The sequence below is a fragment of the Sphingomonas glacialis genome, assembly GCF_014653575.1.
Classification (GTDB): Bacteria; Pseudomonadota; Alphaproteobacteria; order Sphingomonadales; family Sphingomonadaceae; genus Sphingomonas; species Sphingomonas glacialis.
In genome coordinates, this window is the sequence record NZ_BNAQ01000002.1 from 1 (window position 1) to 115,343 (window position 115,343).

Annotated in this window: 105 protein-coding genes and 3 tRNA genes (1 of these 108 running past the window's edge); 43 read left to right on the plus strand and 65 right to left on the minus strand. The window is 66.4% G+C overall.

Translation table 11 applies throughout. The features are described 5' to 3' along the window. Window positions 1-58 precede the first annotated feature (58 nt). Window positions 59-463 (plus strand): hypothetical protein, encoded by a 405-nt coding sequence (locus IE187_RS06665; protein ID WP_229839277.1) that lies wholly within the window; start codon window positions 59-61, stop codon window positions 461-463. A 164-nt stretch (window positions 464-627) separates the two neighbouring features. On the opposite strand, the gene IE187_RS06670 is transcribed toward IE187_RS06665, so the two are convergent. The 6 genes from IE187_RS06670 to IE187_RS06695 form a co-directional block, all read right to left on the minus strand. Beyond that, entirely contained in the window at window positions 628-2,622 is a 1,995-nt protein-coding gene (locus tag IE187_RS06670; protein WP_229839278.1) for an ATP-binding protein, read from the minus strand. 51 nt (window positions 2,623-2,673) lie between these two features. Further along, on the minus strand, window positions 2,674-6,171 hold the full coding sequence (locus tag IE187_RS06675) for a class I SAM-dependent DNA methyltransferase (protein WP_189675610.1): 3,498 nt from the start codon (window positions 6,169-6,171) through the stop codon (window positions 2,674-2,676). Window positions 6,172-6,228: 57 nt separating this feature from the next. Next, on the minus strand, window positions 6,229-7,350 hold the full coding sequence (locus IE187_RS06680; protein ID WP_189675611.1) for a Fic family protein: 1,122 nt from the start codon (window positions 7,348-7,350) through the stop codon (window positions 6,229-6,231). A 269-nt stretch (window positions 7,351-7,619) separates the two neighbouring features. Then, window positions 7,620-7,704: transfer RNA gene (locus IE187_RS06685), tRNA-Leu, on the minus strand. 60 nt (window positions 7,705-7,764) lie between these two features. Continuing rightward, on the minus strand, window positions 7,765-9,051 hold the full coding sequence (locus IE187_RS06690; protein WP_189675612.1) for a site-specific integrase: 1,287 nt from the start codon (window positions 9,049-9,051) through the stop codon (window positions 7,765-7,767). 53 nt (window positions 9,052-9,104) lie between these two features. Further along, window positions 9,105-9,314, minus strand: coding sequence for a hypothetical protein (locus tag IE187_RS06695; RefSeq protein WP_189675613.1), 210 nt, complete (start codon window positions 9,312-9,314; stop codon window positions 9,105-9,107). Window positions 9,315-9,389: 75 nt separating this feature from the next. Here IE187_RS06695 and IE187_RS06700 point away from each other — a divergent pair, with 75 nt between their 5' ends. Then, a complete protein-coding gene (locus IE187_RS06700) occupies window positions 9,390-9,992 on the plus strand; it encodes a DUF4337 family protein (RefSeq protein ID WP_189675614.1) in 603 nt (200 codons plus the stop codon). On the opposite strand, the gene IE187_RS06705 is transcribed toward IE187_RS06700, so the two are convergent. Then, window positions 9,985-10,170 (minus strand): hypothetical protein, encoded by a 186-nt coding sequence (locus tag IE187_RS06705; protein WP_189675615.1) that lies wholly within the window; start codon window positions 10,168-10,170, stop codon window positions 9,985-9,987. The two genes, IE187_RS06700 and IE187_RS06705, sit on opposite strands and share 8 nt — an antisense overlap. A gap of 21 nt (window positions 10,171-10,191) precedes the next feature. Here IE187_RS06705 and cobO point away from each other — a divergent pair, with 21 nt between their 5' ends. Beyond that, complete coding sequence (cobO, locus tag IE187_RS06710; protein ID WP_189675616.1) at window positions 10,192-10,800, plus strand: cob(I)yrinic acid a,c-diamide adenosyltransferase; 609 nt, start codon at window positions 10,192-10,194, stop codon at window positions 10,798-10,800. 123 nt (window positions 10,801-10,923) lie between these two features. Here cobO and IE187_RS06715 read toward each other — a convergent pair whose 3' ends face one another. Then, window positions 10,924-11,775, minus strand: coding sequence for an ABC transporter substrate-binding protein (locus IE187_RS06715; RefSeq protein ID WP_189675617.1), 852 nt, complete (start codon window positions 11,773-11,775; stop codon window positions 10,924-10,926). A gap of 99 nt (window positions 11,776-11,874) precedes the next feature. On the opposite strand from IE187_RS06715, the gene IE187_RS06720 reads away from it, so the two are divergent. Further along, entirely contained in the window at window positions 11,875-12,882 is a 1,008-nt protein-coding gene (locus tag IE187_RS06720) for a FecCD family ABC transporter permease (protein ID WP_189675618.1), read from the plus strand. Then, window positions 12,876-13,670 carry an ABC transporter ATP-binding protein gene (locus IE187_RS06725; RefSeq protein ID WP_189675619.1) on the plus strand — a complete coding sequence of 265 codons (795 nt, stop codon included), beginning with the start codon at window positions 12,876-12,878 and terminating at the stop codon, window positions 13,668-13,670. The genes IE187_RS06720 and IE187_RS06725 overlap by 7 nt, the downstream gene beginning before the upstream one ends. A 102-nt stretch (window positions 13,671-13,772) precedes the next feature. Here the strand turns inward: IE187_RS06725 and IE187_RS06730 are convergent, their stop codons facing one another. Then, a complete protein-coding gene (locus IE187_RS06730) occupies window positions 13,773-14,783 on the minus strand; it encodes a fumarylacetoacetate hydrolase family protein (protein ID WP_189675620.1) in 1,011 nt (336 codons plus the stop codon). A 161-nt stretch (window positions 14,784-14,944) separates the two neighbouring features. Between IE187_RS06730 and IE187_RS06735 the strand changes: the two genes are divergently transcribed. Then, entirely contained in the window at window positions 14,945-16,102 is a 1,158-nt protein-coding gene (locus IE187_RS06735; RefSeq protein ID WP_189675621.1) for an acyl-CoA dehydrogenase family protein, read from the plus strand. 12 nt (window positions 16,103-16,114) lie between these two features. On the opposite strand, the gene IE187_RS06740 is transcribed toward IE187_RS06735, so the two are convergent. The 4 genes from IE187_RS06740 to ubiA form a co-directional block, all read right to left on the minus strand. After that, window positions 16,115-16,558 carry a c-type cytochrome gene (locus IE187_RS06740; protein ID WP_189675622.1) on the minus strand — a complete coding sequence of 148 codons (444 nt, stop codon included), beginning with the start codon at window positions 16,556-16,558 and terminating at the stop codon, window positions 16,115-16,117. Then, a complete protein-coding gene (locus tag IE187_RS06745; RefSeq protein ID WP_189675623.1) occupies window positions 16,555-17,334 on the minus strand; it encodes a 3'(2'),5'-bisphosphate nucleotidase CysQ in 780 nt (259 codons plus the stop codon). Before IE187_RS06745 ends, IE187_RS06740 begins: the two co-directional genes overlap by 4 nt. Further along, the gene (locus IE187_RS06750) at window positions 17,327-18,685 is read right to left on the minus strand and encodes a TldD/PmbA family protein (protein ID WP_189675624.1); all 1,359 of its coding nucleotides are present in this window, start codon (window positions 18,683-18,685) and stop codon (window positions 17,327-17,329) included. Before IE187_RS06750 ends, IE187_RS06745 begins: the two co-directional genes overlap by 8 nt. A 191-nt stretch (window positions 18,686-18,876) precedes the next feature. Further along, window positions 18,877-19,809 carry a 4-hydroxybenzoate octaprenyltransferase gene (gene ubiA, locus IE187_RS06755; RefSeq protein WP_189675625.1) on the minus strand — a complete coding sequence of 311 codons (933 nt, stop codon included), beginning with the start codon at window positions 19,807-19,809 and terminating at the stop codon, window positions 18,877-18,879. A 153-nt stretch (window positions 19,810-19,962) separates the two neighbouring features. Between ubiA and IE187_RS06760 the strand changes: the two genes are divergently transcribed. The 4 genes from IE187_RS06760 (at window position 19,963) to IE187_RS06775 (ending at window position 23,777) form a co-directional block, all read left to right on the plus strand. Further along, window positions 19,963-20,118 carry a hypothetical protein gene (locus IE187_RS06760; RefSeq protein WP_165954434.1) on the plus strand — a complete coding sequence of 52 codons (156 nt, stop codon included), beginning with the start codon at window positions 19,963-19,965 and terminating at the stop codon, window positions 20,116-20,118. A 187-nt stretch (window positions 20,119-20,305) separates the two neighbouring features. Beyond that, window positions 20,306-21,415, plus strand: a complete 1,110-nt coding sequence (locus IE187_RS06765) for a helix-turn-helix transcriptional regulator (protein ID WP_229839279.1) — start codon at window positions 20,306-20,308, stop codon at window positions 21,413-21,415. A 197-nt stretch (window positions 21,416-21,612) separates the two neighbouring features. Continuing rightward, a complete protein-coding gene (locus IE187_RS06770) occupies window positions 21,613-22,353 on the plus strand; it encodes a 16S rRNA (uracil(1498)-N(3))-methyltransferase (protein ID WP_189675627.1) in 741 nt (246 codons plus the stop codon). Window positions 22,354-22,403: 50 nt separating this feature from the next. Next, a complete protein-coding gene (locus tag IE187_RS06775; RefSeq protein ID WP_189675628.1) occupies window positions 22,404-23,777 on the plus strand; it encodes a glutamate--cysteine ligase in 1,374 nt (457 codons plus the stop codon). A 46-nt stretch (window positions 23,778-23,823) separates the two neighbouring features. On the opposite strand, the gene IE187_RS06780 is transcribed toward IE187_RS06775, so the two are convergent. The 12 genes from IE187_RS06780 to rutB form a co-directional block, all read right to left on the minus strand. Then, entirely contained in the window at window positions 23,824-25,128 is a 1,305-nt protein-coding gene (locus IE187_RS06780; protein ID WP_189675629.1) for a methyltransferase family protein, read from the minus strand. A 73-nt stretch (window positions 25,129-25,201) separates the two neighbouring features. After that, on the minus strand, window positions 25,202-26,080 hold the full coding sequence (gene mmsB, locus IE187_RS06785; protein ID WP_189675630.1) for a 3-hydroxyisobutyrate dehydrogenase: 879 nt from the start codon (window positions 26,078-26,080) through the stop codon (window positions 25,202-25,204). A 134-nt stretch (window positions 26,081-26,214) separates the two neighbouring features. After that, a complete protein-coding gene (locus tag IE187_RS06790; RefSeq protein WP_189675631.1) occupies window positions 26,215-26,991 on the minus strand; it encodes an enoyl-CoA hydratase in 777 nt (258 codons plus the stop codon). A 102-nt stretch (window positions 26,992-27,093) separates the two neighbouring features. Further along, window positions 27,094-28,134 (minus strand): enoyl-CoA hydratase/isomerase family protein, encoded by a 1,041-nt coding sequence (locus tag IE187_RS06795; protein WP_189675632.1) that lies wholly within the window; start codon window positions 28,132-28,134, stop codon window positions 27,094-27,096. Next, complete coding sequence (locus IE187_RS06800) at window positions 28,131-29,276, minus strand: acyl-CoA dehydrogenase family protein (protein ID WP_133186921.1); 1,146 nt, start codon at window positions 29,274-29,276, stop codon at window positions 28,131-28,133. The genes IE187_RS06795 and IE187_RS06800 overlap by 4 nt, the downstream gene beginning before the upstream one ends. Next, window positions 29,273-30,442 carry a polysaccharide deacetylase family protein gene (locus tag IE187_RS06805; protein ID WP_189675633.1) on the minus strand — a complete coding sequence of 390 codons (1,170 nt, stop codon included), beginning with the start codon at window positions 30,440-30,442 and terminating at the stop codon, window positions 29,273-29,275. Before IE187_RS06805 ends, IE187_RS06800 begins: the two co-directional genes overlap by 4 nt. Further along, the gene (locus IE187_RS06810; protein ID WP_229839280.1) at window positions 30,439-30,819 is read right to left on the minus strand and encodes a RidA family protein; all 381 of its coding nucleotides are present in this window, start codon (window positions 30,817-30,819) and stop codon (window positions 30,439-30,441) included. Before IE187_RS06810 ends, IE187_RS06805 begins: the two co-directional genes overlap by 4 nt. A gap of 4 nt (window positions 30,820-30,823) precedes the next feature. Beyond that, on the minus strand, window positions 30,824-32,323 hold the full coding sequence (locus tag IE187_RS06815; protein WP_189675635.1) for a CoA-acylating methylmalonate-semialdehyde dehydrogenase: 1,500 nt from the start codon (window positions 32,321-32,323) through the stop codon (window positions 30,824-30,826). A 123-nt stretch (window positions 32,324-32,446) separates the two neighbouring features. Beyond that, window positions 32,447-33,517, minus strand: a complete 1,071-nt coding sequence (rutA, locus tag IE187_RS06820) for a pyrimidine utilization protein A (protein ID WP_189675636.1) — start codon at window positions 33,515-33,517, stop codon at window positions 32,447-32,449. Between the two features lie 5 nt (window positions 33,518-33,522). Then, a complete protein-coding gene (gene rutD, locus IE187_RS06825; protein WP_189675637.1) occupies window positions 33,523-34,323 on the minus strand; it encodes a pyrimidine utilization protein D in 801 nt (266 codons plus the stop codon). Next, on the minus strand, window positions 34,316-34,699 hold the full coding sequence (rutC, locus tag IE187_RS06830; RefSeq protein ID WP_189675638.1) for a pyrimidine utilization protein C: 384 nt from the start codon (window positions 34,697-34,699) through the stop codon (window positions 34,316-34,318). The genes rutD and rutC overlap by 8 nt, the downstream gene beginning before the upstream one ends. Window positions 34,700-34,701: 2 nt before the next feature. Then, complete coding sequence (rutB, locus tag IE187_RS06835) at window positions 34,702-35,433, minus strand: pyrimidine utilization protein B (protein ID WP_189675639.1); 732 nt, start codon at window positions 35,431-35,433, stop codon at window positions 34,702-34,704. 132 nt (window positions 35,434-35,565) lie between these two features. Here rutB and IE187_RS06840 point away from each other — a divergent pair. The 5 genes from IE187_RS06840 to mtnA all read left to right on the plus strand — a co-directional run bounded on the left by IE187_RS06840 (window position 35,566) and on the right by mtnA (window position 38,608). After that, window positions 35,566-35,639 (plus strand) — tRNA-Gly (locus tag IE187_RS06840). 11 nt (window positions 35,640-35,650) lie between these two features. Next, window positions 35,651-36,265 carry a methylthioribulose 1-phosphate dehydratase gene (locus IE187_RS06845; protein ID WP_189675640.1) on the plus strand — a complete coding sequence of 205 codons (615 nt, stop codon included), beginning with the start codon at window positions 35,651-35,653 and terminating at the stop codon, window positions 36,263-36,265. After that, window positions 36,262-36,804, plus strand: a complete 543-nt coding sequence (locus IE187_RS06850) for a 1,2-dihydroxy-3-keto-5-methylthiopentene dioxygenase (RefSeq protein WP_189675641.1) — start codon at window positions 36,262-36,264, stop codon at window positions 36,802-36,804. The genes IE187_RS06845 and IE187_RS06850 overlap by 4 nt, the downstream gene beginning before the upstream one ends. Then, a complete protein-coding gene (gene mtnC, locus IE187_RS06855; protein WP_189675642.1) occupies window positions 36,801-37,478 on the plus strand; it encodes an acireductone synthase in 678 nt (225 codons plus the stop codon). Before IE187_RS06850 ends, mtnC begins: the two co-directional genes overlap by 4 nt. 98 nt (window positions 37,479-37,576) lie before the next feature. Further along, window positions 37,577-38,608 (plus strand): S-methyl-5-thioribose-1-phosphate isomerase, encoded by a 1,032-nt coding sequence (gene mtnA / locus IE187_RS06860; RefSeq protein WP_189675643.1) that lies wholly within the window; start codon window positions 37,577-37,579, stop codon window positions 38,606-38,608. 157 nt (window positions 38,609-38,765) lie between these two features. Here mtnA and IE187_RS06865 read toward each other — a convergent pair whose 3' ends face one another. The 3 genes from IE187_RS06865 to IE187_RS06875 all read right to left on the minus strand — a co-directional run bounded on the left by IE187_RS06865 (window position 38,766) and on the right by IE187_RS06875 (window position 40,676). Next, window positions 38,766-39,908: an aminotransferase gene (locus tag IE187_RS06865; protein ID WP_189675644.1), complete on the minus strand. Its 1,143-nt coding sequence runs from the start codon at window positions 39,906-39,908 to the stop codon at window positions 38,766-38,768. A 171-nt stretch (window positions 39,909-40,079) separates the two neighbouring features. Beyond that, window positions 40,080-40,496, minus strand: a complete 417-nt coding sequence (locus tag IE187_RS06870; protein ID WP_189675645.1) for a hypothetical protein — start codon at window positions 40,494-40,496, stop codon at window positions 40,080-40,082. 93 nt (window positions 40,497-40,589) lie between these two features. Continuing rightward, a tRNA-Tyr gene (locus tag IE187_RS06875) sits at window positions 40,590-40,676 on the minus strand. A gap of 230 nt (window positions 40,677-40,906) precedes the next feature. On the opposite strand from IE187_RS06875, the gene rlmB reads away from it, so the two are divergent. Continuing rightward, window positions 40,907-41,653: a 23S rRNA (guanosine(2251)-2'-O)-methyltransferase RlmB gene (rlmB, locus tag IE187_RS06880; protein ID WP_133186895.1), complete on the plus strand. Its 747-nt coding sequence runs from the start codon at window positions 40,907-40,909 to the stop codon at window positions 41,651-41,653. A 115-nt stretch (window positions 41,654-41,768) separates the two neighbouring features. Here rlmB and IE187_RS06885 read toward each other — a convergent pair whose 3' ends face one another. Next, the gene (locus IE187_RS06885; protein WP_189675646.1) at window positions 41,769-42,086 is read right to left on the minus strand and encodes a 2Fe-2S iron-sulfur cluster-binding protein; all 318 of its coding nucleotides are present in this window, start codon (window positions 42,084-42,086) and stop codon (window positions 41,769-41,771) included. A 72-nt stretch (window positions 42,087-42,158) separates the two neighbouring features. Between IE187_RS06885 and IE187_RS06890 the strand changes: the two genes are divergently transcribed. From IE187_RS06890 to IE187_RS06900, 3 genes are read left to right on the plus strand one after another with little or no spacing between them, the layout of a single operon-like run. Next, window positions 42,159-42,782 carry a DNA-3-methyladenine glycosylase family protein gene (locus IE187_RS06890; protein WP_189675647.1) on the plus strand — a complete coding sequence of 208 codons (624 nt, stop codon included), beginning with the start codon at window positions 42,159-42,161 and terminating at the stop codon, window positions 42,780-42,782. Further along, entirely contained in the window at window positions 42,782-43,126 is a 345-nt protein-coding gene (locus IE187_RS06895; protein WP_133186889.1) for a hypothetical protein, read from the plus strand. The genes IE187_RS06890 and IE187_RS06895 overlap by 1 nt, the downstream gene beginning before the upstream one ends. Next, the gene (locus tag IE187_RS06900; protein ID WP_189675648.1) at window positions 43,123-43,992 is read left to right on the plus strand and encodes an S-methyl-5'-thioadenosine phosphorylase; all 870 of its coding nucleotides are present in this window, start codon (window positions 43,123-43,125) and stop codon (window positions 43,990-43,992) included. The genes IE187_RS06895 and IE187_RS06900 overlap by 4 nt, the downstream gene beginning before the upstream one ends. Before the next feature lie 142 nt (window positions 43,993-44,134). On the opposite strand, the gene IE187_RS06905 is transcribed toward IE187_RS06900, so the two are convergent. From IE187_RS06905 to IE187_RS06925, 5 genes are all read right to left on the minus strand, one after another. Next, on the minus strand, window positions 44,135-44,953 hold the full coding sequence (locus IE187_RS06905; RefSeq protein WP_189675649.1) for an HpcH/HpaI aldolase/citrate lyase family protein: 819 nt from the start codon (window positions 44,951-44,953) through the stop codon (window positions 44,135-44,137). Next, entirely contained in the window at window positions 44,950-46,446 is a 1,497-nt protein-coding gene (locus IE187_RS06910) for an efflux transporter outer membrane subunit (RefSeq protein WP_189675650.1), read from the minus strand. The genes IE187_RS06905 and IE187_RS06910 overlap by 4 nt, the downstream gene beginning before the upstream one ends. Next, the gene (locus IE187_RS06915; RefSeq protein ID WP_189675651.1) at window positions 46,443-49,631 is read right to left on the minus strand and encodes an efflux RND transporter permease subunit; all 3,189 of its coding nucleotides are present in this window, start codon (window positions 49,629-49,631) and stop codon (window positions 46,443-46,445) included. Before IE187_RS06915 ends, IE187_RS06910 begins: the two co-directional genes overlap by 4 nt. Before the next feature lie 6 nt (window positions 49,632-49,637). Beyond that, window positions 49,638-50,840: an efflux RND transporter periplasmic adaptor subunit gene (locus IE187_RS06920; RefSeq protein ID WP_133186881.1), complete on the minus strand. Its 1,203-nt coding sequence runs from the start codon at window positions 50,838-50,840 to the stop codon at window positions 49,638-49,640. Between the two features lie 205 nt (window positions 50,841-51,045). Then, the gene (locus tag IE187_RS06925; protein ID WP_229839281.1) at window positions 51,046-52,314 is read right to left on the minus strand and encodes a metal-dependent hydrolase family protein; all 1,269 of its coding nucleotides are present in this window, start codon (window positions 52,312-52,314) and stop codon (window positions 51,046-51,048) included. Window positions 52,315-52,369: 55 nt separating this feature from the next. Between IE187_RS06925 and IE187_RS06930 the strand changes: the two genes are divergently transcribed. Then, a complete protein-coding gene (locus IE187_RS06930; RefSeq protein WP_229839282.1) occupies window positions 52,370-54,577 on the plus strand; it encodes a penicillin acylase family protein in 2,208 nt (735 codons plus the stop codon). 4 nt (window positions 54,578-54,581) lie between these two features. Here IE187_RS06930 and IE187_RS06935 read toward each other — a convergent pair whose 3' ends face one another. From IE187_RS06935 to IE187_RS06970, 8 genes are all read right to left on the minus strand, one after another. Continuing rightward, window positions 54,582-56,867: a TonB-dependent receptor gene (locus IE187_RS06935; protein ID WP_308435270.1), complete on the minus strand. Its 2,286-nt coding sequence runs from the start codon at window positions 56,865-56,867 to the stop codon at window positions 54,582-54,584. 73 nt (window positions 56,868-56,940) lie between these two features. Further along, window positions 56,941-57,894 carry a FecR family protein gene (locus IE187_RS06940; RefSeq protein WP_189675653.1) on the minus strand — a complete coding sequence of 318 codons (954 nt, stop codon included), beginning with the start codon at window positions 57,892-57,894 and terminating at the stop codon, window positions 56,941-56,943. Further along, window positions 57,884-58,444 carry an RNA polymerase sigma factor gene (locus tag IE187_RS06945; protein WP_229839283.1) on the minus strand — a complete coding sequence of 187 codons (561 nt, stop codon included), beginning with the start codon at window positions 58,442-58,444 and terminating at the stop codon, window positions 57,884-57,886. The genes IE187_RS06940 and IE187_RS06945 overlap by 11 nt, the downstream gene beginning before the upstream one ends. Before the next feature lie 94 nt (window positions 58,445-58,538). Next, window positions 58,539-59,411 carry a glycosyltransferase family 2 protein gene (locus IE187_RS06950; protein WP_229839284.1) on the minus strand — a complete coding sequence of 291 codons (873 nt, stop codon included), beginning with the start codon at window positions 59,409-59,411 and terminating at the stop codon, window positions 58,539-58,541. Between the two features lie 272 nt (window positions 59,412-59,683). Continuing rightward, the gene (locus tag IE187_RS06955) at window positions 59,684-61,150 is read right to left on the minus strand and encodes an ArnT family glycosyltransferase (RefSeq protein ID WP_189675654.1); all 1,467 of its coding nucleotides are present in this window, start codon (window positions 61,148-61,150) and stop codon (window positions 59,684-59,686) included. Continuing rightward, on the minus strand, window positions 61,147-62,436 hold the full coding sequence (locus tag IE187_RS06960) for an N-succinylarginine dihydrolase (protein ID WP_189675655.1): 1,290 nt from the start codon (window positions 62,434-62,436) through the stop codon (window positions 61,147-61,149). Before IE187_RS06960 ends, IE187_RS06955 begins: the two co-directional genes overlap by 4 nt. 27 nt (window positions 62,437-62,463) lie before the next feature. Next, entirely contained in the window at window positions 62,464-64,821 is a 2,358-nt protein-coding gene (locus IE187_RS06965; protein ID WP_189675656.1) for a thiamine pyrophosphate-binding protein, read from the minus strand. A 52-nt stretch (window positions 64,822-64,873) separates the two neighbouring features. Continuing rightward, window positions 64,874-65,776: a LysR family transcriptional regulator gene (locus tag IE187_RS06970; protein ID WP_133186865.1), complete on the minus strand. Its 903-nt coding sequence runs from the start codon at window positions 65,774-65,776 to the stop codon at window positions 64,874-64,876. Window positions 65,777-66,026: 250 nt separating this feature from the next. Here IE187_RS06970 and IE187_RS06975 point away from each other — a divergent pair, with 250 nt between their 5' ends. Next, window positions 66,027-67,328 (plus strand): spinster family MFS transporter, encoded by a 1,302-nt coding sequence (locus IE187_RS06975; RefSeq protein WP_189675657.1) that lies wholly within the window; start codon window positions 66,027-66,029, stop codon window positions 67,326-67,328. 139 nt (window positions 67,329-67,467) lie between these two features. On the opposite strand, the gene IE187_RS06980 is transcribed toward IE187_RS06975, so the two are convergent. Continuing rightward, the gene (locus IE187_RS06980; RefSeq protein ID WP_189675658.1) at window positions 67,468-70,005 is read right to left on the minus strand and encodes a TonB-dependent receptor; all 2,538 of its coding nucleotides are present in this window, start codon (window positions 70,003-70,005) and stop codon (window positions 67,468-67,470) included. Between the two features lie 132 nt (window positions 70,006-70,137). Next, window positions 70,138-72,222 (minus strand): tetratricopeptide repeat-containing sulfotransferase family protein, encoded by a 2,085-nt coding sequence (locus tag IE187_RS06985; RefSeq protein ID WP_229839285.1) that lies wholly within the window; start codon window positions 72,220-72,222, stop codon window positions 70,138-70,140. 489 nt (window positions 72,223-72,711) lie between these two features. Between IE187_RS06985 and IE187_RS06990 the strand changes: the two genes are divergently transcribed. The 5 genes from IE187_RS06990 (at window position 72,712) to IE187_RS07010 (ending at window position 77,981) form a co-directional block, all read left to right on the plus strand. After that, the gene (locus IE187_RS06990) at window positions 72,712-74,466 is read left to right on the plus strand and encodes an ATP-binding protein (protein WP_189675659.1); all 1,755 of its coding nucleotides are present in this window, start codon (window positions 72,712-72,714) and stop codon (window positions 74,464-74,466) included. Next, a complete protein-coding gene (locus IE187_RS06995; RefSeq protein ID WP_189675660.1) occupies window positions 74,445-75,056 on the plus strand; it encodes a response regulator transcription factor in 612 nt (203 codons plus the stop codon). The genes IE187_RS06990 and IE187_RS06995 overlap by 22 nt, the downstream gene beginning before the upstream one ends. Before the next feature lie 23 nt (window positions 75,057-75,079). Continuing rightward, window positions 75,080-75,268, plus strand: coding sequence for a hypothetical protein (locus IE187_RS07000; protein ID WP_189675661.1), 189 nt, complete (start codon window positions 75,080-75,082; stop codon window positions 75,266-75,268). Between the two features lie 143 nt (window positions 75,269-75,411). After that, the gene (locus tag IE187_RS07005) at window positions 75,412-77,484 is read left to right on the plus strand and encodes a catalase (RefSeq protein ID WP_189675662.1); all 2,073 of its coding nucleotides are present in this window, start codon (window positions 75,412-75,414) and stop codon (window positions 77,482-77,484) included. A gap of 35 nt (window positions 77,485-77,519) precedes the next feature. Beyond that, complete coding sequence (locus IE187_RS07010; RefSeq protein ID WP_189675663.1) at window positions 77,520-77,981, plus strand: hypothetical protein; 462 nt, start codon at window positions 77,520-77,522, stop codon at window positions 77,979-77,981. Between the two features lie 148 nt (window positions 77,982-78,129). Here IE187_RS07010 and IE187_RS07015 read toward each other — a convergent pair whose 3' ends face one another. Continuing rightward, window positions 78,130-80,238: an AsmA family protein gene (locus IE187_RS07015; RefSeq protein ID WP_189675664.1), complete on the minus strand. Its 2,109-nt coding sequence runs from the start codon at window positions 80,236-80,238 to the stop codon at window positions 78,130-78,132. Window positions 80,239-80,399: 161 nt separating this feature from the next. Between IE187_RS07015 and IE187_RS07020 the strand changes: the two genes are divergently transcribed. The 10 genes from IE187_RS07020 (at window position 80,400) to IE187_RS07065 (ending at window position 90,480) form a co-directional block, all read left to right on the plus strand. Then, the gene (locus IE187_RS07020; protein ID WP_010187745.1) at window positions 80,400-80,600 is read left to right on the plus strand and encodes a hypothetical protein; all 201 of its coding nucleotides are present in this window, start codon (window positions 80,400-80,402) and stop codon (window positions 80,598-80,600) included. Window positions 80,601-80,657: 57 nt separating this feature from the next. Next, window positions 80,658-81,638, plus strand: a complete 981-nt coding sequence (locus IE187_RS07025) for an aldo/keto reductase (protein WP_189675665.1) — start codon at window positions 80,658-80,660, stop codon at window positions 81,636-81,638. A gap of 185 nt (window positions 81,639-81,823) precedes the next feature. Beyond that, window positions 81,824-82,945: an 8-amino-7-oxononanoate synthase gene (locus IE187_RS07030; RefSeq protein ID WP_189675666.1), complete on the plus strand. Its 1,122-nt coding sequence runs from the start codon at window positions 81,824-81,826 to the stop codon at window positions 82,943-82,945. Beyond that, window positions 82,942-83,568, plus strand: a complete 627-nt coding sequence (gene bioD, locus IE187_RS07035) for a dethiobiotin synthase (RefSeq protein ID WP_189675667.1) — start codon at window positions 82,942-82,944, stop codon at window positions 83,566-83,568. Before IE187_RS07030 ends, bioD begins: the two co-directional genes overlap by 4 nt. Further along, a complete protein-coding gene (locus IE187_RS07040; RefSeq protein ID WP_189675668.1) occupies window positions 83,565-84,812 on the plus strand; it encodes an adenosylmethionine--8-amino-7-oxononanoate transaminase in 1,248 nt (415 codons plus the stop codon). The genes bioD and IE187_RS07040 overlap by 4 nt, the downstream gene beginning before the upstream one ends. A gap of 74 nt (window positions 84,813-84,886) precedes the next feature. After that, window positions 84,887-87,019, plus strand: a complete 2,133-nt coding sequence (locus tag IE187_RS07045) for a TonB-dependent siderophore receptor (protein ID WP_189675669.1) — start codon at window positions 84,887-84,889, stop codon at window positions 87,017-87,019. Between the two features lie 18 nt (window positions 87,020-87,037). Then, a complete protein-coding gene (locus IE187_RS07050; protein ID WP_229839286.1) occupies window positions 87,038-87,340 on the plus strand; it encodes a hypothetical protein in 303 nt (100 codons plus the stop codon). Next, a complete protein-coding gene (locus IE187_RS07055; RefSeq protein ID WP_189675671.1) occupies window positions 87,337-88,878 on the plus strand; it encodes a PepSY-associated TM helix domain-containing protein in 1,542 nt (513 codons plus the stop codon). Before IE187_RS07050 ends, IE187_RS07055 begins: the two co-directional genes overlap by 4 nt. Further along, window positions 88,875-89,162, plus strand: a complete 288-nt coding sequence (locus tag IE187_RS07060; protein WP_189675672.1) for a DUF3325 domain-containing protein — start codon at window positions 88,875-88,877, stop codon at window positions 89,160-89,162. Before IE187_RS07055 ends, IE187_RS07060 begins: the two co-directional genes overlap by 4 nt. Before the next feature lie 73 nt (window positions 89,163-89,235). Beyond that, window positions 89,236-90,480 carry an NAD(P)/FAD-dependent oxidoreductase gene (locus IE187_RS07065; protein ID WP_189675673.1) on the plus strand — a complete coding sequence of 415 codons (1,245 nt, stop codon included), beginning with the start codon at window positions 89,236-89,238 and terminating at the stop codon, window positions 90,478-90,480. A 4-nt stretch (window positions 90,481-90,484) separates the two neighbouring features. Here IE187_RS07065 and IE187_RS07070 read toward each other — a convergent pair whose 3' ends face one another. The 17 genes from IE187_RS07070 to IE187_RS07150 all read right to left on the minus strand — a co-directional run bounded on the left by IE187_RS07070 (window position 90,485) and on the right by IE187_RS07150 (window position 103,531). Next, the gene (locus IE187_RS07070) at window positions 90,485-91,189 is read right to left on the minus strand and encodes a haloacid dehalogenase type II (protein WP_189675674.1); all 705 of its coding nucleotides are present in this window, start codon (window positions 91,187-91,189) and stop codon (window positions 90,485-90,487) included. Beyond that, the gene (gene hisC / locus IE187_RS07075) at window positions 91,186-92,280 is read right to left on the minus strand and encodes a histidinol-phosphate transaminase (protein WP_189675675.1); all 1,095 of its coding nucleotides are present in this window, start codon (window positions 92,278-92,280) and stop codon (window positions 91,186-91,188) included. The genes IE187_RS07070 and hisC overlap by 4 nt, the downstream gene beginning before the upstream one ends. Before the next feature lie 71 nt (window positions 92,281-92,351). After that, window positions 92,352-94,067: a DEAD/DEAH box helicase gene (locus IE187_RS07080; protein ID WP_189675676.1), complete on the minus strand. Its 1,716-nt coding sequence runs from the start codon at window positions 94,065-94,067 to the stop codon at window positions 92,352-92,354. Window positions 94,068-94,157: 90 nt separating this feature from the next. Then, a complete protein-coding gene (locus IE187_RS07085; protein ID WP_229839287.1) occupies window positions 94,158-94,394 on the minus strand; it encodes a hypothetical protein in 237 nt (78 codons plus the stop codon). An 11-nt stretch (window positions 94,395-94,405) separates the two neighbouring features. Then, on the minus strand, window positions 94,406-94,822 hold the full coding sequence (locus IE187_RS07090) for a type II toxin-antitoxin system HicB family antitoxin (protein WP_189675678.1): 417 nt from the start codon (window positions 94,820-94,822) through the stop codon (window positions 94,406-94,408). 9 nt (window positions 94,823-94,831) lie between these two features. Continuing rightward, complete coding sequence (locus IE187_RS07095; RefSeq protein ID WP_189675679.1) at window positions 94,832-95,011, minus strand: type II toxin-antitoxin system HicA family toxin; 180 nt, start codon at window positions 95,009-95,011, stop codon at window positions 94,832-94,834. 48 nt (window positions 95,012-95,059) lie between these two features. Next, window positions 95,060-96,241 (minus strand): BaiN/RdsA family NAD(P)/FAD-dependent oxidoreductase, encoded by a 1,182-nt coding sequence (locus IE187_RS07100; RefSeq protein ID WP_189675680.1) that lies wholly within the window; start codon window positions 96,239-96,241, stop codon window positions 95,060-95,062. Window positions 96,242-96,285: 44 nt separating this feature from the next. After that, a complete protein-coding gene (locus tag IE187_RS07105; RefSeq protein ID WP_189675681.1) occupies window positions 96,286-96,639 on the minus strand; it encodes a HesB/IscA family protein in 354 nt (117 codons plus the stop codon). 126 nt (window positions 96,640-96,765) lie between these two features. Beyond that, on the minus strand, window positions 96,766-97,227 hold the full coding sequence (locus IE187_RS07110) for an SUF system Fe-S cluster assembly protein (RefSeq protein WP_133186815.1): 462 nt from the start codon (window positions 97,225-97,227) through the stop codon (window positions 96,766-96,768). Then, the gene (locus tag IE187_RS07115; RefSeq protein WP_189675682.1) at window positions 97,224-98,438 is read right to left on the minus strand and encodes an aminotransferase class V-fold PLP-dependent enzyme; all 1,215 of its coding nucleotides are present in this window, start codon (window positions 98,436-98,438) and stop codon (window positions 97,224-97,226) included. The genes IE187_RS07110 and IE187_RS07115 overlap by 4 nt, the downstream gene beginning before the upstream one ends. A gap of 37 nt (window positions 98,439-98,475) precedes the next feature. Then, complete coding sequence (locus IE187_RS07120; RefSeq protein WP_189675683.1) at window positions 98,476-99,225, minus strand: SufD family Fe-S cluster assembly protein; 750 nt, start codon at window positions 99,223-99,225, stop codon at window positions 98,476-98,478. Continuing rightward, window positions 99,222-99,524 carry a hypothetical protein gene (locus tag IE187_RS07125; RefSeq protein ID WP_189675684.1) on the minus strand — a complete coding sequence of 101 codons (303 nt, stop codon included), beginning with the start codon at window positions 99,522-99,524 and terminating at the stop codon, window positions 99,222-99,224. The genes IE187_RS07120 and IE187_RS07125 overlap by 4 nt, the downstream gene beginning before the upstream one ends. Window positions 99,525-99,592: 68 nt before the next feature. Further along, the gene (sufC, locus tag IE187_RS07130) at window positions 99,593-100,336 is read right to left on the minus strand and encodes a Fe-S cluster assembly ATPase SufC (RefSeq protein ID WP_189675685.1); all 744 of its coding nucleotides are present in this window, start codon (window positions 100,334-100,336) and stop codon (window positions 99,593-99,595) included. Next, window positions 100,336-100,635 (minus strand): hypothetical protein, encoded by a 300-nt coding sequence (locus tag IE187_RS07135; protein WP_189675686.1) that lies wholly within the window; start codon window positions 100,633-100,635, stop codon window positions 100,336-100,338. Before IE187_RS07135 ends, sufC begins: the two co-directional genes overlap by 1 nt. Next, window positions 100,632-102,116 carry a Fe-S cluster assembly protein SufB gene (gene sufB / locus IE187_RS07140; protein WP_189675687.1) on the minus strand — a complete coding sequence of 495 codons (1,485 nt, stop codon included), beginning with the start codon at window positions 102,114-102,116 and terminating at the stop codon, window positions 100,632-100,634. Before sufB ends, IE187_RS07135 begins: the two co-directional genes overlap by 4 nt. 38 nt (window positions 102,117-102,154) lie before the next feature. Then, window positions 102,155-102,568 (minus strand): SUF system Fe-S cluster assembly regulator, encoded by a 414-nt coding sequence (locus IE187_RS07145; protein ID WP_189675688.1) that lies wholly within the window; start codon window positions 102,566-102,568, stop codon window positions 102,155-102,157. A gap of 93 nt (window positions 102,569-102,661) precedes the next feature. Then, window positions 102,662-103,531, minus strand: coding sequence for a helix-turn-helix domain-containing protein (locus tag IE187_RS07150; protein ID WP_189675689.1), 870 nt, complete (start codon window positions 103,529-103,531; stop codon window positions 102,662-102,664). Window positions 103,532-103,791: 260 nt separating this feature from the next. Here IE187_RS07150 and IE187_RS07155 point away from each other — a divergent pair, with 260 nt between their 5' ends. From IE187_RS07155 to IE187_RS07165, 3 genes are all read left to right on the plus strand, one after another. Then, entirely contained in the window at window positions 103,792-104,838 is a 1,047-nt protein-coding gene (locus IE187_RS07155) for a quinone-dependent dihydroorotate dehydrogenase (RefSeq protein WP_189675690.1), read from the plus strand. Between the two features lie 98 nt (window positions 104,839-104,936). Further along, window positions 104,937-106,697 carry a gamma-glutamyltransferase gene (ggt, locus tag IE187_RS07160; protein WP_189675691.1) on the plus strand — a complete coding sequence of 587 codons (1,761 nt, stop codon included), beginning with the start codon at window positions 104,937-104,939 and terminating at the stop codon, window positions 106,695-106,697. Window positions 106,698-106,754: 57 nt separating this feature from the next. Continuing rightward, window positions 106,755-108,539 (plus strand): AMP-dependent synthetase/ligase, encoded by a 1,785-nt coding sequence (locus tag IE187_RS07165; RefSeq protein ID WP_189676213.1) that lies wholly within the window; start codon window positions 106,755-106,757, stop codon window positions 108,537-108,539. Here IE187_RS07165 and IE187_RS07170 read toward each other — a convergent pair. Continuing rightward, window positions 108,527-108,952: a M67 family metallopeptidase gene (locus IE187_RS07170; protein ID WP_189675692.1), complete on the minus strand. Its 426-nt coding sequence runs from the start codon at window positions 108,950-108,952 to the stop codon at window positions 108,527-108,529. The genes IE187_RS07165 and IE187_RS07170 overlap by 13 nt on opposite strands. Window positions 108,953-108,968: 16 nt before the next feature. On the opposite strand from IE187_RS07170, the gene IE187_RS07175 reads away from it, so the two are divergent. From IE187_RS07175 to mtgA, 4 genes are read left to right on the plus strand one after another with little or no spacing between them, the layout of a single operon-like run. Continuing rightward, a complete protein-coding gene (locus IE187_RS07175) occupies window positions 108,969-109,919 on the plus strand; it encodes an RluA family pseudouridine synthase (RefSeq protein ID WP_189675693.1) in 951 nt (316 codons plus the stop codon). A gap of 57 nt (window positions 109,920-109,976) precedes the next feature. Next, complete coding sequence (rpoH, locus tag IE187_RS07180) at window positions 109,977-110,882, plus strand: RNA polymerase sigma factor RpoH (RefSeq protein ID WP_010186101.1); 906 nt, start codon at window positions 109,977-109,979, stop codon at window positions 110,880-110,882. 4 nt (window positions 110,883-110,886) lie between these two features. Further along, complete coding sequence (locus IE187_RS07185; protein ID WP_189675694.1) at window positions 110,887-112,239, plus strand: flavin monoamine oxidase family protein; 1,353 nt, start codon at window positions 110,887-110,889, stop codon at window positions 112,237-112,239. A gap of 23 nt (window positions 112,240-112,262) precedes the next feature. Continuing rightward, window positions 112,263-113,006 (plus strand): monofunctional biosynthetic peptidoglycan transglycosylase, encoded by a 744-nt coding sequence (mtgA, locus tag IE187_RS07190; RefSeq protein WP_229839288.1) that lies wholly within the window; start codon window positions 112,263-112,265, stop codon window positions 113,004-113,006. A gap of 183 nt (window positions 113,007-113,189) precedes the next feature. Here the strand turns inward: mtgA and IE187_RS07195 are convergent, their stop codons facing one another. Beyond that, window positions 113,190-113,327, minus strand: coding sequence for a hypothetical protein (locus IE187_RS07195; protein ID WP_165954432.1), 138 nt, complete (start codon window positions 113,325-113,327; stop codon window positions 113,190-113,192). A gap of 103 nt (window positions 113,328-113,430) precedes the next feature. Further along, on the minus strand, window positions 113,431-115,343 hold the 3' portion of the coding sequence (gene secA / locus IE187_RS07200; RefSeq protein ID WP_189675695.1) for a preprotein translocase subunit SecA. 823 nt of this gene lie beyond the right edge of the window; the window shows 1,913 of its 2,736 coding nt (coding positions 824-2,736); the start codon falls outside the window, past its right edge; its stop codon occupies window positions 113,431-113,433.

Genomic DNA, 115,343 nt, shown 5'->3' on the forward strand with positions numbered 1-115,343 from the left:
CTCGCAGCGGCATGAAACCGGCGGACGCCCCACTTAGCAATCGCGTCGAGCTGTTCAAATGAACCGAGCCACCTCTGAAATGCCTCCGGCGCTTGTCGAAATCGAGAAGTTGCGTGACGTGCCCTATTCGGAAATCAAGGCGCTCCGGGCCTATCATGACGGCCACTCGCCATTTGAAACGAAGCACGGTGTGAAGGGCGCGGAGTTCGAGAACGTCCTGGTCGTCGTCGGGCGCGGGTGGAATCGCTATAATTTTGGCGAGATGCTTGAGCTGGCTGGCGCGGCCGCGATCCCCGCAGCGAAACAGGATGCCTTCGAGCGAAACCGCAACCTGTTCTACGTCGTATGTTCGCGTCCCAAGAAGCGGCTTGCGGTGCTATTTACCCAGACATTATCGCCAGCCGCCCTCGACACACTCAAACATTGGTTCGGTGCGGATAAGATCGAGCCGCTCACATTCTGATTTCTATAAGGCCGATGGGCTGAGATCATCCGATCATCAAGCATGGCTATGAACCTGAATGAACGGAAACCGCTCTAGGAAGCCGTTCAACGCCGGAAACTGTCAAGCGAGCTCGTGCAGCCGGGAACGCGTAATAGAGCGCGGTACGGCTTGCCCGCAGGCGATCAATCTGGACTAAAGTAACTCTTGCCTGAAATCCCGGCACGATCAAAAAATGCCTGATTACGCGCCCGCGCGTCGCCCAAAAGCGCATCCCATCCAATCAACTCTATCGAACCGCGGAATCCGCTCTGTGGCTGGTAGAGGCGGCCCCTGCCATCTGCCGTGTGCTGCCAAGAATATGTCCACTCGTCGAGTTTGCCGACAATATCTGCAACAATGAAACAATGGAAAACCGTGCGATCATCGAGTTTGATAGGTCGTCCTTTTACGTCACTCAACCCTCCGCCCTGCAACTTGCGGACATAGCGTTCGACTTGTGATTGCGGGTTTTCGTTGTCAGCGTAGTTGGTCCGACCGGGTCTTTTGAACTCAACCAAAAGGACTTTCGACGGCTCCTCGGTTTGCCGTAAACCGTGGACATAATCGAAAATCAGCACGTCGGGCCGCTCGTCGCTTTCGATAGCCTGCGACAACGTAGAAAACTCGACGTCCGAGCTGAAATACTGCGCGAAGGTAAGCCGTTCGTCGATGATCCAGAGATCGTGAGACGATGCCGATTCAACCTTTTTGGAGCCATCCTCAATCGTGTTCACGCGCAGCGGACAAATGAACGAATGGAGGATGTCTTCACGCTGATACGAGCTGTCCCGCGTATCGTCCCGGACTTTTTCCAAGAGTATCTCGATGAAATCGAGAACAACTTTCCGGCGCACGATATACTCTGCGAGACTGCGCTGTTCGGCGTCTTCGATCGCCTTGCCGGCGTCCGTTATGGCGGCGGCGAACGTGGCGGCATCCGCCTCGCCGCCCCTCAATCGGCTGAGAACAGACTTGATTTTTTCGGCCTGCCGCTGATCTCGCCGAAACCGCTCGCGGGCAAGATGCCCATAGATGGCGTCCTCCTTCAGTTCGCCGGACGGGATCTTGGCCTGAAGCTCCTCGGTATCGCCGAAGGCAACCGACGGATAGCTCTCGGTGATCTGTTCGATCTTCTCGCGCTGCTCGCCGCCGAGCTTTTCAAGGGGCGCTTTCAGAAACTCCTCGATGTGCGTGGTGCAAACGTCATTGATGATGCGGTCCAAGACGACATCTTCAAACATGAACGCCGTCCGCTCTTGGTTCACATTCTTGTCCAGGTATTCGCCGGTCAAAATCGCATGAAACACTCGGTCGCCGTCATCGCCAAAATATTTCAAGCCGAGCTTGCCGTCGATGCTTTGCGATTGGACTGTGCGGTCATGGGCAATAAAGTGGACGAAATGATGCCCTTTGAGGTCGGCGCTGGCCACCTTGTCGCATTCCATCAACGTCAGGAGCAACAGGCCATAATCATCGGTTTTTAGCCGAATATCCGCAACTTTGCGATGAACAATATTGTCGATCTCGGCTGGATAGTGACGGGTCTCGTCACCCACATAAACCGAAATTTGGGGGCATCTTTTGCCGATGAATGTGGGCAGAAAATGCGAAGTCAGATGCTGAAAAACGAAGCTGTCGCGGCCCGGAAAATTCGACAGATAGCCATTATCCCGCAACCCATCGAAGCGAACGAAGAATGACGGGCTATCGGTAGATCCGACCGGTTCGACTTTCTCGTTCTGAATCTGATTATCTTGCTTCAGCACGAAATCGAATGAGCGGCGCTCCATCCCGCTCTTGGCTTTGAACGTGCTGACCACGCTGATTTTCTGAAAGCAATCCAGCCATAGAAGCCGACCGACGCCCTTTCCCCCAATCGAAATTTTGTTGTCTGTGTCGGTTTCGGTGAAGGCATCCCAATTCTTCTCATCCAGGCCAAGGCCATTGTCTTCCACCGTCGCCCACACCTGATCCTTGTTGCGATTGGTGTTCACGGTGACGTGGATTTTCCCATCATGGCCGACGGTCTCCGGGAACCGGTTCTGCACGGAATGGATGGCGTTGCTGATAGCCTCAAAGAGCGGCTGCATTGCCGCAGTCACGTTCTTCGGCTTTGGCAGCCGGTCGATGCGCTTCACAATGTTGGGCCTGAGCGACGTCATGTGCGGACTTTCTCTCGCATTCTGATTTTATACCGCAAAGCGCCCGTCAGCCAGCTTCCGCGCCTGACCAATTGCCGCCAGGGCATCGAGAACCGGTGCCACCCCCTTCGCATTGGTGCCTTTAATGGCGCGGGCGATTTGGCTGGGATGCTGGGGTGTCTGCGATGCGGCGAGAATTGCGGCGACCGTGCTGACTTGCTCGGCGAGCGTTTTTGGCCAGGGAATGACGGTTGCGGGCGCGGCGGCCGGAGCGTCGCCAAGGTCGAGCGTTGCGTTGACCTGCGGGGCAGTCGCTCCTGGCGCCTGGAATTCTGGACGAAGCCAGCGGATCAGGCCCTTGGCCTCTTCAGCGGCGCGGGCCTGGTTGAGCGCGACTAGGCGGGAGAGTATGTCTTCGTCGCTAAGGTCGGCGGGCCAGCCATAGGCTTCGGCGACGGCGCTATCGATGGCATCATGATGCTGGCGAATGAGCGTAACCAGCCCACGATCATGAATGTCGCGTTCCTTGTCGTTCAGCGGGCGACCCGCCTTAAGCGCCTCCAATACATTGTAGAGGCCGGTCAGGGTGAGGTCGGCGTGATCGGCTAGGACTCTCTTGCGCAGCGCATCGAGCGATTCGGCCTCGTCGCGGACGCGAGCTTTGAACGGTTCGGGCACGTCTGCTGGGAAAGGGAATGGATCGAAACAGGTCGTGTTGTTGTAAACCGGATCGTTTCCTACGCCCTGCCTGCCGCCCGTGGCATCAGCCCATGCCACATGAACTCGGCTTGTGAGAATGCCCAAGATGTAAGCGTCGTCAGAGGCCACGACGCGAATTTTCTGGTCCGGTAAAATGCTCTCAGGCAGGAAGGTAAACCAACGATGCTTCGACGTTTCGGTCGTAGCAACATAACGCCCAAGTGCGCTTAAGGCCGCTCGCATTTCCGGTCGAGGCTTGGCAAAACGCCACCATTCCTTCGCATACTGCTGCGAGTCAGCGGTATCGCCGGATCGCGCGGCACGAGACTCTTTGAGCCGATTCCAAACAAACTGAAACAGTACTGGTGACGCGGCTTTGGCTTGCGCCTCGTCGGAGACGTTATAATCGATTATTAGTCCGGCAGGCTTGTTATCAGTCAGCTCGTTCCCAACGAGATACTCGCGCACAACCTTAGCCACCTCCTGTCGGGCAAGGCCAAGCTGGTTCAAATCGTCTTCGGTCAGCCGGAAGCCAAGACCGGATGGGATCACACCCATGAATGACATATTCGAATTCGATTTGAGCGGCGTGGCACTCGCAACATCAGCTCCGAGTTTCAAGTTTGCATGTACGGTGCCAATTGCCTCCGTCAAATCTACTTTGGCCAATCCGTCGGCACCGCGCACTTCGGATGTGACTACTGCCAATCGGCCTTGCGACTTGGTTCTAGCCGCGACAGTGATCGCCATTCTAACCTGCGCATCAGTCTCCTCATCTCGCCACGGATGATCAGGGATCGCGTAAACAAGACTAATTGGCTTTTTAGCACCCAGCCACTTCACAATTACGGTCCTGTTTGTAATCTGCTTGATGCTGTTTGTGCTGATGAGACCGAACGATCGAGATATGCCAGCGCTAGTGAGTTCGGCGGCGCGCTCCCACCAATACATCACAATATCGACACTCTTGGGGACCTTGGGCCAAGCCGCTCGAACGGCTTGGCAATATAGGTCACCTAGACGCTTACGCATCCTTTTGTTGCCTATGAATGGCGGGTTTCCGACGATGAAATCGGCCTTGGGCCACTTGGCGGCTCGCGGTCTGATGTATCGATAAACTTCCACTCTCGCCGACTCATCGGGCACTTTCTTACCCGTCACCGAATGGACCTTCATCGTTTCGCCATCCCACCGGGTGAGCGGCTTTCCCTGCTCGTCACGTTCCAGCACTTTCGAATCATAGTCGATCAGCGCATCGCGATTTTCGATGGTTTTCACATCGCGCAGCACCGGTTCGGGCGGCACCTTGCCCTCACCGTTCACCCGAAAATGCCATTGTAGATAGCCGATCCATAGCACGAGCTGAGCAATCGCCGCGGCGCGTGGATTGATCTCGATCCCCAGGAAATTCTCGGGCGTGATGGTGTGGCCGCTCAGTTCCGCTACCGACTGTTTTTCGCCCTCAGGTTCGAGTTCGGCGAGCCGCCCAATCACTTCGCCTTCCAGCTCCTTCATCCGCGCGAGCGCGACATAGAGGAAATTGCCGGTGCCGCAGGCGGGATCGAGCACCCTGGTCTGCGCAAGCTGGGCATGGAATTTCTCGATCACGCCGTGCGCTTCGTCCGCCTTGCCCGCCTCGATCAACTGGCCGGCGGCGGCCTGCACCCCGGCCCAATCGGCACGCAGCGGCTCCATGATCGTCGGCATCACCAACCGCTCGACATAGGCGCGCGGCGTGTAATGCGCGCCGAGCTTGGCGCGCTCCTTGCCGTCCAGCGCGCGCTCCAGCAGCGTGCCGAAGATCGCGGGTTCAACATGGTTCCACTTGTGCTTCGACGCCTCGATCAACAGGCCGATCTCGTCGGCGTTCAGCGCAATCGCGGTGGTATCCTTGAACAGGTAGCCGTTGAAGCGCAGCACCGTCTCGCCCGCTTCGCCCAGCACCCCGGCCAGGCCGCCTTTATCCATCGCCTGCCACAGCGACGACAAATTGGGCGCGAAATTCTCCGGGCGTTTCTGCATCCGGGTCAGGAAATCAGTGAAGCTGCCTTCGGGGATGAGCCGGACGTCCTCCGCAAACATCGTGAACAGGCAGCGCATCAGGAAATCAGCGACGCGGGTCGGGTTCTGTTCGCGCGTTTCGAGGCGCTTGGACAGTTCCGCCAGATGCCCGGCAATCTCGCGGGTGACGCGCGCCGCTTCCTTTGATGGGTCAAGACTGAGCGGGTCGGTCCAGATCGACGCTAGCCGGGCACGGACATCCTCGTCCTGCAAATCGTCCAGCGCGATGCGGAAGCGCGCAGCATCGGGGAATTGCGTGTATTGTTTCCCCGTCCCGCTGAAATCTGCGTAGACATCGACGCAGTGACCGACATCGGTGACGAGCAGGAAAGGCGGCCAGCCGTGATCGATGGGCAATGCCTTGGCATAGCGCTCAGCTTGACCTCGCGCTTCGACCATCGCCTTTGACCAGGTCGGCGTGCCGCGTCTGGCCGTGCCGCGCTTGAAGCGGACGGCGGCGGTCTGGCCGAAAATGTCGAGATCGGCCTCTCCCTGTTCGGCAGCCTTGCGGTCAGCATCGCTGCCTTGCTTGGCTTCAAGGACGAAGCAATGCCGCTTGTAGGCGTCGATCCGACCAAAGCTTTCGGTGCCATCGGCCTCCTTCTGGAAGACGCGGCGCTCGAACACATAGTCATTGTGGGTGTCATCAGTGCGGCTGCCCTTCGGCGGATCGACACCGATCAGGCCGCAAAGGCCGTTGACGAAACTTTGCGTATTCGCGAGCTCGGAGCCGCCGGTCAGCGCCCACTCGGAAATGAAGGATTGGATATGATCGTTATCTGACACGGGGCATATCTAGCCGTCGAACGACATTACTCGCAATCGACAAACAGGGTGTTCGTTTCACTTGGAATCAACACCCTCGGCAACAGAAAGACGATAACGCGCATAACGCCGCTCGCCGGAGCGGATCACCGCCCCTTTCTCGACAAGATCGGCCAAGTCGCGCGTCGTAGTGGCAAGGCTAGCATCGGTTATCGTCCGATAATTTTCGGCGCTCAAACCGCCCGCAAAACCATCCGGTCCTTCGCGGAACATGCGGAGCAAGGCTTTTTCCTGCCGTTCGTTGATCTCGCCGCGCAAGCGATCGAGCAGGCGCGTTTTGTCGACCAGGAAGCGGATGCGAGTAATCGTTCGTGCCTGCGCCTCAATGACAATATCGGCAAACCACGTCAGCCAAGCATCGATGTCGTTGCTCTGGCTGCCAAGCTGGAGCGCGGCGTAATATGCTTTGCGGTGGCGATGGATAGTTTCCGCGAGTGCCGTCAACGTCGGGGCAGCGAGATTTTGGGCTAATGCCTTTTCAGCAATCGCCCGCCCTATCCGACCATTGCCGTCTTCAAAGGGATGGATGCTCTCGAACCACAGGTGCGAGATTGCGGCACGGGTGATGGCAGGAAGTGGGTTTGGTGACGACGGCACGCTGTCGTTGAACCACGCAATGAACCGAGCCATTTCCATCGGGACGGTATCAGACGGAGGCGCCTCGAAATGCACACGCGGCGCGTGAAGCGCGCCTGAGACAATCTGCATAGCGTCTTCATGAGTCCGGTAACGCCCCACATCGGCGATGTCGCGGCGACCGTTCATCAGCATCGCATGCCAGGCGAACAGAGTTCCGTCATCAAGCGGCGCGGCATGGTTGCGATAAACATCGGCCATAAGTTCGGCGGCCCCGGCCTCCGCCGCGCTTGCGCGGCGCTGGTCGGCGGCAAAGCCCAGATGCCGCGCGAGCGACGACTGGACGCTGGCGCGGTCGAGGATCTCGCCTTCAATGGCAGAACTATCGACAACCTCCTGCGAGATGAGCTCGATGGTCAGGCCATCGCGCTCATCGGAGGCGAGGTGGTGTAGCGCGCCAATGACGACACCGGAGCCTTTCAGGAATTGCTCTTCGGACGCGCGGATGCGATCCGCATCGAAGCGGAATTCAGGCCAGTCGGGAAGCTGCCAATTCCAGCGCATGATCGATAGGACGCCCTTCTATCGATCATGATATAGGCTAATTATGATTGATAAAGCGATAGCCAATCACTCAGGTGACCCGGATTGACGCTTCGCGACGTCGATTTGTGGCGATGGCTGCATCCCGGATGGTCTGCCAAGTGCCAGCATGACAACATCCTTCGGTTGTCATTTCGCGCAGCGGAACGCGGGCCGTCCAGCCCAAAGCGCTCCGCTGATGCAGGTTCCTGCCCACGTGCGGTGGGCTTTGCGGAACCTGCAAAATTGGATGGTGCGGGCGGTGGGAATCGAACCCACACTCCTCTCGGAACTGGATTTTGAATCCAGCGCGTCTACCAGTTCCACCACGCCCGCGACGCAGTTGCCTATAGCGCAGCCAAGTTTTGGCGCAACGCCAAAGGCGAGCACCGCGCGTCACGTCGCGGGTTTCGTGACCTTTCTGCGAGCGGCGATCGGTTTCGGCTTGGCTTTGCGAACATTGACCGCCGACGCGTCGATGTTGTTTTTCAGATGTCGTCCGTAAAATTTCTCGATCATCTCGACGCTTGTGCGGCAGTTTTTGGCGACCTGGTAAATGTCTGCGCCTTCGAGCAAGCGCAGGCAGATATAAGTGTGCCGGAGGCTGTAGCAGGTCCGGATATGGTCATCGCGATCGAATTTCAGATTGAGCTCCTCGAGCACGGTGTTCATCAGCTCGCGCGGCGTCTTCCCAAATATGACATCGGTCGGCTTTAGCTGCTTGCGCTTTCGGACCCGCTCGAACGGCAGGATCGCCCCCGGCATCGACTTGCAGAATCCAACCCCGCGCTTGCCGCGTACCTCAATTTCCAGGATGCGCTCGCCGGTCGATTCATCCTGCACGATTTTGACGTCGCGCATCTGAAGACGAGCAGACTCGTCGGGTCGTAACCCGGTATTGCCCATAAAGAGCACATAATCGTGGAAGGTTTCGCAGACCTCGCGCCAGCGCTCCTTCGGTGGGTTCTTCGCCCGCTCGCGCGTCGCCTCATAGAGTATTTTGTATTCCTCCGGCGAGAACCACGCGCGGTGTTCGACCTTGCCCGACGTCTTGTAGGGTGCCGACATGTCGGGAAGCGCGTCGATCCAGCCCTTGCGATTGGCTGTCTTCAGCACTTGGCGCAGCGTTACCACCTCGCCGTGCAACGTCGCACGGGCGGGCTTCTTCGGCTTGCCAGTTTTGGGGTCGAGCCGCGACGTCTGCCGATGAACACGATATTCCTGAACCGTGCCCGCGTTGATGTCGCCAAGAGCAAACTTGCCGAAGAACGGCAGGAGGTGAACGCGGACGTGATCCGACTTCTGTTTCACATATTCGGCATTGCGCTCACCAAGCGTGATGACCTCGAATTCGCTAGTGAACGCATTGGCGGCATCGCCGAAGGTAGGACCAGTGGGCGTTCGCCGACGCCGACCATCGGTCGACGCGCCGGGACCCGCGACGAGGAGCTGGACAGGGTTGTCCAGCAAAGGAGCGCCACCGCGTCGGCGTTGGCGATCCTCGACGCACCGCTCCATGTACCAGTCGCGGGCGAAGTCCTTGGCGGCCGCAAGATTGACCTCTTTGGTTGTCTGTCTATGATTCAGACTGCCAAGGTAAGTCGAGCATTGCCAGTAGCGGCTGTTCTCACGTCGATAGACGTGAAGCGCTCCATCCATCAAAACATGGGTCTCAACCGGCATATCAAAGAACCCAAACTGTGTAAGACATGTGTAAGGGTTTTTGGGCTGATCGCCTAACGATAAATTGTTGATTTTCCGATGTTTTTTGGACGGTTTGTTAGGCTAAACGCCATTTTGAGTCCCGCGCGTCTACCAATTTCACCACGCCCGCTTGGCCGATCGAGGCGGTGCACCCGCACCCGTTCGGCGAAGCGCAGGCCTATAAGCGACGTGTTCGGCGATTTCCAGCGCGATTGTTGCAGAATGTCGGCGCGCTCGATCATGACAGCGAATTCACGCGGGTCGCGCGGCGCATTGCTCGTAGAAGGCACGGCTTCGCTCTCACCCGGAACCGTCTCATGGTCGAAGCTGTCGACGCAAAAGAACTGATCGACGACGCCATCGAGCGCGCCGAGGCCGAACGCGACGCGGGCGAGCGGGTCGAGCGCGCCGCAGAACGCACCTTCCGCGACCACGTGTCGCTGATGGTCGGCGGGTTTGCGGTCAGCTTGGCGGTGATCCACATGGCGGCGGCGGGCAGCGCGCGCGAAAGCCTGTTGAAGGGCATCGAGGCGTCGGACACCTTCGCCTATATGCAAGCCAAAATCGTGCGCGAGACGGTGCTCAAGACCGCCGCGCACGGCGGCGGTGGCGCTCCCGCCGATCGGCGCGACTGGGCCGCCGAGGCCGCTCGCCTTCGGGCGCCCGACGCAGCGGGCCACGGCATCGGCCAACTCCAGGCCAAGGGCGATGCCTTGCGCGCGGAAGGCGCGCATGCCGCGCGCGCCGGCGAAGGCTATGAACTCGGCGAGACCGCACTCCAGCTCGCGATCGTCCTGCTGTCGATCGCGCTGATCGCGCGCTCGCGCCCGATCGTGTTCGGGGCGGCCTGCCTCGCGGCGATCGGCGTGGCGACGGCGATCGCGACAGCGTTCGGCGTCACCTTGCCGTGGGTCACCTAGCCGCCCGGATGAAATCCGCGTCACGAAGCGCCCGGAAGGCTTTGGCGGCGGCGGCGAGGAGAATGTCGTGATCAACAATTGCGGCGATGACGACGACGATCGCGGCAGCTGGTGAACGCAACGGCGCGCACGCTTTGGCTTTGGCGTCGCGCGCCGCGATGCGGTACCCGATCCGCATCTCATCCCCCGGAGCACCCTGATGGCCGAACGGACCGACGCAGAGCACAATGCCAAGATGGCGCGCATCAAGGTCGCGCGCGACAAGCTCGTCGAAAGCAAGACGCAGGAAAAGGGCCTGCTGATCGTCCACACCGGCAACGGCAAGGGCAAGACCTCGGCGGCGCTCGGCATGGTGGTCCGCGCGATCGGCCACGGGATGAAGGTCGGCGTCATCCAGTTCGTCAAGGGCGCGTGGGAGACGGGCGAGAAATCGGTGTTCGACCGCTTCCCCGACCTGATCGAGTTCAAGCCGATGGGCGAAGGCTTCACCTGGGACACGCAGGACCGCGCGCGCGACATCGCGGTCGCGCGCGAAGGCTGGGACGAGGTCAAGCGGATGATCGCCGACCCGTCCTATGCGATGGTGGTGGCGGACGAGCTCAACATCATCCTGCGCTACGACTATCTCCCGGTCGAGGAAGTGCTCGAAGTGCTCGCGGCGAAGCCCGCCGACACGCACGTCGTCGTCACCGGCCGCAACGCGCCCCAAGCGCTGATCGACATGGCCGATCTCGTCACCGAGATGACGCTGGTGAAGCACCCCTTCCGCGAGCAGGGCGTGAAGGCGCAAAAGGGAATCGAGTTCTAGGAGCTCCCCCCACGTCACCCCGGCCCTGTGCCGGGGCCCACCGTGCCGCGATAGCTGCGGGAACAGGCTTGGCCTCCCGGTGAACCCCGGGACTAACCCGGGGTGACAAGGCGCGGCGCAGCGTCAGCGCCGCCGCGCCGCTGCCCGGTCCACCGCCCGCACCTGCGCGGCAAGCGACGCGACCGCATCGGCAAACGCCGGGCTGCCGCACACGGTTTGCGCCTGCTCGATATACAGATGCCGTGCCGCCGGCACCGCGGTATCGAGCAAGGGATGATGCAACGCCGCCGTCCCGCGATCGGCAACCGCGCGCGTGCCCGTCTCGAGGATCAGGAAATCGGGCCGCGCGAGCGCCATCTCCTCGAGCGACAGCTGCGACAGCGCCGGCCGCCCGAGCCGCCTCGCCAGATTGACCAGCCCGACACGGCGGAACATCTCGTCGACGAGCGTCCCCGTCCCCGTGAGATACCCCTGCCGCTGATAATAAGCGGCGACGCGCCGCCGCCCCGGCGGCGGCCCGACCGCCGCGAGCGCGCGCCGCATCCGCGCGATCATCCGCGTGCCGCGCTCGGGATGGCCGACCGCCGCCGCAAGCGTGGTGATCGACGCCTCGATCGCCGCCACCCCCTCGCCGCGCGGCAGCTCGAGCAGCGTCAGCCCCTGCGCCTTGAGCGGCGCGAGCACCGCGCGCGTCTGGAACGGCGCACCGATCACCAGATCGGGCCGCAGCGCCATCACTTCCTCCGCGCTGCGATGCGTGAACGGCAGGTCGCGCGCTTGCCGGGCGATTGCCGAAAGCTCGGGATCGCGCGCCCATTCGGTCAGCGCGACGATCTGGCCCCGATCCGCCAACCCGACGAGCAATTGGTCGGCGCACAGATTGAGCGAGACGATCCGCCGTGGCACCGGTGCGGGACGCGCCGCGCCCAGCAGCACGAAGCTCGTCAGCGCCAGCACGATCCGAGAGCTCCGCACGTTCGATTTCCTTCGCTTTCGCTCGCCGCCCGGCTACGGCTGGGACGAGGCGCCCCGACCATGCGCGACGGGCCCGACCGATCCTGAGCGAGGTCTGCCGTGCCGAACCTTCTGCCCGCGCGCAATGCCGTGTGGCTTCTCCCGCTGCTGCTGGCGCTCGCGATCGTCGCGGGGATCGCCTCGCTGCTCGTCGGGCCGGCGCAGCTGTCGCTCGCCGCGCTGTGGGCCGCGCTGACCGGCCACGGCGATCCGATCGTCCGCGCGATCCTGTTCCAGCTCCGCTTGCCTCGCGCCTTGCTCGGGCTGCTGGTCGGCGCGATGCTCGGCATGGGGGGCGCGTCGATGCAGGGCTATCTGCGCAATCCGCTCGCCGATCCGGGGGTGCTCGGCGTGTCGGGTGTCGCGGCACTCGGCGCGGTGATCGCGATCTACTGGCAATTGGCGACCGCGCATCCGTTCGTGCTGCCGCTGCTCGCGATCACCGGCGCCTTGCTGTCGCTGCTCCCACTGATGTGGCTGTCGCGGCGCGGCGAAAGCACGCTGAGCCTGATCCTCGCAGGTGTCGCGGTCGCGACCGTGTCGGACGCGGGGATCAACCTCGCGCTCAACCTCGCGCCCAATCCGTTCGCGGCGATGGAGATCACCACCTGGCTGCTCGGCAGTCTCGAGGATCGCAGCTTCGGCGATGTCTGGATCGCGCTGCCGTGCGTCGTGATCGGCATGACGCTGCTCTTATGGGACGGGCGCGCGCTCGACGCGCTGTCGCTCGGCGAGGATGCGGCGCGCACGCTCGGCGTCGATCTCGCGCGTGTCCGGCTGCGGCTGATGCTCGGCATCGCGATCGGGATCGGCGGCGTCGTGGCGATCGCCGGGAGCATCGGCTTCGTCGGGCTGATCGTCCCGCACCTCGTCCGCCCGCGTACCGATCGCAGCCCGTCGGCGATCCTCATCCCCTCGGCGCTCGCCGGCGCGGCGCTGCTGACGCTCGCCGATCTCGGCACGCGACTCGTTCCGACGTCGGCGCCGCTCAAGCTCGGCGTGCTGACCGCGTTCCTCGGCGTGCCGGTGTTTCTCCATTATCTGCTGCGGGAGCGCCGCTTGTGGTGACGATCGCGACCCAGGCGCTGTCGGTCGAGCTCGGCGGACGCCGCGTACTCGACGCGGTCGACGTAACGCTCGAGCACGGCGCGCTGATCGGCGTGATCGGCCCCAACGGCGCGGGCAAATCGACGCTGGCGCGCGCGCTGCTCGGGCTGCTGCCGCCCGCGGCGGGGCGCGTGACGATCGACGGCACCGACGTAGCGACGCTCGGCAGCGCCGAGATCGCGCGCCACATCGCCTATCTGCCGCAAGCCTATGCGCTGCACTGGCCGCTCAGCGTGGCACGGCTCGTCGGGCTCGGGCGGTTGCCGCATCTCGGGCCCTTCTCGCGAATTAGTGCGCTCGATCAGGCCGCGATCGACGCCGCTTTGCGCGATACCGGCACCGCGCATCTCGCCGACCGCACCGCGACCGATCTGTCGGGCGGCGAGCGCGCGCGCGTCATGCTCGCGCGCGCACTTGCGACGGGCGCGCCGGCGCTGATCGCCGACGAGCCGCTCACCGCGCTCGATCCGGGACATCAGCTCGACGTGATGGCGCTGCTCCGCGCTCAGGCCCGCGGTGGCGCGCTGATCGTCGTGGTGCTGCACGATCTGTCGATCGCGGCGCGTTTCTGCGATCGCTTGCTGCTGCTGGACCGTGGGCGGCTCGTCGCCGACGGAACGCCCGATGCCGTGCTGACCGACGCAGCGCTCGCGAGCGTCTACGGCATTACGGCATGGCGGGGGACGACCGGGGAGCAACCGCTGCTGCTCCCGTATGAGCGGATCGAAACGCCGACCCGCGCGCACTGATCTCGCGCAGCCTTTGCCAGGACGCCGCCCCTGCCCGTTCGGGCTGAGCCCGTCGAAGCCCCCCTCGCCGACGCGCACGGAGGGGGGCAGACACCTTGCGCTTTACGCTGCGCCGCCGACCGTCTGCTCGATCACCCCGAAGATCGGATGATGCTTGTCGTCCTCGGCCCAGATCCGCACCGTGTCGCCGGCCTTGAGGAACCCCGTGCTCGGCGCGCCGCCAACGATCGTCTCGACCGTGCGCAGCTCGGCCAGGCACGCATAGCCGACGCCGCCCGCGCTGATCGCCTTGCCCGGCCCGCCATCGGCGTCGCGGTTCGACACGGTGCCCGACCCGACGATCGTCCCCGCCCCCAGAGCGCGCGTCTTGGCGGCGTGGGCGATCAGCGTGCCGAAATCGAAGGTCATGTCCGCCCCCGCCGCGACGCGCCCGAACGGCGCGCCATTGAGATCGACCATCAGCGTGCGGTGGAGCTTGCCCTCCTGCCACCAGTCGCCGAGCGAATCGGGCGTGACGAACACCGGCGAGAAGGCGCTCGCCGGCTTCGACTGGAAGAACCCGAAACCCTTGGCGAGCTCGCCCGGAATGAGGTTGCGCAAAGAGACGTCGTTGGTCAGTCCTACCAGCCGCACTGCCTCCAGCGCCTCTTCGCGGCTCGCGCCCTGCGCGACGTCGCCGGTGACGACGACGACTTCGCCCTCGAAGTCGCAGCCCCAGCTTTCGTCGGCGAGCGGGATCGCGTCGCGCGGCCCGAGGAACCCGTCCGACCCGCCCTGGTACATCAGCGGATCGTGCCAGAAGGTCTCGGGCATCTCGGCACCACGCGCCTGCCGCACCAGCGCGACGTGGTTCACATAGGCCGAGCCATCGGCCCATTGATACGCGCGCGGCAACGGCGCCGCCGCCTTGTGTTCGTGGAAGCGCTGCATCGGGATCGTCTCATGCTCGAGGTCGATCGCGAGGTTCTGCAGATCGGGCAGCACGCGGTCCCAATCGTCGAGCGCCGCCTGCAGCGTCGGCGCGATGTGGCCGGCATCGGCGTACCAGGCGAGATCGTTCGATACGACGACGAGCTTGCCGTCACGCCCGGATTTGAGGCTGGCCAGTTTCACATGCGCTCTCCTACAATTTCGCCGACCATAGCCCCCTTCGTCATTCCCGCGAAAGCGGGAATCCCGCTTTCGTGCGGATGACGCCAGGGATTGACGCTCGCGTAAAGACACCGCACACCGTCAAAAAACGCGTTGCAACGTGAAACCTAGGAGAGTCCGAAATGTCCTCGCTCGACACCGTCGCCGGCCGCTTTGCCTATACCGAGGATCATGAGGCGTTCCGCCAGACCGTCCGCCAATTCCTCCAGAAGGAAGGTGTGCCGCACGTCACGCAGTGGGAGGAGGACCGCCTCGTCCCCAAGGATTTCTGGCGCAAGGCGGGCGAGATCGGCATGCTCTGCCCGACCGCGCCCGAGGCGTATGGCGGGCTCGGGCTCGATTTCGGCTACAATGCGATCGTCGACGAGGAGATGGCGTATAACGGCGTCCCCGCGGGCTTTTCGCTCCAGTCGGACATCGTCGCTGGCTATATCGAGAACTATGGCTCCGAAGAGCAGAAGGCGCAGTGGCTCCCCAAGATGGTGTCGGGCGACGTGATCACCGCGATCGCGATGACCGAGCCGGGTACCGGGTCCGATCTTCAGGCGATCCGCACGACAGCGAAGAAGGACGGCAACCACTACGTCATCAACGGCTCGAAGACCTACATCACCAACGGCCAGAACACCGATTTGACGCTCGTCGTCGCCAAGACCGATCCCGACGCCAAGCCCGCCTGGAAGGGCATGTCGATCATCCTCGTCGAAAGTGACCGGGCAGGCTTCAGCAAGGGCCGCAAGCTCGACAAGATCGGGCAGGAAGCCGCCGACACCTCGGAGCTGTTCTTCGAAGACGTCCGCGTGCCGATGACAAATTGCCTCGGCGAAGAGGGCAAGGGCTTCATCTATCTGATGAGCCAGCTGCCGCAGGAACGCTTGTCGATCGCGGTGTCGGTGCAGGCATCGGCGCAAAAGGCGTTCGACGAGACGGTCGAATTCACCAAGACGCGCAAAGCCTTTGCCGGCATGGTGTTCGATTTCCAGAACACGCGCTTCGTGCTCGCCGATCTCAAGGCCAAGCTACAGGTCGGCTGGGCGCATCTCGACTGGGCGATCGCGCGGCATTTGAAGGGCGAGCTCACCAACGAGGAAGGCGCCGCGGCCAAGCTGTGGCACACCGACCTGCAATGGGAAGTGATGGACGCCTGCCTCCAGCTCCACGGCGGCGCGGGCTATATGAACGAATATCCGATCGCGCGCGCGTGGCGCGCGGCGCGCGTCACGCGGATCTTCGGCGGCACCAACGAGATCATGAAGGAGCTGATCGGGCGCTCGCTGTAACGGGCGCCACCATCAGTGCTGCGTCTGCAGATAGGCGATCACGTCGGCGCGATCGAGCGGATCGGCCAGCCCGGCAAACCCCATCGCGGTGCCGGGCACCAGCCGCTTGGGGTTGGTGAGCCAGGCATCCATCCGCTCGGGCGTCCAGCGCCCGCCGAACGCTTGCAGCGCGCCGGTATAGGGAAAGCGCGGCCGGCGGTTGGCGACTTCGGCGCCCATCACCCCGAACAGGTTCGGCCCGCTCCGGTCGGCGGCGTCGCGGCCGATCGAATGGCACGCACTGCACTGCCCGAACACCGTCTCGCCCGCCGACGCGCTCGCGACGCGCAACAGCGCCGCGGGCGAAGGTGAAGGCCCGGCGGAGCGACGGCGCGCTTCCTTGTCGTCGCCCGACGAACAGGCGGTCAGCACGAGCGCGACGGCACCTACCAACAGCGCCGGGCCAAACCGCCTCACGCCGACAACCTCCGCGCGCGATCGCGCAACCGCGTGACCGCGGCGGCGTGGATGCCGGGGGTCGTCGCAAGCACGCCGAACGCCTGCGCACTCGGCGTGTTGAAGACGAGCGGCGCGCCGAACGCGTCGGTTACGCTGGCGCCCGCTTCGGCGGCGATCAGTGCCGCCGCCGCGATGTCCCATTCATAGCCCCAGCGCAGGGTGGCCACGAGATCGGCCTCGTCCGCCGCGACCATCGCGATCCGCAAGGCGATCGAATTGGGCTTGGCGACCACGACCAGATCGCTGTCCACCTTGGGCAAACCGTCGGTCGGGACGCGCGACCCGATGAACTCGCGCCGGTCACCAACGCGGATCGGCGCCCCATTGCGTGTCGCTCCCTGGCCCAAGGCCGCGCGGAAAATATCGCCGCGCGCGGGCGCATCGAGCACGCCGATTGTCACGCGGCCCTGCTCGACCAAGGCAACCGACACCGCCCAGCCATCGCGCCCGCGGATATAGTCGCGCGTGCCGTCGATCGGATCGACCACCCACACCCGCCCGCAGGCCAGCCGGTCGGCATTGTCGGCGGTCTCCTCGGACAGCCATCCCGCATCGGGCAACAGCGCCGAGAGCCGCGCATGGAGCAGCGTGTTGACGTCGAGATCGACCTGGCTGACCGGATCGTTGGGCGCCTTTTCCCAGCGATGGAAATCGGTCCGCCAATGCCGCAGCGCGAGCGCGCCCGCCTCGGCCGCGACCGCCGCCACCGCATCGGCGAGTTTTGCGTCAGCCACTCGCCACCGTCATCCCATCGATCCGGATCGTCGGGACGTTGATCCCGTAGCGGAATTCGAGGTCGTTTGCTGGCGTCAGCTCGCGGAACATGTCCTTCAAATTGCCCGCGATCGTGAATTCCGCGACCGGCCCGGTGACGACGCCATTCTCGATCCGGAAACCCGCCGCACCGCGGCTATAGTCGCCCGTCACGCCGTTGACGCCCATCCCGATCAGCTCGGTGACGAGCACGCCGCTCACGATATCCTCGATCAGCGTCTCAGGCGGAAGGTCGCCCGCCGCCATATGGAGATTGCTCGTCGACACGCCCGGCGCCCCGCCGACACCGCGCGCGGCGTGCCCCGTCGGCTCGAGCCCCAATTGCCGCGCCGATGCGCTGTCGAGCAGCCAATTCTCGAGCATCCCCGCCTCGATGATCGCCATCGGCGACACCGGCAGCCCCTCGCCATCGAACGGCCGCGAGCGCAGCCCGTGCGGCAGATGCGGATCGTCGAGCACGGTGACGCCGCTCGAAAACACTTGCGTGCCGAGCGCATCGAGCAGGAAGCTCGTCTTGCGCGTGATCGCCTGGCCCGCAATCGCGCCGATCAGATGCCCGAGCAAGCTCGACCCGACGCGCGGATCGAACACCACGCTCATCGGACCGCTCGCGAGCCGCCCGGGATTGACGCGCGCGACCGCACGGTTGCCCGCGCGCGTGCCGATCTCGGTCGGGTCCTCGAGCGCGCGGCGGTGGCGCTTCGAGCTATAGGCGTAATCGCGCACCATCGCGCCGCCCTCGCCGGCGAGCACGCTCGCCGACAGCCCATAGCCGGTCGTGGCATAGGCCGCGGCGAAACCGTGGCTGGTGGCAAGCGCCCAGATCGAGCGCGCCGCGCTCGCCGATCCGCCTTCGCTGTTGGTGACGCCGGGGACCGCACGCGCGGCATCCTCCGCCGCTTGGGCCGCATCGCGCAACGCGGTCGGCGAGGCTTCCTCGCCGCCGTGCGCGAGATCGTCGAGATCGAGCAGCGGCGGCGCTCCGTGCATCAGCCGGTCGGCGGGGGCGAGCCCGGCCCAGGCGTCCTCGGGCGCCTCGCGCGCCATCGCCACCGCGCGCTCGACCAGCGCGGCGAGCGCATCGACCGACAGGTCCGAGGTCGAGACGCTCGCCGAGCGCTTGCCGACGAACACGCGCAGGCCGAGCTCGGCGCTTTCCGATCGCCCGACATCCTCGAGCGCACCAAGCCGGACGGCCACATCGAGCGAGGTATCGGCGGCATAGACCGCATCGGCCGCGTCGGCGCCCGCTGCCTTGGCACGAGTGACGATATCGGCGGCGCGATCGCGGGCTTGGTCTGGGGTCAGCATAGCTGCGGACTTAGGTGCGGGCGGCCACGCGTGCAACCTTCGCTGCTCCCCTCCCCTTCAGGGGAGGGGCTGGGGGTGGGGCAGCGCCGGAGCGGGCTCGATGCCCGCTCCGGCGCTTCGGACCGGGCGAAGCCTCCGCGGCACGACCCCACCCCCGTCATCCCCGCGAAAGCGAGGGTGACTGACGTAGGTCAATACGGCCACGGCGTCCCGACGACGACGCACGCCAGAAACACCAGCAGCCCGGCAAACCGGTTCGAGCGAAACCGCCGCAACGCCCCCGCGCCATCGTCGGGCGCCAGCGTCGCCACCTGCCACACGAAATGCCCCGCCACCGGCAGCAACGCGACGAGCGCCAGCGCATCGGGCCGCAACACCCAGATCGCCGCCGCCCACAGCACCAGCGCCGCCGCATAGAACAGCCCGACGCCCAGCCGCACCCGCCGCCCCATCCGCAGCGCCGACGATCGCACGCCGATCAGCGCATCGTCCTCACGGTCCTGCAGCGCATAGATCGTGTCATAGCCGACCACCCAGCAGATCGACCCGGCATAGAGCAGCAGCCCCGGCGCGCTCAGTGCGCCCGTGACCTCGCTCCACCCCACCAGCGCCGCCCACGAAAAGACCAGCCCGAGCCAGATCTGCGGCCACCAGGTGATCCGCTTCATGAAGGGATAGGCGGCGACGGGCGCAAGGCTCGCCACCGCAACCACCGCTGCAGAGAGGCTGAGCTGCAGCAAGACGACCAGCCCGATCAAGCTGAGCAGCACCAGCCACACCCACGCCGCCTTGAGCGACACCGCCCCGCTCGCCAGCGGACGGCTGCGCGTGCGCGCGACTTGCCGGTCGAGATCGCGGTCGACGATATCGTTGAACACGCACCCCGCCCCGCGCATCGCGATGCTGCCGAGCAACAGCCAGAGGATCAGTTCCCAGCGCGTCACCGCGCCGCCTGCGAGCGCCACACCCCACGCCCCCGGCCAGAACAACAGCCACCACCCGATCGGCCGGTCGAACCGCGCGAGCAGCGCGAACGGCCGCGCGGCGGCAGGGAGCAGCCCGACGAGGCCGCGATGCTCGGTATCGGGGGTGAGGTCGGCGGGGAGGCGATCAGCGGAGGTCATGGCACCCGCTCATACGCGCGCGGAAAGATTGCGGAAACGCTGTTGTGCGAAGGCTCGGTCCGCATACCGCGAGGGACAGCCGCCTCGACTTCGCCATGGTCGGCCGCGATACTGCGCCATCCCACTCCCGGACCGGACAAACAGGCGGACAGCATGGTACATCTCTCCGTCGCGATCGGACGGTTCTTCGAAGCCTTGCTCTGGGCACTCGCGCGCGGCATCGGCGTGATGGCCGGCTGGGCGATCCTGGCGGCGCTGACGCTCGGCGTGGTGGCGCTCGGCGTGCGCGCGGTGTGGCGTCGGCGGTAATCTCGGGCGAGACGTACTGGCCGCATGGGGCGTTTAGGCGACAAACAGCTTTTGCGCACACCCATTTAGAATGCGAACCTTCTAGGCTGCAAATTGAGGCTGATCTGCCTAAGATTGCTGGGATAAGGGGATAGGGTACCAGACAGCGGCTGTTGGTATTGCCTCTTAAAACGCTACGTTGGCCGGCATGAGGATAGATGCGATAGACGACAGCACGCGGGCAGCGATCCTGCGCCTGACAATGGCCGAGAGGGAATGCCTAAAACGCTGTCTGAACCATCAGACGGCGAAGCAAATGGCGATCGATCTTGGTATCTCTCCTCACGCTGTGGAGAAGCGGTTGAAGATGGCCCGCGCCAAGCTCGGCCTGTCCTCGTCGCTCGAAGCTGCGAAGCTCGTAGCGTCATTAGAGCAGTACGGTCGGCTGGGACCCGACTCGTCGGAGCTTCCGCCGGGGGATGTCGGGCCAGATGAAGGCGGCTCCGATGCCACCCCAGGAAACGCGACAGCGTGGATGCGGCGGCACCTCACATATGTCGTCTCGGGAGCAGTTCTCATGAGCTTTTTCGCAGCAGCAGCAGCCTTAATGTTTTGGGCGCAGTCGTCCGGTGCCATTGCTGGGCAGGCAGGCCCGTCAACTGGAGTTCCGATAGCAGCGCGCGCAGAACCCAATTCGGTGCAGGCTGCCGACACCGAGGCTGCTTTGAGGCGCCTGGTCGCGGGGCTGGCGAGCGGCGCTCCCGACTATGAAAAGCTCTCACCGCACTTCGCCGAGGTCGTCCGTGGCGATCTGCCCATGACCCATCCGATGTTCAAATCGCTCGGTGCGCTGAAGTCGGTAACGTTTCGCGAGCGTGGCCCGCAGGGCGACGACGCTTACGATCTGGTGTTCGCAAACGGCGCAGTGCTCATGTCGGCGGCGCTCGACGCCGACGGCAGGATGGTCGGGGGCCTTCTCCAACCGATTGGCAAAGGCCCCGCCAACACGGTGCAGAATCCTGGTACCGAGGCCGCGGTCCGGCGCCTCGTCGCCGGTCTGGCGAGAGGCGCCCCCGACTATGACAAGCTCGCTCCCCGGTTCGCCGACCTCGTACGCGGGGATCTCCCCATGACGCATCCCATGTTCAAATCGCTCGGCGCGCTGAAGTCGGTGACGTTTCGCGAGCGGGGCCCGCGGGGCGACGACGCCTACGATCTGGTATTCGCCAACGGTGCGGTGTTGATGTCGGCGGCACTCGACGCCGACGGCAGGATGACCGGGGGCATTCTTAGACCCGCGAGACCGCCCGAGCGGTAACGGTGGAGCGAGGTTTGCTGTTCTACCTTCAGCAGCCCTGCTCTCTTAGATCTTCAAGCCTGCGCGACTGCATTGCCGCAAAAACGGAATCGATCGCTGATGTAGACACCCGTCTTCGGGTCAATCGAGCCAAGCGCCACCCCACGCGCCCGGCAATCCCTCTAGCAAACCACCCCCCGACCCCCTACCACGCCGCCATGCCCGCTACCCCCGCCTGGCCCCCGCAATCGACCCCGCGCCTGTTCGTCGAGACCCCGCTGGGCGTAGGCCCGCTGCGCATCGACGGGCCGCAGGCGCATTATCTCGGCGCCGTGATGCGGATGAAGCCCGGCGATCCGGTCAAGCTGTTCGACGGCCATTCGGGCGAATGGCTCGGCGTCGCGGCGAGCGTCGCCAAGCGCGAGCTGATGCTCGACGTCACCGCGCAGCTCCGCGAGCCCGAGAGCGTGCCCGATTTGTGGCTCTGCGCGGCGCTGATCAAGAAAGGCCGGATCGACTGGGTCGCCGAGAAGGCGTGCGAGCTCGGCGTCGCGCGGCTCATCCCCGTGCTGACGCGGCGCACCGTGGTCGACCGTCTGAACGGCGAGCGCTTGCGTGCGCACATGATCGAGGCGGCCGAGCAATGCGGGCGCACCGCGGTGCCAGAGCTCGCCGAGCCGGTGAAGCTCACCGCCTTGCTGCGCGATTGGCCGCAGGGCCGCGCGCTGTTCTTCGCCGACGAGACCGGCGGCGCGCCTGCGCTCGAGGCGATGCGCGGCGCACCCGCCTCGGCCGCGATCCTGATCGGACCCGAGGGCGGCTTCGACGAGGACGAGCGCGCGGCGATCCGCGCGGTGCCGGGCGCGGTTGCGATCGGGCTCGGTCCGCGGATCCTGCGCGCCGACACCGCTGCGGCGGCGGCGGTCGCGATCTGGATGGCATCCCGAGGGGATTGGTAGTCATTCGAAACCTGCTGGCGGGCGGGCCATCGCAGCGCTAAGGCGCGAGCATGACAACGCGCCCAGACACCATCAAACGCTCGCCCTTGATCGAATCGCGCGACCAGCTCGTCGCTAGCTTCGCGCGCGGCGAAAAGCCCGCCGACCGTTGGCGCATCGGCACCGAGCATGAGAAGTTCGTCTATGCCGACAGCGACCATCACGCGCCGAGCTACACCGAACAGGGCGGCATCCGCGACCTGCTGAAGGCGCTCGAAGAATTCGGCTGGGCGCCGGTCACCGAAGGCGGCAACGTCATCGCGATGACGGGCAGCGACGGCTCGATCAGCCTCGAACCCGCCGGCCAGTTCGAGCTGTCGGGCGCGCCGCTCGAAAACCTCCACCAGACCTGCGCCGAAACGGGGCGGCATCTCGAACAGGTCAAGGCGATCGGCGAGAAGTTCGGGATCGGCTTCCTCGGCCTGGGCATGTGGCCCGACAAGACGCGCGCCGAGCTGCCGATCATGCCCAAGGGGCGCTATGCGATCATGCTGCGCCACATGCCGCGCGTCGGCTCGATGGGGCTCGACATGATGCTGCGCACCTGCACGATCCAGGTGAACCTCGATTACGCGTCCGAAGCCGATATGGTGCAGAAGCTCCGCGTCGGCCTCGCGCTCCAGCCGCTCGCGACGGCGCTCTTCGCCAACTCGCCCTTCACCGAGGGCAAGCCCAACGGCATGCTGTCGTATCGCAGCCACATCTGGTCGGACACCGATCCGGCGCGCACCGGCATGCTGCCGTTCGTGTTCGAGGACGGCTTCGGCTATGATCGCTACACCGACTATGCGCTCGATGTGCCGATGTACTTCGTCTACCGCGACGGGAAATATATCGACGCCGCGGGCCTGTCGTTCCGCGACTTCCTGAAGGGCGAGCTGTCGGTGCTCCCGGGCGAAAAGCCGACCCTCGACGACTGGACCGACCATCTCTCGACCGCCTTCCCCGAGGTGCGGCTCAAGACCTTCCTCGAGATGCGCGGCGCCGATGGCGGGCCGTGGAACAAGATCTGCGCGCTGCCGGCGCTGTGGGTCGGGCTGCTCTACGATCAGGGTGCGCTCGATGCGGCGTGGGATCTGGTCAAGGACTGGACGATCGACGAGCGCCAGGCGCTGCGCGATGCGGTACCCAAGATGGGGCTCGATGCGCCGGTGGCTGGCGGGCGCACGCTGCGCGACATTGCGGGCCAGGTCGTCGACATTTCGAGCGCGGGCCTGAGCGCGCGCGCGCGGCTCGACGCGGGCGGCAGCAACGAGACGGGCTTCCTCGATCCGCTGCGCGAGATCGTCCGCAGCGGCAAGGTGCCGGCGCAGGTGCTGCTCGACAAATATCACGGCGTCTGGGGCGGCGACATCTCGAAGGTCTACGACGAGCTGCGGTTCTGATCTTGCGTCGCCCCGGCGGAGGCCGGGGCCGCCGCCGGGGCGACGACTATTTGCGACCCGTCACCCAGCCAAAAAACCGCGGCACCGCGCCATTGCGTGCCATCCATTGCGTGTAGACCTGGTAATCCGGGTCCATCCCGAGATGCCGCTCCTCGGTCCTGGCGCGCCAGTAATACACCCCGCTTACCACCCCCATCAGGATCGTCGCCCGCGCCGCGTCGACGAACGACCCCGTCGTCAGGACCGGGATCGTCGAGATCCACCAGAACAAATTCTTCGACAGATAGGCCGGATGCCGCGAGAAGGCATACGGCCCGTGCGTCAGGATCCCGCGATTGGTAAGGTTCGAGAAGCGGAAGCCGAACGCCACCGTCGCCCAGGCATAGATCGCGGTGAGGCCGATCAGCACCACGCCAATCGGAATGAGGATCGCGGGATGCCCGGCGAACCAGGTCGACCAGCCGTCGGCGCCATAGGTGCCGGGATGATAATCGAGCGGCCCGTTATCGGCCATCAACGTGAACGGCGGATAGCAAATCAGCGCCGCCATCCATGCCGCGGCGAACGGGTTGGCGCTGCGGATATGCGAATCGAGCGGGCGGAACGTCAGGATATAGCCCGCCGTCGCGAACGCACAGTCGATCACGAACATGAAGCCGATCAGCCAATTGGCGAGCGCGACCGGATTATGCAGCACCTCCGAGACATTGCCGCGGATGAAGCCGGCAAAGCCGGGCGGCACCACCGCGAGCATGAAGGCGAGGAAGAACGCCTTCACGCCCCAGCTGCGCAGATGGTTGTAGATCGCCTCGCGGTCGATCGGCTCGTCTAGGCCCATCAGCCATGCGCCGAGCGCCCAGCAACCGTCCTTGGGCTGTTCGAGCCGACGATCGAGCCATGGGATGTAGACGATCGAACCGAGAAACACCACCGGCGCGGCGATGCCGAAGCACTGCATCGCAAACGGAAAGCCGCCCCATTGGTAGCTCCAATAGAAACGCCCGGTGCCATAGATCAGCGCAATTCCGGCCCAAGTCAGCCACAGCCCGGCAAGCTTGGTCAGCGACAGGTCCAGCGTCTCGCGCCACGGCTTCGGCGCGGACCAGTCGATCCCGGTCGAAGCGCGGCGATGCACCTTGTCGACCAGCACCGCCCATACCACCATCGGCAGCGCGCACGCCGCAATATTGACGAGCGCAGCATAGGGGCCGTCCATCCCGACAGTGCGCGCGACCGCCACCCAGGCGAACAGCCCGACCAGCCCGGCGAGCCCGCAGCCGGTGCTCACCGCCGAGGCCGGTCGCGGATCGGCGGCGCGCGCAGCGCGCGCGAGGGCGGTGTCGTGGAACATCACCGCCTTGGGTAACAGCCAAGGGTTAGAAGCGGGTTAAGGATCATCGCGCGTCCGCCCCGCTCCCATTCGGTCAGCCGCGCAACATACGGATGATCGCGGAAAAATCGAGCCCACCCTGCCCGTCGTCGGCGAAGCGCTGGTAGAGTTCGGCCGCCTTCGCACCCATCGGTGTGTCCGCGCCGGTATCGCCTGCCGCGGCAGCGGCGAGTTTCAGGTCCTTGAGCATCAGCGCGGTCGCGAAGCCGCCCTGATAGTCATGGTCGGCGGGCGTATCGGGGCCGACGCCGGGGACCGGGCAATAGCTCGTCATCGACCAGCTCTGCCCCGAGGCGACGCTCGAAATGTCGTAGAAGGTCTGCGGGTCGAGCCCGAGCTTCTCGGCGAGCAGGAACGCCTCGCACGTCGCCACCATGGTCGCGCCGAGCAGCATGTTGTTGGCGATCTTGGCGGCCTGGCCGGTGCCGTTGGCGCCGGCGTGGATGACGGCCTTGCCCATCGCTGCAAGGATCGGCTGCGCGCGTGCGAAAGCTTCCGCACTGCCGCCGACCATGAAGGTCAGCGTACCGCCATTGGCCGCGCCGATCCCGCCCGAGACGGGGGCGTCGACGGCGGTGAGGCCCTTGGCCTGCGCTGCCTCGGCGACGCGCTTGGCGGTGGCGACGTCGATCGTCGAGCAGTCGATCAGCAGCGTGGGCGGGGCGACGTTGGCGGCGAAGAGCTCGGCATAGACGGCTTCGACATGCGTGCCGGCGGGCAGCATCGTGACGATCGCCTCGGCGCCGTCGGCCGCCTCTGCGGCGGAAGCGACGGGCAGGCAGCCAGCGGCCTTGGCGCGGTCGAGTGCCTCTGCCGACAGGTCGAAGGCGCGGACGTCGTGGCCGGCCTTGGCGAGGTTCGCGGCCATCCCGCCGCCCATGTTGCCGAGGCCGATGAAAGCGATGCGTGTCATTTTTCTCTCCTGCTTCTTCTTACTCCCCTCCCGCCTGCGGGAGGGGTTGGGGGAGGGCAGTGCCGCCGCGAGGCGCTGGGTTTGTGGCACGCCCCTCCCCTAGCCCCTCCCGCAAGCGGGAGGGGGATTTTGGGTCACTTCCCCGTCCAGGTCCCCGCGCGCTTCTCGACGAACGCGCTCATTCCCTCGCTCTGGTCCTCGGTCGCGAACAGCGCGTGAAACAAGCGCCGCTCGAACTGCACGCCCATCGCGAGGCTCGTTTCGAACGCTGCATTGACCATCTCCTTGTTCGCCAGCACGGCGAGCGGCGCCATCCCGGCGATCGTCGTCGCGGTCTTGACCGCTTCCTCGACCAGCTCGGCGGCGGGCACGACGCGCGAGACGAGCCCGGCGCGCTCGGCTTCGGCAGCGTCCATCATCCGGCCGGTGAGGCACATCTCCATCGCCTTGGCCTTGCCGACCGCGCGCGTGAGGCGCTGCGAACCGCCCATGCCGGGCGAGACCGCAAGCTTGATCTCGGGCTGGCCGAACTTGGCCGAGTCGGCGGCGAGGATGAAGTCGCACATCATCGCCAGCTCGCACCCGCCGCCGAGCGCATAGCCCGATACCGCCGCGATGACGGGCTTGCGCGTCTTGGTGAAACGATCCCAGCCGGCGAAGAAATCATGCGCGTACATGTCGGCGAAGCCTTGCGCCTGCATCTCCTTGATGTCGGCACCCGCAGCGAACGCCTTCTCGCTGCCGGTGATGACGGCGCAGCCCTGCCCCGGATCGGCATCGAACGCCGCCATCGCAGCGAGCAGATCGGCGAGGATCTGGCTGTTGAGCGCATTGAGCGCCTGCGGGCGGTTGAGCGTCACGAGCGTCACGCGCCCGCGCTGTTCGACGAGGAGGGTTTCGTAGGTCGGCATTGCTCTCTCCAAATCCGTCACCCCAGCGAACGCTGGGGTCTTTGTGAGTGGGGCGTTCCGCGCGCCGCGGGGAGATCCCAGCTTTCGCTGGGATGACGCGGATCAGCCGGGCGACCATTCCTCGGCCGCGGGCAGCGGCGCGAAGATCTGGTCGAGCACGTGCGGGCTCACGCCCTCGGGCGTCGCCGGGTCCCAGCGCGGGGCATTATCCTTGTCGACGATCACCGCGCGGACGCCTTCGAGGAAGTCATGCCGCTGCACAACATGCGCGCCGACGGCATATTCCTGGCGCATCTCGTCTTCGAAGGTCGACATCGTCGCGCCTTCGTGGAGCAAACGGAGCGACACCTTCATCGTCTGCGGCGACTTGGTTTTCAGCGTGGCGAGCTGCTTGAGCGCCCACTCACCGCCATCCGCCTCGAGCGCCGCGTAGATGTCCTCGAGCACGTCCGAAGCGAACAGCCGGTCGATGTCGGCACGGTGCGCGAGGATCCGCGCTTCGGGTTGCGTCGACCCCAGGTCCGCAAGCGTTGTCGCCAGCGTCGCAGGGTCAGCCGCGATCCGCGCCTTGACGTCTTCGAGTACTGCACTCGGCAAATAGTGCGTGGCAAGGCCCAGCGCGAGGCACTCCGCACCGTCGAGCCGGCGCCCGGTCAGCGCGAGAAACTGGCCGATCCGCCCCGGCAGCCGCGACAGAAACCAGCCGCCGCCGACATCGGGGAACAGGCCGATCCCGGTCTCGGGCATGGCGAACTTGGTGTTCTCGGTCGCAACGCGGTGGTCGCATGGGCAAGCGAGCCCGACGCCGCCGCCCATCGTGATGCCGTCCATGAAGGCGACGGTCGGCTTGGCATAGGTGAACAGGCGGTGGTTGAGGCGGTATTCGGTGTGGAAGAAGCGCCGCGCCTCCGTGCCGTCGCCCGCGCCGCTCTCGGCAAGCATGCGGATGTCACCGCCCGCGCAGAAACCGCGGCCCTCGGCGTGGTCGAGGAGGACGACCTCAACTGCGGGGTCGGTGCGCCAAGCGTCGAGCGCTTCGAGCATGGCTTCGCACATCGGCGTGGTCAGCGCGTTGAGCGCCTTGGGCCGATTGAGGCGGATGCGGGCAACCCGCCCGTCGACGGAGGTGAGGACGTCGCTCATTGCCGCGTCAATTCGCGACCGACGATCATCCGCATCACCTGGTTGGTGCCCTCGAGGATCGAATGGACGCGCAAGTCGCGCCAGAAGCGTTCGATCGGATAGTCCATCAGATAGCCGTACCCGCCGTGCAGCTGCAGCGCGCGGTCGGCGACGGCCGACCCGGTGTCGGTCGCGAGCCGCTTGGCCATCGCGGCGAACTTGGTCTTGTCGGGCGCGTTCGCGGTCACCTTCGCTGCCGCCATGTAGAGCAACGCGCGTGCCGCCTCCAAGTCGGTCGCCATGTCGGCGAGCATGAACTGCGTGTTCTGGAAATCGGCGATCGCGGTGCCGAACTGCTTGCGGTCGCGCGTATAGGCGATCGCCTCGTCGAGGCAGCGCTGCGCGCCCCCGAGCGAGCAAGCGCCGATATTGAGCCGGCCGCCGTCGAGACCCATCATCGCGATGCGGAAGCCCTCGCCCTCGCCTCCGACGAGGTTCTCGGCAGGAACACGCACGCCGTCGAAGGTCACTTGCCGCGTCGGCTGCGAGTGCCAGCCGAGCTTGCGCTCGTTCGCGCCGAAGCTGACGCCGGGCATGTCCTTCTCGATCACCAGGCACGAAATGCCCTTGGGCCCTTCGACGCCGGTGCGCACCATCGTGACATAGACTTCATTCTCGCCCGCGCCCGAGATGAACTGCTTGCTGCCAGTGACGATGTAATCGTCGCCGTCACGGACCGCCTTGGTCTTCAATGCCGCCGCGTCCGATCCCGAGCCGGGTTCGGTCAGGCAATAGCTGGCGATCCGGTCCATCGTGACGAGCGAAGGCAGATATTTGTCCTTCACGCCTTGCGATCCGAACCGGTCGATCATCCACGCCGCCATGTTGTGGATGCTGATGAACGCCGAGGTCGAGGGACAGCCATAGGCCATCGCCTCCATGATCAGCGCCGCCTCGAGCCGGCCGAGGTTGATCCCGCCCGATTCCTCGGAGACGTAGATCGCGGCAAACCCGAGTTCGGCCGCCGCCTTGATCGTCTCGCGCGGGAAGATGTGCTTCTCGTCCCATTCCGCCGCGTGCGGGGTGATCCGGTCGGCGGTGAACTTGCGCGCGAGATCCTGAATCTCGCGCTGGTCGTCCGTGAGGTCGAATTGGTCGGTCATACAGCGATCCCTAAGCGCGAGGTGCGCGGCGTTACAAAGGCAGTCGACGCGCAGACGCGCCGCCACGGGTGGAGTTGCACCGGACACCGCCGGTGCGAGGACGTTCGCGCCGCAGCGGTGCGTGCCAGCGGCGCGCGGTGCAGGACGCGCTCGGCGAACAGCCGGTTGGCGAGCGGCAGGTCGTTGCGCTCGTAATAGAGCTTCCCGCCGACACCCTTCCGCCAGGCCAGCGCCTCGGGCAAGGTGCCGTTCGCGCTGACGAAGTCGCTGGTGTCGTGATAGACCGGATCGGCAAAGGCGGCGTCGGCGGTGACGATCGCCCAGCCATCCTTGCGCAGCGCCGCGACGAGATCGGGCAGATAGCGCGCGGCGACATCGGTCTCGTGCAGCAGCAACACCTGCGGTGGCGCCCGCCCGATCGTGCGGCGCATCAGCGCGTCGGAGAAATCGGCGGATTGCACCATCGTCTCGACATAGAGGTCGCGTAGCGCGGCCTCGTCGATGCCGAGCCCGGCCCGTTTGGCGGCGATCGTCTGGCCTTCGATATTCCAGTCGGAGCCGTCGACCGAAACCCAGGCGATCTGCAGCCCGCGCGCGATGAGGCCATCGACCACCGCGCGACGCTTCGCCATGTCGCGGCCGCCCTGATTGAGCCCGGGAAAGCGGAACCACGGGCGATAGCCGGGTCGGCCCCTGAGCCAGTGCTCGGCACGGTCGATATCGCCGAGAAACGCCGCGGCCGGCATCGACGCGAGATCGCGGTGCGAGAAACTGTGATCGCCGACGACGTGCCCCGCCGCGACATAGGAGGCGAGCCGCGCATCGGCGCGGTTCACCGGCCCGATCCGCCCCGGGTTGGCGAAGAACGCCGCCTGCGCGACACCGGCCGCGCGCAACCCCGCGATCAGCAGCGTCGCGCGCTGCTCGGGCGTGTAGAACGCGCCGGGGCCACGCGGCACATCGTCGAAGGTCAGCGCGATGCGCTTGCCCTCGGCGCGCCAGCCACGCGAGCGCTCGAGGTTGATCGCGGTCGGCACCGCGATCACCACGATCGCACCGACGAGCAAGCCGATCCGCACGCGATACAGCCGCGCGTCAAGCGTCGCCGTCGCGCCGCGCCGCCGCTTGCGGGTCAGCCGCCAGAGGAGCCCGCCGCGTCGCTTCATGCACACAGCACTTCGGCTTCGATTTCGACGCGCCATTCGGGGCGGATGAAACCCGATACGATCAGCGTCGTCGTCGCCGGTCGCGCCGTGCCGAACCAACGGCCGTGCACCGCCGCGACTGCGGGGAAATCGGCGCGATCGGTCAGATAGAGGCAGGTGCGCACGGTATCGGCAATATCGCCGTCGAGATCAGCAATCGCCTTGGCGACGATCGCGCAGCACCGTTCCATCTGCGCCGCCGCGTCGCCCGGCGTGGTCGATCCGTCGGGCTCGATCGGCGCGGTGCCGGCGACCATGATCTGGCCGCCGGTCCGCACCGCGCGCGAAAATCCGAGGATCGGCTCGAGCGGCGAACCGCTGCTGACGCGGCGCTTCACCGGCTTACCCCATGGTCGGGATGACGAAGGCATTGGCGCCGTCGCCGACTCCGCCATCGGGCCAGCGCTGCGTTACGGTCTTGACCTTTGTCCAGAACTTTACGCCTTCCATGCCGTGCTGGTTGGTGTCACCGAACGCCGACCGCTTCCAACCGCCGAAGGTGTGATAGGCGACCGGCACCGGGATCGGCACGTTGATGCCGACCATGCCCACGTTCACACGTGCGGCGAACTCGCGCGCGGCGTGGCCGTTGCGCGTGAAGATCGCGACGCCGTTGCCGTATTGATGCTCGCTCGGCAGGCGCAAAGCGTGCTCGAAATCGTCGGCGCGGACGATCTGCAACACGGGTCCGAAAATCTCTTCCTTGTACGCCGACATCTCGGGCGTGACGTGGTCGAACAGCGACGGCCCGATGAAGAAGCCTTTCTCATGCCCCTGCAGCTCGAAGCCGCGGCCGTCGACCACCAGTTCGGCGCCTTCGTCGACGCCGGTCTGGATCCACTGCTCGATCCGGCTGCGATGCGCGGCGTTGACCACCGGGCCGTAATGCGCGTCATTGTCGGTCGAGACGCCAACGCGGAGAGCCGCGATCGCCGGGATCAGTTTCTCGCGCAAAGCGACCGCGGTCTTCTCGCCGACCGGCACCACCACCGGCAGCGCCATGCAGCGCTCGCCCGCGCTGCCGAATGCCGCGCCCGACAGATCGGCGACGACCTGGTCGAGATCGGCATCGGGCATCACGATGCCGTGGTTCTTGGCGCCGCCCATCGCCTGGACACGCTTGCCCGCCGCGACGCCGCGCTTGTAGACGTAATGCGCGATGTCGGACGAACCGACGAAGCTGACCGCGCTGATCGCGGGATGATCGAGGATCGCGTCGACCATTTCCTTGTCGCCGTGGACGACCTGGAGGATCCCCTCGGGCAGCCCCGCCTCGGCGAACAGTTCGGCAAGCCGGACTGGCACCGACGGATCGCGCTCGCTGGGCTTGAGCAGGAAGGCGTTGCCCGTCGCGATCGCGACGCCCGACATCCACAGCGGGATCATCGCCGGGAAGTTGAACGGCGTGATGCCCGCGCCGATGCCGAGCGGCTGGCGCATCGAATAGACGTCGATGCCGGGGCCCGCGCCCTGGGTGTATTCGCCCTTCAACACGTGCGGGATGCCGCAGCAGAATTCGATCACCTCGAGCCCGCGCTGGATGTCGCCCTTCGAATCGGCGATCACCTTGCCATGCTCGGACGAGAGCAGATGCGCGAGCTCGTCCATGTGCGCTTCGACCAGCGCCTTGAAGTTGAACATCACGCGCGCGCGACGCTGCGGGTTGGTCGCCGCCCAGCCCGGCTGCGCCTTCAGCGCGGCGGCGACCGCGGCGTCGAGCGTCGCCTGCGTGCCGAGGTTGACGCTCGCCTGGACGAGGCCGGTGTTGGGATCGAACACGTCGCCGGTCCGAGTCGCTCCGCCGCCCGAAAGGCCGACGATGTGATGGTCGATGATCCGCATGGCATACTCTCCGTTTTGCGATGCTCTTTCGACCAATTTTTGCGCCGCGCCAACCCCATCTAGTTTCCGATGTAACGGTTTGGCGTCGGATACGATCGCGTCATCCCGGCGTGACGGTCGCGGTTAGGCTCCCACCCCCGCCCGGCACTTCATCAGCGGCTGGATCCGCGTACCGAACGCCTCGACGCCCTCGACGAAATCGTCGAAGGTCAGCAACACCCCGCCGGTGTTGGGGACTTCGGCCATCTCGTCGAGCATCCGCGCGACGCTCTCAAACGAGCCGACCAGCGTCCCCATGTTGATATTGACCGCCCCCTCGGGTGCGGCGAGCTGGCGGACGTTGGTGTCCTTATTGTGCGTGTCTTTCGCGCCTTGGTCGGCGAGCCAGGCGATCGCGTCGAGATCGACCCCGGCATTGTACGATTGCCATTTCGCCATCGCCTCCTCGTCGGTCTCGGCGGCGATGATCATGATGAGGACGAAGATCGAAACGTCGCGCCCGGTCTTCTGCGTGGCGGCGACGAGGCGGCTGTTGGTCGAGGCGAACGCGGTCGGCGTGTTGACGCCCTTGCCGAGGCAGAAGGCATAGTCCGCCCATTTCGCCGAGAATGCGAGCCCCTCGTCGGACGAGCCCGCGCAGATGATCTTCATATCGCCGTCTGGCTTGGGCCGGACGCGGCAGTCCTCCATCTGATAGTAATCGCCCTTGAAGTCGCTGACGCCCTCGGCCCACAATTCGCGCAGTATATGGGCATATTCGTCGAGCATCTTGTAGCGGTTGCGGAAATGCGCGTCGCCTGGCCACATCCCCATCTGCGTATATTCGGGCGGCTGCCAGCCGGTGATGAGGTTGAGCCCGAAGCGCCCGTGGCTGATCGAGTCGATCGTGTTGCACATCCGCGCGGCAAACGCCGGCGGGATGACGAGCGTCGGGCAAGTCGCGAAGATCTTGATCTTCTCCGTCACCGCGGCGAGGCCCGCCATCAGCGTGAAGCTCTCGAGGCCGTATTCCCAGAACTCGGTCTTGCCGCCGAAGCCGCGCAGCTTGATCATCGACAGCAGGAAATCGAGTCCGTGCTTCTCGGCGCTTTGCGCGATCGTCTTGTTGAGATCGAACGACGGCATGTACTGCGGCGCATTCTCCGAAATCAGCCAGCCATTGTTGTTGATGGGGACGAAGACGCCGACCTGCATGCGCGTTATCCTTGCACGGTTTCGCCCGCCAGCCAGGCAAGCACGAAGCTGTTGAACGCATCCGGATCGACCACATTGACCGCGTGGCCGCCATGCTCGGCGCGGCAGAAGCCGGCGATCGGCAGGCCGTTGGCAAGCGCGACCCCGGCGTTGGACGGGACGAGCATGTCGTCATCCGACACCACGACGAGCACCGGGCGATGAATGTCTCGCAGGCGTTCCGAAACGTCGAACGCGGCGAGCGCGGCGATCCGTTTTTCCATAGTCGCTGCACCCGGGAAATGCGCGAGCTGCTCGGGCAACTCCGCCTCGAGCAGCGCATCGTTCGCCGAGATCCAGTTGGGCGGATACAGGAACAGCGGTTGCGCGCGCAGATACGCCTCGGGCCCGCTCCCGCGCAGCAACGCCAGCCTTACAGCGAAGCACCGGAGGAAATGCGGATCGGGCGACGCCCAGCCGTTGACCACGACGAGCTTGTCGACCCGGTCGGGCGCCATCAGCGCCAGCGCCAACGCCGCGACACCGCCTGCGGCATGCCCGACGATCGTCGCGCGCGGAATCGCGAGCGCGTCGAGCAGCGCGAGCATGTCGGCGGCGAGATCGTCGACGGTGACGGCATCGGGCAGCGCGCGGTCGCTGCGACCCGTCCCACGATGATCGTAGGCGATCACGCGATAGCGCTCGGACAGCGCCGCGATGTTGGGCGCCCAATAGTGCGCCGACCCGCCAAGCCCCGAGGACAGCATTAGCGGAGGCGCGTCCTCGCGCCCATGAATCTCGTAATAGAGCCCCGCCGCCTCAGCCAAGATGCGCGACCGATGCGATTTCGACCAGGCACTCGGGCTTCACCAGTTCGGCCTGGATGCAATAACGCGCGGGCTTCGCACCCGGGAAATACGCGGCATAGACCGCGTTGAACGCGGCATAGTCGGCGAGGCTCTTGAGGAAGATATGGTTCATCGCCACGTCCTCGAGCGTCGCACCCGCCGCTTCGAGCGTCGTCCGGATCGTGTCGAGGATGTGGCGCGTCTGGCCGGCGGCATCGCCGACATGCAGCACCGCCCCGCCCTCGCCGAGCGCGAGCATGCCCGAGACGTAGATCGTGTTGCCCGCCTTCGCCGCGGCCGAATAGGGCGCGATCGGGGTCGGGAATTGCGGGGGATTGATCGCTTCGAAAGGCATGGTCACTCCTTGGGGGACTGGCCGAAGCTGCCGCAGAAATCCGCGGTCGTGCTGACCCAGCCGAAAAACTTCTCGATATTGTACACGCTTGCCGCCTGCATCGCCGGAGGCCCGAGATGATGCGTCGCATCCTCGAGCATCACCCCGAAATATTCGAGATGAAAGCCGTCGCGCAGCGTGCTTTCGACGCAGACGTTGGTGGCGATCCCGACGAAGACGATGTTGCGGATGCCGCGGGCGCGCAGGACGCTGTCGAGCTGCGAGTTGAAGAACGCCGAATAGCGCGTCTTGTGGAGCGAAATGTCGCCCGGCTGCGGTTTCAGCGCATCGACCAGCGCGTAATCCCACCCGCCGCGCGCGAGCAGTTGCCCCGCGAGCTCGGGCCGCTTGCGCATTGTCTTCAATGCATTCGACTTGTGGAAATTGGGCGATTGCGGGCCGCCTGCCTCGACATAGGCGGGATCCCAGCCATTCTGCAGGTAGATCACCTGCACGCCCGCCGCGCGCGCGGTATCGAGCACGGTGGCGATCTTGCCGATCGTCCCCGCCGCACCGGCAATGTCGAACCCGGCGAGATCGACATAACCGCCTTCGCTCGCATAGGCGTTCTGCATGTCGATCACGACGACCGCGGTCTGTTCGGGCGCGAGCCGCAACGCCTCGGGCCGCGCCGGGAGCGTGACCGCCGTGTCGCCGTCGCCGCCGGGGCAGGTTACGGTCTGATCGTCGGGCACGCGGCACTCCTTGCGGGGAAGCGCCCGATCCTGTCGCGTTGCACGCACAAGTACAAGACCCGCATCTTGCGCCGCGCGCAGCACCGCGCTAACCGATGCCCATCGCCGCACATGCGTGCGCTGAGCCGGCGAGCGGGTATAGTACAATGGTAGTACAGCAGCCTTCCAAGCTGAATACACGGGTTCGATTCCCGTTACCCGCTCCAGCCGCTTCGCGATGACCAGCACCAGCTTCGAACACGCGCGCGACGCGATCGTCGCGGTCGGCCGTTGGCTCGACGCCAAGGGCTGGGCGCCCGCGACCTCGGGCAATTATTCGGCGCGGCTCGACGATGGCAGCTTTGCGGTCACGGTGTCGGGTCGGCACAAGGGGCGGCTCACCCGCGACGACGTGATGCGCGTCGATGCCGGCGGCGCGTCGCTCGACGGCAAGACACCTTCGGCCGAGACTGCGCTCCACCTCGCGCTCTATCGCGCCTTTCCCGCTGTCGGCGCGGTGCTCCACAGCCATTCGCCGAGCGCGGTCGGCTTCAGTCGGGCGGTGGCGGGCGACGGCTATCGGTTGGCAGGGCACGAGATGCTCAAGGCGCTCCCTGGCGTCGCGACACACGACACCGCGGTCACACTGCCGATCGTCGAGAACAGCCAGGACATGGCGATCGTCGAAGCTGCCATCGCCCCGCGCCTGTTGGAAAGCACCGCGATTCCCGCCTATCTCATTCGCAGCCATGGTCTTTATGGCTGGGGCAGCGATATGGCCGAGGCGGAGCGGGTGATCGAAGCGATCGAATGGATGATCGCCGCCGAACGCGCCGAAAGGAGCTTTCGATGAGTCGCTTGCAGGTCTTTGCCGACGCAGACGCCACGACGCCGCTGCTCGATACGCGAGACGGCACCGCGATCGCCGCGGCGCTCGGCGCGGTCGGCGTGCAGTTCGAGCGCTGGCCGCTCAAGCCGCTCGATGCCGACAGCGACATCCTCGCGGTCTATGCCGACGAGGTGGCGCGGCTGACCGCGCAGGGCGGCTATCGCGCGATCGACGTCGCGCGGATTGCGCCCGACCATCCCGAGCGCGCCGCCCTGCGCGGCAAATTCCTGTCGGAACATACGCATGGCGAGGACGAGGTGCGCTTCTTCGTCGAGGGCGAAGGGCTGTTCACGCTCCACCACGAGACCCGCGTCTTCACCATGCTGTGCAGCGCGGGCGATTTGATCTCGGTGCCGGCGGGCATGCGCCACTGGTTCGACATGGGCGCCTCGCCGCGCTTCACCGCGATCCGGCTGTTCGTAAACCCCGACGGCTGGATCGCGCAATTTACCGGCAGCGACATTGCCGAACGCTTCGCCCGGCTCGAACCGGCTTCAGCGTGAAGGCGATCCTGACCGATATCGAGGGCACGACGTCGAGCATCGCGTTCGTTGCCGAAGTGCTGTTCCCCTATGCCCGCGGGCGTCTGGCCGACTATGTCGCGGCGCACCCGACGGAGACCGCGCCGATCCTCGCCGAGGTTGCGGCGAGCGAGCCGGGTGACCCGGTGGCGACGCTCACGCGCTGGATCGACGAGGATCGCAAGGCAACGCCGCTCAAGACGCTGCAGGGGATGATCTGGGCCGACGGTTATGCCGCGGGCGCGTTCACGGGGCATGTCTATGCTGATGCGGTGGCGGGGTTGCGGCGCTGGCATGCGGCGGGGGTGAAGCTCTACGTCTTCTCGTCGGGCTCGGTCGCGGCACAGACATTGCTGTTCGGGCATAGCGATGCGGGCGACCTGACGCCGCTTTTCTCGGGCTATTTCGATACGACGACGGGACCGAAGCGCGAGGCGGCGTCTTATGCGACGATCGCGGCTGCAATCGGCGTCGAGGCAAGCGCCGTGCTGTTCCTGTCGGACACCCCCGAGGAGGTCGCCGCGGCGCGTGCGGCGGGGATGGACGCGCTGCTGATCGATCGCGCGGGCGGCGGCGGCGGGGATATTGCGAGCTTCGACGAGGTGAGCGCAGTGCGCTCCCCACTCCCTTCCCCGGCGAAGGCCGGGGCCCAGTAGCGGACGGCTGAACAGCGGGCGCGGCGCTTCGCTCGCAAAACCTTCGCTCCTGGGCCCCGGCCTTCGCCGGGGAAGGGCAACACTATTAGGAACGCGCGATGAAACTCGACGGCACGCATCAACGCTCGATCACGCGCACCGCCGATGGCGCGGGCGCGCGCATCCTCGACCAGCGTGAGCTTCCCTGGGTGGTCAAGTGGGTCGAACTACGCAGCGTGCACGACGCCGAGGTCGCGATCCGTGAGATGTGGACGCGCGGCGCTCCGCTGATCGGCGCGACCGCCGCGTACGGCCTCGCGATGGCGCTGGCCGAGGATGGATCGGACGCCGCATTGGATGCCGCTTACACGCTGTTGCTCGAATCACGCCCGACCGCGGTCAATCTCAAATGGGCGCTGGACCAGATCGCCGCCGCAGTCCGCCCCCTCCCCACCGTCGACCGCGCCGCCGCCGCCTTCGCGCGCGCCGATGCGATCTGCGACGAGGACGTCGCGCTCAACCAGGCGATCGGCGCGCATGGCCTCGCGCTGTTCCGCACCCTCCACGCGAAGCATCCCGATCGCCCGCTCAACATCCTGACGCATTGCAACGCCGGCTGGCTGGCGACGGTCGATTACGGCACCGCGACCGCGCCGATCTATCTCGCGCACGACGCCGGTATCCCGGTTCACGTCTGGGTCGACGAGACGCGCCCGCGCAACCAGGGCGCTTTGCTCACCGCGTTCGAACTGGCGGGGCACGGCGTGCCGCACACCGTGATCGCCGACAATGCGGGCGGGCATTTGATGATGACGGGGCAAGTCGACGCGGTGATCGTCGGCACCGACCGCGTCACCGCCAATGGCGACGTGTGCAACAAGATCGGCACCTATCTGAAAGCGCTTGCCGCCAAGGACAACGGCGTGCCGTTCTACGTCGCTTTGCCCTACACCACCTTCGACGCCAGCACTGCGACCGGCGCCGACGTGCCGATCGAGGAGCGTTCGGGCGAGGAAGTGACCCATGTAGCAGGCGAAGGCGGTCGCATCCGCGTCACAGCGTCGAACGCGGCGAACCCGGCATTCGACGTCACGCCGGCGCGGCTGGTGACGGGGTATTTGACCGAACGGGGCGTGGTGGCGTCGGTCTGACAAGATGACGCGGATAGACCGCCGGGTCGCGCCCCCCCGTCCCCGTTCGTGCTGAGCTTGTCGAAGCACAGGTCTGGCTTGTCACTGTGGAACGCAAGAAGAGCCCTTCGACAAGCTCAGGGCGAACGGGCAGCGGGGGACCCTAAACCATCGCCCGCTACGGCCGCGTCGCCATCCGTTCCAGCGCCGCGTCGAGCGTCGCGTCCTGCTTGGCGAAGCACAACCGCACCACGCTCGTAACCGCATCCTGCGCATAGAACGCCGAGACCGGAATCGTCGCGACACCGGCTTCGTCGAGCAGCCACTGCGCGAAGGCGACGTCGTCCATCGCGATCCCGGATGCTGCGAGATCGATATTGAGGAAGTAGGTCGCCGCACTCGGCAGCACGGTGTAACCGAGCCCGCGCAACCCCGCCGCCAGCCGATCGCGCGAGCGCTGATACCCCGCGCGCATCGTGTCGAAAGAGGCCACATCCTTGCCCAGCCCATAGGCCGCTGCCGCCTGCAAATTAGGCGGCGTCGTGAAGGTCAGGAACTGGTGCGCCTTGGCGAGCACCGACGAGATCGCGGGCGTGGCGCACATCCAGCCGACCTTCCACCCCGTCAACGAGAAGATCTTGCCCGCCGAGCCGATCTTCACGGTGCGCTCCCGCATCCCCGGCAGCGCCATCAGCGATTGGTGCCGCGCGCCGTCGAACACGACGTGCTCCCACACCTCGTCGCAAATCGCGATCGCGTCGTGGCTCGTGCAGAAATCGGCAATCAGCGCGAGTTCGTCGGTGCCGATCATCGTGCCGGTCGGGTTGAGCGGCGAATTGAGGATGACCAGCCGCGTCCGCTCGCTCGCCACAGCCGCGAGCGCTTGGGCGGTGACGCGCCATTCGGGCGGTTCGAGCCGCACGAGCCGTGCGACGCCCCCTGCCCGCTGTACGAGCGGCAGATAGGCGTCGTAGAGCGGCTGGAACATCACCACTTCATCGCCTGGCGTGACCAGCGCGAAGATTGCCGCAGCGAGCGCCTCGGTCGCACCCGAGGTTACGATCACCTCGCGCGCATCGAGGTCGAGCCCCTGATGGACGCGGTAATGCGCGGCGACCGCCTCTCGCAATGCCGGCATCCCCGCCATCGGCGGATATTGATTCGAATCCTCGAGCAGCGCGCGCGCCGCCTCGGCGAGCACATCCTCTGGCCCGCGACCGTCGGGAAAGCCCTGGCCGAGGTTGATTGCGCCGCTCGCCCGCGCGCGTGCCGACATCGTTTCGAAGATCGTTGTGCCAAGCCCGGCAAATAGCGGATTCATCGCGAGAGACGCCCAAGACAAGGGAGGACAGGTCGCGCGGGAGATGGACCGCAAGTCCGGCAGCCGCAAGCGCTATACGCGGCGCGGGCCTCAACCGACGCCCGACCGGCGATCGCCGCCGACGCGCGCCGATCCGAAGGGCTCGACGCGCCGCCACGCTTGGCATAGCTTTCAGCCGGAGAGTGAAAAATGACAGAAAAAAGCGTTTGGATGGTCGATCAACTGGCCGCCGCAAAAGTCGTCCGCGAACTCGATCTCGGCATCACCGCAGAACAAACCGAACGGCTCGCAGCGCTTCTGGCCGAGCATCGCGTCGACACGCTCGATCTGGGCGTCACGCGCATCCAGTCGGTGATCTCGCAGGCGGTGCGCGACGTTCTGCTCCGCAACCAGCACCGCGACGCCGCTTGGTCCGACGGATGCAGATCGGCGGAATCGGCGATTTTCGCCGCGACATTTTCGGTCGTGAACGAAATGCGCCCGCGGCAGAATCGAACGACGGGGCAGGTTCTGCGGTCGTTGGTCCGGCAGGCTCGGTCCCCGGCTGCCGCCGAACCGCTGCTCCAGCGCATCGATGCGTCGGCGCACGGAGCCCCTACGCAGTCCGCCTAGCGCGCCGCTCGGCCTGGCGGGACGTCGCTTGCGATGTTCCATGGTGCCGGACGGATCCGGGAGAACACATGGTGGACAGGGTAGGGTTCGAACCTACGTAGGAGAAACTCCGGCAGATTTACAGTCTGCTGCCTTTAACCACTCGGCCACCTGTCCCCAGGTGCTCGCCCTTGCGGGCGGTCGCTCCGAAAAGCGAGGCGTGCCAATGCCGACCGCATCGGCGCGTGTCAACGGCTATAGCGACGCTTTCGCCATCAAAAACGCGCAAGGCTTGCACGCGCGGCGTCCGGCGCATACCCGTGGCGCCACAATCTGCTTGGTCGATCGAAGGTTTTCGCAATGGTTCGTTTCCCCCTCTCCGCTCGCAGCTTCGGCGGGATCGCCTGATGGCCGGCCGTCGCGGACATCGCCCGTCGCAAGCCCCTGCCGGGCGCCCACGCTTCTGGGGGCGCCACGCCGTCACCGCCGCACTCGAAAATCCCGAGCGCGTCGTGCGCAAGATCTGGGCGACGCGTGAAGCGATCGCCAATATCGATTTCGATCCGGCGATCCCGATCGTCTATGCCCAGGTGACCGATCTCGCGCGGCTCGTACCGGGCGACGCGCCGCACCAGGGGCTGGTGATCGAGGTCGATCCGCTCGAGGATATGTGGCTCGCCGATCTGCTCGAGCAAGGCGAAGGCGATCAGCGTCCATTGCTGATCCTCGACGGCGTGACCGATCCGCACAATGTCGGCGCGATCCTGCGCTCGGCGGCGGCGTTCGACGCGCTCGGTATCGTCACGCCCGATCGCAACGCCCCGCCCGAATCGGGCACGATCGCCCGCTCGGCCTCGGGCGCGCTCGAAGTGGTGCCGTGGGTGCGTGTCACCAACTTGGCGCGCGCGCTTGAGGAGATTGCCGCGGCAGGCTTCTGGCGAATCGGGCTGACGGGCGATTCGAACCAGACGCTCGCCACGGCGATGGGGACGCAGCGCGTCGCGCTCGTGCTCGGTGCCGAGGGCGAAGGCATGCGCCAGAACACCGCAGCGCATTGCGACGAGCTCGCCAAGCTGCCGATCTCGGACAAGATCGAGAGCCTCAACGTGTCGAACGCGGCGGCGATCGCGCTGTACGCGGTGGCGACGCGTTAAGCGGGAACGACGATCTTTACCGTCACCCTCGCGAAAGCGAGGGTCCCGGTTCTTCTTCGACCTGCGGGGCTAGGCAGCGGGATCCCCGCTTTCGCGGGGATGACGGGGAGAGTGTTTAGTCTTCCGCCGCGATCGTGACCTTCAGCCCATCGAGCGCATCGGTCATCGGCAGCTGGCACGACAAACGCGAAGTCGCGGTGCGATCGGCCGACGAATCGAGCAGGTCGTTCTCGTCTTCGCTCATCTTCGGGAGTTTGTCCGCAAAGTCCGGGTCGACATGGACATGGCACGTCGCGCACGAGCAGCAGCCGCCGCACAGCGCCAGGATCTCGTCGATCCCGGCGTCGCGGATCACTTCCATCACCGACAGGCCTGCCTCGCCCTCGATTTCGCGCTCTTCACCCTCACGAGTCACAACGATAAGCTTGGGCATTGACGGTCCTTTGCGATAGCGAATTCTCCACCGCCATGCCGCCAGACGCGGCGCCGATCAAGGGATCACCGCATGGGCCTGAGCGCCGACCAGCTGAAGACCGCCCTCGACGAACTCGCGACGCGCGAACCCGCCATCGCGGCGGCGCTCGCGCGCGTCGGCTATCCCGAACCGCGCATTTCGCCACGCGGCTATGCCACGCTGCTGCGCACGATCATCGGCCAGCAAGTCAGCACCAAGGCGGCGGAGTCGGTGTGGCGCAAGCTCGAGACGATCATCGGCGACCTCGACGATCCCGCCAACGTCACCAGCGCGAGCGACGAGCAATTGCGCGAGGCCGGCCTGTCGCGCCAGAAAGCGGGCTATGCGCGCAGCCTGGCGGCGCTGGTCGCAAGCGGCGAACTCGATCTGGCGAACTTGCCCGCCGACGATGAGGAAGCGATCGCCAAGCTCGTCGCGGTCAAAGGCATCGGTCGCTGGTCGGCGGAGATCTATCTCCTGTTCGCCGAGGGGCGGCTCGACATCTGGCCCGCGGGCGACCTCGCGATTCAAATCGAAGTCGGCCGGATCCTCGGCCATGAGGCGCGCCCGAGCGAGAAACTGGTGCGCGAGCTGGCCGAAGCGTGGCGGCCGCATCGCGGCGCTGCAGCCGTTTTCGCCTGGTATCACTATCAAAGCGACATGAAGGTAATCTGATGGCCAAAGCCGACCGCCTCGCCCGGCTCGATGACCGCCGCATCGAGAGCGAAACCGAATATCATGCGCTGCTCCGCGGCGCCTTGGAGCGGACGGCCGCGGGGCAGATCCGGCTGTTCGGGCACACCAAGGACAAGGCGCAGATCGCCAAGGCAGCGCCCGTCGTCGCCGAGCTGACCGAACTCGGCGAGACGATCGACGCTTTGCGCGATCAATTGTCGATCGAGCCGTTCGCGCTCCACGCGCGCTTCCTTGCCTCGCGCGGCGCGGTCAGCGCACATGCCGTCGGCGAGGCGAAGCAAGCGCAGGCCTGGCTCGATCAGTGGACGGAGACTCCCGCATGAGCGGCAAATGGAAATTGGGCATCATCGGCGGATCGGGCCTCTACGCGATCGATGCGCTGGAGCACCCCGAATGGCGCCGCGTCGACACGCCGTGGGGCGCGCCGTCTGACGAATTGCTGTTCGGGTCGATCGGCGATGTGGACCTCGTCTTCCTGCCGCGCCACGGCCGCGGGCACCGGATCAGCCCGTCCGAGCTCAACTTCCGCGCCAATATCGACGCGCTGAAGCGCAGCGGCTGCACTGATCTGGTGGCAATCTCGTCGATCGGGTCGATGCGCGAGGAATTGCCGCCGGGGCATTTCGCCATCGTCGACCAGTTCATCGACCGGACGGTCGCGCGCGCCTCGAGCTTCTTCGGCACCGGCATGGTCGCGCACGTCTCGATGGCCGAGCCGGTCTGCCCGCGCCTCTCGGCCTTCGCGGCCGAGGCGGTTCATGCCGCTGGCGGGAGCGTCGCAAAGGGCGCGACCTACCTCGCGATGGAGGGCCCGCAATTCTCGAGCCGCGCCGAGAGTTTGATGTACCGCCAATGGGGCGCCGACGTGATCGGCATGACCGCGATGCCCGAAGCCAAGCTCGCGCGTGAGGCCGAGCTGCCCTACGCGCTGATCGGGATGGTGACCGATTACGATTGCTGGCGCGAGGAAGCCGCGTTCGTCGAGGTGCACGAAGTGATCAAGCAAATGGGCGCGAACGGCGTTATCGCGCGGCGCGCGGTCGAGACATTGGTCGCGGCGCTGCCCGCCGAGCGGACGCCCTCGCCGCTCGACACGGTGCTCGATTATGCGCTGATCACCGCGCCCGAGGCCCGCGATCCGGCGATGCTGGCGAAGCTCGATGCGGTGGCTGGGCGGGTGCTGGGTTAGCGCCGCAAGGTCAACCACACCACCCGTCACCCCGGGCTTGTCCCGTGGTCCACCGTGATACGCGCAGTTCGCCTGCCGCCTGTGCGGCACGGTGGGCCCCGGGACGAGCCCGGGGTGACGTGGAGGGCAGGCGAACGCCCTGCTACACCAAAGCGGCGACTCGCTCCGCCTCTTCAAGATGCAGCCGTTCGACCATCTCGCCCGCCACGCGGATCGCGCCCTTGTCGGCATTCTCGGGCAGCGCGAACGCGGCGATCACCGCTTGCGCCCACGCCATGCGATCGGCCGACGGCGCAAAGGCGCGGTTGGCGGGCGCGATCTGCGCGGGGTGGATGAGCGTCTTGCCGTCGAAGCCGAACGCCGCCCCCTGCGCGCATTCCGCCGCCAGTTCGGGAGTGTCGGCGAGGACGTTCGACACCCCGTCGAGCGCGATGAGGCCATGCGCCCGCGCCGCGGTGACGATCGCGGTCAAATGCGGCAGCAGCGGCAGGCGGTCGGCCCCCGGCGTGCAGCGCATGTCCTTGGCGAGGTCATTCGTCCCCGCGACCAGACACGCGAGCCCCGGCGCGGCCGCAATCAGCGGCAACGCGAGCATCGCCGCGCACGTCTCGATCATCGCCCAAAGCGGCACTGCGCCAAGCTGCGCGCGCGCGAGCGCCAGATCGCCCGGCGTCGAGACCTTGGGCAGCAACACCGCATCGAAGCCAGCGTCGGCGGCGGCAGCCAGATCGGCCTCGCCCCATGCGGTATCGAGCCCGTTGACACGCAGCACCAGCAAGCGCGTGCCAAACCCGCCCTCCGCTGCTGCCACGATCGCCTGCGCGCGCGCCGCGGCCTTCTGCTCGGGTGCGACGGCGTCCTCGAGGTCGAGGATCACCGCGTCGCAGTCGAGCCCGCGCGCCTTGGCAATCGCACGCGCATTCGACGCGGGCATGAACAAGGCGCTGCGGATGCGCCTCACGGGGTCGGCGTCACGGGCTCGCGCCGCGCCGGCACAGGCGCGTCTTCCCAGCCGCCGCCGAGCGCCTTGAACAGGCTGATCTGTGCGTCGGACACCGCCGCATCGGACTGCGCGAGCGCCGCGCGGGCACTCGCCCGGTCGCGCTCGGCCTCGATCAGCAGCAGGAAGCTGTCGGCCCCGTAATCGAAGCGCAATTGCGAGAGCTTGGCCGCAGCGCTGCTCGACGCCTCGGCGCGGCGCAACGCGGCGTTGCGATCGAGCGCGCCCGCATAACGCGCGAGCGCCTGCTCGACTTCCTGCAACGCCGTCAGCACGCGGCCGTCGAAGGTCGCAAGGCTCGCATCAGCACCCGCGCGCGCCTGACGGATCCGCGCGCGCGCAACGGTCTGGTTGGGGAAGCTCCACGAGATGAGCGGGCCGGCCGAATAGGTCACCGCGCTGCCCTTGAACAACTGGCTGCCGCGCTGGGAATTGAGGCCGATCGATCCGAGCAACTGGATCTTGGGATAGAGATCGGCGACCGCGATACCGATCCGCGCGGTATCGGCGGCGAGCGTCCGCTCGGCCGCGCGGACATCGGGGCGGCGCGAAATGAGCGCGGCGCCATCGCCGACGGGCAGCACCGACGCGATCCGCGGCGGCACCTTGCACGCGTCAGCCGCGGCATCGACCTGTTCAGGGGCTAAGCCGGTCAGCACAGCGAGCGCATAGAGCGACGCACGCCGCTCGGCCTCGAAACCCGGGATCGTCGCCTGGGTCTGCGCAAGCAGCACGTCGGCGCGATCGACGTCGCGCCGCGTACCCCGCCCTGCGTCGAACAGCGTATTGGTCAGTGCAAAGGTCCGCTGCTGCAATTGGACCGTGTCGAGCGCGACCGAACGCTGCGCGGCATTGCTGCAGGCCGTCGCATAGGCCCGCGCGGTTTCCGCCGCGACCGAGACGCGCGCGGCATCGAGCTGCGCCTGCGCCGCCTGGACATCGCCACGTGCGGCTTCGATCGCGCGCGTGATCCCGCCGAACAGATCGACCTCGTACGACGCATCGAAGCCGAGCTTGAAACTGTTGTATCGGAAGGTCTGCTGCGTCGCCGCGCCGGCGGTGCCGCCCGTGGTGCCACCCGTCCCCAGCGCGCCCGCGCCGACACTGGCGAGGTTGGCCTGCCCTCGCGTATATTGCGCGCTCGGGCTGGTCGTCGGCAGCCGCGCTCCGCGTTGCTCGTCGAGCACGGCGCGGGCACGCTCGAGATTGCCCGCAGCGATGCGCACATCGGTATTGTGCGCCAGCGCATCGGTCACGAGCCGGTCGACGACCGGGTCGTTATACAGCCGCCACCAATGATCGGGCAGCGGGGTCGGCGTGATCGCCGCAGTCTTGCCGGCTTCGGCAAAGCTGCCGCCAGTCGCCGCGACGGGCATCGTCGGCTTGGTGTAATTGGGTCCAACGACGCACGCCGACAAAGCGAGCGCGGGAAGGACGGCTACGATACGCTTCATGCCGGCGTCTCCTCGGGCGCGGGGAGGTGCTTTGGCGGCTTGGCCTTACGGCGCGGCATCTTGGACGACACCCAATCGCCGAAGGTCCGGCTGATGACATAGAAGCTCGGCGTGAACAGCAGGCCGAAGGTCGTCACGCCGATCATCCCGAAGAACACCGCGACGCCGAGCGCGCGGCGCATCTCGGCGCCCGGCCCGGTCCCGATCACCAGCGGCAGCACGCCGAGGATGAACGCGATCGAGGTAATCACGATCGGGCGCAGACGCTGCTCGGCGGCGTGGATCGCAGCCTCGTGCATCTCCATCCCGGCATCCTCGTTCTGCCGGGCGAACTCGACGATCAGAATCGCGTTCTTGGCAGCAAGGCCGATCAGCACGACGAGGCCGATCTGCGTGAGGATGTTGTTGTCCCCACCGAACAGGTTCACCCCGACGATCGCAGCGAGCAGGCACATCGGCACGATCAGGATGACCGCGAGCGGCAGCACCAGGCTTTCGTAATTCGCCGCGAGCAGCAGGAACACGAACAGCACGGCGAGCCCGAACACGAGCGTCGCGGTGTTGCCCGCTTGCTGCTGCTGGAAGGCGAGCTCGGTCCATTCGAACGCCATGCCCTTGGGCAAGGTCTCGCTCGCCAGCTTGGCCATCGTCTGGAGCGACTGGCCCGACGAATAGCCGATCGCGGTATCGCCCTGCAGCTCGGCCGACGGATAGAGGTTGTAGCGCACGACGCGATACGGCCCGCTGTCGTTCTTGAGCGTCATCACCGAATCGAGCGGCACCATGTTGCCCGCCGCCGAACGCGTCTTGAGATGCCCGACGTCGGACGTCTGGTCGCGATACGGCGCATCGGCCTGCGCCGTCACGCGGTAGGTCCGCCCGAGATAGTTGAAGTCGTTGACATACGTCCCGCCGAGATAGGTGCCGAGCGTCGAGAAGACGTTCGCCACCGGCACGCCGAGCTGTTCGGCGCGTTCGCGGTCGATATCCGCCGACAAGCGCGGGGTGCGCGTGTTGAAGGTGGTGAAGGTGCTGACCAGGCCTGGCGTCTGGTTGGCCTTCATCATCATCGCGAAGGCCGCGCCTTCGAGCGCCTTGTAGCCAAGGTTCGATCGATCCTCGATCAGCATCTTGAACCCGCCGCCGGTGCCGATCCCGCGGACGGGTGGCGGCGGCACGATCAGCAGATTGCCGCCGTGGATCGCCCCCAGCGCACCGCGCATCTGGTTGGCGATCTCGTCGGCGGTCTTGCGATCGCCGAACGGCTTGAGCGTGATGAACATCGCGCCCGCGTTCGGTGCGGTCGAGAAGGTCGCGCCGTCGAGGCCGGCGAACGCGACCGTCGCGAGCGTCGACGGGTTCTTGAGCGCGATCTTGGTGGCTTGCTCCATCACTTCGGAGGTGCGCTGCAACGACGAGCCCGGCGGCAACTGGATGACCGCGATCAGATAGCCCTGATCCTGCGCCGGAATGAAACCCGACGGCGTCGCGTAGAGGCGCCAGCCGGCAAGCCCGATCAAGCAGGCATAGACGATCCCGACGAGCGCCAGCGCGCGCACCGCACGTGCGGTGAACTTGCCGAAGCGGCTGCTGATCTTGTCGAACCCGCGGTTGAAACCGCGCGCGAAGCGCGTTGGCCAGCCGAGCACGCCGGCGCGTGGCTCGGCGTCGTGCTTGGGCTTGAGCAACAACGCCGCGAGCGCAGGCGACAGCGTCAGCGACACGAACGCCGAGATCACCGCCGCCGACACGATCGTCAGCGCGAACTGCTGGTAGAACTGCCCCGAGATACCCGGGATGAAGCTGGTCGGGATGAACACCCCGCACAGCACCAGCGAGATCGCGATCAACGCGCCCGACACTTCGTCCATCGTCTCGTGCGCCGCTTCGCGCGGACTGAGGCCCTTTTCCTCCATCAACCGCTCGATATTCTCGACCACGACGATCGCATCGTCGACGACGATACCGACCGCGAGGATCAAGCCGAACAGCGACAGATTGTTGAGGCTGAAGCCGAACGCCGCGAGCATCGCCAGCGACCCGACGAGCGACACCGGCACCGCGATCAGCGGTACGATCGTCGCGCGCCAGCTCTGCAGGAACAGCAGCACGACGAGCGCGACGAGCACGATCGCCTCGACGAGCGTGTGATACACCGCTTCGATCGACGCCTGGATGTATTCGGTCGGGTTGTACGGGATCTGATATTGCATCCCGGGCGGGAAGCTCTTCGACGCTTCGGCGATCGACGCCTTGACCGCGTCGGCGGTGGTCAGCGCGTTCGATCCGGGAAGCTGGGTGATCGCGATGCCGATCATCGGCTTGCCGCTGAGCACGGCGTTGATGCCGTAATCCTGCGCGCCGAGTTCGACCCGCGCGACATCGCGCAGCCGCGTCAGCCGGCCCTGATCGTCGCGCTTGACGATGATCTGGCCGAACTCCTCAGGCGTGGTCAGGCGCCCCTTGGTCTGGATGCCGAGCTGGAAGGCGGTGCCGCCCTGGTTGAACGGCGGTTGCCCGACCGAGCCGACCGCGACCTGTGCGTTCTGCGCGCGGATCGCCGCGACGATCTCGTCGGTGGTCAGGTTGCGCGAGGCGGCGAGATCGGGGTTGATCCACACGCGCATGTTGTAGTCGCGGCCACCGAAGGCGCGCACGCCACCGACGCCGGGAATACGCGCCATGCGGTCGATCAGCTGCGTCGTCGCATAGTTCGAGACATATTGCTGCGACAGCGACCCGTCTGGCGAGGTCAGCGCGATCACCATCAGGATGTCGGGCGAATTCTTCGCGACGGTGACGCCGACGCGGCGGACGTCGTCGGGCAGACGCGGCTCGGCGGTCGAGACGCGGTTCTGGACGAGCACCTGCGCCTGATCGACGTTGACGCCCTGCTTGAAGGTCACGGTGATCGACAAGGCGCCATCGCCGGTCGACGAGGACGACATGTAGATCATGTTCTCGACGCCGTTGATCGATTCCTCGAGCGGCGCGGCGACGGTTTCAGCGAGCGTTTCGGCGTTCGCGCCGGGATAATTGGCGGTCACGACGACGGTCGGCGGCGCGATCTCGGGATATTGCGCGACGGGCAAGCCGGGATAGGCGACCACGCCGAACACGACGATCAGGATCGACAGCACCGCCGCAAAGATCGGGCGTTCGATAAAGAAATGGGGGAATTTCACGGGCGCTTACTTCGCAGTCGCATCGGATGCGGGGGGCGCGGTGTCGGGCTGGCTGGTCGGCGCGGTGTTCGCCGCGCGCGGCTTCATCTTGGTCAGCACCGCCTTGACCGACATCCCCGGCTGGAGCGTGGTGATGCCCTCGATCACGACATGCTCGCCGGCGGCGAGGCCGGTCTTGATGACGCGAAGCCCCTCGACCTGCGGGCCGGTCTCGACCGGGCGCTGGACTGCCTTGCCGTCCTTGCCGACGACATAGACGAGCTTGCGCGTCTGGTCGGTGACGACCGCTTCATCGGGGACGAGCATCGCATGATAGGTGCCCGAGCCGAGCAGCCGCGCGCGGCCGAACAGGCCGGGGGTGAGGAAGCCGTCGGGGTTGGAGATCACCGCATGCGCGCGGATCGTCCCCGAATTGGGATCGACCGCATTGTCGACGAATTCCATCCGGCCGTGCCAGCGATAGCCGCTCTCGTCGGCGAGCTGGACTTCGACCGGGTTCGGCGTGTTGCGCGACGAGCCACGCTCGCCGGCCTTCGCCTGGCGGAGATATTTCAGGTAGAAACTCTCGGCCCCGTCGAACGAGAACCAGATCGGATCGGTCGAGACGACGCGCGTCAGCACAGTGGTCGCGTCGGTCGCGTAATTGCCCTTGCTGACGCGGCGATCGGACACGATCCCGGTGATCGGCGAGCGGACCGTGGTGAAGCCGAGGTTAAGCTGCGCGGTCGTGACGTTGGCATTGGCCGCGCCGAGATCGGCCTGACCGCTGCGCACCGCCGCGAGCTTGGTCTCATATTCTTCCTTGCTGATCGCCTGCGCGGCGAGCAGCTTGTCGGCACGCGCGAGCTCGGAGCGCGCGTTGGTCAGCGCGGCCTGCGCCTTGGCGACCTGCGCGCGCGCCTGGGCGAGCGTGGCGGCATAGGGACGCGGATCGATCGTGAACAGCGCCTCGCCGGCGCGAACGCGCTGGCCATTGGCGAACAGCACCTTTTCGATCGTTCCCGAAACGCGCGGACGCAGCTCGACATCCTGGATCGCCTCGAAGCGACCGACATATTCGTCCCAATCGACGATGTCGCGTTGCAGCGGAAGGGCGACGGTAACCTGTGGGGCGGGGGGCGGCGGTGGCGCGCTCTTCGAACACGCGGCGAGCGCCAGAAGGCTGGCTACCGTCAAAAGCGAGCGAACCGAGCTCGTTGGCTTGATCATTTCCGTCTATCCCTACGACCTGGTCGGCTACAGTCCACCCTCGTCCAGGCGGTCCGCTCTCAAGGGCGGACTTACGGCCATCAGCGTCTAACTGCGACGATGAATGCTGCATTGCAAGAGGCCCGCGCGAAACGCTTGGTTTCCATCCTGTCACGATTGGCAACACGTTTCATCGTCACAGGATAGTTTTTTCGCGACCCGAAAACTACAGCGTTACGATCGCGCCGTTTTTCATGATCCACGCGACATGCTGCACCGCGTCCACCGCTGCGACCGGATTTCCTTTGACGGCAATCAGGTCCGCCAGCAGCCCGGCGCGCACGGCGCCCCGGTCGCTCAGGTGGAAGGCGCGGGCGTTGCCCGATGTCGCGGCGATCAGCACTTGCGCGGCGGGCATTCCGGCGGCGGCCATCAACACCATCTCGCGGGCATTCTCGCCATGCGCGAAGACGCCGACATCGCCGCCCATGCAGATCGGCACGCCCGCCGCTCGCGCCAGCGCGAACGACGCGCGGCTCTGCGCGACCGCTTCGGGCACCGGATCGCCACCGCGCCAGCCGCGATAGCGCGCGACCGCATCGGAGGCGGCGAGCGTCGGGCACAAGGCGATATGCTGTGCCGCCATCGCACGGAAGATCTCGGGCGTGCCGCCATAGCCGTGCTCGATCGTATCGGCCCCCGCGGCGATCGCGCGGAGCATCCCCTCGGGCGTCGCAGTGTGAACCGCGACGGTCCGTCCGGCATCGTGCGCCGCCTCCACTGCAGCCTTCATCTCGGCGACCGAGAAGGTCGGGCGGCTCGGCTCGCCCGGCCCCCAGCGATAGTCGCCATAGAGCTTGATGACGTCGGCGCCCGCTGCGATCTGCGACCGTACGACGCGCACGAGCTCGTCCACCCCGCTCGCTTCCTCGGCGCCTTGCGGGATGACGAGGCCGGGCTCGAACCCCTTGGGACCATAGGCGCCCCTCGCGACGATCGCGCGCGTCGCGACGAGCAGCCGCGGGCCTGGCACGATCCCGGCCGCGATCGCCTGGCGCAGTCCGACATCGGCGTAGCCAGCGCCTTCGGTGCCCAGATCGCGCTCGGTGGTGAAGCCCGCGCGCAGCGTCGCCGCCGCTTGCGCAACCGCGCGCGCGGTGCGCAACGCGAGCGGCTCGTGGAGCACCTGATCGTCCCAGCTCGTCTCGTTATAGGGATGCAAAAAGAGGTGGCCGTGGCCTTCGATCATCCCGGGCATCAGCGTGTCGCCGGGCAAGTCGATCGTCTCGGTCCCCGCCGGCACCGCGAGCGCCGGGCCGACCGCGGTGATTCGCTCGCCCGTGACGAGCACTTGCCAGCCGGGATGCGCGACGGGATCGATCCCGTCAAACACCGCTGCCGGGCGCAAAAGCGTCGCGTGTGGGGCCACAGGCTCGGGCGCGGCTCCGCCGAGCGCGAACGGGGCGAACAGAAGGGCGGCGATCGGCCATTTCATCGGTGCGGCTCCCATCAACATTGTCGCCGCGAGCGATGCCCGATAGCGTATGCCCATGGATAGACTCGCCCGCCGCCCGCGCAACCTGTTCGCTCTTGCCGCACTGCTCGCGCCCTCGCTGGCCGTCGCTGCGGCCCCTGCCCCGCCCCAGCCCGAGCAGGCCCGCTGGCGCGCCGAGGCGGCGCGCGTCACGATCACGCGCGACACTTGGGGGATCGCGCATGTCGTCGGGCGCAGCGATGCCGATGCAGTGTTCGGCGCGATCTACGCGCAGGCCGAGGACGATTTCAGCCGGATCGAGGCGAATTACCTCACAGCACTGGGGCGCACCGCCGAGGCCGAGGGCGAAGGCGCGATCTGGGCCGACCTGCGCCAGCGGCTCTATGTCGATCCGCTCGCGCTCCAGGCGCAGTACCGGGCGAGCCCCGCCTATCTCCAGACGCTGATGACCGCCTGGGCCGACGGGCTCAACTATTACCTCGCGACACATCCGCAGGTCCGCCCCAAGGTCCTCACGCGGTTCGAGCCGTGGATGGCCTTGTCCTTCACCGAAGGCAGCATCGGCGGCGATATCGAGCGGATCTCGCTGTCCGACCTCGCTTCCTTCTACGGCGGCCGGCCGATCACCATCGCGTCGGAGGATACCGGCCCGCTCCCGCGCGAGCCGCGCGGATCGAACGGCATTGCGATTGCGCCGAAGAACACGGTCGACGGCCATGCGCTGCTGCTGATCAACCCGCACACCAGCTTCTACTTCCGCTCCGAACTCCAGATGACGAGCGGCGAAGGGCTGAACGCGTACGGCGCGTCGACCTGGGGGCAGTTCTTCATCTATCAGGGCTTCAACGAGCAAGCCGGGTGGATGCACACCTCGTCGGGCGTCGATAACGTCGACAGCTTCGCCGAGGAGATCAGCCGCTCGGGCAAGACCGCAGCGTATCGCTACGGCAAGGCGATGCGTCCGCTGCGGACTTCGGTCGTGACGCTCTCCTATCGCAAGCCCGATGGAACGATGGCGGCGCGCAGCTTCACCACCTTCGCCTCGCACCACGGCCCGATCGTCGCCGAACAGAACGGCAAATGGATCGCGCAAGGCCTGATGTGGAAACCGATCCCCGCGCTCGAGCAAAGCTGGCTGCGCACCAAGGCGCACGATCTCGCGAGCTACATGAAGGTCGCCGAGCGAAAGGCCAATTCGTCGAACGACACGCTGTTCGCCGATTCACGCGGTGAGATCGCCTATCTCCACCCGCAATTCGTGCCGCTGCGCGACGACCGCTTCGATTATTCCAAGCCGGTCGACGGCGCCGATCCCGCGACCGACTGGCATGGGCTGCACACCGTCGCGAGCTTGCCTAACGCGATCAACCCGCAGGTCGGCTGGGCGCGCAACACCAATGACTGGCCGTGGAGCGCTGCCGGGCCCGACAGCCCCAAGGCGAAGGACTATCCGCGCTACATGGACAGCGCGGGCGAGAATCAGCGCGGCGTGCACGCCGACCTGCTGCTCACCGACCGCCACGATTTCACGCCCGAACGGCTGATCACGGCTGCCTATGACAGCTACATGCCTGCGTTCGCGACGCTGATCCCGCCGCTCGTCAAGGCGTATGACGCGCTCCCGGCACGCGACCCGCGCCGTGCGAAGCTCGCCGCGCCGATCGCGATGCTGCGCGGCTGGGACAATCGCTGGGGCACCGATTCGGTCCCCACCACGCTTGGCATATTGTGGGCCGGGCAGATGTGGCGCGATGTCGGGAGCTTCATCCTCTCCGAACAGATCAACGTGCCGCGCTACATCGCGACGCGCGTGTCCGACAGCGGCAAGCTCGATGCGCTCGGCGCGGCGGTCGACCAACTGACGCGCGACTTTGGCGACTGGCGCGTCGGTTGGGGCCGGATCAACCGCTTCCAGCGGATCGACGATTCGATCCAGCCGCGCTTCGACGACGCCAAGCCAAGCATCCCCGTCCCCTTCGCCTCGGCGCAATGGGGCAGCCTCGCCTCGTTCGGCGCAAAATTCTATCCCGGCACGACCAAACTCTATGGCTCGAGCGGCAACAGCTTCGTCGCGGTGGTCGAATTCGGCCCCAAGCTGCGCGCCTGGGCGGTGACCGCGGGCGGTGAAAGCGGCGACCCCGCCTCGCCGCATTTCAACGACCAGGCCGAGCGCTATGCCGCGGGTGCGTTGCGGCCGGTCTATTTCTATCCCGACGATCTCGCAGGGCACATCGAACGCCGCTATCGCCCGGGCGACCGCTGAGCCGCTACCAGGCGACCGACATGCCCAGACGCACGTTGCGCGGGCGCAGCGGGGTGGTCTGCTGGCGCGAGGCGAGGATCAGCGGGTTCCCGAGCGAGAAGCGATTGGCGGTCGCGTTCGTCAGATTGTCGCCCGCCAGCGTCACGTCGAACGTGTGCCAATGCCACGCGATCTGCGCGTCGAGCACGGCGTAATTGCCTTGGCTGACGTCGAGAAAATCCCCGGTCCCCAGCACCGATCGCCCGACATAGCGCCCCGACGTCGCGATGCTCAACATGGACGCATCGCGCAGGGTCCAACGATAGCTCAGCCCGGCATTGCCAGCGAATGCCGGCGTCTCGGGCAAACGCCGATTGGCCTTGGTCGAGGATTGCGCGAGCGGCCCGTCGACGACGTTGTGCGTGTAGAGAAAGGCGAAATTGGCGTGCAGCCCGCGCACTGGCACCCAGTCCCCCGTGGCTTCGAGCCCGATGATGTCGGCATTGCCGATATTGGAGGTGTAGGGCTGGCCCCGCCGCGTGTAGAGATCCGCCTGGATGTCGCGCCAGCGCGCGTACGAGGCCGCGACCGTGAGCTCCAGCCCGGTCGCGCCGGTGCGTTGCTTGCGCAAGCCAAACTCGCCGACCGTGATCGAGTCCGAGCCGAAATCCTGGACGCGCCCGACCCCGCTCGCAACCGCCAGCCCGCCGGTGCGATAGCCCGACTGCACGCGCGCAAACAGCGCAAGGCGCGGCCCGACCAGCCATGACAGCGCCAGCGTCGGATCGATCCGTCGTGTCGCGCGCCCCTTGACGAAGCTGTTGCTGCGCGGCGTGACCGACGGCTCGCCATCGGTCCGCGCCGCCGTCACGCGCGCGCCGCCAGTTACCGTCAGCCGCTCGGTAACGGGCCAGTTCGCCTCGCCGAACACCGAGACGCTGTCGGTACGGTTGCTGACGCCGATGATGTCGCGAGTCTGGTTGGGCATGCCGAGCGTGCGCGCCTGGACGTCGCGATCCTCGAGAAAGGCGAGGCCAACCAGCCAGCCGATCTTGTCGGGCACCGCGCGCGACAGCCGCGTTTCCTGGACGAACAGCTTGTCGCTTTGCTCGGTGGTGTAGACGGTCGGCCCGGTCGCGCCGATCGTGCGAGAGGCGTCGAACGTGTCGAAGGTGCGAAGATCGACGTAACCCGTCGCCGACACCAGATCGAGACCGCTGTCCCAGTGCTTGCGCACCACGCCGCGGGCGAGCTTGATATGGCTGCTATAGGGCTGCGCGAGCACCGAGCGGCGCTCGAGCGGTCCGCTCATCGTCTCGGCATATTGCCCGTCGGCGGCATCGATCTTCTGGCCGAGCGCGCCGAGCTCGATGCTCCAGCCATCGCCCGGCGCGATCACCAGGCTCGCACGACCGCCGATCCGATCGGCACGGTTGATGTTGCCGAGCCGACGCATCGAGTCGGTGATGTAGCCGCCGTCGCGCTCGCTGTAGCCAACGACCCGCAGCCCAACGCGATCTTTGAGTATCGGCAGATTGACCATGCCCGCCGCATCATAGCCCGCCGCGCCGCCCTGCGTCAGCGTAACGCCGGCGCTGAGCGATGCCGCGGTCTTGGCGAGGTCGGTCGGGTTGGGCTCGAGGTGGATGATCCCGCCGATCGCACCCGATCCGTACAGCGTACCCTGCGGCCCCTCGAGCACCTCGACGCTTTTCATGTCGTACAGGTTGAGGCTCGGCTCGGGCCCCGCAAAACCCAGCGGGACTTCGTCGAAATAGAGGCTCGCGGTCGATTGCGTCGGGCCGTTGAAGCTGCTGTCGGCGATCCCGCGGATGAAGATCTTGTTGCGCCCCTCGCCGAGCTCGGTGTTCTGCAGCACCGGGGTATCGCGCGCGACATCGTCCATCGTCACCGATCGCGCGGCGAGCGATCCCGGCGCGAACCCGCCGATCAGCAACGCGCTGCCGGGGAAGCGCAGCAGCGTCGATCCCTGCTTGCTCGCCGTGACGACGATGTCGCCGCCTGTCTCGGCCACCTCGGCATGCTTGCGGACGGCGACGCGCCGGATCAGCGCGCCGACCGTCTTGGGCGCGCGGACGACGCGGTAGCTGCGCGCATCGATCGCGACCGCACGATAGCCCGTCCCGTCGAGCAAGCGCTGCAGCGCCTCGCGCGGCGCCATCTGCCCCCGCACCCCGCGCGCCTGGATCCGCGCAAGCCCCGGCTCGGTACTGATGATGTCGAACCCGCTCTGACGCGCGAGCGAGGTGAGCGCGCGATCGAGCGGTTCGGGCGCGATCGTGATCCGCACGCTTTGCGCGCTCGCCGGCGCCGAAGGCACGGCGCAGACGGCGAGCGCAAACGGAGCAGCGGTGCGCAGACTCTTAGTTAGGCGAGATAGACCATCGCTCGCCATCGTGATGCCACTCAGCCCCAACCAATGCGGCCAGATGCGGAACATCCCGCGCCGCCGTCCCCGTCAGGCGGACCATGCCGCTAAAGGGACGCTGCGACAAGCTTGCGTCGATCGAAAGCGTGACGCCGTCGATCCGGTTGACCGCGCTCGCGACGCGACCGAACGGCTCGCCCGTAAACGTGATCGCACCGCTGCGCCAGGCACCGACCTTGGCGACATCGACCTTGGAAAGCACGATGCTGCCGACATCCTCATGCACCGTCGCCGCCGCACCCGCGCGCAATGCCACCGCCTCGCGCTGCGGCTGGAGCAGCACCGATCCTTCGGCGACCTGGACGTCGAGCCGCTTGCCGTCGCGCTCGACGTTGAACACCGTGCCGACGTCCTGAACGACCTGCGCGCCCGAGCGGACGGTGAACGGCGCACCCGCGTCGTGATGGACATGGAACGTCGCCTCGCCCGAATCGAGCGTCGCGATGCGCGGATTGTTGTGATCGAGCAGCAAGCGGCTGGCACCGTTGAGCTCGATCCGCGTGCCATCGTTGAGCGCGATGTCCTGCCGCTGGCCGGGCTTCGTCTCGATTGCATAGGGGGCGGGCCCACCACCGGCGGGCACGAGCACCAGCGTCAGGCACGCTGCGGCCGCGACAGCCACGCCGCCGCCTGCCCAGGCCCAGACACGGCGACGCGGCGACGCGACAATCGGAGCCTCGATCGGTGCCACGCCAGGATCGGCGGGATACAGTTCGGGATGATTGGCGAGCAGCGCCATATCGAGCGCGACAGCGTCGAAAGCGCGCGCATGCGCAGGATCTTCCTCGAGCCATGCCACGAAGGCATGCCATTCCTGATCGTCCATATCGGCTTGGCGCATCTGCCAGTCGATGGCGCGATCGACGATGTGCGCTGGCTCAGCGGTCACGATTCGATTCCCCTTCACCGGGTAGACGATGTGGCGCTTCCGAATCCGCCTCGCTCGCGATCTTGTACGCTTGTATTTCCTTGACGGCGCGTCGCAACAGCTTCTCGACCCCGCTCAACGTCATGCCAAGCCGCGCGGCAATCTCCTTTTGCGGCACGTCCTCGAGCCGATAGAGCCGGAGCGCGGTGCGCATCCGCTCGGGCATCGCCGCCAATGCACCCTCGAGCCGCGTCAGCCGTTCGCGGTCGAGCAAGGCGCGTTCGATCGTCGGCTGTTCGTCGGCGGCGGGCTGGACCTCCATCCACGCGGTATCGCGCGCGCCCGATCGCGTTGCGGCAATCCGCCGGTCGGACGCGTGGTTCGACGCCATGCGGTAGAGATAGGCTGCGGGCTGCGCGACGGGCTGCGACGTCGGCAGCTGGTCGAGCTTGATCCACATGTCCTGCAGCGCGTCCTCGGCATCGGCGCGATTGCCGAGCCGCGCCACGAGCAAACGCAGCAGCATCGGCTGCTCGGCCAAAAAGACGGCCTGGAGACCGCCTTCGGTCACCGAATCGCTGGGGTTTGCAACATACTATAGCCTAAAGCGCCGAACGTCCCCGCCCGCAACCCCCGTGCCGCGCGGCCGGTCCGCTAGCGTCCGATTATGCGGCTTTTTGCAGCGTGACGGCGCAGTCGGGCTCGGCGTAGAATTGCCGTTCGCGAATGCGATCGCTCGACAGGCGCCGGGCGGCAAGGCGGCGCGCAAGAAACTGATAAAAGAACCAGTCGCGCGCAGGCTCGGGCGTCGCGTGATAGAGAATCCGCTCGGCGAGCGTCCAGCGGATCGACTCCCGATCGCGCGGGCGCGGCGAGGGCGCGCACCACAGGCCTTCGCCATATGCCAGCCGCCCGAACTTCGCCATGCGGTGCATGATCTCGTGATCCTCGAGCACGTACCCCCAGCGCAGCGCATCGAACTGCCCCGCACGGCGCAACACGTCGGTGCGGAACACCTGCCCTGCCCCACCCGTGTGGCATTGCGCGGGAAACAGCCGTGCCGCCCGCGCCATGCGCTTGGCGGCCTCGACATGATCCTGCTCCGTGGCAGTCGGCGTGACGAAATAGGCGCCGCCCGCGACTGCGCCGGTTTCGAGCAGACGCTCGGCTTGGCGCAGGTAATCGACCGGATACAGCGTATCGGCGTCGCACGTCGCGACGAACCGCGTGCGGGCGCGCTGGACGCCCGTCTGGAGCGCGTTGACCTTGCCGGGGCGCCGCTCGACCAACAGCGTGAAGGCGAGACCGAGCCGGCGGCACGTCGCCGCGGCGACCGCGCCGCTGCCGTCGGTCGACCCATTGTCGATCAGGATCAGTTCGAACGGCACGTCCTGCGCAGCGAGGCTGGCGAGCGTGCCGTCAAGGAAATCGCGTTCGTTGAAGAACGGGATCAGCACGCTCCAGCGCGGCAAAGCGGTCGCGGCCGGACGCTGACCCGGAGCTCCCCACTCGGGATAGTATTGCGATTCGAGCAACATGGCCGTTTCCTGTAAGCGTCTGTCAGACGGTCTTAGAAAGAAGCGGAGAGAGCGCGGATCGCCGGAATGGCCCGCGCTCGGTTTGCGATAATGCGGCCGCCCCCCGGCCGACCGCACGCGATGCCGGGCGCGATACGGGCGTTAAGTCCCATAAACTGGTTCGCGGTCGGCATCGGCAAACGAGATCTCCTCGTTAACAGAACGATACCGATGCCGGATAACCGGACGGGAAATATTGCGCTGAGGAACTTTTTTTGAAGTCGCGCGTGCGGTCAGCGCTGGTAGGCGCGATCGTTGCGCAGATAGACGATCGCGCGATAGTCGCCGCGGGGCGCGATGAACACCGGGCGATACGCGCGCGCTAGCGCAGCTGCCACCGCGGCGTGGCTTTGCGGGTTCCATTCGGCCAGCGGGCGACTGGCGCTGACGATCACCGGCGGACGGTGCGCGAGGATACGACGGACCTCGGCGGCCTCGTCGATCCCCGTCGCGCCTTGTTCGGGCGCATAAGCGAGCGTCGAGGGGAAGGCATAAGCGGTCGGGATGCAGGCGTCCGCGAGCTGATAGACGATCGCGTCGCCGATGAAGACATAGGGGCATTCGTGTCCGCTATTGGCCTTCACCACGCGCGCCAGCGCACGGACGCCGGGCGCGTCGTCGGGGCGGATCGCCGCCTCGACCGCGAAGACGGTGAGCCCGGCGGCAACGATCGCGAGCGCGATCCGGCGATGCCGCCCGAACGTCACCGCCGCCAGCGTCAGCAGGGGTGGCAGCAAGGGCAGCGCATAATGATCGAAGAACACGCCGAGCAGCACGAACGGCACGAGCGCAGCGCCAAGCCACGCTGCCGCCAGGCGGATCTCGGGCCGCTGCGAATCGCGCCGCAGCGCCGTGGCGGCACACAGCACGAGCAGCAGGAGTTGCGCGCTGATCCCGGCGAGCCGGCGCAGCGTGAGGTCGATCGGATAGCTGTAATGGCCGCGCGCGAAGATCGAGGTGAAATTATCGTACCAGAATGCGCGGAAGGCCGCGGGGCCGAGCTGCCAGTAAAAGCCGATCGCCGCGAGCGTCGGGGCAAGCCCGAGCGCCAGCCACACCAGCCCCCCCGCTCCGAGCATGCCGAGCTTTGCGCCGGCGCGCCGCAAATAGAAGAGATGCGCGAGACCGAACAGCGCGCCCTCGACCGCAGGCGTGTATTTGGTCTGGATCGCCAGCCCGGCGAGCAGGCATGCCCCCGCCCCGCTCCAGACGATCGCACGCCTGTCGCGTCGCTCCGCAAGCGCCGGGAGCCGCAGCAGCAGGACCGCGCCGAGCGCCATGAACAGGTTGAAGAACACCGGCGACTGCCCGGCGCGGCCGCTGAGCATTGGCAGCCACACGAGGTACGCCGCCCCCGCAATCAGCGCGCCCGCTGCATTCGCCCCCGCGATCCGCGCCGCGCGGCCGATCGCCCAGGCCGCCCCCACCGCAAAAAGCAGCGCGACGCCTTGATAGGCGACGATCCCGTCGCCCGGCAGGAGCCGTGTCGCGGCATAGATCAGGAACAGCCCGATCGGCTTGCGGTCCCACAGGTCGATATACGGCAGCGCGCCGTGCCACATCCGGCTGCCGACCAGCGCGTAATATTGCTCGTCGGTGTGGATGATCGGATTGCCGAAATCGGCGCCCCGCAGCGCAAGCGCGAGTAGCCCGAGCACCAGCAACGGACCCGCCGAACGCAGCCGCTCGGCGAGGCTCAAAGCTCGCCGGGTCCGAAGCCAAGCCCGTCGAGCAGTGCAGCTCGTGCCGCACGGCACTGCCGCCACATCGCCGGGTCGCCGAGATCGTCGGGCGCGATCCGTTCGGGCCAATACCGCTCAATCAGGCCGGCGAGCAGATCGCAGCGCGCCGGGTCGAGCAGGAAGCGCGGGTCGATCGCCGCATAGGCGGCATCATCCACCGCGACGCGCAGCCGCAGGCACGCCGGCCCGCCGCCATTGCGCATCGACTCGCGCAGATCGAGCGCCTCGACCGAGCGGATCGGCCCATTGCCCGCAAGCATCGTCTGCAGCCAAGCCCACACCGCCGGCACTTCGCGGCACTCGCCCGGCACGATCAGCGCCATCGCACCGTCGGGCAAGGTCACCAGCTGCGAGTTGAACAGATACGATCGGATCGCCGCCTCGAGCGACACTTGCGCCGCGGGCACCTCGAGGATGATCGCCTCGGGCAACCGGCTGCGGATGAAAGCATAGACCGCAGCCGGATCCTCGAACGCCTGCTCGTGCGTGAACAGCACGGTTTCGTTGGCGACCGCGACGACATCGTTGTGGAACGCGCCAGCGGCGATCGCGGCGGCGCTTTGCTGGACGAAAAGCGTGTCGGCCGGATCGAGCCCATGCCGCCGCGCGACCGCCGCACTCGCGGTGCGGTTCTGGCGCGAGGGAAAGCCGCTTTCCTGGCGCACGCCATAGACGAACAGCTCGATCCCGCGCGCAGCGTGACGCGGCGCCATCCGCATGAAGTTCGCCGCACCCTCGTCGCCGAGCGGGGACGGCAGCGCGTCGTGCACCGCGAAGTGGCACGGGTCGCCAAAGGCGAGGCGCAGCTGCCGCGCGGTCTGTGGCGCTTCGAGGCTGCGGTGGAGCATCGTCGAGAGATTGGCGACCGAGATGTGGCAGCGGCCGTCGCCGGTATCGGGCGCGGGCGAGACGGTGCCGGCATTGGCGGTCCACATCGCCGATGCAGCCATCACGTTGCGCAGCAGCCCAGGATCCTCGCGCCATGCCGCAGCGAGGACGGCATCGTCGTCGCCGGCAAAGCCGAGCTGCCGCAGCCACGTCGCATCGGGCCGATCGTGCGGCAGCAACAGACCTTGCGGCAAGCCGAGCGCCAGCATGTGGCGCATCTTGGCGACGCCCTGCAGCGCCGCCGCGCGCGGCGAGGACACCGCGCCGGCATTGCTCGCCGAAGCGATGTTGCCGAACGACAGCCCGGCATAATTGTGGCTCGGCCCGACCAGCCCGTCGAAATTGATCTCGCGCATGCTCGGCAGCTACCGCAATCGCCGCCGCTAATCCACTGGCCCGAGGCACAGCTCGGCGACCGCATCGACGATCGCCTCGGCATCGAGCCGATACGCGCGGAACAGATCTGGCAGATCACCCGTCTGGCCGAAGCGATCGGTGCCGAGCGGGCTCACGCGCATCCCGCGCACGCTGCCGAGCCACGACAGCGTCGACGGCGCGCCGTCGATGATCGTGACGAGTTTGGCGTGCGGCGCGAGCGCGCCGAGCAGCGTGTCGGCATGGCTCGACGCGCCCGCCCCGGTCCAGCGCCCGGCATGCCGCGCCGACCAGCCACGATGCAGCAGATCGGGCGACGTCACCATCAGCAGCCCCAGACCCGGCACGTCGTCGGCGAGCAGGGCAGCCGCTTCGAGCACCTCGGGCGTCACGGCGCCGGTGAAGACGATCGCGATGTCGACGTCGCCGGAGGGTGCTTTCAGCCAATAGCCGCCGCGCAGCGCATCGTCCTGCCAGCCATCGTCGGCACGCTCGATCTGCGCGATCGCGCGCGTCGTCAGCCGCAGATAGACCGAGCCGCCGTCGTCCGCCTGCATGTGCTCGAACCCCCAGCGCATGATCAGCGCGAGTTCGTCGGCAAAGGCCGGCTCGAAATAGGTAAGGCCGGGCTGGCCGATCCCGATCAGCGGCGAATTGATCGACTGGTGCGCCCCGCCCTCGGGCCCGAGCGTCAGCCCCGACGGCGTCGCCACCAGCAGGAAGCGCGCGTCCTGGTAGCAAGCGTAATTGAGCGCATCGAGCCCACGCGCGATGAACGGATCGTACACCGTGCCGATCGGCATCAGCCGCGTGCCGAACAGCGGCGCCGCAAGCCCGAGCGCCGCGAGCATCAGGAACAGATTGTTCTCGGCAATGCCCAGTTCGATATGCTGCCCCGCGCCGTGCCCCGCCCATTTCTGCGCGGTCGGGATGCGCGCGGCGGAAAAGACGTCCTTCAGTTCCTGCCGCCGGAACAGCCCGCGCTGGTTCACGAACGCGCCGAGATTGGTCGAGACGGTCACGTCGGGCGAGGTCGTGACGATCCGGTCGGCGAGCGGATGCCCCGATTTGGCGAGATCGAGCAGGATCCGCCCGAACGCCGCTTGGGTCGAGAGCTCGGCTCCATCGGGCACCGGCAGGCACTCGGGGACCGCCACAGCCTGAGCCGGTTTCGCCGTGGCCGCCTGTGCCAGCGCACTCGCCTCGACCACCGCGCGCGCCGAAGCGGCGGCATTGTCGCCAAGCCCGCCATACGGCGCCCATTCCTCGCCCTCGACGATGCCGAGGTCGCCACGCAATTGCGCGATCTGGCCGGGGTTCATCAGCCCCGAATGGTTGTCCTTGTGCCCCGCAAACGGCAGCCCGTAGCCCTTGACGGTATAGGCGATGAACAGCGTCGGCACGTCATCGTCGCAGCGCGCGAACGCCTCGAGCAAGGTCGCGATGCAATGCCCGCCGAGATTGGTCATCAGCGCGGCGAGCGCAGCATCGTCCTGCGCCGCGATGAGCGCGAGCGTTTCGCTTTGCCCGGCCAGATCGGCGTTCAACCGCGCGCGCCAGGCAGCCCCGCCCTGATACGTCAGCGCCGCGAACTCGGCATTGGGGCACGCGTCGATCCAGTCGGCGATCGCTTGCCCGCCGGCCTGCGCAAACACCTCGCGCTGCTTCTTGCCGTGCTTGAGCGTCTCGACGCGCCAGCCACACGTCTCGAAGATATCGTCGAAGCGGCGGAACATGCGGTCCGCCGTCGTGCTGTCGAGCGACTGGCGGTTGTAATCGACGATCCACCAGCAATTGCGGATGTCGTGCTTATAGGCCTCGATCAGGCATTCGTAGATATTGCCCTCGTCGAGCTCGGCATCGCCCATCAGCGCGATCATCCGGCCCGCATCGGCCTCGGCCATCTCGCCATGCGCGATCAGATAATCCTGGATCAGCGAGGCAAACGCGGTGATCGCGACGCCCAATCCGACCGAGCCCGTCGAGAAATCGACCGGGATCGAATCCTTGGTGCGGCTCGGATAGCTCTGCGCGCCGCCCATCCCGCGATAGCGTTCGAGCGCGTCCTGGCTCTGCTGGCCGAGCATATAGTGAATCGCGTGCAGCACCGGCCCGGCATGCGGCTTGACCGCGACTTTGTCGTTCGGGCGCAGCGCGCCGAAATAGAGCGCGGTCATGATTGCGGTGATCGACGCGCAGCTCGCCTGATGCCCGCCGACCTTCAGCCCGTCGCGGCTGTCGCGCAGATGGTTGGCATTGTGGATCGTCCACGACGACAGCCAGCGCAGCCGCGTCTCGATCGTCTCGAGCACGGCGATGGTGGCGGGATCGGCGGGGTGCGCCGGCGGGGTAGCGATCATATCCATGCCGCCCCATAGCCGATTGGCGCGCGACCGCGAGGCCCCTTTTGGCGCGGCGTCATCCGGCGGCGACAGGTACCCCCTGGCGCGCGGCGAATTGTGCGATCAACCAGCTGCGCACCAGGCTGATCGTCGGATCGGCAAGATCCTCCGCGCGCAACTTGAGGTAATAGCCAAAGCCGTCGTTGATCACGCTGTCGTACGGCAAAACGAGCCGTCCGGCGGCGATTTCGGGCGCGAACATGTCGATATCGGCGAGCGCAACGCCGTCCGAATGTATCGCATAGCCGACCGCGAGCGCATTCGCGTCGAAGGCAAGCCCGCGCTCGACGTCGAGGCTGATCCGGCATTGATTCGCAAAAGTGCTCCACAACAGCCCGCGCGGTTGCCCCTCGAGCTTGACGTGGAGCAGCGGATTGTCCGCCAGGAACTGCTCGAGCGTCTTGCCCGCGTTGCGCTGCGCCACCTGCGGCGAGCAGACCGGCGCGACGCGCACCATCCACAGCAGATCGGTCACGCGATCATCGATGTTGGGCCGGTCGAACACGATCGCCATGTCGGTCTCGCCACTGGGGAGCCCCACCGCGGGCGAGCTCGAAATGTCGATCCGGATCGCGGGATGCTCGGCGTGGAACGCCTGGATCATCGGCATCGCGACTTGCTGCAATAGCGTCGGCGGGATGTGGAGGCGGATCGGGCGGCTGGTGTCGGGATTGCCGCTGATCGCATCCATCGTCTGTTCGATCCGGTCGAACGCCTTGCGCACTTCGGGCAACAGCGTGCGCCCCGCCGCGGTCAGCGCGAGCGTCGGCCCCGAGCGATCGAACAGTTTGTGGCCGAGCTGCTCCTCGAGGCTGATGACGTGCCGGCTCACCGCGCTTTGCGAGACGTCGAGCGCCTGCGCGCCGGCGGTGAAGCTCAACCGCTGGCCGACCGCATCGAACGCGCGGAGCGCATTCAACGGGAGCCAGCGCCGATTGTCCGGGGATGAGCGAGGAATAGCGAACTCCTGAGCGATGCGGGCCATGCCGAGGCGAAATACCAAGCGCGTTTTGCCACGCGATGCAACGGCGTCGCACCGCGCCGATCGGTCCGGGAGGGTGCGCAAGGTCTATCTGCCACGCGCTTCCGCCGCTACGAAGGTCGATCTTGCGGCGCGCTCGCGTGGCAGCCCGCAAGGCGTGACGGACGACGAAAAGATGGGGCCCAGAATGATGACGACGACACCGCGGCTCGAATCGGCGCGCTGGTATGTCGTGCTCGTGCTCGGGCTCGTCTACGCGCTCAACATCGCCGACCGCTATGTCGTGTCGACCGTGCTCGAGCCGATCCGCAAGGAATTCGGCCTGTCCGATTCGGGCGTCGCATGGCTGACCGGCGTGTCGCTCGCCTTCTTCTACATCTTCGTCGGGCTGCCGATCGCGCGGCTGGCCGACCATGCCAACCGCCGCAACATCGTTGCCGCGGCGATCATCCTGTGGTCGGCGGCGACTGCGGTGCTCGGTCTGACTCAGAATTACTGGCAGTTCCTCGTCGCGCGGATTGCGGTCGGCGTCGGCGAGGCGGGCGGCACCCCGCCTTCGACCTCGATCGTCGCCGATAATTTCCCGCGTCGGCAACGCGCGTTCGCGCTGACGGTCTACGCGCTCGGGCTGCCGCTCGGCGCGTGGCTCGGGTCGAGCGTCGCAGGTGCGATCGTCGAGCATTTCCACAGCTGGCGCGCGGGCTTCATCGCGCTCGGCGTTCCTGGCGTGGTGTTCGGGCTGATCATCCTGCTCACCGTGCGCGAGCCCGTGCGCGGGCGGTTCGAGCGGATCAGCGAAGCCAAGGTGCCGAGCGCGACCTTCCGCGAGACCTGCGCCTTTCTCTGGTCGCAACGCTCGGCGTGGCACATCAACGCGGCGGGCACGGTGATCTGCCTGTGGGGTTGGGGCCTGCTGTTCTGGACGCAGACCTATTTCGAGCGCGCCTATGGCCTGTCGACCGCCGAGGCGGGCGCGCGGCTCGGGACGATCTATTTCTGGGCGGGGACCGCTGCGACGATCGCCACCGGCGCTATCCTCGCGCTGCCGCAGATGCAGGACCCGAAGCGCATCGCCTACGGCCTCGCGGCGGTGGTCGCGCTGTCGACGATCCCGTCGTTCGTCATCTACTGGACGCACTCGCTCAGCCTGGCGACCGCGATGCTGTGGATCGTCGTGCCGGCGATCTATCTCTACGTCGGGCCGACGATGGCGCTGCTGCTCAACTTCCTGCCCGCCAACATGCGCGCGCAGGGGATGGCGATCAGCCTGCTCACCGCCAATGTCGCCAATCTGATTATCGCGCCGACCGCGGTCGGCTGGCTCAGCGACACGCTTGCCGGGCGGCTCGGCAGCAATGCGGAGTCATTGCGGTATGCGCTGCTGGCGCTGTCGCTGACCGGCTTCTGGGCAGCGTATCATTACTGGACGAGCGTGCGGACCTATGCCGCCGACGATGCACGGATTCAGGGGACGACCGTTACCGCTTGAGGCAAGCACGAAAGGCGGTGGTCACGCGCCACCACCGTCACCCCGGCCTTGTGCCGGGGTCCACCGTGCCACGCGTGCTACGCCGTAAGCGCGTGCCGCCCGGTGGGCCCCGGCACAAGGCCGGGGTGACGTGGGAGAATTAGAACTTCACCTTCGCGCGCACCCCGATCGTGCGTGGCCGCGCGTACGTCACCCGCGAGCCGGCCTGGTAGATCGCGTAATAGGTCGCGCGCTGGATATCGATCACCTTGACGCCGTCGAACAGATTGTTGCCGAAGATGCCGAATTCGTAATTGCCGATGTCATAGGCGATCGACGCGCTGGCATTGTGGCTCGCGGGGATCACCGCATAGGTCTGGCTACGCCCGCCATTGCTCGCGCGGTCGACGATCAGCTTCTTGGACGTCGGGTCGAGTGTGGTCGAGAAGTCGTTGAAGGTCGTCTGTTGCGACGAGATATATTTGTACGTCGCCTGCAGATGGAGCGACCCGCGCCCGAGATCGGTATCGTAGAACGCGCCTGCCGACGCGGTCACGCGCGGTGAATAGGGCGTGCGGTCGCCGTCGAACGCGCCGACCGTCGGGATGTCGCCACGCGCGGTCGAATCGTTGAACGAGAAGCTGCCGTTGAGCGTGACGTTGCGCGTCGCCTTGACCGCCGCCTCGAGCTCGACGCCCTTGCTCGCGATCTTGCCCTTGTTGTCGGTAAAGAAATACGAACAGTTGAGCCGCAACCGCGTCTGCACGTCGGACCAATCGATGTAATAGGCGCTCGCGTTGAGCGTCACGCGCCCGCCCGCGAACTTGGCCTTTTCGCCGATCGTGTAGTTCCACAATTTGTCGGGCCCGAACGTTCCCGGTGCCGCGCTATATCCGTAGGAATTGAGCTGCGTCGTGCAGCGCCCGGCAAGCCCCGCGGTGCCGAGCGGCACCGGCTGGTTCGCACCCCCATAGCGGAAGCCGTTGGCGGCTTCGGCATAGATCAGCACATTGTCATTGAGCTTGTATGAGATGTTGGCGCGCGGGTTGACGCCGTTCGACTTCAGCGTCGAGCGGATCGACTGGGTGATGCCGGTCGTGCGCCCCTGCGCGTCCTTGCCGAGCAGCACGCCGAACGCGCCGCCTTCGTAGAGATAATAGTTCTCCTTGAAGTTGAAGTAGCGCAGTCCCGCGGTCAGATCGAGCCGGTCGGTGACGTGCCACGTGCCATCGGCATAGGCGGCGAACTGATGCTCGTGCACGTCCTGCAGCCCCGAGAAGATGTCGTTCGAGCTGAACGCGCCGTCGACGGTCTTCGAATCGTAGCGGCCGGTCGGCGTCGCTAACGGGCCGAACGCGGCGTTCTGGTACGACAGCGTGTCGAACCCGGCGACCGGAATGTCCTGAATCAGATGCCGGTTCTGCTTCTCGTAGAACGCGCCGACGGTCCATTTGACCGGGCCATCGTTCTTCGAGACGAGCCGCGCCTCGGCCATGAAGTCGTTGAGCTTCTGGTTGATCGTATAGTTCTCGGCCGGGATCAGGCTCGTGACCGCATGGTCGTAGCGTGCGGGCGGAGCGTAGAGCGGATACTTCCCCGCGCCGGTGTAGGGCGCGTAATAATTGGCGAAGTAATAGCCGATCTGCGGATCGGGGCTCGCGTTGAAGCCGATCTTGCGGTCGGTATAGGCGCCGGTCACGATCAAATTGGCGAAGCCCGCGTCATAATCGAACCCGCCGGTGTAGAGCTTGAACAGATCGCGCGTGCCCTCGGCCCCGTTGCTCTCGTACTGATACGGTTTCAGCCCATCGAGCCCGGTGTTGAGCCCCTTGGCGCGGCTGTTTTCATAGGTGAAACTGCCGTCGACGGTCAGTCTGTCGGTCGGCGTCCAGCGGACCGCGACGCGGCCCTGGGTCGAGCGGTTGCTGTTGGCGTTGTCGACGCGGTGCTGGCCGATATTGTCGATGAAGCCGCCATCGTTGCCGACGAAGATGTTGCCGCGAACCGCGAGCTCATCCTTGATCAGCGGGATGTTGACCATCCCGCGGACGTTATAGCTGCCAGCGCCATATTCGGTGGTCGATCCGCTCGCTTCGGCGGTGCCGAAGACGCTGCGCGCATCGGGCTTGGCCGTCACGAAGCGCACCGTGCCCGCCATCGAGCCCGCGCCGAACAGCGTGCCCTGCGGCCCGCGCAGCACTTCGACGCGGTCGAGATCATAGACCTTGAGGTCGGGCGTCTGGCCCTGCACCGAGATCGGCGTATCGTCGAGATAGACCGCGACGAGTGGGCGATCCGACGTATCCGAGGTGACATAGCCGCCCGTCGCAAGCCCGCGCAGGTTGAACTTGTTGAACCCCGGCGCGCCCTCGGTGATGACGAGCGAGGGGGTGAACTTCGCGAGATCGGACAGATTGCCCTGCCCCGACTTGGTGATCTGGTCGACGTTCACCACCGACACCGCGATCGGCACCTTCTGCAGCGATTGCGCGCCCGAACGCGTCGCTGTGACGACGATATCGTTGAGTCCTTCGCTTTGCGGCGCGGCTTGCGGCGCATCGGCGGGCGCCTGCGGCTCGGGCGCGGCGCGCGCGATGCCCGGCGCGATCAGCGCAAGCGCCGCCCCCGACGCCATGAGCCGCGCGACGATCCGCGCAGGACGCGCCGAAACGCTGTGACCGACAGAAAGATTCACCACGAAAGTCCCCTTTGCAACCCAGCTGCCCCACCAAGGCAGCCGTCGTGCAAGCCGTTGCCGGCCCATGCCTTCGACGCTGTCCTTGATCCCCGTTCGATATCAAAAATCGGATAGGGGCATCCAATTTAGGCATCAATGCCGATTGGCGGTCGCCTTGGCAAGCGGTCCGAGCGCATCGACGAGCGGGCCGAGCCACGCTTCGAAAGGGCGCCACTGGTCGAGGCCGTCGCGATTGATCGGCTGGCGGACCTGTTCCGAGCTCGGCGTGCGGACGGTCCGCTCGCTCTCGAAGAACCGCAGGCACTGCGGCTCGAACGGCAGGCCGCAATACGCGAGCAACCGGCGGATTTCGGTCTCGGGATCGTCGATGAGCGCCTCATAGTCGATGCGGTATACCCGGCCCGGCAGCACCGCATCGAAATGCGCCATCAGCGCGACGTAATCGGCGTAATATCTCCCGAGATCGCCGAGGTCGTAGCTATAGGCCTGCCCGCGCGCGAACGCCTGTTTGAACAGCGAGAAGCAGCACGCCATCGGATCGCGCCGGATATCGATGATCCGCGCGCCCGGCAGCATCAGGTGAATCAGCCCGGTGTGGAGGAAATTACCCGGAAACTTGTCGACCAGCCACGGCTTCCCCGCGCGGTGGACCGCCGTCCGCTCGAGATAGACGGCGCCGAGCGCGGCAAAGGCGGCTTCGGGAACGTGCGCGATCGACGACGGATAGCCCGGGTGGCGCTGCGCCAGTTCGCGCGCGAGCGTGGTGATGTCGGGCAGTTCGGACGCGCCATCGACCGCACTGTGGCTGGCGAGGATCTGCTCGACCAGCGTCGATCCCGACCGTGGCATGCCGAGCACGAAGATCGGCCCGGCCTCCGCGCACCCCGCCGCGGCGTTGCGGCGGAACAGCTCGGCGTCGAACGCCGCGATCGAGTCGGTCACGAAGCGATGCAACGCTGCGGCGTCATGCGGCTCGAGCGCGGCGCGCGCAGCATTGCCGCGAGCATAGTGGACGAACGACTCGGCGTAGCGTGCCTCGTCCTCGAGCGCCTTGCCCAAGGCGAAGTCGAGATACGCCCGATCGGCCGGATCGGAGCTCGCCTCCGCCGGAAGCGCGAGCATGTGCGCGACCTCGGTGCTGTCGAAGCGGACGGTCTTGAGGTTGGCGAGACTCCAATATGCTTCACCGTAGCCCGGCCGGAGTGTGACCGCACGGCGGTATGCGGCGACTGCCTCGTCCTGCCGGCCAACCGCGCGGAGCGCGTGGCCGAACGCATGCCAGGCCTCGGCATCGTCGGGCGTCGCCGCGAGGACCGCCTGATAGGCACGGATCGCCGCAGCCGCATCGCCGAGCTGCATGTGGATCGCCGCTTCGAGCATAAGGAAAGCGGCAAGACCCGGCAGCGCCTTGAGCGCGAGATGGATCGCCGCAAGCGCCTCTTGCCCACGCTCGAGCCGGTGAAGCGCGATCGCGTGTGCGAACTGTGCGGGGACGAAGTCGGGCGCAGCGCGGCGCGCCTGGTCCAGCAAGTCCGCGACCGCCGCGAAATTTCCCTGCCGCAGCCCGATATCGGACAGCAGGCGCACCGCGCCGAGATCGTTGAGATCGATCCCGAACCGCCGCTGGAGCGCGCCGCGCGCCGCCGTATCGCGCCGCTCGAAGAACGCCGCAGCCGCATCGCCGAGTGCGCGATCGGCGACGCAGCCAGGCACCATCCGCGCCTGCGCCGCATTCGCCTCGATCGGGCGCCCGAGCAGCAGCAACTGGTCGCCAAGCGCGTGCCATGCCAGCGAGGATTGCGGATTGGCGCGCGTGGCCTGGTCGAGCGCATCGGCGGCGGCCTCCCCCGCCCCCAGTGCGGCAAGCGCCATGCCGAACTCGTAATGAATCCCCCACGCCTGCGGCATGGCGGCGGCAAGCGGCGCCAACACATCGCGCGCCTCGCGGATCTTTCCGACCCGGCGCAGCGCCGCGCCCAACAGGACGCGCGCTTCAACCGAATCACGTCCCCCCGCCAAGACGCCGTCGACACGAGCGAGCGCTGCTAGCGGGTCGTGACCCAGCAAGCGCTTGGCGTCCGCCAGCGCGGATTGCATCGTCGAATTGTCCAGCCGCTTGGTCCCCGCTGCGATACCGTTCGGCGAGCCTAGCCGTACCGCCGCGCCAAATCCATCGAACGCGAGTTGGCTCCCGATGCCAAGGCGCAGACCCGCCACGGATTTGACCCGCCCTTGGCACCGGCTGAAACTGCGGGAAAACTTATAATAGATTAGTTTAAATTTGCTCTTTAGAAATAAATTAACACATATCAATTGGCAGTCTTTGTGATAAATTTTGCCAATTCATTCGCCAATAGTTTCAAAACACAGACGGCGGATGATAGATAGGACCCCATGAAAGCAACTGGTCTTACCTTTGCGATAGTTTCAATAGGACTTACAATCGCAATTGTCTTAAATGAGACAATTTATATAATTGAAAATACTCCATTTTTTGGAGTTCATGCGGGCTACAGCCTTGCCGCGTCAGTCGGATTTTCTGGCTGCGCGGTCGCGGTCGTACCGTTACTGCTAGATCGCCCGCGTCGCGCGGCACCCGTCGCTGGCGTTGTCGTGCTGTTCGGCGCCTTCATATTGCGGGATTGGGCGACCGTTTCGGAGATGTTCGTCAGTCCAGGCCAGTTCTCTCATTGGCTTGCCGCGGCCATGCCGGGCCGCCTGCTCCCGAGCGCGGCGCTCCTGCAGATCGTGGTCGGTATTGCCTGTCTCGAACTCGGCCTCGACCGGCTTCACGGATCGCGCGACCTCCGCATCGCGCTGATCCTGTTCGTTCCGATCGCGCTCACCGCCGAAGCGCTCGTCATGCTCGTCGCCGGACTCGACTCGTCGAACCTGACGCTCCTCACGATGGCAGCCTCGCTGGTTTTCCTGGCAGGCGCGATGGGTGCGTATGGGCTCCGACACGATGCGGCGTTGGCCGCTGCACCGGGGCTATGGCTGCCCGTGGTGTTGGCGGTAGCGATCGCCAGCACCGATCTGCTCGCGACGCACAGCAGCGCGGCGCGATGGGGGTATGTCCTGGTCGTCGCGTGCGGCTTGCTGCTCCCGCACCGCGTCTTCGTGCGCGTGCTGACCACCGTATCGGTCGGTCTTGCACTGTTCGGCTTGGTGGCATCGCAACGGAGCGAGAGTGCGAGCGTCGCCAGCCTCCTCGACGCCGCCCTGGCGATCGGCGCGATCGTATTGGCAGGAGTGCTGGTCGATCGGCAGTGGCAGGCGCGACAAGCCCATCGCGAAATGATCGAGCGTTTCGCCGCGATACAGCAGATGACGGCGACGACGTGCTTCGAACTCGATCTGGCAAGCATGGCCTTCGTTCCCAGTCCCGCGTTCGATTCGCTCCACGGCCGGACCGCACGGGTGCGCAACGATTGGCGATCGTTCGTCGCAGCGTACATTCCCGTCGAGCAACAGGCCGCGCTGGCGGCCAGCCTTGCCGAGGCGCATCACGGCCGGGCCACCGACGCTGTCGCATACAGTTTCCAGCGCCCCGACGGCGAAAGGGGAGATGCGCTGCTGCGCTGGGTGCCGACGCGCGATACGCACGGGGTGATCGTCAGCCTGACCGGCATCGTCCACGATGTGACCCTGCAGCGAAAATCCGAACGTGGCAGTGCCGAGTTACGCGCCAAACTGGACGACGCTCTGAAGCTCGAAACGCTGGGCCTGTTGGCCGGCGGGGTGGCGCACGACCTCAGCAACACGCTCGTCCCGCTGGGGATCCTCGCACCGCTCGTGCTGGAGACGATCACCGACCCAACCGATCGGCATAGCATGGACCTGATCATCGAATCGGCGACGCGCGCACGCGAACTGGCGCGCGCCATGCTGGCCTCTACGCGCGAGGAACCCACCGCGCTCGAGCGGGTCCGGCTCGACGAACTGGTCCGCGATTTGCTGGCGTTGCTGCGCGCGCGCTTTCCTGCCGGGATCACGATCGTCGACGCGCTCGCACCCGTGCCCGCGATCGAAGGAAACGTGTGCCAGCTTTATCAAATCGTCCTCAACCTGACGGTCAACGCAGCACAGGCGATCGGCCCTCGCGGCGGCACGATCACGATTGGCACTGCGGCTGAGCCAAGCGGGGATGCGCGCGCGCGGTCGGTCCGGCTGTTCGTCTGCGACGATGGCGCGGGGATTCGGCCGGAGATCATCGATCACATCTTCGAGCCGTTCGCCAGTTCCAAGGATGGCAATGAGGCGAGCGGGATCGGTCTGGCGATCGTCCGCCGTATCGTCCAGTCCCATTCCGGGGTGATTTCCGTTCAGAGCAACCTGGGCCAGGGCGCGCGGTTCGATCTGCTGTTCCCCGTCGCTCGGCCAGTTTCTGGCCCCTCTTCCCCCAACCTGTCGCACCCCACTCCCGCAAGCGAGGCTCCATGGCGAAGCGCATCTACATAGTCGACGACGACGAACCGGTCCGTTGCTCGCTGCTGACATTGCTTACCCTGCGCAGGGATTTCGATGCCGAATGCTTCGCCTCGGGCGACGCCTTTCTCGACGCGACGCCCAGGCTCGATCCCGGGATCGTCCTGCTCGACCTGCGCATGCCCGGACTGACCGGGCTCGAGGTACTCGCTACCTTGCGCCGCGAAGCGCTGCCCTTTCTGTGCGTGATCGTCACCGGGCACGGCAACATCGCCGTCGCCGTCGAGGCGATGAAACGCGGCGCGATCGACTTTCTCGAAAAGCCATATGACCACATGACGCTGCTCGAAACGGTCGAACGCGCGTTGGATCGGCTGACGCGCGCTGGCGAGGATGCCGCTCGCATCGCCGCGGCGCAGAAACAAATCGCTCGGCTGGCGCCGCGCGAAGTCGATGTGCTGTGTGGGTTGATCGCCGGCAAGGTCAACAAGGTGATCGCACATGACCTCGCCATCAGCCCGCGCACGGTCGAAGTGTATCGCGCGCACATGATGACAAAACTTCACGTCCAATCGCTGCCGGACGCGCTGCGCATCGCGTTCGCCGCCGGGCTGGTCCATTGAGCACGATCGACGACGACGCAGACTTGGCCGAGATCGTCCACGATCTCAGCCAGCCATTGACCGCACTGACCAACTACCTCGCCGCGATGCAAGTTGCGATCGACCATGGCGATCCGTGCAAAACGATCGCAAATCTGCTCGGATCTGCCGTGGGCGAGACGACGCGAGCGCGCGCCGTGGTCGACCGCCTGCGCGATGCCCTCGCCCGCTGAGGCGAGGCGAGCCTTCGGTACTATATTGCGATTGCGGCGGAAAGAATCCGCGGCCGGGTCGTTCCTTGACCGCGAGGTTTTCCGAATGGGCGCGCTGGCGCGCGCTTGTCGACAGCGCACGATATTTTTCCCGGAGACATGAGATGGCCACCACCCCCGAGACAATCCGCGGCAACGCGGGCGAGACCCACCAACAGGCCAGCGAGGGCGATGCCGTGCTGACCACCAACCACGGCGTGCCGATCTCCGACAACCAGAACAGCCTGCGCTCGGGCGAGCGCGGGCCGACGCTGCTCGAGGATTTCGTGCTGCGCGAGAAGATCTTCCATTTCGACCATGAGCGCATCCCCGAGCGGATCGTCCACGCCCGCGGGTCGGGCGCGCACGGCTATTTCGAGGCGACCGACGACATTTCGGACCTGTCGAAGGCCGCGGTGTTCACCAAGGGCGAGAAGACCGAAGTGTTCGTCCGCTTCTCGACCGTCGCGGGCGGATCGGGGTCGGTCGACACCCCGCGCGACGTGCGCGGTTTCGCGGTCAAGCTCTACACGCGCGAAGGCAATTGGGATCTGGTCGGCAACAACATCCCGGTGTTCTTCATCCAGGACGCGATCAAGTTTCCCGACCTGATCCACGCGGTGAAGATGGAGGCCGATCGCGGCTATCCGCAGGCCGGCAGCGCGCACGACACCTTCTGGGACTGGGCCTCGCTCACCCCCGAAGCGACGCACATGCTGTTCTGGGCGATGTCCGACCGTACCCTCCCGCGCTCGCTGCGGATGATGGAAGGCTTCGGCATCCACACCTTCAAGCTGGTCAATGCCGAGGGCAAGGCGAGCTTCGTCAAATTCCACTGGAAGCCCAAGCTCGGCATTCAGTCGACGATCTGGGACGAGGCGCTGAAGCTTCAGGCGGCCGACAACGACTATCACCGCCGCGACCTGTTCGAGGCGATCGATGGTGGCGACTTCCCCGAATGGGAGCTCGGTATCCAGGTGTTCGACCAGGCCTTTGCCGACGCGCAGCCCTATGACGTGCTCGATTCGACCAAGCTGATTCCCGAGGACGACATCCCCGTGCGGATCATCGGTCGGATGGTGCTCAACCGCAACGTCGACAACTTCTTTGCCGAAACCGAGCAAGTCGCCTTCCTGCCGACCAACATCGTGCCGGGAATCGATTTCTCGAACGATCCGTTGCTGCAGGGCCGGCTGTTCTCGTATCTCGACACGCAGAAGTCGCGTTTGGGCACGACCAACTTCCACCAGATCCCGATCAACGCGCCGCGTTGCCCGTTCGGCAACTTCCAGCGCGACGGAATGATGCAGACGCAGGTGCCGAAGGGTCGGGCGAATTACGAGCCCAACAGCCTCGGCGCACATGGCGAAGAAGGCGGCCCGCGCGAGAGCCCGAAGGGGTTCGCCACGGTCAACGCCGCGACCGGTCCGAACGAGACGGGCGACAAGCTCCGCATCCGCTCGGAGACGTTCAGCGACCATTACAGCCAGGCACGGTTGTTCCTGAACTCGCAGACCGAGAGCGAGCAGGCACATATCGCATCGTCGTTCGTGTTCGAGCTGTCGAAGGTCGGGACGCTCGATCAGGTCCCGCCGCGGATGCTGGCGAACCTGCGCAATGTCGACGAGGCGTTCGCCAAGCGTGTTGCCGACGGGCTCGGCATCCCGCTGCCCGACAAGGCCGAGGCGGCGCGCGAGCCGGTCGACATGAAGCCGTCCGACGCGCTGTCGATCCACAAGAACATGAAGGCGACGCTCGAAGGGCGTACCGTCGGCGTGCTGATCGCGGATGGCACCGATGCGGGCGAGCTCGAGACGCTGGTCGCGGCAATCACCAAGGCGAAGGCGAAACCCTTCCTCGTCGCGCCGAAGGTCGGCGGCGCAAAGCTGTCCGACGGGACGATGAAGAAGGCCGATGGCCAGCTCGCCGGTTCGCCGTCGCAGCTGTTCGATGCGGCAGCGGTCGTGCTGTCGAAGGACGGAGCCGCGGCGATGCTCAAGGAGGGCGCAGCCGTCCAGTGGGTGATGGACGCGTTCGGGCATCTCAAGGCGGTCGGCGCGAGCGACGCGGCGAAGCCTTTGCTCGACAAGGCCGGCGTCGAGGCCGATGAAGGCGTGACGGGTCTCGACAAGGCCTTCATCGCCGCTGCCGCAAAGCGCTTCTATGCGCGGGAACCCAACGTCCGTACCCTTGCCTAGCCGCTAGGGCTGCGGCCTCTATCGGGATGCACCGTATGATCGACCCCTTTGCCTATTGGACGCGTGTCATGTCGGCATGGGGGTCGGTCGGTGCGACCGGCGAGCGATTGAGCGAAACCGCGACGGCGTCGCACGCGGTGATCGCCTCGCGCACCAACACGATCGGCGAAGCGATGCGTTCGCCGCTCAGCGGTGATTATGCCGAGCTCGGCCGGATGGTGCCCGAGAAACTCGCCGCCTTCTCGGCATCCGGGACGGCCGGCATGCAGGCGTTGATGGCGCTGCAGGCGGGCTATGTCGCGCAGGCACAGGAGGTCGGCGCGATGTGGCTGCGCGGCCGCCCACCGACGCTGTTCGAACTTGCCGCGCTCTCCGAACGTTCAAGCATGCACGCCCTGATCGCGCTCGAGACGAGCGCGAAGATGGGGCGCGATGTGGTCGCGCCAGTGCACAAGGCGGCGACCGGGAATGCAAAGCGGCTGCGCAAGGCGCGCTGAAGGGCTACCTCCGACTTTTCCCGCATCGTTCCCCGGCGAAGGCCGGGGCCCAGAGGCGAGCGTTCTGAAAGAGCGCGTTGCACGCGCCGTTGGAGCCTGCACCCCTGGGCCCCGGCCTTCGCCGGGGTGCGGTGACGGAGGCGCCTCCTCAGAAAATCCCCAGGAACTTCTTCCGCTTGCCAGCGCCCTGTTCAGGCGTGCCGTTGCCGACGTCATCGCGCGGCTTGCCCTTGGTCGTGCGCTGCGCCGCGGCGGGTTTCGCCGCGAGGATCGGCGCGCAGGCTGCGGCCTTGGCATCCCCCACGTCGATAAACGCGAGCAACGCTGCCGGCGGCGTGGCAAGCAGCGCCAGCCCAAGCCCGGTCCCCGCGCGACCGATCAAATCGGGGCTGATCACCGAAATCCGCGGCTTGGCGAAATGGCCGTTGAGCCCGACCGGCGACTGCGCCGAAAGCAGGCTGAACTTCTTGCCATCGGCGCGGAAGGCGAGATCGAGCGCCTCGGTCCCGAAGCTGAACCCGCCCGTCGCCGCGATCACGTTCTTGCTCGTGTCGATCAGGATCGGATCGGCCGCCGCCGCGCCCTTGCGAACGGTGAAGGCGACCAGCCCGCAATTGATCCGCACTGGCTCCTTCAATTTGTCCTGGAACATCTTCTGGACGAAGGTGCCGATATCGAGCTCGCTCAACTGAACGTTGCGCGTCCAGAAGCTGCCGGCGGGCATCACGAACGCGATCCGCCCGTTCGCATTGGCGAGCGAATCGTGCAGGCTGTCGCCGCTGCCGACGAGCTGGATCCGCCCCTTGATCGTCCCCGTCGTCCCCGCCTCGGCCACGCCGAACCCGGCGAGCAGCCGCCCCATCGGGGTCGAGGCCAGGCGGATGTCGTAGCTCGCCTGGGTCGGCCGGCGACGCGTGTCGAGGATAATGTCGGACGCGACATTGCCGCGCGCCATCGAGAAGGTCAGCGGCGAGAGCTTGAGCACGCTGTCCTTGAGCGCGAGCGTCAGGTCGATGTTCGAGACCGGCACGTTCTTCGAACGCACCGTGCCGACCGTCCATTTCAGATCCGCATCGAACGCGTGGAGCGCGGCAATATCGAGCGACGCGTCGGGCAGCAGGCGCGCCGGCGCGGCACCCGTAGCGGCGGCGGCGGCCTGGACGCCCTTGGCCGCGATCAGATCAGGATTGTAGCCGATGAACGGCGCGAGATCGATGATGTCGACCTTCTTGCTCGCCAGCGTCGCGGCGATGTGGATGCGCGGCGCGATATTCTCGACCGTGAAGCGCCCTGCCAGATCGCTCGCGCCGAAGCGGCCGCGCAGATGCGTGAAGGCATAGGTGGTGCCGGTCTTCACCAGTTGCGCTTTGAGGACATAGGTCCGCGACTGCGGAATGGTGACACCGATGATATGCAGCAGTTCGGCCATGTTGCGCCCACGCGCCGTTACGTCGAGCGGCACCTTCTCGATCTCGGCCAGGCTCGGCAGCGTGCCCGCGACATCGATCACGTTGTGTGCGGCGTGCGCGGTCATCGTCAGCGTGTTAGCACCACGCGCCACGGTCTGGTCGGGGGAGAGCAACGCGCCGCTCAGCGTGAACGGCGTATCGCGCACCACGCCATTGCCGGTGAAATCGACCTTGTCGCCAATCTTGGCGTCGGTCGATTTGATCGTCGCGAAGGTCAGATCGGCAAGCAGCCGCATCCGCGTGTCGCGATAGCGCACCGTCGTCCCCGCAAGCGTCGCGCGGTCGATCGTCGGGAAGGCGAGCGGCTTGCCGCCCTTGGTCTGGCTGAACGTCCAACTGTTGGTGCTGTGGTCGGGGCTCCATTCGAGATCGACCGCGCCGTCGGCGAGATCGAGAAAATAGAGCCGGCGCTTGCCGAACAGCAGCGACAGCGGCGCAATCCGCGTGTCGACCTTCTTCGTCTCGAACAGATTTGGCTTGCTCGCCCAGGACGGGTTCGAGATCGTCAGGCCCTCGGCGAGGAACTTGATCTGGAACGGATCGAAGAACAGCTGGAAATCGCCCCGCACGCCGACGGTACGATGCGTCAGCGATCCCACGACGCGTTCGAAGGCCGGCTTCAGGAAGCGCCCCTTGGTGATGTAGAGCACCAGCCAGATTGCGAAGAGCACGGCAAGGATCGCGAGCAGTACGTTGCGCACGATGCGCCAGCGGCGCTGCGCCGGTGTCTCGACGGTCGCGCGGTCGCCTTCGGGCGCGTTGGCCGTGGCGGCAGGGATCTCGGTCACGGTCGTGTGGTCTGCATGGCGCGAGGCTTCTTCGTTTCGGGCATTTGCCCTGGTCCTGAACACAGCCATAGCCGCGGCAACTTAACGCCGCTCGACCGGAAAAGTGCCGGCTCGTCGCACACCGCTGGACAGGCGCGCCGCTCGCTCGCTAACGCGCCGCCATGAGTGTCACCGCAACGATCATGAATTCCGCCACCGGCGAGCCTATCCAGAAGATGGTCTTCGGCCGCATGCCCAAGCCCTGGGCGTCCTTCACGCTCACCTCTGGCGAACTCGTCACCGCCGACCGCGTCGATGTCGGCAAGCCTGCGCCCGGCAAGTTCGTCGTGCCGGTTTCGGTGTGGGTCACGCCCAAGAAATAAGCCGGAGCGCTCTCGCCGCTGGTTCGTTGGCAATCCGACACCAAGCGAGGAGCGCACATGGATTACATCAAACTCGGCGCAACCGGGCTCGACGTCTCGCGGCTGTGCCTCGGCTGCATGACCTTCGGCGTGCCCGATCGCGGCACCCACGCCTGGACGCTCGACGAAGCGGCCAGCCGCCCGATCCTGCAAAAGGCGGTCGAAGCCGGGATCAATTTCTTCGACACCGCCAATGTCTATTCGGACGGCACGTCGGAGGAGATCGTCGGGCGTGCACTCAAGGACTTTACGCGCCGCGACGAGGTCGTGATCGCGACCAAGGTGCACGGCCGGATGCGTCCCGGCCCGAACGGCGCCGGGCTCAGCCGCAAGGCGATCCTGACCGAGATCGATGCCAGCCTGACGCGGCTCGGCACCGACTATGTCGATCTCTACCAGATCCACCGCTTCGACCCGGACGTTGAAATCGAGGAGACGCTCGAGGCGCTCCACGACGTCGTCAAGGCCGGCAAGGCGCGCTATATCGGTGCCTCGTCGATGTTCGCCTGGCAGTTCGCGACGATGCTCCACACGTCCGAGGCAAATGGCTGGACGCGCTTTGCGACGATGCAGAATTATCTCAACCTGCTCTACCGCGAGGAGGAGCGCGAGATGCTGCCGCTCTGCGCCGCCGAAGGGATTGGCGTGATCCCGTGGAGCCCGCTCGCGCGTGGCCGGCTGACGCGCGACTGGGACGATGCGACCGAGCGATCGCAGACCGACGCGTTCGGCGCGACCTTGTACCGCCACACCAACGATGCCGACCGCCGCGTGGTCGAGCGCGTCGCCGAGATCGCGACCGAGCGCGGCGTGGCGCGCGCGCAGATCGCGCTGGCGTGGGTGCTGGCCAAGCCCGAGGTTTCCGCGCCGATCGTCGGCGCGTCGAAGCTCGCGCATCTCGACGACGCGCTGGCGGCGCTCGCGATTGGGCTGACCGAGGCCGAGATCGCGCGGCTCGAAGAACCGTACGTGCCGCATGCGGTGGTGGGCTTCTCCTGAGCGCCACCCCCATATCCTGCCCCCGTCACCCTCGCGAAAGCGAGGGTCCCGCTTCTCCTGCGCACCGCGGGCCAAGAGCGGGATCCCCGCTTTTGCGGGGATGACGGGAATAAGGCGGGCGACGGCGATCGCTTCTAACCGCAACCCCATCGCGCGACGCGGTCAACCGCGTTAGGGCGTGCGCGATGTCCGTCCTCGCCGCCCACGCCCGCGATATCGAATCGCTTGGCCAGTCCCACCGCCGCCGCAGCCTCTCCCCCCGCACCGGGAGCGATTTCGCCTCGAACGACTATCTCGGTCTCGCCGCCTCGCCGCGCCTGCGCGAAGCCGTCGCAGCGGCGCTCAACCGCGGGGTGTCGATCGGATCGGGCGGATCGCGGCTGCTGCGCGGCAACGATCCCGAGCATGAAGCGCTCGAAGCCGAAGCCGCCGCCTTCTTCGGTAGCGAGACCGCGCTCTATTTTTCGAGTGGCTTTGCCGCCAACGCGGCCTTGTTCGCCACTTTGCCGCAGACCGGCGACCTGATCCTGTACGACGCGCTGATCCACGCCAGCGCGCATGACGGAATGCGCCTCGCGCGCGCACCGGCACAGGGCGTTGCACATAACGACGCACAGGCGTTCGACGACGCGATCTCCGCCTGGCGCCGCGCGGGCGGAACGGGCACGCCGTGGATCGCGGTCGAGAGCCTCTACAGCATGGACGGCGACCAGGCCCCGCTCGCCGATCTCGCCGGTATCGCGCAACGCCACGGCGGCATGCTGCTGATCGACGAGGCGCATGCCACCGGCGTGTTCGGCCCCGACGGCCGCGGTTTGGCTGCCGCGCTCGAAGGACGCAACGATGTCGTCACCATGCGCACCTGCGGCAAGGCGCTCGGCTGCGAAGGCGCGCTCGTGTGCGGGCCCGCGATCGTGCGCGACTTCCTGATCAATCGCGGACGCGCCTTCATCTTTTCGACCGCCCCCTCCCCGTTGATGGCAAGCGCGGTGCGCGCCGCGCTCGCCATCCTCGCCGACGAACCCGAGCGCCGTACGCGGCTCGACGCGCTGATCGTCCATGCCGGCCAAGTGCTCGCGCCGCTCGGCGCGACGGTGACGGGCTCGCAGATCCTTCCGCTGATCGTCGGCGACGCCGAAGCGACGATGGCGCTCGCCGCGCGCCTGCAGGCGGCGGGCTTCGACGTGCGCGGCATCCGCCCGCCGACGGTGCCGCCGGGAAGCGCGCGCCTGCGCATCTCGATCACGCTCAACGTCGACATCGCCGATATAGACCGTCTCGCCACTTGCCTGGAAGCTTTGTCATGATCCCCCGCATCGTCGTCACCGGCACCGATACCGACATCGGCAAGACCGTCTTTGCCGCCGCGCTCGCTGGCGCACTCGGCGCGGCCTATTGGAAACCCGTGCAAGCCGGGCTCGACGACGGCAGCGATGCCGCGCGCGTCGCGGCGCTGAGCGGCCTGCCCGCGAGCCATATCCTGCCCGAGGCGTATCGGCTCGTCACACCGTGCTCGCCGCACCGCGCGGCACGGATCGACGGCGTGACGATTGATGCCGACGCGCTCGATCCGCCGCCGCACGATGGCACGCTGGTGATCGAAGGCGCGGGCGGCGTGCTCGTGCCGGTCAACGACACGACGCTCTACGCCGATATCTTCGCGCGCTGGGGCGATCCCGTGGTGCTCGTCGCGCGCACCGCGCTCGGCACGATCAACCACAGCCTGCTTTCGATCGAGGCGCTGCGCGCGCGCGGCGTGCCGATCCTCGGCGTGGCCTTTATCGGCGAGCCGGTCGAGGACAGCGAGGCGACGATCGCGCGGATCGGGGGCGTCCGCCGCCTCGGTCGGTTGCCGTTGCTGCCGACGCTCGACCGCGCGACGCTTGCCGCCGCCTTTGCTGCGCATTTCTCGCTTGAGGATTTCCGATGAGCTCGCCCGTCTGGCACCCCTTCACCCAGCACGGTCTCGGCGAGTCGATCCCGCGCGTCACGCGCACCGACGGCGCGTTCCTCTACACCGATGACGGCCGCCGGATCATCGATGCGATCTCGTCGTGGTGGGTGACGACACACGGCCATTGCCACCCCGCAATCATGGCGGCGATCGCCGATCAAGCGGGCAAGATGGACCAGATCATCTTCGCCGGCTGGACGCACGAACCCGCCGAGACGCTCGCGCAAGCGCTGGTGGAGATCATGCCGCCCGCACTCGAGCATGTCTTCTTCTCGGATTCGGGATCGACCGCGGTCGAGGTCGCGCTCAAGATGGCGCTCGGGTTCTTCGCCAATCGCGGTGAACCGCGCAGCCGCATCCTCGTGCTCGAGCACAGCTATCACGGCGACACGATCGGCGCGATGTCGATCGGCGCGCGCGGGGTCTACAACCAGGCCTATGCGCCGCTGCTGTTCGATGTCGGCACGATCCCCTACCCCGCCGCGGGCGCCGAGCAGGCGACGCTCGATGCGCTCGAGCAGGCGTGCCGCACCGCCCCGGCCGCGTTCATCGTCGAGCCGTTGGTGCTCGGCGCGGGCGGAATGCTGTTTTATCCGCCTTGGGTGCTCGCCGAGATGCGCGCGATCTGTGCGCGGCACGGCGTACTGTTCATCGCCGACGAAGTGATGACGGCATGGGGCCGCACCGGCACGCTGCTGGCGTGCGAGCAAGCGGGCGTCGTGCCCGACATCCTGTGCCTGTCGAAGGGCCTGACGGGCGGCGCGGTTCCGCTCGCGGTGACGATGGCGACCGCCGAAATCTTCGACGCGCACTATTCGGACGACCGCTCGCGGATGTTCTTCCACTCGTCGAGCTACACCGCGAACCCGATCGCGTGCGCCGCCGCCAACGCCAACCTCGAAATCTGGCGCACCGAGCCCGTGCGCGATCGCATCGCCGATCTCGCGCGGCGCCAGGCGGGCTGGGCCGAGCAGGTGCGCCAGGTGCCGACGATCCACAATGCCCGCGTCTGCGGGACGATCGCGGCGTTCGAACTGGCGAGCGCGACGGGCAGCTATCTCGATGGCCTCGGCCCGCGGTTGCTCGCGTTCTTCAAACAGCGCGACCTTCTGCTCCGTCCGCTCGGCAACACCGTCTACGTCATGCCGCCCTACTGCATCGACGATGCCAGCCTGGGCGAAATCTACAGCGCGATCGCCGAGGCGAGCGAGACGCTCTGACGCCTTGTTGATAACGCTATTGATAAGCGTTCGCAAATACGCCACTAGGCCCCCGACATCAAAGGGACCTGTGAATGAAGCGTTTTGTCATCTCCGCAGTGCTGCTGAGCTCAGCCGTCTATGCCGCACCTGCGATGGCGGAGGACGAAGCCGAGGACGGCCCTGCGATCGTCGTCACCGGCGCGCGCCCAAGCAGCGAGGCCACCGCCGGCACCAAGAGCTCGGCATCGATCGCCGAAACGCCGCAATCGATCAGCGTGATCAGTGCCGCCGACATTGCCGATCTCGGCCTGTCGAACCTCAACCAGGCGCTACGCTTCGTCGCCGGCGTCACCACCGAGCAGCGCGGGTCGAGCGCCGAAGTCTATGACCAGTTCAAGCTGCGCGGCTTCGATGCACCGCAATTCCTCGACGGGCTCAAGCTGATCGGCGGGGCAAGCTATCTCGAGCCCCAGATCGACGTCTCACGGCTCGACCGGATCGAAGTGATCAAGGGCCCCGCCTCCGTGCTCTACGGCCAGTCGGGCCCGGGCGGCCTCGTCGCGCTGTCGAGCAAGCTCCCGCTCGACAAGCCGTTCTATGGTGCGGTCTCCGGCACCTACGGCACCTACGACCTGTACCGCGCCGATGCCGATGTCGGCGGCAAGATCGGCGATTCGGTGCTGTGGCGGATCAACGGCAGCGTCAACGGCGCGCATACCCAGCAGACCTTCAGCGCGCGCGAGCGCCAGACGATCTCGGGCGCGCTCACTTTCAACCTCGATCACGCCACCAAGCTAACGCTGCTCGGCGCCTATTCGAACGATCCGCAGAACGGCAGCTACGGCGTGTTCCCGGCGTCGGGCACCTTCCTGCCCAACCCCAACGGCAAGCTCGCAACCTCGACCGATTTCGGCGAGCCTGGCAATTACTTCAAGCGCGAGCAGGTCGCCGCGACCTATATCCTGACGCACGAGATCAACCCCGACTGGAACATCCGCGCCTCGGGCCGCTACCAGCATGGCACCGCGCGGCTCGGGATCGTCTATGCCGCAGGATCGCTGGTCGCCGCTGCCAACCCGAACTCCACGCTTTACAACCGCGCCTCCTACGCGACGCGCGAGCGCAGCGACTCCTGGGTGTTCGACAACCAGGTGCATGGCCGGTTCGCCACGGGCGCGGTGAAGCACGACGTGCTGTTCGGCGTCGATTACCAGACCGGTACCGCGCGCTCGATCAACGCCTTCGGCTCGGCGACCCCGCTCAACGGCTATGCCCCCGTCTATGGCACGATGGTCGTGCCGCAGAGCCCTGCCGCGGTGCCGAACTCTTTCAGCCTGAACGACAACACGCCCCGCTCGAACCAGGCGGGCGTCTATGCGCAGGACCAGCTGTCGCTCGGCGCATTGCGGGTGTTGCTGAGCGGGCGGCAGGACTGGGCGTCGGTGCGCACCGGACCGAACACCGCGTCGCAGGACTCGCAGAAATTCACCTATCGCGCCGGTGCGCTCTACACGCTGCCGTTCGGGCTCGCGCCCTATGTCAGTTACTCGACCTCCTTCGAGCCCAACGGCACGCTGTCGCAGCCGAACGGCGTGATCACCGTCGCCAAGCCGTCTGAGGGCAAGCAGATCGAGGCCGGCGCGAAATATACCGTGCCGGGCACGCAGATTCTCGTCACTGGCGCGTGGTTCCAGATCGACCAGACCAATCTCATCACCACCAACCCGCTCACCAACGTCTCGACGCAGAGCGGCCGGGTCCGCTCGAGCGGCGTCGAGGTCGAGGCGAGCGCGCCGCTGCCCTACGGCTTCAACGCCAAGCTCGCCTATAGCCGGCAGAAGGTCCGCACCACCGCCGACGCAAACCCCGCCAATATCGGCGCGGGGATCCTCGGCGTCGGGCGCGGCGGCGTGTCGGGCAATCTCGAATGGGCGCCGCGCGGCGGCAAGTGGCAGGGCTTCGCGATCGGCGGCGCGGTGCGCCATGTCGACAGCATCTATGCCGGTGGTGCTGCGCGGACGAGCACGCCGAGTTTCACGCTGGTCGATGCGCTGGTGCGCTTCGATCTCGGCACGATCGCGCCGCGCTTCGCGGGCGTCTCGCTCGGGGTCAACGCCGCCAACCTGTTCGACAAGAAATATGTCACGACCTGCTATCTCGATTATGCCTGGTGCTGGTACGGCAACCGCCGCACCGTTCAGGGCACGATCGCCTATCGGTTCTGAGGGCAGATGCGGCAGGGCATGAACCACGACCGGCGCGTTTGGCGACACCGCGCCGACACCGCGCTGCGCGTCGTCGTCGCCATGCCCGGCGGCTATGCGGTGGCGAGCCTGTGGGCGATGGCGCTCGCGCGGATCCTGCCCGGCGGGCCAGCCGAGGCGACCTTCACCGCGACGCTCGTCGCGTTCGCGCTGTGCGCCTTCACCGCGATGTGGGCGTTCGCCGCGCGCAGCGGCTGGCGCGCGGCGTGGACGACGCTGCTCGGCGGCGGCGCGGCGGCGGCAATCGCCTTCGGGTCGATCGCGCTGACGGGTCGCGCGTGAGCAAGGGCTTCCGGCAGAGCCAGGCGACGCTCCACACTTGGTCGGGACTGCTCGTCGGCTGGGTGCTGTTCATCGTCTTCGTGACCGGCACCGCCGCCTATTGGCGCGAGGCGCTCAACCGCTGGGCGCAGCCCGAACTCCCGCCGATCGAGCAGCCAGCGCGCGTCGTCCGCGGCGCGCAGCTGCTGCTGCAACGCGACGCCGCGGACGCCGCAAGCTGGTTCATCACCGTACCGAGCACGCGCTCGGCGAGCGGCAGCGTCTTCTGGGTGCCGGGCGCCAAAGCGCCGCCCACGCCCGGCGAGACCAGCGCGCGCATCGACGCCAATGGCGCCAAGGTCGTGGCGCGCGCGACGCTCGGCGGCGACTTCTTCTACCGCTTCCACTTCGACCTGCATTACGTGCCGTATTACGTCGCGCGCTGGATCGTCGGGATCTGCGCGATGTTCATGCTCGTCGCGATCCTCAGCGGGATCGTGACGCACAAGAAGATCTTCCGCGATTTCTTCACCTTTCGCGGCGGCAAGGGGCAACGCTCGTGGCTCGACGGGCACAATGCCGTCGCGGTGCTCGGCCTGCCGTTTCACTTGATGATCACCTATACCGGGCTCGTCACGCTGATGACGCTGCTGATGCCATGGGCGGCGGTCGCCAATTACAGCGCCCCCTTCAGCATGGGTCGCCTGCTCTATCCCGAGGCTCCGGCAGTCCCGCGTGCCGACCGGCCCGCCCCGCTGGTCGATCTTGCCGCGGTGCTGCGCGATGGCGAGCGGCGGCTCGGCGCGCCGGTCGATATCATCAGCGTCACCGCACCGGGCGATGCCTCGGCGCGGATCCTGCTGTCGCAAAGCAACCACGGCACGCTGTCGAGCCTGACGCCGCGGCTGACCTATGACGGCGTGAGCGGACGCCTGCTCTGGGCCGCCCCGCTGCCGGGCGCGGCCGCGGTAACGGCAGGCGCGATGATCGGGGTCCACGCCGGGCGCTTCGCCGACGCCGCGATCCGCTGGGTCTATTTCCTGTGCGGCATCGGCGGATCGGTGATGGTCGCAAGCGGGCTGCTGCTGTGGAGCGTCAAGCGCCGCGAGAAATTGCCCGATCCGGCACGCCCGCCGTTCGGCTTCCGCCTGGTCGAGCGGCTCAATATCGGATTCGTCGCGGGCTTCCCGGCGGCGATGGTCGGCTTCCTGTGGGCGAACCGCCTGCTGCCGCTCACCCTCCCGACACGCGCCGAGGCCGAGATCAATGCGATGTTCGTGCTCTGGGGTGTACTGCTGCTCCACGCCTTTCTCCGCCGCCCGCGGCGTGCCTGGGTCGAACAACTCGCGCTGACCGCGGCGCTGCTGCTCGCGCTCCCGCTGTTCGACATGCTGGCGACCGCGCGCGGCTTGCCGGCGACGATCGCGGCGGGGGATGCAACGCTCGCCGGTGTCGACCTTACGCTGATCGCGCTCGGGCTTGCCTATGCCGCGATCGCGCGCGGCGTTCACCGGCATGTGCCCGCGCGACGCCGATCGCGCAGCCGGGCGCGCGCATGACCGCGCTCCCCTTCCTTGCCGCTATCCTCGCCTTCGTGCTGTTCGGGCTGGCGACCGACCAGCATCACGGCAAACGCTTCCGGCGCGCGTGTCCGCGGGGCCGCGCCATCAGGTTGCGCGCAACCGCGTGGACGCTCCTCGCGCTGGCATTCGCGCTGTCGATGATCGCGTGGGGCGCGGTGTTCGGCCCAATCGGCTGGTTCGCGTCGATCATCAGCGGGGCCGCGCTGGCCTTTGCCGCCTTGAACTTCATCCCGCTCCCGGCGCGGCGGCCGCGCGGCTGATATCGCGCTTCGGGCTGGACAGAACGGCACGTTGCCCGCACGTCAGCCGCCACGAGGATCAAGAGGGGCCGACATGACCGACACCGCGCTTTCGTTCGACGTTTTGATCGTGGGTGCGGGGCATGGCGGGGCGCAAGCGGCGATCGCACTACGCCAGCGCGGTTTCGAGGGGACGATCGCGCTGCTCGGCGATGAACCCGAGCTTCCCTATGAGCGCCCCCCGCTGTCGAAGGACTATCTCGCTGGCGAAAAGCCCTTCGAGCGGATCCTGATCCGACCCGCGGCTTTCTGGGTCGAGCGCACGATCACGCTACTGCCGGGCCGCACGGTGGTATCGGTCGATCCTGCCGCGCACGTCGTCACCACCGACGAAGGTGCGACCATCGGCTATTCGAGCCTGATCTGGGCGACCGGCGGTCCGCCGCGCCGACTGACGTGCGCCGGGCATGACCTACGTGGCGTCCACGGCGTGCGCACCCGCGCCGATGTCGACCAGATGATCGCCGAACTGCCCGACGTGCGCCACGTCATCGTGATCGGTGGCGGCTATATCGGGCTCGAGGCCGCAGCGGTGCTGACCAAGCTCGGCAAGCACGTCACCGTGCTCGAGGCCGCGCCGCGCGTGCTCGCGCGCGTTGCCGGCGAAGCGCTCTCGCATTTCTACGAGGCCGAGCACCGCGCGCACGGCGTCGACCTGCGCACCGGCGTCACGGTCGTAAGCATCGAGGGCCAGGACGGCGCTGCGACCGGGGTACGGCTCGCCGATGGCAGCGTGGTGGCGGGTAGCATGGTGGTCGTCGGGATCGGCATCGTCCCAGCGGTCGCGCCATTGATCGAGGCAGGCGCCGCTGGCGGCAATGGCGTGACGGTCGATGCCTTCTGCCGCACCTCGCTTCCCGACGTGCTCGCGATCGGCGACTGTGCCGCGCATCCCAACCCCTATGCCGATGGCGCGACGATCCGGCTTGAATCGGTCCAGAACGCCAACGACCAGGCAACCGTCGTCGCGCGCGTGCTGACGGGCGATCCGCAGCCGTATGATGCGGTGCCGTGGTTCTGGTCGAACCAATATGATCTGAAGCTGCAGACCGTCGGGCTTTCGACCGGCTTCGATACGGCGGTGCTGCGCGGCGATGTCGCGACGCGGCGCTTCTCGGTCGTCTATCTCAAGGGCGGCAAGGTGATCGCGCTCGATTGCGTCAACATGACGCGCGATTACGTCCAGGGCCGTGCGCTGGTGGTGGCAAGCGCCGTGATCGATCCCGCGTTGCTGGCCGATGCGGACGTGCCAATAAAGGAAATGCTGGCGGCAGACTGACGCGTCAGCAGCCGAGGCGGTCGGCCAATTCGGTCAGCGACTCGGCGCTGTAATCCCACGCCTGTTCCGCGGCGCGGTCGGGCTTGGGCGCGCCGCCCAATTCCATCGGCCGATCGACATAGGCGGTCGCCAGCCCACACGCCCGCGCCGCGGCAAGATCGCTGTGATGCGCGGCGACGAGGCATAGCGCTTCGGGCGCAATCCCCAGAATATCGGCGGTGCCGAGATAGGCCTGCGGCAATGGCTTGTAGATCCCGGTCGCCTCGGCCCCGAGGATCGCATCCCACGGCAGCCCGCCATGCCGCGCCAGCGCGAGCATGAGCGCGACATTGCCGTTCGACAGCGTGACGATCGGGAAGCGCGCCTTGAGCCGCGTCAGTCCCGCAACCGCATCGGGCCACGGATCGAGCCGCCGCCACGCCAGCGCGAGATCGGCGAGCGTCGCTTCATCGGCCGCGATGCCGAGCCGCTCGACCAGCATGTCGAGTGTCTCGCGGTTGAGCACGTCGAGCCGCGTGTAGGCCCGTCGCCCCGAGCGGCACGCCTCCATCGCCGGCTGATACAGGCCGCGCCAGTCGTCTGTGAAACGCGCCGGATCGAGATCCTCGCGCCCGATCCTCGCGAAAACCGCCGCAGCCTCGCGCGCGATGCTCGTCCGCCAATCGACGACGGTGCCGAACACGTCGAAGGCGAGCGCCTTGATCGTCACCCGGCGACGATCTCGCGCAGCGCCTCGGCGAGACCACGCGTCTCGGCCTCGGTGCCGATCGTCATGCGCAAGCCGTTCGCGAGCCCCTGCCCCGGCAGCCAGCGCACGATATAGCCGCGGCTGAGCAGTGCCTTGTACGCGGTCTCGGCGGTGACGGCGCCTTCGAACAGCACGAGCAGGAAGTTGGCTTCGCTCGGGACGACGCGCAGGCCTGCGTTGCCGAGCTTGCCCATCTCCGCGCCGAACCACGCGCGCCATTTGCGATTGTGCTCGCGCGAGGCGGCGATGAAATCGGCCGCGCCGAGCGCAGCGATCGCGGCTTCCTGCCCGGCGGTGGTGCAGCAGAACGGCGCCCGGATGCGGTGCATCGCCGAGATCGCGTCCTCCGACCCGTACCCCCAGCCGATTCGCTCGGCGGCAAGACCATGGATCTTCGAGAAGGTGCGCGTCACGATGACGTTCGGCGCGGTGCGCGCGAGGTCGAGCCCGCCATCGTCATCCTCGGGCGCGAGATATTCGGCATAGGCCTGATCGAGCACGAGCATCACGTGTGCCGGAAGCCCGGCATGGAGGCGCGCAATCTCTTCCTTGCGCGTGAAGGTGCCGGTCGGGTTGTTGGGATTCGCAACGAACACGACGCGCGTGCGCTCGGTGACCGCAGCGAGGATCGCGTCGACGTCGGTCGCATAGTCACGGTCGTCGGCGATGACGAGCGTCGCGCCGACGCGGCGGGTGGCGATCTCATAGACCGCAAAGCCGTAGCGCACCTGGATGATCTCGTCGCCGGGCCCGGCATAGGCGCCGGCGATGAGGTGGAGCACTTCATCCGACCCGGTGCCGTAGATGACGCGCGCAGGGTCGAGATCGTGATGCGCCGCGATCGCCTCGCGCAGCAGTGCTGCGCCGGCATCGGGATAGCGTGCGAGATCGGCGGAATGTTTGGCGAAGGCGTCGACCGCTTGCGGGCTGGTGCCGAGCGGATTCTCGTTCGACGACAGCTTGATGACGGGCGCCCCACCCTCGCTCGTCGAGCGACCGGGCACGTAGGGGGCGATGGCCATGATCCATGGCTTGGGCTGGGGTGCGTTCATGCCGCGTGGGTTAGCGGGGAAAGAGCGACACTTCAAATCCTCCCTCGCGCAGCGAGGGAGGATTTACGGGGTTAGCGTTGCGGGCGCTTGTTCGGCCCACCGGGCCGCAATGTCGGCCGCGGCTGATGCCGTACCGGTGCCGGCCCATTGGCACGCCGCGGGCTGCGCTCGGCTTCGACCGGCCCGCCCTGGACTTGCTCGAACTGCACGCCGCCTTCGGCTTCCTCGCCGGCGGTGCGCTTTACCGCCGCCATGAACTTGCCCGCGATGCCGCTCGGCACCTGGAACATCGTCTCGTTGGCGGCGATGCGGATCGCGCCGACTTCGTTCTTGGTGATGTGCCCGCGACGGCAGATCAGCGGCAGGATCCAACGCGGATCGGCATTCTGGCGACGGCCGATGTCCATGCGGAACCAGACGATATCGTCGAAGCCTTCACGGTGATGCTCCTTGCCCGCCTCGCGCGGCGCAGAACCGCTCGCCTCGATCATTTCTTCGGGCGCCGGCATCCGCGCGCGATAGCTGCGCACCAGTGCCGCCGCGATATCATCGGGAGTCTTCTTCTCGAGCAGCTGTGCCGCCAATGCGCGATCGTCCTCGTCGACTTCGACGTCTTCCATCAGCATCGTCATCAGCCGCGACTTGTCGGCCTTGCGGATGTCGTCGACGGTCGGCGCGTTCATCCACTCGACCGCGATCCGCGCGCCGCGCAGCATCATCTCGACGCGGCGCTTGCGCTGATACGGCACGATCAGGATCGCGGTGCCCTTCTTGCCAGCGCGACCGGTCCGGCCCGAGCGATGCTGCATCGTCTCGGCATCGCGCGGCAGCTCGACGTGAACGACGAGGCTGAGCGACGGCAAATCGATCCCGCGTGCCGCAACGTCGGTCGCGACGCAGACACGCGCGCGCTTGTCGCGCAGCGCCTGCATCGCGGCGTTGCGCTCGTTCTGGCTATGCTCGCCCGAGAGAGCGACCGCGGCGAACCCGCGCTCGATCAGCCCGGCGTGAAGATGGCGGACATTGTCGCGCGTCGCGCAGAACAGCATCGCCGTCTCGGCCTCGTGCAGGCGGAGCAGATTGACGACAGCATTCTCGATATCGGCCGGCGCCACAGTCACCGCCTGATATTCGATGTCGCCATGACCACGGTCCTCACCGACGGTCGAGATGCGCAACGCATCCTTCTGGTAGCGCTTGGCGAGCGCGACAATCGACTTGGGCATCGTCGCCGAGAACAGCAGCGTGCGGCGCTCGGACGGCGAAGCGTCGAGGATCAGCTCGAGATCCTCGCGGAAGCCCATGTCGAGCATCTCGTCGGCTTCGTCGAGGATGACCGCCTTGAGGTTCGACAGATCGAGCGCGCCGCGCTCGATATGGTCGCGCAGACGGCCCGGCGTGCCGACGACGATATGCGTGCCGTGCGCGAGGCTGCGGCGCTCGCGCGACGCGTCCATGCCGCCGACGCAAGTCGAAATGCGCGCGCCGGCCTTGCCGTAGAGCCATTCGAGCTCGCGGCTGACCTGCAGCGCGAGTTCGCGCGTCGGTGCGATCGCGAGCGCGAGCGGCGCGCGCGGCGGCGGGAGCAGGCCGTCCTCGGTCAGCAGCTGCGGCGCGATGGCGAGGCCGAATGCGACGGTCTTGCCCGACCCGGTCTGTGCCGAGACGATGACGTCGCGGCCTTCGGCCTCGGGCTGGATGACGGCGGCCTGGACAGGAGTCGGGGCTTCATAGCCACGGGCGGAGAGCGCTTCGGCAAGAAGCGTGGGGAGGTGTGAAAAGGGCATGGTATTCCGAATATGGGGGCGGCGGGTTCGCGCGCCAAAAAGGGCCCTTAGCACGGGCGTAGAGGAAAAGCACGGGGGGTGTGGATTCCGTCAGAAGCGTTGGTAGGCGAGCGTCTCATTCGTGGCGAAAGGCGGCTGGCTGACGGCTGCGAACCAATCGCTGCGGAATCCGGGAAGCGTCTCGAGGGTTGCAATCAGACCCGGCCATTCGCGCATTTCTTCATGGAAGATCCATGTTTGCCCAAGCGCCTCGATGTCGCAGCAGATCAGATCGGTGGTGAGTTCGTCGCGCTTGTAGAAAATGACGCGCGCGATATCGGCAGGCATCAACGCTAGCGTCATGCGACTCGCTCGACCGACGGGGCCGGCGAGTCGAGCGTCAGCGAAGCGATATAGCTCGACCGGCTCTGCCCCGCAGCGCGTGCCATTGCGTCGAGGCGCTTCAGGACTCGCCTTGGCAGGGTTACGTTGACCCGCTCAATCGTGTCTTCGAGGAGCGCGGGGTCGAGCGAGATCACGCCGAACGCCCAGCCATCAAAGTCTGGATCCAGCCGCAGCGTATCGAGGCTTCGCGCCGGCGGAATTGCCGTGCCCGCGTCGAGCGCAGCATCGATCCACGCCGCTGCGGCTTCCTCGGCGCCGACGAGCGCGTCGTCGAGCGTATCACCCGCGGAAAAGCACCCCGGCAGATCGGGCACCACGACGCCGAAGGCAGTGCTGTTGCTACCAGGTTCGATGGCGATGGGATACCGCATGGAGAACACCTAGACCTTTGCCTGCTTGCGGATCGCAGCGACCAGCCCCGGCCCGAGATCCTTCTTGGGATGCGGCACGACGATATGCGCGCCGTGCTGTGGATGGGTGAAAACGTGGTGCGATCCCCGCACCCGATCGAGTGTCCACCCGGCCGATTTCAACTCACGAATGAGATCGGCGCTTTTCATCGTGCGCATCATACACACTGTCAGCTAAAAAGCAATTCGGTAGACGACCTACACCACCTGCCCCGCCGCCCAGCCGCTAGCCCAGGCCCATTGGAAGTTATAGCCGCCGAGCCACCCGGTCACATCGACCGCCTCGCCGATCGCGTACAGCCCCGGCACCTTCCGCGCCTCCATCGTCTGCGACGACAGTTCAGCGGTCGAGATGCCGCCTGCCGTCACCTCGGCTTTGGCGAAGCCTTCGGTGCCGTTCGGACTGAAGCGCCAATCGGCCAACTGCCGCGCTGCCGCATCGACCGCCTTGTCGGTCGCCGCGCCCAGTTCGCCCTCGATCCCGAGCCGATCGGCGAGCGTCTCGGCAAGCCGCCCGGGCAGATGGTTCGACAGCACCGACGCGAGCGACACGCGCGGCCGGGCGTGCTTCACGCCGACCAGCCAGCCGGGCTTGAGATCGGGCAGGAAGTCGATCCCGACCGGCTCGCTATGGCGCCAGTAAGACGAGACCTGCAGGATCGCGGGCCCGCTCAGCCCCTTGTGCGTGAACAGCGCGGCCTCGCGGAATTTGGTCTTGCCCGCCTTGGCGACCACTTCCGCCGCCACACCCGAAAGCGAGCGGAACAAGGTTTCGTCGCCACCGAGCGTCAGCGGCACCAGCGCCGGACGCGGCTCGACCACTTTCAGCCCGAAGCGCCGTGCGAGATCATAGGCAAAGCCGGTCGCGCCCATTTGCGGAATCGACGGGCCGCCGGTGGCGATGACGAGCGACGGCGCACGCGCGGTGCGATCGCCGAAACTAACGCGATACTGTCCATCGGCATGGTCAACATCGCGGATCGCCTCGCCAAGCGCGATCTCGACGCCCCCCTTGTCGCACTCGTCCTGCAACAAGGCGACGATCTGCTTGGCGGACCCATCGCAGAACAATTGCCCGAGCGTCTTCTCGTGCCACGCAATCCCATGCGCCTCGACCAGCGCCAGGAAATCCTGCGCGGTGTAGCGCCCGAGCGCCGACTTGGCGAAATGCGGGTTGGCCGAAATATAGCAATCGGCCGCGGTGTGCAGATTGGTGAAGTTGCACCGCCCGCCGCCCGAAATCAGGATCTTCTTGCCGATCGCCTCGGCATGATCGAGCAGCAGCACGCGGCGGCCGCGCTGGCCGGCGGTGAAAGCGCACATCAGTCCGGCCGCGCCGGCGCCGAGAATGATGGTGTCGTAAGTCGTATGGGTCGTCATCGCCCGCCTGTGGACGCAAATCGGCGCTCAGGCCAGTGCGCGGCTTATACGGTGAAGCTTTCGCCGCACCCGCATGCACCCTTGGCGTTCGGATTGACGAACACGAAGCCTGCCGCAAAATCGTCCTCGACCCAATTCATCGTCGAGCCGATCAGATACAGGATCGACCCGCCATCGACGAACAAAGTCCCGCCGGGCGTATCGATCCGCTCGTCGAACGGCTTGGCGTCGGTGACGTAATCGACCGAGTAGGCAAGCCCCGAACAGCCGCGCCGCGGCGTCGACAGCTTGACGCCGATCGCGTCCGCGGGCGCCTTGGCCATCAGCGCGGCGATCCGCGCCTCCGCCGTGGGCGTGAGGATCAGCGCAGCAGGGCGAACGCGGGTCATGGTGGTCATCGGCTTCTTCCTCCAAAGCCCCTCCCCTTCAGGGGAGGGGTAGGGGGTGGGAGAAGCCTCGCAGAGACCTGCGCTTTGGGACTTCCTCACCCCAGCCCCTCCCCTGAAGGGAAGGGGCTTAGTGCATTACAGCATGCCCAGTTCGAGCTTGGCATCGTCGGACATCTTGGCGGGATCCCATGCCGGGTCCCATACCAGATTGACCTCGGCCGAGCCGACCCCCGGCACCGCGCCGACGCGCAGTTCGACTTCCATCGGCATCGATTCGGCGACCGGGCAATGCGGCGTGGTCAACGTCATCGTAACAACGGCGTGGCCGGCCTCGGTCACCTCGACGCCATAGATCAGTCCGAGATCGTAGATATTGACCGGAATCTCCGGATCATAAATCTCCTTAAGCGCGTCGACGACCGCCTCGTACAGCGCTCCGCCCGGTTCGCCGGCGACATCGCCTGCGGGCTTCTGGCTAAGAAAACCCTCGAGATAGTCGCGCTTGCGCGTCCCTGCCTCGACCGCGACGTCCTCGACGCGCGCGCGCGGCGGCTGCTCGACGGCGCCGACTTCCTGAATCTCGATCCGGTCGCTCATCCGAAAATCCTCGTTACTCTTTCAATTCCGCGCACCAGCGCTTCGACGTCGGCGGCGCTATTATACACCCCGAAGCTCGCGCGCGCCGTCGCATCGACGCCGAGCGTCTCCATCAGCGGCTGCGCGCAATGATGGCCCGCGCGCACCGCCACCTTGGCTTCGTCCAAGATGGTGCCGATGTCATGCGGATGCACCCCCGCGATGCTGAAGCTGACGATTCCCGCGGAATCCTCGGGGCCGAACAAGGTCAGCGAGTTGAACTGCGACAGCGCGTCGCGTGTCAGTTTCACCAGCGCGGTCTCGTGCGCATGGATGCGCTCAAGCCCGATCCGCGTCACATAGTCGATCCCGGCGGCGAGCCCGAGCACGCCGACAATATGTGGCGTCCCCGCCTCGAAGCGGCCCGGCGGCGGCGCGTAGGTCGTACCCGCAAAGCTGACCTTGTCGATCATCGCGCCACCGCCCTGATACGGCGGCATCGCCTCGAGCAATGCTGGCTTTGCCCACAACACGCCGATTCCGGTCGGGCCGTAGAGCTTGTGGCCCGAAAAGACGTAGAAGTCGCAATCGAGCGCGGCCACATCGACCGTCATCCGCGGGACCGACTGGCAGCCGTCGAGCAGGATCTTCGCCCCGACCGAATGCGCGATGTCCGCCGCCCGGCGGCCGTCGAGCACCGATCCGAGCACGTTCGAGACATGCCCCAACGCGACGAGCTTGTGCTGCGGCGTGATCATCGCGGCCATCGCGTCGAGGTCGATGCGGTGGTCGGCGGTGAGCGGGAGCACGTCGATCTGCGCACCGATCCGCTCGGCGACCATCTGCCACGGCACGATGTTGCTGTGATGCTCGAGCTGCGAAAGCAGTATGCGATCGCCGGCCTTGAGCTGCGTTCCCGCCCAGCAGTGCGCGACGAGGTTGATCCCCTCGGTCGCGCCGCGGACGAAGACGATCTCGTTTTCGGAACCGGCGTTGAGGAACTTGGCCACCTTGCGACGCGCCGCCTCATAGGCGAGCGTCATGTCGGCCGAGCGCTGATACACGCCGCGGTGCACCGTGGCGTAATCGGTGTCATAGGCGCGCGTGATCGCGTCGATAACCTCTTGCGGCTTCTGCGCAGTGGCGGCGGTGTCGAGATACGCCCAGCCGGCCGGGATCGCCGGGAAATCGGCGACATGGTCTAGCGGGCGGGTCTGGGTCAGCACGCTCATTGCCTCCCCTCCCTGGAAGGGAGTCTGTTGCGCGCGCTCACAGCATCCGCTCCAACGCCGCCTGCGCCACCGCCTCGACGCGCTCGCGTTCGGCAACGTCCGCGATCCCCTCGAACACCGACCCGATGAACGCCCGCAGCAATATCGCCTTGGCCTGCGGCGGCGCGATCCCGCGCGACGCAAGATAGAAGAGTGCATTCGCATCGAGCTCGCCGACCGTCGCGCCATGCGCGCACTTCACGTCGTCGGCGAAAATCTCGAGCTCGGGCTTGGCGTTCGCGGTCGCGGTGCGGCTGAGCAGCATCGCCTTGACCGATTGCGACGCATCGGTCTTCTGCGCATTCCGCGCGACCGCGACCTTGCCGAGATACGACCCCGTCGCGCGTCCGCCGAGCACCGATCGCACCACTTGGTTCGAGGTGGCATTGGGCTCGATATGGTTGAGCACGGTGACGATCTCGAGCGTCTGGTCGCCGCCGCCGAGCATCGCCGCGCCAAGCTCGAAGTGCGCGCCTTCGTGGCACGTCACGTCGATCGTCACGCGGCCGAGCTGCCCGCCGACGTTGAGCACGTGGAAGGTCGCGGTCGCACCTTCGCGCAGGATGACCTGGAAATCGCGGATCGCGACGGCGTCGATCGCTGCATCCTGCACGATCACGCGGGCGATGGACTGGCCGGCGAGGACCTCGATCACTTCGGCCGCAGGCACTGGCCACACCGAGGCGACGGCTTCGAGATCGGAATACCGCCAGGATTCATCGCGGCGGGTGGGAAGAGCCAGCGTCATTGCACCGCTCCCGCCCGACGATCGGCCAACTCGCCGATCAGTTGATGGCGTTGGTCGCGCACGCACGTAGCCATCTCCCCATTGATTGCTTCGATGAGCCGCTGGCGCGTCGCCGCATCCACGCCCTTGGCGCGTGTCGCGGTATAGCGCGGCATCGCCGGAATCGCGCAGACGCGCATCGCCTCGCAAGCAACCCCATCGATCTCCGGGTCGCCGGTCGATCGGGTCACCGCGCAGACATATTTGCCCTTCTTCATCCGGACCGACGCGCGCCAATCCTGCAGCTTGCGGGCGATCACGACGATATCGGGGTCGGCGGCTGGTGGCGGCGACGGGGCGACACTTTGGAGCAGGGCCAAGGCGAAGATCACGCCGCCACCCCGGCATATCCCTCACGCTCCAGCTCCAGCGCCAGTTCCGGTCCGCCCGAGCGCACGATCCGCCCGCCGGCCAGCACATGGACGAAATCGGGCGCAACGTAATCGAGCAGGCGCTGATAGTGGGTGATCAGGATCACCGCCTTGTCGGGCTTGCGCATGATCCGGTTGATTCCGTCGCCCACGACGCGCAGCGCATCGATGTCGAGCCCGCTGTCGGTTTCATCGAGGATCGCGAGGCTGGGGTCGATGATGCCCATCTGCACCATCTCGTTGCGCTTCTTCTCGCCGCCCGAGAAGCCGACATTGACCGGACGCTTGAGCATCTCGGCGTCCATCGACAGTGCGGCGGCCTGCTCGCGCGCGAGCTTCAGGAACTCAGCGCCCGACAGCGGCTTCTCGTCGCGCCCGCGGCGTTGCGCGTTCAGAGCCTCGCGCAGGAACTGCACGTTCGACACGCCGGGGATCTCGACCGGATACTGGAAGCCGAGGAACAGGCCAGCGGCGGCGCGCTCGTGCGGCGCCATTTCGAGCAGGTCCTTCCCGTCGAACTCGACCGAGCCCGCAGTGACCTCGTAACCGGGCCGCCCGCCGAGCACATAGCCGAGCGTCGACTTGCCCGCGCCGTTCGGCCCCATGATCGCATGGACCTCGCCCGCATTGACGCTGAGCGAAAGGCCCTTGAGGATTTCCTTGCCGTCGATTTCGGCGTGGAGGTCAGTGATTTTGAGCATTAGCGTGGATACTTCTCTTCATTTCTGAGCGCGAGGCGCGTCTTGCTGGCCTCGACAACACCAAAGATTCGGCCCGGCAGTTCATATTCAAGTTCGAGCCAGCATTGGTCGCCGGTGGAGTAGAATAGGACAGTTCCAGTGGAGCCGGCCGCAATCTCGCAATGATGGCCGTTGCCGTCGGGCTCTGACCTTGCGTGTTCTAGAACCGCTACATCATCGTAACAGCGGACGAGCGTGCCATCCGCGTCAGCAAATGTGCCGTCCTGAGACCACTCCTGCTGAACGTCGGCGAGTCTCACCCCACCGATCCCTCAAGGCTGATCCCCAGCAACTTCTGCGCCTCGACCGCAAACTCCATCGGCAGCTGCTGCAGCACTTCCTTGGCGAAGCCGTTGACGATCAGCGCCACCGCCGCCTCGGAATCGAGCCCGCGCTGCATCGCGTAGAACATCTGGTCGTCGCTGATCTTCGAGGTGGTTGCCTCATGCTCGATCTGCGCCGACGGGTTGCGCACCTCGATATACGGCACGGTATGCGCCCCGCACTGGTCGCCGAGCAGCAGCGAGTCGCACTGCGTGAAGTTGCGCACGCCCTCCGCGGTCGGCGCGACGCGCACCAGCCCGCGATAGGTATTGTCCGAACGCCCGGCGGAAATCCCCTTCGACACGATCGTCGAGCGCGAGCCCTTGCCGAGATGGATCATCTTGGTGCCCGTATCAGCCTGCTGGCGATTGTTGGTCACCGCGACCGAATAGAATTCGCCGACGCTGTTCTCGCCAGCCAGCACGCACGACGGGTACTTCCAGGTGATCGCGCTGCCGGTCTCGACCTGCGTCCACGACACCTTCGAATTCTTGCCCTGACACAGCGCGCGCTTGGTGACGAAATTGTAGATCCCGCCCTTGCCGTTCTCGTCGCCGGGATACCAGTTCTGCACGGTCGAGTATTTGATCTCGGCATCGTCCAACGCGACAAGCTCGACCACCGCCGCATGCAGCTGGTTCTCGTCGCGCATCGGCGCGGTGCAGCCCTCGAGATACGAGACGTACGACCCCTTGTCGGCGACGATCAGTGTGCGTTCGAACTGGCCGGTATTCTCGGCATTGATGCGGAAATAGGTCGACAGCTCCATCGGGCAGCGCACGCCCTCGGGTATGTAGACGAAGGTCCCGTCGCTAAAGACCGCGCAGTTGAGCGTCGCGAAATAATTGTCGTGCTGCGGCACGACCTTGCCGAGCCACTTGCGGACCAGCTCGGGATATTCCTTGATCGCCTCGGAGATCGACCGGAAGATCACGCCCGCGGCCTCGAGCTCTTTGCGGAAGGTGGTCGCGACCGAGACGCTGTCGAACACCGCGTCGACCGCGACGCGGCGCTTCGGCTGGCCCTCGGCATCAAGTTCCTCGACGCCGGCGAGCATCTTCTGCTCCTCGATCGGGATACCGAGCTTCTCATAGACGCGCAGGATCTCGGGATCGACCTCGTCGAGCGAGCCGAGCTTGGGCTTCACCTTGGGCTCGGCGTAATAATAGGCGTCCTGATAGTCGATCGGGTCCATCTGGAGCTTGGCCCAGTCGGGCGCCTCCATCGTCTGCCACAGGCGGAACGCCTTGAGGCGCCAGTCGAGCATCCACGCGGGCTCGCCCTTCTTGGCGGAGATGAAGCGGACAGTGTCCTCGCTCAGGCCCTTGGGCGCGAAGTCCTGCTCGATGTCCGAATGGAAGCCCCATTCGTAGGTCTTGCTGACGGCTTCATAAGCTTCGGCGTTCTTGGTAGCCATTACATCATCCCTGCCGTCACGCGGCTCGTTAAAATCAGTCATGCCGGGATCCTCGACAGGCTCGCGAGCGAAACCCCGTCGAGCGCACCGCGAACCGCGCCGTTGACGACGCCCCAATGCGGTTTGACCCGGCAATCGCCCTCGAGCGCGCAATCGTGCCGCGCCTCGTCGACACAGGTGGTGAGCGCGATCGGTCCCTCGATCGCCTCGATGATATCGGCCAGGCTGATCGCCGCCGCCGGACGCGACAGCCGAAAACCACCGCCGGTGCCGCGCGCGCTCTCGATCAGCCCGCCCGCCGACAGCCGGCTGACGAGCTTTTGCACCGTCGGCAGCGGCAGTCCGGTCTCCACGGCAAGCATCGTCGCATTGAGCCGGCCCACGCTACCGCAATGCCGCGCGGCGGCGGACATCATCACGACGGCATAGTCGGCAAGGCTGGAAAGACGCATCGGGTCCAATCGGATGGAATTGCTCCGATTGCAAATGGGCGCACGCACGAGTCGGGTCAACCCCTGCGCCTGCCCTCCCCTGGAAAAGACGCGCTAGGTTCCGCTCACCAGGGGGCTGACGACACCGTCGAGCGCGGTGCGCTGCGCGATCGTCAATCGTGGGAGGACACCCGGATCGGCGCGGATCTGCCCGGGGGTCAGGCCGGTGAACTGCTTGATCTCGCGGATCATGTGCGACTGGTCGTAGAAACCGCGGTCGACCGCGTCGCCAATCGTCTCGGCATCGGCCGCCATCGCAACAGCGGCCCGCAAGGCACGGTACTTACGCGCGAGCAATTTGGGCGGCGCGCCGTACAGCGCGTTGCACTTGCGCTCGACCTGCCGCCGCGACAGACCGGTGGTGGCAAGCAGGTCCTCCATTTCGGGCGAGGGGCTTGCCGCCAGCCAGGCATCGACCTCACGCACGAACCCGATCGCGCCGAGCGTACAGTGGCCATCGGCACTGCGGATCAAGTCGCGGACCAATTCCTCGCCCACCGCGGCGCGCGCGGCGATGCCCTCGGTCTTGCGCAGCGCGGCGGTCGCGACCTGCAACCGCCCGAGGCCGAACAGTTTGCCCGCATCGACGACGCGGTTGACCATGGTCGAGGCATCCGCGCCGATCATCGCCGCCCAGCCGACCGCGGTCACGCCCATCCCGAAGAGCGCGATCGGTCCCTCGGCATGGACATGGACCGCGCCGCTGGTCGGGCCGATCACATGGATGTCGCTCGAGTCCTGCTCGGTCCCGTCGGCAAAGCGATAGCGGGCGCCGCCGGCCGACAGGCGAAAGCGAATCTGCGCGTTGTCGGCGCGCTCGACATCATCGAACACGGCGACGGCGGCGGAAAAATCATAAAATAGCGTTACATAGTCGGCCAGATCCGCTGCCGGAACGGCATAGTCTAGCCGAACGTTCTCCACGATTGCGGACCCCTCTGTTCTTGGGAACAGAGCGTATCGCGTTCGTCGAACAAAGAAAAGTGGGCCGGTCAGCAAACTGACCGGCCCAAGGGAGGAAGCTCCAATTTGGGGCTTCCCGGGTCGCACTTTCTCATACCGTGATTCGCCGTCGTCAGTATTGGACAGAGTCGCCGGACTTCCCGTCAAACGGCGTGACACAGAGGTCTGCCCGAGCGCGGGAGCGCTTTGACGCAGCCGCCCTGCGCTGTCATCACTCCGCCATGCTGTTCCCCCTGCTCCGCCCCGCTCTCTTCGCGCTCGATGCCGAACGCGCGCACGAGATGACGCTCAAGCTTCTTGCGACGGTGAGCCGCACCGGCGTCGCGCGGAGCGAAGGGCCGGCCTGCCTGCGCACCAACGTCGCCGGGCTCGATTTCGCCAACCCGCTCGGGCTCGCCGCCGGCGTCGACAAGAATGGCAGCGCGATCGACGGGTTCTTCGCGCTGGGCTTCGGCAGCGTCGAGATCGGGACGCTGACCCCGCTGCCGCAAGCGGGCAACCCCAAGCCGCGGTTGTTCCGGCTGGTCGAGGACGCAGCGGTGATCAACCGGATGGGCTTCAACAATGGCGGGATCGCCGCGGCACTGCCGCGTGCGGTCGCGGCGAAGCGGCGCGGCGTGCTCGGCATCAACGTCGGCGCGAACAAGGACGCACCTGACCGCGTCGCCGATTATGCGCACGGCGTCGCCGCTGCCGCGCGCGTCGCCGATTATGTCACGGTCAATATCAGCTCGCCCAACACGCCGGGCCTGCGCGACTTGCAGCACGGCAACGAACTGCTCGACGTGCTCGCCGCCGCCGACGAGGCGCGCCGCGCACCGGTCGAGCGGCCGCGGCTGTTCCTCAAGGTCGCACCCGATCTCGACCCGTCGGCAATCGACTTCATCGCGCGCGCCGCGGCGGCGCACCATGTCGATGCGCTGATCGTCAGCAACACGACGATCTCGCGCCCCGCGCTGCGATCGGCGCATGCCGGCGAAACCGGCGGCCTGTCGGGCGCGCCGCTGGCAAGCCTCGCCCGCCAGCGGCTCGCCAATTTCCGCAGCGCGACCGGCGGGACGATGCCGCTCGTCTCGGCCGGCGGGATCGACAGCGCCGACGAAGCCTATGCGCGGATCTGCGCGGGTGCGAGCCTCGTCCAGCTGTACTCGGCATTGGTTTTCCACGGTCCAGGGCTCGCGCACCGGATTCTCCGCGGGCTCGCAAAAAACCTTGCGCGCGACGGTTTTGCCAGCGTTGCCGAGGCGGTCGGCACGCGAGCCGCCTGAGCCTCCGCGCCGGCCAAGGACGCGGAGAGGATATGAGAAGCGCAAGCTTGGCTCGATCGCGTTCTTGCCTGCACGGTACAGCGCGCTAGGGTCGCGTCATGACCAGACCGCTTGTTGCTTACTTGCTCCTGCTGATCGCGCCCGCCGCTGCGGAAGCCCGGCGCCCGGCTCCGCCGCCACGGCCAGCGCATAGCCCTGCGCTCGGAATGGTCAGCGCCGCCGACCCGCGCGCGGCCGCCGCCGGGGCCGAGATCCTGCGCCAGGGTGGCAGCGCGACCGACGCCGCGATCGCGACGATGCTCGCCCTCAATGTCGTCGAGCCGCAGAATAGCGGGATCGGCGGGGGCAGCTTCATGCTCCACCACGACGCCGCGACCAACGCCGTCGCCGGGTTCGACGGGCGCGAGACCGCGCCCGCGGCAGCCGACCCGAAATGGTTTTACGGCGCAGACGGCAAGCCGCTCCCGTTCATGGCGGCCCTGCCGGGCGGGCGCAGCGTCGGCGTGCCCGGCAACCTGCGGATGATGGCGCTCGCGCACCAGCGCTACGGCAAGCTGCCCTGGGCGACGCTGTTCGGCCCGGCGATCAAGCTCGCGCAGGAAGGCTTCGCGGTCACCCCGCGGCTGCATAATGGGCTCGCCAATTTCGGGGGGCACATCGATCCTTGGGCGCGGTCGCACTTCCTTGCGGCAGACGGCACGCCACTCCCCGTCGGCACGCTGCTCAAGAGCCCCGAACAGGCCGCTTTGTTCACCGCGATCGCCAAGCACGGCGCCGACTATTTCTACACAGGCGCGGTCGCGCAGAAGATCGTCACCGCGGTCAACACCGCCGCGCGCAACCCGTCGAAGATGACGCTCGCCGATCTTGCGGGCTACCGCGCCAAGGAACGCCCGCCGGTCTGCACGATGTACCGCGTCTACAAGGTATGTGGCATGGGCCCGCCCTCGTCGGGTGGGATCGCGGTGCTGATGATCCTCAAGCAGCTCGAACGCTTCGACCTGCCCAAGCTCGGCAGGAATTCGCCCGTCGCCTGGCATCTCTTCGCCGAGTCCGAGCGGTTGGCCTATGCCGACCGCGATCTCTATCTCGGTGATCCCGACCATGTCACCGTGCCGATCAAGGGCCTGCTCGATCCGGCCTATCTCGCCAAGCGCTCGGCGCTGATCTCGCCCGAGCACAGCATGACGAGCATCGCCGCCGGCACCCCGCCCGGCGCACCGCAGCGCACACTCGCCCCCAACGCCGATGTTCCCGGCACGAGCGACCTCGTCGCGGTCGACAAGCAGGGTAACGTCGCCGAGGTCACCACGACGATCGAAAGCTATTTCGGGTCGGGCGTGTCGGTCGACGGCGTGATGCTCAACAACGAGCTCACCGATTTCGATTTCGCGCCCGTCAAGGACGGCTATCTCGTCGCCAACCGTGTCGAAGGCGGCAAGCGCCCGCGCAGCTCGATGGCGCCGACGATCGTCTATGGCCCGGACGGCAAGGTCCGCATCGCGATCGGCGCGGCGGGCGGATCGACGATCATCGCGCAGGTCGCCAAGGCCCTGGTCGGCGTGCTCGACTGGAAGCTCAGCGCGCAGGATGCGATCGCGATGGGCTTGCTTTACGCGCCCAAGCTCGACGCCGTTGCCGAAAAGGGCACGCAGCTCGATGCGATGGTGCCCGCCCTGCAAGCGCTCGGCGAGCATATCCAAATCGCGCCATTGGGGCTAAAAGCCAATGCGATCGAGCGCGTCAACGGCGTCTGGGTCGGCGCCGCCGATCCGCGCAGCGAGGGCGTCGCAGTCCGCGAGGACGGCCAGACCACACAGATCGTCCGCGCCGGCGCAACGCCGCGTCCGGCCGAATAACCGTTATTCCGCAGCCGAACACGGCGCGTCCTCCCCGGGAGAGAGAGTATGTCAGACATCCGCCGCCTCGAACATTTCCCCAATCTCGTCGCGATGTTCCTCACGCGCGCTGCTGAAAAGGGCGACGCGCCGTTCCTGTGGCACAAAGCAGGCGGCCGCTGGGTGTCGCGCAGCTGGAGCGAGACCGCGCACCAGGTCGCGAGCATGGCGGCGGCGCTCAAAGCGATCGGGCTGGTGCCCGGCGACCGCGTGATGCTGATCAGCGAGAATCGTCCCGAATTCTGCATCGCCGATCTCGCGATCATGGCGGCGGGCTGCATCACCGTGCCGACCTACACCACCAACACCGAGCGCGATCACATCCACATCCTCGAGAATTCGGGCGCCAAGGCGGTGATCGTCTCGACCGCGAAGCTCGCCAAGACGGTGCTCCCCGCCGCCATCCGCGCGAGCACCGCGCAGATCGTGATCGGGATCGAGGATCTGCGCGCGTACCAGTCGGGCGCGCTCGAATTCCACCAGTGGGACGCGCTGCTCGCCACCTATGCGGCCGCGCCGTCGACCATCGCCGCGACCGCAACGCGCGCCGATACCGCCTGCCTGATCTACACCAGCGGCACCGGCGGATCCCCGCGCGGCGTGATGCAGCATCACGGCGCAATCCTCCACAACGTCCAGGGCTGCTGCACGATCATCTCGGAGGATTTCGGCTGGGACGACGAGATCTTCCTGTCATTCCTCCCGCTCAGCCACGCCTATGAACATACCGGCGGGCAATATTTCCCGATCGGTCTCGGCGCGCAGATCTATTACAGCGAGGGCCTCGACAAGCTCGCCACCAATATCGAGGAGGTCCGCCCGACGATGATGATCGTCGTGCCGCGGCTGTTCGAACTGCTCCGCACGCGCATCACCAAGGCGGTCGAAAAGCAAGGCAAGCTCTCGAGCTATTTGCTCGGCCGTGCACAGGCGCTCGGCAGCAAGAAGGCGGCGGGCAAAGCGGGCCTGCTCGACAAGCCGATCGACTTCCTGCTCGGCGCGACGTTGCGCCCCAAGATCCAGCAGCGCTTCGGCGGTCGCATCAAGGCGATGGTATCGGGCGGCGCGCCGCTCACGCCCGAGGTCGGCACCTTTTTCGAAGCGGTCGGGATCACCGTCCTGCAAGGCTATGGCCAGACCGAGACCGCGCCGGTGATCTCGTGCAACCGCCCCAAGGCCGGGCTGAAGATGGACACCGTCGGCCCGCCGATGCCCGATACCGAAGTGCGTATCGCCGACGATGGCGAAATCCTCGTGCGCGGCGAGCTCGTGATGCACGGCTATTGGCGCAACCCCGCCGAGACCGCGCGCGTGCTGCAGAACGGCTGGCTCCACACTGGCGACATCGGCGTGATCGACGCGCAGGGCCGCATCCAGATCACCGATCGCAAGAAGGACATCATCGTCAACGACAAGGGCGAGAATGTCGCACCGCAAAAGGTCGAGGGGATGCTGACGCTCCAGCCCGAGATCGCGCAGGCGATGCTGTTCGGCGACCGGCGGCCTTACATGGTCGCCGTCATCGTTCCCGATGCCGAGTGGACGCAGCAATGGTGCGCGCGCGAGGGCAGCGCCTGCAACTTCGCGCGGCTGGCCGAGAATAGCGCGTATCGCACCGCGCTCGGCCAGGCGGTCGAGCGGGTCAACGCCGATCTGGCGGTGACCGAGCGGATCCGCCGCTTCGTCCTCGCCGACGAGCCCTTCGCGATAGAGAACGAGCAGATGACGCCGAGCCTCAAGATCCGGCGGCATGTGTTGAAGGCGGTCTACGGCCCGCGGCTCGAGGCGCTCTACAAGGCCTGAGCGGACGCTCGGTCGGCCTTATCGACCGCCACATAGTCGACCGGCACGAACGCGCCCGCGGACGGCGTCCGCCACAGCCGTGCGTCGCTCGCCGTCACGATCAGCCACAATGCACCGTCGCCCATTGCCCCCTCGGCATCGCGCGCCGAGGGGGTCGGGGTCCCCGACGGATGCGAATGGTAATGCCCGACGACCGCGGGGCCGCCCTGCCGCGCCGCACGGTGCGCCGCGAACAGTGCAGCGGGATCGATCTCGAAATGCCGCCTCGGATCGGGCGCGACGTTTGGACAGGGTCGCGCACTGTCGATCGTCTCGGCGGTGCCGAACAATAGCCCGCAAATCTCGCGCGTCGGCGATAATCGCGCATCGTTTAGCAGTCTCGCCACGAGAGTGCTTGAAATTTCCATCGCCATTCCCAGATTCTAGAGCATGAACCGGGGGGTCGTCACCATCGAAGCGCGCGTGTCCGAAAAGGCGTTAGGCCTCCGGCTCGACCGCGCGCTTGCCGACGCGCTGCCAGAGGTTTCGCGCGAGCGACTCAAGGCGCTGATCGCCGGCGGCGCGGTCACCGATCCGCGCGGCGTGGTGGTGAGCGATCCGTCGAGCAAGGCGGTCGCCGGCGGCCTGTATGTTGTGTCCGTTCCCGAGGCGACGCCATCGACCAACCAAGCGCAGGACATCGCGCTCAACGTCGTCTTCGAGGACGAGCATCTGATCGTGATCGACAAGCAGGCCGGGCTCGTCGTCCACCCCGCGGCGGGCAATGCCGACGGGACGCTCGTCAACGCGCTGCTCCACCACTGCGCAGGCAATCTGTCGGGGATCGGCGGAGTCGCGCGCCCGGGAATCGTCCACCGAATCGACAAGGACACGTCGGGGCTGATGGTCGCTGCCAAGACCGATCGCGCGCACGAAGGCCTCGCTCGCCAGTTCCACGACCATTCGATCGACCGCCGCTACAAGGCGATGGTGTCGGGCCGCCCTACCCCCACCGCGGGCTCGGTCGACGCCCCGCTCGCGCGCTCGCCATCGAACCGCAAGAAAATAGCGATCGTCCCCGGCGGAAAACGCGCCGTCACCCACTATACTACTCTTGAGCGGTTGAACGGGGGTGCGTTGGTGGAATGTCGACTGGAAACGGGGCGCACGCATCAAGTCCGTGTGCACATGGCCTCGCTCGGCCATCCCTTGATCGGCGACCCGGTTTACGGCAGAACAAAGCAAGCCCATAAGGCACTTCTGGAAACCCTGGGTTTCCGACGTCAGGCGTTGCACGCCGCCCGTCTCGGGTTCATTCATCCGGTGAATAGTAACGCTTTGGCGTTTGACAGCGAAATGCCTGGCGACATGCAGGAACTGTTCACTGCACTCTTGGTATAGCATTCGGCCTGGCGTCCGCGTTTCACGGCACCCGACCTATTAAAGGGAGACACGATCATGGCAGCCCGCAGCAACGTCCCCGCGACGATCCCCGCCCTCGGTGGCGAAGCGAGCCTCAATCGCTATCTTTCCGAGATCAAGAAATTCCCGATCCTCGCGCCCGAGCAGGAATACATGCTCGCCAAACGCTTCGAGGAACATGGCGACACCGACGCCGCGGCGCAGCTCGTGACGTCGCATCTCCGCCTCGTGGCGAAGATCGCGATGGGCTATCGCGGCTATGGCCTGCCGGTGAGCGAGCTGATCTCCGAGGGCAATATCGGCCTGATGCAGGGCGTGAAGAAGTTCGAGGCCGATCGCGGCTTCCGCCTCGCGACCTATGCGATGTGGTGGATCCGCGCCTCGATCCAGGAATTCATCCTGCGCTCGTGGAGCCTCGTGAAAATGGGCACCACTGCCGCGCAGAAGAAGCTGTTCTTCAACCTGCGCCGGATGAAGTCCAAGCTCGACGCGTTCGAGGACGGCGATCTCAGCCCCGAGCATCTCGCCAAGATCGCCAAGGACCTTGGCGTGACCGAGGCCGAGGTGACGAGCATGAACCGCCGCATGGCGATGGGCGGCGACACGTCGCTCAACGTGCCGATGCGCGAGGATGGCGATGGCCAGTGGCAGGATTGGTTGCAGGACGATGCGCCGCTGCAGGATACTGTCGTCGCCGAAGCGCAGGAGGCCGACGTCCGCCACTCGATGCTGACCGCCGCGATGGAGGATCTCAACGAGCGTGAGCAATTCATCCTCACCGAGCGCCGCCTGACCGACGAGCCCAAGACGCTCGAGGAGCTGTCGCAAGTATACGGCGTCTCGCGCGAACGCGTCCGCCAGATCGAAGTGCGCGCGTTCGAGAAGCTGCAGAAGGCGATGATGCGGATTGCCGGCGACCAGCGGATGCTCGTCGCGGCGTAAGCGCATGGCCGGCGCCGATGTCATTATCGTCGGTGCCGGTGCCGCTGGCATCGCCGCCGGGCGCGCGCTGCACGATGCCGGGCTCGACGTGCTGCTGCTCGAGGCGGGGGACCGCATGGGTGGTCGGGCGCATAGCGTAGCGCTTCCCCTCCCACGCGATACCGCACCCCGGCGAAGGCCGGGGCCCAGTAGCGAAGGCGGACATAGTCAGCGTCTGCCCCAGCCGAAGACCGACAGCACGACTGGACCCCGGCCTTCGCCGGGGAACATCACCGTCGATTATGGCTGTGGCTGGCTCCACTCCGCCCGGCGCAACCCGTGGACGAGGCTTGCCGAGCAATACGGGCTAAGCGTCGATCGCAGCCCTTCCAACTGGGGCAAACAATGGCGCGACCTTGGTTTCCCGCGCGCCGAGCAAGCTGCCTATCGCACCGCCTGGGATCGCTGGGAAACCACTGCGCACGCCGCGCTGAGCGGCCCCGATCGCCCGCTCAGCGATTTCATCGCCTCCGACGCCCCCTGGCGCCCGATGATCGATGCGATCTCAGGCTATGCCAATGGCGCGCCGCTGGCCGAAGTCTCGCTCCATGACTGGGCGGCGTATGAGGATGCGGCGACTGACGACAATTGGGCGGTCGAGCAAGGCTATGGCACGCTCGTCGCGCGTCACGCGCAGGACTTGCCACGACAACTCCAGACCGTGGTCACGCGTATCGACCATCGCGGCACTACCATCCGCGTCGAAACCGACCGCGGCACGCTCGAGACACGCCATGTCATCGTCGCGGTGCCCACCACCGTACTCGCGCGCGAAGCAATCCGCTTCGATCCCCCGCTCCCCGCAAAGCACGCCGCCGCCGCCGACCTGCCGCTCGGGCTCGCCGACAAGATCTTCCTCCACGTCGCCGACGCCGATCTGCCGCGCAACGGCCATCTGATCGGCGATCCGCACAGCGCCTGCACCGCAAGCTACCGCCTCGCGCCTTTCGGTACGCCGCTGATCGAAGGCTTCCTCGGCGGTGACTGCGCCGAGATGCTCGAGGACACGGACGACCGCGCTGCCGCGGACTTCGCGATCGGCGAACTTGTCGCGCTGCTCGGCGGCGACTGGCGCGCCAAATTGACCCCGCTCGGCCGCACCCGCTGGCGGCACGCACCGCATATCCACGGGAGTTATTCGCACGCGCGGGTCGGTGCCGCAGGCCAACGTGCGGTGCTCGCCGCCCCGGTCGACGATCGCCTGTTCTTTGCTGGCGAGGCCTGTTCGCGTCACGATTTCTCGACCGCGCACGGCGCCTATGCGACCGGCCTCGCCGCTGCTGCAGCCGTGCTTGCCGCACGTGGTGGACAGCGCTGACCGCCGCGCCCTAAGACGCGGAGATGAGCGACACCAGGCCATCCCGCGCGCCCCTCTCCAACCGGACCAGAACGCCGCGCCGCCGCGGCTGGATCGGTTGGGCGATCGGCTGGATCGTCAAACTGGTGGTCGCCTTCCTGCTGATCTCGGTGCTGATGGTGGTGGTGTACCGCTTCGTCCCGCCGCCGATAACGCTGACGATGATCGGCGATGCGCTCGGCGGGCACGGTATCGACAAGAGTTGGCGCCCGCTGTCGGACATCGACCGCAACATGCCGCGTGCCGCCATTGCGGGTGAGGATTCGCGGTTCTGCGCGCATCACGGCTTCGATTTCACCGCGATCGAGACCGCGATGGCGCGCAACGCGCGCGGCGGACGCATCCGCGGCGGATCGACGATCAGCCAGCAGACCGCCAAGAACGTCTTCCTGATCCAGGGCGGCGGCTATCCGCGCAAAGCGCTCGAAGCCTATTTCACGCTGCTGATCGAGACGATCTGGGGGAAGCGGCGGATCATGGAGGTCTATCTCAACGTCGCCGAGACGGGGATCGGCACCTACGGCGTCGATGCCGCGGCGCATCGCTATTTCGGGCATGACGCGTCGCGACTGTCGGCCGACGAAGCCGGGCGGATTGCAGCGGTCCTACCCTTGCCCAAGAAACGCGCGGCGGTTGCGCCACGCGGCTTTACGCGACGGCATGGAAACACGATCGCCCGGCGCGTGAACGTGGTGCGGAGCGACGGATTGGACGGGTGCCTTCGCTAAGGCCTGTCACCCAAACCCGTCCGTGCGGACATCGTCTAAGGTGGACTCGCCGACACTTCTGCCCTGCTCTTCAGGTGCAAGCCCATTTTCCGGCCCAAGAGACGGGAACGATCTGGTGTCTGCGCTTATCCAGTCGAAGCGCGTCGATCGCGCGTGAACCCAGGCTGCTCGACGAATGTCGCTCTAGCCGCGGTTTACGAGATACACCGCAGCAACGACGATCGCGATGAGCATGATCATCCCGGTCACGATCACCGCAGCGCCACCGCCCTTGCGCTCGATCGTGTCGACGCTCGGCACATCGGAAAATTCGTCGCTCATGCTCGTCGCCCTGTTCTGCCAAACCTGAACCACGGCGACACGGGTTCGTTCCCGCGCGCGAGAGCGGCAACATTCCGCCATGCCCGCGCGCGCCGGATCGCGTTCAGACCGCGCCGTGGCAGTGCTTGTACTTGCGCCCCGAGCCGCACGGGCACGGCGCGTTGCGGCTGACGGTGCTCTCCCACTGCGCCGGGTCCTGCCCGATCTCGCTGCCATCGGGCTGCGGGATCGACAGCGGCGCGAGCCGCGTCGTGATGTGGCCCGACGACGCGCCGTCCTGGTCGTAGGTATCGTCCTCGCCGGTGAACGGGTCGAAATGCTGCGTGATGAAATCGGGCAGCGTCGGCAGTTCGGGCGCCTGTTCGAGCTGGAACTGCGCGAACGCGATCGTCCGCGTCACGTCCTCACGGATGTTGGCGAGCATCCGCTCGAACAGCGAGAACGCCTCCTGCTTATACTCGTTGATCGGCGTCTTCTGCGCGTATGCGCGGAGATGGACGACCTGGCGGAGCGCGTCGAGCGTCGCGAGATGCTCCTTCCAGTGATGGTCGAGATTCTGCAGCAGGATCGACTTCTCGACGCGCACCCAGGTGTCGGGATCGAGCGATGCGGCCTTTTCGGCGATCATCTCTTCGGCCATCGTCTGGACGCGGCTCTCGATGATCTCGGGGTCGATCGCCTCTTCCTCGAGCCATGCCTCGATCTGCGGGTCGAGGTTGAGCGTCTCGGCGAGCTGCGCCTTCATCCCCTCAATGTTCCACTGCTCGGGGTAGGTGCCCGGAGGGCAGGCGCCGCCGACGATCGTGTTGACCGTCTCGGCGCGCATGTCCTCGACCACGTCGCCGACGGTGTCGGCATCCATGATGTCGGCGCGCTGCTCGTAGATCACCTTGCGCTGGTCGTTCATCACGTCGTCATATTCGACGACCTGCTTGCGGATGTCGTAGTTGCGCGCCTCGACCTTCTTCTGCGCGGTCTCGATCGCCTTCGACAGCCACTTGCTGCCGATCGCCTCGCCGTCGCCGATATTGTTGCGCATCATCTTGGCGAACAGCGTGTCCGGCCCAAAGATGCGCAGCAGGTCGTCGTCGAGGCTGAGATAGAAGCGCGACAGGCCCGGATCGCCCTGACGGCCCGAACGACCACGCAGCTGATTGTCGATACGGCGGCTTTCGTGACGCTCGGTGCCGAGCACGAACAGCCCGCCCGCCGCGAGCACCGCGGCCTTCTCGGCAGCGATCTGCTCCTTGATCTTCTCGATCGCCGCCTCGCGCTCCGGCCCCTCGGGCATCTCGGACAGCTCGTCATTGACGAGGAATTCGAGATTGCCGCCGAGCTGAATGTCGGTGCCGCGGCCCGCCATGTTGGTCGCGATCGTCACCGCGCCCGCGCGGCCGGCCTGCGCGACGATGTGCGCCTCGCGCTCATGCTGGCGCGCGTTCAGGACTGCGTGCTCGACGCCTTCCTTGACGAGGAAGTCGCTGAGCAGCTCGGACTTCTCGATCGACACCGTGCCGACCAGTACCGGCTGGCCGAGATCGGCGTGATATTTGATCTTCTTGGCGATCGCGGCGAACTTGTCGGCGGTGTCCTTGTAGAATTCGTCTTCCTCGTCGACGCGCTTGACGCCGACATTGGTCGGGATCGTCACCACGTTCATCTTGTAGATGTCGTAGAACTCGGCCGCCTCGGTCGCTGCAGTGCCGGTCATGCCTGCAAGCTTCGGGTACATCCGGAAATAGTTCTGGAAGGTGATCGAGGCCATCGTCTGGTTCTCGGGCTCGATGTCGACGCCTTCCTTGGCCTCGACCGCCTGGTGCAGGCCGTCCGACCAACGGCGCCCGTCCATCATGCGGCCGGTGAACTCGTCGATGATGATGACCTTGCCGTCCTTGACGATGTAATCGGTGTCGGCCTTGAACATCATGTTGGCGCGTAGCGCCTGGTTGAGGTGGTGGACCACCTGCGTGTTCTCGAAATCGTAAAGGTTCGCGCCCTCGAGCAGCCCGGCATTCT

Coding starts and splice junctions, on each gene's coding strand:
- IE187_RS07020 (WP_010187745.1), top strand. CDS start 80,400: ATGAGTGTCACCGCAACGATCATGAATTCCGCCACCGGCGAGCCTATC.
- IE187_RS07175 (WP_189675693.1), top strand. CDS start 108,969: ATGAACCGGGGGGTCGTCACCATCGAAGCGCGCGTGTCCGAAAAGGCG.
- mmsB (WP_189675630.1), bottom strand. CDS start 26,080: ATGACACGCATCGCTTTCATCGGCCTCGGCAACATGGGCGGCGGGATG.
- bioD (WP_189675667.1), top strand. CDS start 82,942: ATGATCCCCCGCATCGTCGTCACCGGCACCGATACCGACATCGGCAAG.
- IE187_RS06735 (WP_189675621.1), top strand. CDS start 14,945: ATGTCCTCGCTCGACACCGTCGCCGGCCGCTTTGCCTATACCGAGGAT.
- cobO (WP_189675616.1), top strand. CDS start 10,192: ATGGCCGAACGGACCGACGCAGAGCACAATGCCAAGATGGCGCGCATC.
- IE187_RS06765 (WP_229839279.1), top strand. CDS start 20,306: ATGAGGATAGATGCGATAGACGACAGCACGCGGGCAGCGATCCTGCGC.
- IE187_RS06800 (WP_133186921.1), bottom strand. CDS start 29,276: ATGACCGACCAATTCGACCTCACGGACGACCAGCGCGAGATTCAGGAT.
- IE187_RS06900 (WP_189675648.1), top strand. CDS start 43,123: ATGAGCGGCAAATGGAAATTGGGCATCATCGGCGGATCGGGCCTCTAC.
- IE187_RS06760 (WP_165954434.1), top strand. CDS start 19,963: ATGGTACATCTCTCCGTCGCGATCGGACGGTTCTTCGAAGCCTTGCTC.
- IE187_RS07170 (WP_189675692.1), bottom strand. CDS start 108,952: ATGGCGATGGAAATTTCAAGCACTCTCGTGGCGAGACTGCTAAACGAT.
- IE187_RS07080 (WP_189675676.1), bottom strand. CDS start 94,067: ATGCCCTTTTCACACCTCCCCACGCTTCTTGCCGAAGCGCTCTCCGCC.
- IE187_RS07030 (WP_189675666.1), top strand. CDS start 81,824: ATGTCCGTCCTCGCCGCCCACGCCCGCGATATCGAATCGCTTGGCCAG.
- IE187_RS07110 (WP_133186815.1), bottom strand. CDS start 97,227: ATGAGCGACCGGATCGAGATTCAGGAAGTCGGCGCCGTCGAGCAGCCG.
- IE187_RS06960 (WP_189675655.1), bottom strand. CDS start 62,436: ATGCGCGAGATCAATTTCGACGGGCTGGTCGGGCCGAGCCACAATTAT.
- IE187_RS06695 (WP_189675613.1), bottom strand. CDS start 9,314: ATGATCGAGCGCGCCGACATTCTGCAACAATCGCGCTGGAAATCGCCG.
- IE187_RS06990 (WP_189675659.1), top strand. CDS start 72,712: ATGCCGGGCCGCCTGCTCCCGAGCGCGGCGCTCCTGCAGATCGTGGTC.
- IE187_RS07120 (WP_189675683.1), bottom strand. CDS start 99,225: ATGACGCTGGCTCTTCCCACCCGCCGCGATGAATCCTGGCGGTATTCC.
- IE187_RS07155 (WP_189675690.1), top strand. CDS start 103,792: ATGCTGTTCCCCCTGCTCCGCCCCGCTCTCTTCGCGCTCGATGCCGAA.
- rutC (WP_189675638.1), bottom strand. CDS start 34,699: ATGCCTTTCGAAGCGATCAATCCCCCGCAATTCCCGACCCCGATCGCG.
- IE187_RS06845 (WP_189675640.1), top strand. CDS start 35,651: ATGACCAGCACCAGCTTCGAACACGCGCGCGACGCGATCGTCGCGGTC.
- IE187_RS06995 (WP_189675660.1), top strand. CDS start 74,445: ATGGCGAAGCGCATCTACATAGTCGACGACGACGAACCGGTCCGTTGC.
- IE187_RS07050 (WP_229839286.1), top strand. CDS start 87,038: ATGAACCACGACCGGCGCGTTTGGCGACACCGCGCCGACACCGCGCTG.
- IE187_RS07145 (WP_189675688.1), bottom strand. CDS start 102,568: ATGCGTCTTTCCAGCCTTGCCGACTATGCCGTCGTGATGATGTCCGCC.
- IE187_RS07005 (WP_189675662.1), top strand. CDS start 75,412: ATGGCCACCACCCCCGAGACAATCCGCGGCAACGCGGGCGAGACCCAC.
- IE187_RS07040 (WP_189675668.1), top strand. CDS start 83,565: ATGAGCTCGCCCGTCTGGCACCCCTTCACCCAGCACGGTCTCGGCGAG.
- IE187_RS06910 (WP_189675650.1), bottom strand. CDS start 46,446: ATGAAGCGTATCGTAGCCGTCCTTCCCGCGCTCGCTTTGTCGGCGTGC.
- IE187_RS06865 (WP_189675644.1), bottom strand. CDS start 39,908: ATGAATCCGCTATTTGCCGGGCTTGGCACAACGATCTTCGAAACGATG.
- IE187_RS06665 (WP_229839277.1), top strand. CDS start 59: ATGAACCGAGCCACCTCTGAAATGCCTCCGGCGCTTGTCGAAATCGAG.
- IE187_RS06680 (WP_189675611.1), bottom strand. CDS start 7,350: ATGCGCTGGAATTGGCAGCTTCCCGACTGGCCTGAATTCCGCTTCGAT.
- IE187_RS07065 (WP_189675673.1), top strand. CDS start 89,236: ATGACCGACACCGCGCTTTCGTTCGACGTTTTGATCGTGGGTGCGGGG.
- IE187_RS06780 (WP_189675629.1), bottom strand. CDS start 25,128: ATGTTCCACGACACCGCCCTCGCGCGCGCTGCGCGCGCCGCCGATCCG.
- IE187_RS07100 (WP_189675680.1), bottom strand. CDS start 96,241: ATGACGACCCATACGACTTACGACACCATCATTCTCGGCGCCGGCGCG.
- IE187_RS06975 (WP_189675657.1), top strand. CDS start 66,027: ATGATGACGACGACACCGCGGCTCGAATCGGCGCGCTGGTATGTCGTG.
- IE187_RS07090 (WP_189675678.1), bottom strand. CDS start 94,822: ATGCGGTATCCCATCGCCATCGAACCTGGTAGCAACAGCACTGCCTTC.
- IE187_RS06805 (WP_189675633.1), bottom strand. CDS start 30,442: ATGAAGCGACGCGGCGGGCTCCTCTGGCGGCTGACCCGCAAGCGGCGG.
- IE187_RS06750 (WP_189675624.1), bottom strand. CDS start 18,685: ATGCTGACCCCAGACCAAGCCCGCGATCGCGCCGCCGATATCGTCACT.
- IE187_RS06920 (WP_133186881.1), bottom strand. CDS start 50,840: ATGATCAAGCCAACGAGCTCGGTTCGCTCGCTTTTGACGGTAGCCAGC.
- IE187_RS07045 (WP_189675669.1), top strand. CDS start 84,887: ATGAAGCGTTTTGTCATCTCCGCAGTGCTGCTGAGCTCAGCCGTCTAT.
- rlmB (WP_133186895.1), top strand. CDS start 40,907: ATGGCCGGCCGTCGCGGACATCGCCCGTCGCAAGCCCCTGCCGGGCGC.
- IE187_RS07010 (WP_189675663.1), top strand. CDS start 77,520: ATGATCGACCCCTTTGCCTATTGGACGCGTGTCATGTCGGCATGGGGG.
- IE187_RS06790 (WP_189675631.1), bottom strand. CDS start 26,991: ATGCCGACCTACGAAACCCTCCTCGTCGAACAGCGCGGGCGCGTGACG.
- IE187_RS06705 (WP_189675615.1), bottom strand. CDS start 10,170: ATGCGGATCGGGTACCGCATCGCGGCGCGCGACGCCAAAGCCAAAGCG.
- rutA (WP_189675636.1), bottom strand. CDS start 33,517: ATGCAGGTCGGCGTCTTCGTCCCCATCAACAACAATGGCTGGCTGATT.
- IE187_RS06775 (WP_189675628.1), top strand. CDS start 22,404: ATGACAACGCGCCCAGACACCATCAAACGCTCGCCCTTGATCGAATCG.
- IE187_RS07085 (WP_229839287.1), bottom strand. CDS start 94,394: ATGCCTGCCGATATCGCGCGCGTCATTTTCTACAAGCGCGACGAACTC.
- IE187_RS06815 (WP_189675635.1), bottom strand. CDS start 32,323: ATGCGGATCATCGACCATCACATCGTCGGCCTTTCGGGCGGCGGAGCG.
- IE187_RS06895 (WP_133186889.1), top strand. CDS start 42,782: ATGGCCAAAGCCGACCGCCTCGCCCGGCTCGATGACCGCCGCATCGAG.
- IE187_RS06700 (WP_189675614.1), top strand. CDS start 9,390: ATGGTCGAAGCTGTCGACGCAAAAGAACTGATCGACGACGCCATCGAG.
- IE187_RS06850 (WP_189675641.1), top strand. CDS start 36,262: ATGAGTCGCTTGCAGGTCTTTGCCGACGCAGACGCCACGACGCCGCTG.
- IE187_RS06770 (WP_189675627.1), top strand. CDS start 21,613: ATGCCCGCTACCCCCGCCTGGCCCCCGCAATCGACCCCGCGCCTGTTC.
- mtgA (WP_229839288.1), top strand. CDS start 112,263: ATGAGCGACACCAGGCCATCCCGCGCGCCCCTCTCCAACCGGACCAGA.
- IE187_RS06690 (WP_189675612.1), bottom strand. CDS start 9,051: ATGCCGGTTGAGACCCATGTTTTGATGGATGGAGCGCTTCACGTCTAT.
- hisC (WP_189675675.1), bottom strand. CDS start 92,280: ATGAACGCACCCCAGCCCAAGCCATGGATCATGGCCATCGCCCCCTAC.
- IE187_RS07115 (WP_189675682.1), bottom strand. CDS start 98,438: ATGAGCGTGCTGACCCAGACCCGCCCGCTAGACCATGTCGCCGATTTC.
- sufB (WP_189675687.1), bottom strand. CDS start 102,116: ATGGCTACCAAGAACGCCGAAGCTTATGAAGCCGTCAGCAAGACCTAC.
- IE187_RS07060 (WP_189675672.1), top strand. CDS start 88,875: ATGACCGCGCTCCCCTTCCTTGCCGCTATCCTCGCCTTCGTGCTGTTC.
- mtnA (WP_189675643.1), top strand. CDS start 37,577: ATGAAACTCGACGGCACGCATCAACGCTCGATCACGCGCACCGCCGAT.
- IE187_RS07025 (WP_189675665.1), top strand. CDS start 80,658: ATGGATTACATCAAACTCGGCGCAACCGGGCTCGACGTCTCGCGGCTG.
- ubiA (WP_189675625.1), bottom strand. CDS start 19,809: ATGACCTCCGCTGATCGCCTCCCCGCCGACCTCACCCCCGATACCGAG.
- IE187_RS06890 (WP_189675647.1), top strand. CDS start 42,159: ATGGGCCTGAGCGCCGACCAGCTGAAGACCGCCCTCGACGAACTCGCG.
- IE187_RS06925 (WP_229839281.1), bottom strand. CDS start 52,314: ATGAAATGGCCGATCGCCGCCCTTCTGTTCGCCCCGTTCGCGCTCGGC.
- IE187_RS07195 (WP_165954432.1), bottom strand. CDS start 113,327: ATGAGCGACGAATTTTCCGATGTGCCGAGCGTCGACACGATCGAGCGC.
- IE187_RS06965 (WP_189675656.1), bottom strand. CDS start 64,821: ATGGATATGATCGCTACCCCGCCGGCGCACCCCGCCGATCCCGCCACC.
- IE187_RS07185 (WP_189675694.1), top strand. CDS start 110,887: ATGGCCGGCGCCGATGTCATTATCGTCGGTGCCGGTGCCGCTGGCATC.
- rpoH (WP_010186101.1), top strand. CDS start 109,977: ATGGCAGCCCGCAGCAACGTCCCCGCGACGATCCCCGCCCTCGGTGGC.
- IE187_RS06885 (WP_189675646.1), bottom strand. CDS start 42,086: ATGCCCAAGCTTATCGTTGTGACTCGTGAGGGTGAAGAGCGCGAAATC.
- IE187_RS07105 (WP_189675681.1), bottom strand. CDS start 96,639: ATGACCACCATGACCCGCGTTCGCCCTGCTGCGCTGATCCTCACGCCC.
- IE187_RS07095 (WP_189675679.1), bottom strand. CDS start 95,011: ATGAAAAGCGCCGATCTCATTCGTGAGTTGAAATCGGCCGGGTGGACA.
- sufC (WP_189675685.1), bottom strand. CDS start 100,336: ATGCTCAAAATCACTGACCTCCACGCCGAAATCGACGGCAAGGAAATC.
- IE187_RS06950 (WP_229839284.1), bottom strand. CDS start 59,411: ATGTTGCTCGAATCGCAATACTATCCCGAGTGGGGAGCTCCGGGTCAG.
- ggt (WP_189675691.1), top strand. CDS start 104,937: ATGACCAGACCGCTTGTTGCTTACTTGCTCCTGCTGATCGCGCCCGCC.
- IE187_RS06930 (WP_229839282.1), top strand. CDS start 52,370: ATGGATAGACTCGCCCGCCGCCCGCGCAACCTGTTCGCTCTTGCCGCA.
- IE187_RS06795 (WP_189675632.1), bottom strand. CDS start 28,134: ATGAGCGACGTCCTCACCTCCGTCGACGGGCGGGTTGCCCGCATCCGC.